100 protein-coding genes and 11 tRNA genes (1 of these 111 only partly in view) are annotated in these 93,737 nt (G+C 51.3%); 13 read left to right on the forward strand and 98 right to left on the reverse strand.

Going from position 1 to position 93,737, the window contains the following annotated elements; all coding sequences use genetic code 11:
* The 13 genes from abc-f to DL94_RS0106450 form a co-directional block, all read right to left on the reverse strand.
* On the reverse strand, positions 1 to 71 hold the 5' portion of the coding sequence (abc-f, locus tag DL94_RS0106390) for a ribosomal protection-like ABC-F family protein (RefSeq protein ID WP_028129454.1). The gene continues 1,486 nt to the left of window position 1, outside the view; only the first 71 of its 1,557 coding nucleotides appear in the window; the start codon lies at positions 69 to 71; its stop codon lies off the left edge, out of view.
* 72 nt (positions 72 to 143) lie between these two features.
* A tRNA-Pro gene (locus tag DL94_RS0106395) sits at positions 144 to 220 on the reverse strand.
* Between the two features lie 73 nt (positions 221 to 293).
* Positions 294 to 2,348 (reverse strand): autotransporter outer membrane beta-barrel domain-containing protein, encoded by a 2,055-nt coding sequence (locus tag DL94_RS14395; RefSeq protein ID WP_037371458.1) that lies wholly within the window; start codon positions 2,346 to 2,348, stop codon positions 294 to 296.
* An 11-nt stretch (positions 2,349 to 2,359) separates the two neighbouring features.
* Entirely contained in the window at positions 2,360 to 2,518 is a 159-nt protein-coding gene (locus DL94_RS16020; protein WP_156031708.1) for a hypothetical protein, read from the reverse strand.
* A 99-nt stretch (positions 2,519 to 2,617) separates the two neighbouring features.
* On the reverse strand, positions 2,618 to 3,163 hold the full coding sequence (locus tag DL94_RS0106410; protein ID WP_028129455.1) for an RNA polymerase sigma factor: 546 nt from the start codon (positions 3,161 to 3,163) through the stop codon (positions 2,618 to 2,620).
* Between the two features lie 9 nt (positions 3,164 to 3,172).
* Positions 3,173 to 5,887, reverse strand: coding sequence for an NHLP bacteriocin export ABC transporter permease/ATPase subunit (locus tag DL94_RS14400; RefSeq protein WP_051586351.1), 2,715 nt, complete (start codon positions 5,885 to 5,887; stop codon positions 3,173 to 3,175).
* 28 nt (positions 5,888 to 5,915) lie between these two features.
* Positions 5,916 to 8,117, reverse strand: a complete 2,202-nt coding sequence (locus tag DL94_RS0106420; protein ID WP_028129456.1) for an NHLP family bacteriocin export ABC transporter peptidase/permease/ATPase subunit — start codon at positions 8,115 to 8,117, stop codon at positions 5,916 to 5,918.
* Positions 8,118 to 8,122: 5 nt separating this feature from the next.
* Complete coding sequence (locus DL94_RS0106425; protein WP_028129457.1) at positions 8,123 to 9,082, reverse strand: biotin/lipoyl-binding protein; 960 nt, start codon at positions 9,080 to 9,082, stop codon at positions 8,123 to 8,125.
* Positions 9,083 to 9,197: 115 nt separating this feature from the next.
* Positions 9,198 to 9,542: a hypothetical protein gene (locus DL94_RS0106430; RefSeq protein ID WP_028129458.1), complete on the reverse strand. Its 345-nt coding sequence runs from the start codon at positions 9,540 to 9,542 to the stop codon at positions 9,198 to 9,200.
* A gap of 21 nt (positions 9,543 to 9,563) precedes the next feature.
* On the reverse strand, positions 9,564 to 9,809 hold the full coding sequence (locus DL94_RS0106435; RefSeq protein WP_028129459.1) for a hypothetical protein: 246 nt from the start codon (positions 9,807 to 9,809) through the stop codon (positions 9,564 to 9,566).
* 21 nt (positions 9,810 to 9,830) lie between these two features.
* Positions 9,831 to 10,097, reverse strand: a complete 267-nt coding sequence (locus tag DL94_RS0106440; RefSeq protein WP_156031710.1) for a hypothetical protein — start codon at positions 10,095 to 10,097, stop codon at positions 9,831 to 9,833.
* Between the two features lie 81 nt (positions 10,098 to 10,178).
* A complete protein-coding gene (locus tag DL94_RS0106445) occupies positions 10,179 to 10,457 on the reverse strand; it encodes a hypothetical protein (RefSeq protein WP_028129461.1) in 279 nt (92 codons plus the stop codon).
* A gap of 90 nt (positions 10,458 to 10,547) precedes the next feature.
* Complete coding sequence (locus DL94_RS0106450; protein WP_028129462.1) at positions 10,548 to 11,729, reverse strand: efflux RND transporter periplasmic adaptor subunit; 1,182 nt, start codon at positions 11,727 to 11,729, stop codon at positions 10,548 to 10,550.
* 106 nt (positions 11,730 to 11,835) lie between these two features.
* Here DL94_RS0106450 and DL94_RS16025 point away from each other — a divergent pair, with 106 nt between their 5' ends.
* Entirely contained in the window at positions 11,836 to 12,012 is a 177-nt protein-coding gene (locus DL94_RS16025) for a hypothetical protein (RefSeq protein WP_156031712.1), read from the forward strand.
* Positions 12,013 to 12,240: 228 nt separating this feature from the next.
* Here the strand turns inward: DL94_RS16025 and DL94_RS0106460 are convergent, their stop codons facing one another.
* The 8 genes from DL94_RS0106460 to DL94_RS0106495 form a co-directional block, all read right to left on the reverse strand.
* On the reverse strand, positions 12,241 to 13,524 hold the full coding sequence (locus DL94_RS0106460) for an ArsB/NhaD family transporter (protein ID WP_028129463.1): 1,284 nt from the start codon (positions 13,522 to 13,524) through the stop codon (positions 12,241 to 12,243).
* 35 nt (positions 13,525 to 13,559) lie between these two features.
* Positions 13,560 to 15,236 carry a glutamine--tRNA ligase/YqeY domain fusion protein gene (locus DL94_RS0106465; protein ID WP_028129464.1) on the reverse strand — a complete coding sequence of 559 codons (1,677 nt, stop codon included), beginning with the start codon at positions 15,234 to 15,236 and terminating at the stop codon, positions 13,560 to 13,562.
* 14 nt (positions 15,237 to 15,250) lie between these two features.
* Positions 15,251 to 16,048: an HD domain-containing protein gene (locus tag DL94_RS0106470; RefSeq protein ID WP_028129465.1), complete on the reverse strand. Its 798-nt coding sequence runs from the start codon at positions 16,046 to 16,048 to the stop codon at positions 15,251 to 15,253.
* A gap of 230 nt (positions 16,049 to 16,278) precedes the next feature.
* Positions 16,279 to 16,797: a transcription repressor NadR gene (locus tag DL94_RS0106475; RefSeq protein WP_028129466.1), complete on the reverse strand. Its 519-nt coding sequence runs from the start codon at positions 16,795 to 16,797 to the stop codon at positions 16,279 to 16,281.
* Positions 16,798 to 16,858: 61 nt separating this feature from the next.
* A tRNA-Val gene (locus tag DL94_RS0106480) sits at positions 16,859 to 16,934 on the reverse strand.
* Between the two features lie 4 nt (positions 16,935 to 16,938).
* Positions 16,939 to 17,013: transfer RNA gene (locus tag DL94_RS0106485), tRNA-Glu, on the reverse strand.
* Position 17,014: 1 nt separating this feature from the next.
* Positions 17,015 to 17,090, reverse strand: a tRNA-Asn gene (locus tag DL94_RS0106490).
* Positions 17,091 to 17,179: 89 nt separating this feature from the next.
* Positions 17,180 to 17,998 carry an HAD family hydrolase gene (locus DL94_RS0106495; RefSeq protein WP_028129467.1) on the reverse strand — a complete coding sequence of 273 codons (819 nt, stop codon included), beginning with the start codon at positions 17,996 to 17,998 and terminating at the stop codon, positions 17,180 to 17,182.
* 190 nt (positions 17,999 to 18,188) lie between these two features.
* Between DL94_RS0106495 and DL94_RS0106500 the strand changes: the two genes are divergently transcribed.
* Positions 18,189 to 18,947, forward strand: a complete 759-nt coding sequence (locus DL94_RS0106500) for a DeoR/GlpR family DNA-binding transcription regulator (RefSeq protein ID WP_028129468.1) — start codon at positions 18,189 to 18,191, stop codon at positions 18,945 to 18,947.
* Positions 18,948 to 18,961: 14 nt separating this feature from the next.
* Here the strand turns inward: DL94_RS0106500 and DL94_RS0106505 are convergent, their stop codons facing one another.
* From DL94_RS0106505 to DL94_RS0106540, 10 genes are all read right to left on the reverse strand, one after another.
* Positions 18,962 to 19,171: a DUF3791 domain-containing protein gene (locus tag DL94_RS0106505; protein WP_028129469.1), complete on the reverse strand. Its 210-nt coding sequence runs from the start codon at positions 19,169 to 19,171 to the stop codon at positions 18,962 to 18,964.
* 1 nt (position 19,172) lies between these two features.
* Positions 19,173 to 19,418 carry a hypothetical protein gene (locus DL94_RS0106510; protein ID WP_026760081.1) on the reverse strand — a complete coding sequence of 82 codons (246 nt, stop codon included), beginning with the start codon at positions 19,416 to 19,418 and terminating at the stop codon, positions 19,173 to 19,175.
* On the reverse strand, positions 19,415 to 19,582 hold the full coding sequence (locus DL94_RS16580; protein ID WP_197020719.1) for a DUF3990 domain-containing protein: 168 nt from the start codon (positions 19,580 to 19,582) through the stop codon (positions 19,415 to 19,417). Before DL94_RS16580 ends, DL94_RS0106510 begins: the two co-directional genes overlap by 4 nt.
* Positions 19,575 to 19,679, reverse strand: coding sequence for a DUF3990 domain-containing protein (locus tag DL94_RS16585; RefSeq protein ID WP_072023101.1), 105 nt, complete (start codon positions 19,677 to 19,679; stop codon positions 19,575 to 19,577). The genes DL94_RS16580 and DL94_RS16585 overlap by 8 nt, the downstream gene beginning before the upstream one ends.
* Positions 19,680 to 19,864: 185 nt before the next feature.
* A complete protein-coding gene (locus tag DL94_RS0106515) occupies positions 19,865 to 20,362 on the reverse strand; it encodes a 2-thiouracil desulfurase family protein (protein ID WP_028129470.1) in 498 nt (165 codons plus the stop codon).
* Positions 20,359 to 20,934, reverse strand: a complete 576-nt coding sequence (locus DL94_RS0106520) for a 3'-5' exonuclease (protein ID WP_051586352.1) — start codon at positions 20,932 to 20,934, stop codon at positions 20,359 to 20,361. Before DL94_RS0106520 ends, DL94_RS0106515 begins: the two co-directional genes overlap by 4 nt.
* Positions 20,935 to 21,049: 115 nt before the next feature.
* The gene (gltA, locus tag DL94_RS0106525; RefSeq protein ID WP_028129472.1) at positions 21,050 to 22,450 is read right to left on the reverse strand and encodes an NADPH-dependent glutamate synthase; all 1,401 of its coding nucleotides are present in this window, start codon (positions 22,448 to 22,450) and stop codon (positions 21,050 to 21,052) included.
* A gap of 3 nt (positions 22,451 to 22,453) precedes the next feature.
* A complete protein-coding gene (locus tag DL94_RS0106530) occupies positions 22,454 to 23,296 on the reverse strand; it encodes a sulfide/dihydroorotate dehydrogenase-like FAD/NAD-binding protein (protein WP_028129473.1) in 843 nt (280 codons plus the stop codon).
* 127 nt (positions 23,297 to 23,423) lie between these two features.
* A complete protein-coding gene (locus tag DL94_RS0106535) occupies positions 23,424 to 24,167 on the reverse strand; it encodes a methylenetetrahydrofolate reductase (RefSeq protein WP_028129474.1) in 744 nt (247 codons plus the stop codon).
* A 93-nt stretch (positions 24,168 to 24,260) separates the two neighbouring features.
* Positions 24,261 to 24,797, reverse strand: a complete 537-nt coding sequence (locus tag DL94_RS0106540; RefSeq protein ID WP_028129475.1) for a GNAT family N-acetyltransferase — start codon at positions 24,795 to 24,797, stop codon at positions 24,261 to 24,263.
* A gap of 149 nt (positions 24,798 to 24,946) precedes the next feature.
* Here DL94_RS0106540 and DL94_RS0106545 point away from each other — a divergent pair, with 149 nt between their 5' ends.
* The 3 genes from DL94_RS0106545 to nrdG all read left to right on the forward strand — a co-directional run bounded on the left by DL94_RS0106545 (position 24,947) and on the right by nrdG (position 27,054).
* Complete coding sequence (locus tag DL94_RS0106545) at positions 24,947 to 25,960, forward strand: mechanosensitive ion channel family protein (RefSeq protein ID WP_156031720.1); 1,014 nt, start codon at positions 24,947 to 24,949, stop codon at positions 25,958 to 25,960.
* Positions 25,961 to 26,267: 307 nt separating this feature from the next.
* Positions 26,268 to 26,555 carry an anaerobic ribonucleoside-triphosphate reductase gene (gene nrdD / locus DL94_RS0106550; RefSeq protein WP_028129477.1) on the forward strand — a complete coding sequence of 96 codons (288 nt, stop codon included), beginning with the start codon at positions 26,268 to 26,270 and terminating at the stop codon, positions 26,553 to 26,555.
* A 1-nt stretch (position 26,556) separates the two neighbouring features.
* Positions 26,557 to 27,054, forward strand: a complete 498-nt coding sequence (gene nrdG / locus DL94_RS0106555) for an anaerobic ribonucleoside-triphosphate reductase activating protein (RefSeq protein ID WP_028129478.1) — start codon at positions 26,557 to 26,559, stop codon at positions 27,052 to 27,054.
* A gap of 354 nt (positions 27,055 to 27,408) precedes the next feature.
* Here nrdG and DL94_RS0106560 read toward each other — a convergent pair whose 3' ends face one another.
* Both DL94_RS0106560 and DL94_RS0106565 read right to left on the reverse strand, forming a co-directional pair.
* Positions 27,409 to 27,825, reverse strand: coding sequence for a universal stress protein (locus tag DL94_RS0106560; RefSeq protein ID WP_028129479.1), 417 nt, complete (start codon positions 27,823 to 27,825; stop codon positions 27,409 to 27,411).
* 36 nt (positions 27,826 to 27,861) lie between these two features.
* Entirely contained in the window at positions 27,862 to 28,299 is a 438-nt protein-coding gene (locus tag DL94_RS0106565; protein WP_028129480.1) for a universal stress protein, read from the reverse strand.
* 190 nt (positions 28,300 to 28,489) lie between these two features.
* On the opposite strand from DL94_RS0106565, the gene ilvA reads away from it, so the two are divergent.
* Positions 28,490 to 29,740: a threonine ammonia-lyase gene (ilvA, locus tag DL94_RS0106570; RefSeq protein WP_028129481.1), complete on the forward strand. Its 1,251-nt coding sequence runs from the start codon at positions 28,490 to 28,492 to the stop codon at positions 29,738 to 29,740.
* A 51-nt stretch (positions 29,741 to 29,791) separates the two neighbouring features.
* On the opposite strand, the gene ccsA (DL94_RS0106575) is transcribed toward ilvA, so the two are convergent.
* From ccsA (DL94_RS0106575) to DL94_RS0106615, 9 genes are all read right to left on the reverse strand, one after another.
* A complete protein-coding gene (gene ccsA, locus DL94_RS0106575; protein WP_028129482.1) occupies positions 29,792 to 31,885 on the reverse strand; it encodes a cytochrome c biogenesis protein CcsA in 2,094 nt (697 codons plus the stop codon).
* A 15-nt stretch (positions 31,886 to 31,900) separates the two neighbouring features.
* Positions 31,901 to 32,269 (reverse strand): cytochrome c maturation protein CcmE domain-containing protein, encoded by a 369-nt coding sequence (locus DL94_RS0106580; protein ID WP_028129483.1) that lies wholly within the window; start codon positions 32,267 to 32,269, stop codon positions 31,901 to 31,903.
* Entirely contained in the window at positions 32,266 to 32,898 is a 633-nt protein-coding gene (gene ccsA / locus DL94_RS0106585) for a cytochrome c biogenesis protein CcsA (protein ID WP_028129484.1), read from the reverse strand. Before ccsA (DL94_RS0106585) ends, DL94_RS0106580 begins: the two co-directional genes overlap by 4 nt.
* A 15-nt stretch (positions 32,899 to 32,913) precedes the next feature.
* Positions 32,914 to 33,585 carry a heme exporter protein CcmB gene (locus DL94_RS0106590; protein WP_028129485.1) on the reverse strand — a complete coding sequence of 224 codons (672 nt, stop codon included), beginning with the start codon at positions 33,583 to 33,585 and terminating at the stop codon, positions 32,914 to 32,916.
* Positions 33,557 to 34,186, reverse strand: a complete 630-nt coding sequence (locus DL94_RS0106595; RefSeq protein WP_028129486.1) for an ABC transporter ATP-binding protein — start codon at positions 34,184 to 34,186, stop codon at positions 33,557 to 33,559. Before DL94_RS0106595 ends, DL94_RS0106590 begins: the two co-directional genes overlap by 29 nt.
* 3 nt (positions 34,187 to 34,189) lie before the next feature.
* The gene (locus DL94_RS0106600; protein ID WP_028129487.1) at positions 34,190 to 34,870 is read right to left on the reverse strand and encodes a Crp/Fnr family transcriptional regulator; all 681 of its coding nucleotides are present in this window, start codon (positions 34,868 to 34,870) and stop codon (positions 34,190 to 34,192) included.
* Between the two features lie 243 nt (positions 34,871 to 35,113).
* Positions 35,114 to 36,439, reverse strand: a complete 1,326-nt coding sequence (locus DL94_RS0106605; RefSeq protein WP_028129488.1) for an ammonia-forming cytochrome c nitrite reductase subunit c552 — start codon at positions 36,437 to 36,439, stop codon at positions 35,114 to 35,116.
* Positions 36,432 to 36,920, reverse strand: a complete 489-nt coding sequence (locus DL94_RS0106610) for a cytochrome c3 family protein (protein ID WP_028129489.1) — start codon at positions 36,918 to 36,920, stop codon at positions 36,432 to 36,434. The genes DL94_RS0106605 and DL94_RS0106610 overlap by 8 nt, the downstream gene beginning before the upstream one ends.
* A 248-nt stretch (positions 36,921 to 37,168) precedes the next feature.
* Complete coding sequence (locus tag DL94_RS0106615; RefSeq protein WP_028129490.1) at positions 37,169 to 37,729, reverse strand: TMEM165/GDT1 family protein; 561 nt, start codon at positions 37,727 to 37,729, stop codon at positions 37,169 to 37,171.
* 127 nt (positions 37,730 to 37,856) lie between these two features.
* Here DL94_RS0106615 and DL94_RS0106620 point away from each other — a divergent pair, with 127 nt between their 5' ends.
* Positions 37,857 to 38,075, forward strand: a complete 219-nt coding sequence (locus tag DL94_RS0106620) for a hypothetical protein (RefSeq protein ID WP_028129491.1) — start codon at positions 37,857 to 37,859, stop codon at positions 38,073 to 38,075.
* A gap of 69 nt (positions 38,076 to 38,144) precedes the next feature.
* Here the strand turns inward: DL94_RS0106620 and DL94_RS0106625 are convergent.
* The 6 genes from DL94_RS0106625 to DL94_RS0106650 form a co-directional block, all read right to left on the reverse strand.
* Positions 38,145 to 38,220 (reverse strand) — tRNA-Phe (locus tag DL94_RS0106625).
* A gap of 3 nt (positions 38,221 to 38,223) precedes the next feature.
* Positions 38,224 to 38,300: transfer RNA gene (locus DL94_RS0106630), tRNA-Asp, on the reverse strand.
* A 74-nt stretch (positions 38,301 to 38,374) separates the two neighbouring features.
* Entirely contained in the window at positions 38,375 to 40,555 is a 2,181-nt protein-coding gene (locus tag DL94_RS0106635; RefSeq protein ID WP_081798777.1) for a SpoIIE family protein phosphatase, read from the reverse strand.
* A 136-nt stretch (positions 40,556 to 40,691) separates the two neighbouring features.
* Complete coding sequence (locus tag DL94_RS0106640) at positions 40,692 to 40,958, reverse strand: TIGR03905 family TSCPD domain-containing protein (protein WP_028129493.1); 267 nt, start codon at positions 40,956 to 40,958, stop codon at positions 40,692 to 40,694.
* A 295-nt stretch (positions 40,959 to 41,253) separates the two neighbouring features.
* Positions 41,254 to 42,291, reverse strand: coding sequence for a nucleotide exchange factor GrpE (locus tag DL94_RS0106645; RefSeq protein WP_028129494.1), 1,038 nt, complete (start codon positions 42,289 to 42,291; stop codon positions 41,254 to 41,256).
* A gap of 105 nt (positions 42,292 to 42,396) precedes the next feature.
* Positions 42,397 to 43,797 (reverse strand): SGNH/GDSL hydrolase family protein, encoded by a 1,401-nt coding sequence (locus tag DL94_RS0106650; RefSeq protein ID WP_037371462.1) that lies wholly within the window; start codon positions 43,795 to 43,797, stop codon positions 42,397 to 42,399.
* 184 nt (positions 43,798 to 43,981) lie between these two features.
* On the opposite strand from DL94_RS0106650, the gene DL94_RS0106655 reads away from it, so the two are divergent.
* Together DL94_RS0106655 and DL94_RS0106660 are read left to right on the forward strand one after the other, a co-directional pair.
* Positions 43,982 to 45,325: an MFS transporter gene (locus tag DL94_RS0106655; RefSeq protein WP_028129496.1), complete on the forward strand. Its 1,344-nt coding sequence runs from the start codon at positions 43,982 to 43,984 to the stop codon at positions 45,323 to 45,325.
* Positions 45,326 to 45,635: 310 nt separating this feature from the next.
* Positions 45,636 to 47,171 (forward strand): L-lactate permease, encoded by a 1,536-nt coding sequence (locus tag DL94_RS0106660; RefSeq protein ID WP_028129497.1) that lies wholly within the window; start codon positions 45,636 to 45,638, stop codon positions 47,169 to 47,171.
* 121 nt (positions 47,172 to 47,292) lie between these two features.
* Here DL94_RS0106660 and DL94_RS0106665 read toward each other — a convergent pair whose 3' ends face one another.
* Together DL94_RS0106665 and yqeB are read right to left on the reverse strand one after the other, a co-directional pair.
* Positions 47,293 to 47,952, reverse strand: coding sequence for a ComF family protein (locus DL94_RS0106665; protein ID WP_028129498.1), 660 nt, complete (start codon positions 47,950 to 47,952; stop codon positions 47,293 to 47,295).
* 1 nt (position 47,953) lies between these two features.
* Positions 47,954 to 48,796, reverse strand: a complete 843-nt coding sequence (yqeB, locus tag DL94_RS0106670; protein WP_028129499.1) for a selenium-dependent molybdenum cofactor biosynthesis protein YqeB — start codon at positions 48,794 to 48,796, stop codon at positions 47,954 to 47,956.
* A gap of 803 nt (positions 48,797 to 49,599) precedes the next feature.
* On the opposite strand from yqeB, the gene DL94_RS0106675 reads away from it, so the two are divergent.
* Complete coding sequence (locus DL94_RS0106675; protein WP_028129500.1) at positions 49,600 to 50,322, forward strand: Bax inhibitor-1/YccA family membrane protein; 723 nt, start codon at positions 49,600 to 49,602, stop codon at positions 50,320 to 50,322.
* Between the two features lie 51 nt (positions 50,323 to 50,373).
* Here DL94_RS0106675 and DL94_RS0106680 read toward each other — a convergent pair whose 3' ends face one another.
* The 16 genes from DL94_RS0106680 to murI all read right to left on the reverse strand — a co-directional run bounded on the left by DL94_RS0106680 (position 50,374) and on the right by murI (position 63,915).
* A complete protein-coding gene (locus DL94_RS0106680; RefSeq protein ID WP_028129501.1) occupies positions 50,374 to 51,033 on the reverse strand; it encodes a TatD family nuclease-associated radical SAM protein in 660 nt (219 codons plus the stop codon).
* On the reverse strand, positions 51,034 to 51,858 hold the full coding sequence (locus DL94_RS0106685; protein WP_028129502.1) for a pyridoxamine kinase: 825 nt from the start codon (positions 51,856 to 51,858) through the stop codon (positions 51,034 to 51,036).
* A gap of 37 nt (positions 51,859 to 51,895) precedes the next feature.
* On the reverse strand, positions 51,896 to 52,390 hold the full coding sequence (queF, locus tag DL94_RS0106690; protein WP_028129503.1) for a preQ(1) synthase: 495 nt from the start codon (positions 52,388 to 52,390) through the stop codon (positions 51,896 to 51,898).
* The gene (locus DL94_RS0106695; RefSeq protein WP_028129504.1) at positions 52,390 to 54,093 is read right to left on the reverse strand and encodes a bifunctional diguanylate cyclase/phosphodiesterase; all 1,704 of its coding nucleotides are present in this window, start codon (positions 54,091 to 54,093) and stop codon (positions 52,390 to 52,392) included. The genes queF and DL94_RS0106695 overlap by 1 nt, the downstream gene beginning before the upstream one ends.
* Positions 54,094 to 54,240: 147 nt before the next feature.
* Complete coding sequence (gene sdhB / locus DL94_RS0106700; RefSeq protein ID WP_028129505.1) at positions 54,241 to 54,993, reverse strand: succinate dehydrogenase iron-sulfur subunit; 753 nt, start codon at positions 54,991 to 54,993, stop codon at positions 54,241 to 54,243.
* Positions 54,994 to 55,010: 17 nt separating this feature from the next.
* Positions 55,011 to 56,918, reverse strand: coding sequence for a succinate dehydrogenase flavoprotein subunit (gene sdhA / locus DL94_RS0106705; RefSeq protein WP_028129506.1), 1,908 nt, complete (start codon positions 56,916 to 56,918; stop codon positions 55,011 to 55,013).
* A 35-nt stretch (positions 56,919 to 56,953) separates the two neighbouring features.
* The gene (locus DL94_RS0106710; protein ID WP_028129507.1) at positions 56,954 to 57,580 is read right to left on the reverse strand and encodes a succinate dehydrogenase/fumarate reductase transmembrane subunit; all 627 of its coding nucleotides are present in this window, start codon (positions 57,578 to 57,580) and stop codon (positions 56,954 to 56,956) included.
* Between the two features lie 73 nt (positions 57,581 to 57,653).
* Positions 57,654 to 58,220: a Fe-S-containing hydro-lyase gene (locus tag DL94_RS0106715; RefSeq protein WP_014423664.1), complete on the reverse strand. Its 567-nt coding sequence runs from the start codon at positions 58,218 to 58,220 to the stop codon at positions 57,654 to 57,656.
* A gap of 22 nt (positions 58,221 to 58,242) precedes the next feature.
* A complete protein-coding gene (locus tag DL94_RS0106720; protein WP_014423663.1) occupies positions 58,243 to 59,085 on the reverse strand; it encodes a fumarate hydratase in 843 nt (280 codons plus the stop codon).
* Between the two features lie 399 nt (positions 59,086 to 59,484).
* Positions 59,485 to 59,976, reverse strand: a complete 492-nt coding sequence (locus tag DL94_RS0106725) for a metallophosphoesterase family protein (protein WP_028129508.1) — start codon at positions 59,974 to 59,976, stop codon at positions 59,485 to 59,487.
* Positions 59,976 to 60,572, reverse strand: coding sequence for an XTP/dITP diphosphatase (locus tag DL94_RS0106730; RefSeq protein WP_028129509.1), 597 nt, complete (start codon positions 60,570 to 60,572; stop codon positions 59,976 to 59,978). Before DL94_RS0106730 ends, DL94_RS0106725 begins: the two co-directional genes overlap by 1 nt.
* A 22-nt stretch (positions 60,573 to 60,594) precedes the next feature.
* A complete protein-coding gene (gene rph, locus DL94_RS0106735) occupies positions 60,595 to 61,341 on the reverse strand; it encodes a ribonuclease PH (protein ID WP_028129510.1) in 747 nt (248 codons plus the stop codon).
* A 51-nt stretch (positions 61,342 to 61,392) separates the two neighbouring features.
* Complete coding sequence (locus tag DL94_RS0106740; protein ID WP_028129511.1) at positions 61,393 to 62,052, reverse strand: coenzyme F420-0:L-glutamate ligase; 660 nt, start codon at positions 62,050 to 62,052, stop codon at positions 61,393 to 61,395.
* 14 nt (positions 62,053 to 62,066) lie between these two features.
* On the reverse strand, positions 62,067 to 62,618 hold the full coding sequence (locus DL94_RS0106745; protein WP_028129512.1) for a hypothetical protein: 552 nt from the start codon (positions 62,616 to 62,618) through the stop codon (positions 62,067 to 62,069).
* A gap of 15 nt (positions 62,619 to 62,633) precedes the next feature.
* Entirely contained in the window at positions 62,634 to 63,077 is a 444-nt protein-coding gene (locus DL94_RS0106750) for an acyl-CoA thioesterase (RefSeq protein ID WP_028129513.1), read from the reverse strand.
* A 58-nt stretch (positions 63,078 to 63,135) separates the two neighbouring features.
* Positions 63,136 to 63,915 (reverse strand): glutamate racemase, encoded by a 780-nt coding sequence (gene murI / locus DL94_RS0106755; RefSeq protein ID WP_028129514.1) that lies wholly within the window; start codon positions 63,913 to 63,915, stop codon positions 63,136 to 63,138.
* Positions 63,916 to 64,121: 206 nt separating this feature from the next.
* Between murI and DL94_RS0106760 the strand changes: the two genes are divergently transcribed.
* Both DL94_RS0106760 and DL94_RS0106765 read left to right on the forward strand, forming a co-directional pair.
* Positions 64,122 to 64,210, forward strand: a tRNA-Ser gene (locus DL94_RS0106760).
* Between the two features lie 4 nt (positions 64,211 to 64,214).
* Positions 64,215 to 64,305: transfer RNA gene (locus tag DL94_RS0106765), tRNA-Ser, on the forward strand.
* A 160-nt stretch (positions 64,306 to 64,465) separates the two neighbouring features.
* Here DL94_RS0106765 and DL94_RS0106770 read toward each other — a convergent pair.
* The 4 genes from DL94_RS0106770 to DL94_RS0106785 form a co-directional block, all read right to left on the reverse strand.
* Positions 64,466 to 64,541, reverse strand: a tRNA-Thr gene (locus DL94_RS0106770).
* A gap of 7 nt (positions 64,542 to 64,548) precedes the next feature.
* A tRNA-Thr gene (locus DL94_RS0106775) sits at positions 64,549 to 64,624 on the reverse strand.
* Positions 64,625 to 64,631: 7 nt separating this feature from the next.
* Positions 64,632 to 64,707, reverse strand: a tRNA-Thr gene (locus tag DL94_RS0106780).
* 67 nt (positions 64,708 to 64,774) lie between these two features.
* Positions 64,775 to 65,341 carry a hypothetical protein gene (locus DL94_RS0106785; protein WP_156031716.1) on the reverse strand — a complete coding sequence of 189 codons (567 nt, stop codon included), beginning with the start codon at positions 65,339 to 65,341 and terminating at the stop codon, positions 64,775 to 64,777.
* A gap of 125 nt (positions 65,342 to 65,466) precedes the next feature.
* On the opposite strand from DL94_RS0106785, the gene DL94_RS15605 reads away from it, so the two are divergent.
* Positions 65,467 to 66,591, forward strand: a complete 1,125-nt coding sequence (locus DL94_RS15605; RefSeq protein ID WP_028129516.1) for a chemotaxis protein CheB — start codon at positions 65,467 to 65,469, stop codon at positions 66,589 to 66,591.
* Positions 66,592 to 66,672: 81 nt separating this feature from the next.
* On the opposite strand, the gene sdaAA is transcribed toward DL94_RS15605, so the two are convergent.
* The 28 genes from sdaAA to DL94_RS0106930 all read right to left on the reverse strand — a co-directional run bounded on the left by sdaAA (position 66,673) and on the right by DL94_RS0106930 (position 93,508).
* Positions 66,673 to 67,548, reverse strand: a complete 876-nt coding sequence (gene sdaAA / locus DL94_RS0106795) for an L-serine ammonia-lyase, iron-sulfur-dependent, subunit alpha (RefSeq protein WP_028129517.1) — start codon at positions 67,546 to 67,548, stop codon at positions 66,673 to 66,675.
* A gap of 17 nt (positions 67,549 to 67,565) precedes the next feature.
* Positions 67,566 to 68,228: an L-serine ammonia-lyase, iron-sulfur-dependent subunit beta gene (gene sdaAB / locus DL94_RS0106800; RefSeq protein ID WP_028129518.1), complete on the reverse strand. Its 663-nt coding sequence runs from the start codon at positions 68,226 to 68,228 to the stop codon at positions 67,566 to 67,568.
* A gap of 63 nt (positions 68,229 to 68,291) precedes the next feature.
* Complete coding sequence (dapA, locus tag DL94_RS0106805; protein ID WP_028129519.1) at positions 68,292 to 69,179, reverse strand: 4-hydroxy-tetrahydrodipicolinate synthase; 888 nt, start codon at positions 69,177 to 69,179, stop codon at positions 68,292 to 68,294.
* Positions 69,180 to 69,289: 110 nt separating this feature from the next.
* Entirely contained in the window at positions 69,290 to 70,378 is a 1,089-nt protein-coding gene (gene aroB / locus DL94_RS0106810; RefSeq protein WP_028129520.1) for a 3-dehydroquinate synthase, read from the reverse strand.
* Positions 70,371 to 70,901, reverse strand: a complete 531-nt coding sequence (locus DL94_RS0106815; RefSeq protein WP_028129521.1) for a shikimate kinase — start codon at positions 70,899 to 70,901, stop codon at positions 70,371 to 70,373. The genes aroB and DL94_RS0106815 overlap by 8 nt, the downstream gene beginning before the upstream one ends.
* Before the next feature lie 5 nt (positions 70,902 to 70,906).
* Complete coding sequence (gene aroC / locus DL94_RS0106820; protein WP_028129522.1) at positions 70,907 to 72,067, reverse strand: chorismate synthase; 1,161 nt, start codon at positions 72,065 to 72,067, stop codon at positions 70,907 to 70,909.
* 92 nt (positions 72,068 to 72,159) lie between these two features.
* Positions 72,160 to 72,723, reverse strand: coding sequence for a type 4a pilus biogenesis protein PilO (gene pilO / locus DL94_RS0106825; RefSeq protein WP_028129523.1), 564 nt, complete (start codon positions 72,721 to 72,723; stop codon positions 72,160 to 72,162).
* Complete coding sequence (locus DL94_RS0106830; protein ID WP_028129524.1) at positions 72,695 to 73,906, reverse strand: PilN domain-containing protein; 1,212 nt, start codon at positions 73,904 to 73,906, stop codon at positions 72,695 to 72,697. The genes pilO and DL94_RS0106830 overlap by 29 nt, the downstream gene beginning before the upstream one ends.
* On the reverse strand, positions 73,881 to 74,357 hold the full coding sequence (locus tag DL94_RS0106835; RefSeq protein WP_156031718.1) for a hypothetical protein: 477 nt from the start codon (positions 74,355 to 74,357) through the stop codon (positions 73,881 to 73,883). Before DL94_RS0106835 ends, DL94_RS0106830 begins: the two co-directional genes overlap by 26 nt.
* Positions 74,299 to 74,895, reverse strand: a complete 597-nt coding sequence (locus tag DL94_RS0106840) for a hypothetical protein (protein ID WP_197020720.1) — start codon at positions 74,893 to 74,895, stop codon at positions 74,299 to 74,301. The genes DL94_RS0106835 and DL94_RS0106840 overlap by 59 nt, the downstream gene beginning before the upstream one ends.
* Complete coding sequence (locus DL94_RS0106845; RefSeq protein WP_028129527.1) at positions 74,828 to 75,211, reverse strand: hypothetical protein; 384 nt, start codon at positions 75,209 to 75,211, stop codon at positions 74,828 to 74,830. Before DL94_RS0106845 ends, DL94_RS0106840 begins: the two co-directional genes overlap by 68 nt.
* Positions 75,201 to 75,722 (reverse strand): pilus assembly FimT family protein, encoded by a 522-nt coding sequence (locus DL94_RS0106850; protein WP_028129528.1) that lies wholly within the window; start codon positions 75,720 to 75,722, stop codon positions 75,201 to 75,203. The genes DL94_RS0106845 and DL94_RS0106850 overlap by 11 nt, the downstream gene beginning before the upstream one ends.
* Positions 75,706 to 76,308, reverse strand: a complete 603-nt coding sequence (locus tag DL94_RS14410) for a prepilin peptidase (RefSeq protein WP_051586354.1) — start codon at positions 76,306 to 76,308, stop codon at positions 75,706 to 75,708. Before DL94_RS14410 ends, DL94_RS0106850 begins: the two co-directional genes overlap by 17 nt.
* On the reverse strand, positions 76,277 to 76,705 hold the full coding sequence (locus tag DL94_RS0106860) for a type II secretion system protein (RefSeq protein ID WP_028129529.1): 429 nt from the start codon (positions 76,703 to 76,705) through the stop codon (positions 76,277 to 76,279). Before DL94_RS0106860 ends, DL94_RS14410 begins: the two co-directional genes overlap by 32 nt.
* Before the next feature lie 161 nt (positions 76,706 to 76,866).
* Entirely contained in the window at positions 76,867 to 78,339 is a 1,473-nt protein-coding gene (locus DL94_RS14415) for a glycoside hydrolase family 32 protein (protein WP_037371472.1), read from the reverse strand.
* A gap of 36 nt (positions 78,340 to 78,375) precedes the next feature.
* The gene (locus tag DL94_RS0106870) at positions 78,376 to 79,704 is read right to left on the reverse strand and encodes a hypothetical protein (protein ID WP_081798779.1); all 1,329 of its coding nucleotides are present in this window, start codon (positions 79,702 to 79,704) and stop codon (positions 78,376 to 78,378) included.
* 76 nt (positions 79,705 to 79,780) lie between these two features.
* The gene (locus tag DL94_RS0106875) at positions 79,781 to 81,055 is read right to left on the reverse strand and encodes an oligosaccharide MFS transporter (protein WP_028129532.1); all 1,275 of its coding nucleotides are present in this window, start codon (positions 81,053 to 81,055) and stop codon (positions 79,781 to 79,783) included.
* Positions 81,056 to 81,084: 29 nt separating this feature from the next.
* Positions 81,085 to 82,461: a glycoside hydrolase family 32 protein gene (locus DL94_RS0106880; protein ID WP_028129533.1), complete on the reverse strand. Its 1,377-nt coding sequence runs from the start codon at positions 82,459 to 82,461 to the stop codon at positions 81,085 to 81,087.
* A gap of 194 nt (positions 82,462 to 82,655) precedes the next feature.
* Positions 82,656 to 83,630: a LacI family DNA-binding transcriptional regulator gene (locus DL94_RS0106885; protein WP_028129534.1), complete on the reverse strand. Its 975-nt coding sequence runs from the start codon at positions 83,628 to 83,630 to the stop codon at positions 82,656 to 82,658.
* Between the two features lie 185 nt (positions 83,631 to 83,815).
* Positions 83,816 to 84,544: a DNA repair protein RecO gene (recO, locus tag DL94_RS16030; protein ID WP_028129535.1), complete on the reverse strand. Its 729-nt coding sequence runs from the start codon at positions 84,542 to 84,544 to the stop codon at positions 83,816 to 83,818.
* The gene (locus tag DL94_RS16035; RefSeq protein ID WP_028129536.1) at positions 84,544 to 85,155 is read right to left on the reverse strand and encodes a DUF502 domain-containing protein; all 612 of its coding nucleotides are present in this window, start codon (positions 85,153 to 85,155) and stop codon (positions 84,544 to 84,546) included. Before DL94_RS16035 ends, recO begins: the two co-directional genes overlap by 1 nt.
* Positions 85,152 to 86,051, reverse strand: coding sequence for a GTPase Era (gene era, locus DL94_RS0106900; RefSeq protein WP_028129537.1), 900 nt, complete (start codon positions 86,049 to 86,051; stop codon positions 85,152 to 85,154). The genes DL94_RS16035 and era overlap by 4 nt, the downstream gene beginning before the upstream one ends.
* Positions 86,052 to 86,066: 15 nt before the next feature.
* Positions 86,067 to 86,531 (reverse strand): rRNA maturation RNase YbeY, encoded by a 465-nt coding sequence (gene ybeY / locus DL94_RS0106905; RefSeq protein WP_028129538.1) that lies wholly within the window; start codon positions 86,529 to 86,531, stop codon positions 86,067 to 86,069.
* Positions 86,512 to 87,525: a PhoH family protein gene (locus DL94_RS0106910; protein WP_028129539.1), complete on the reverse strand. Its 1,014-nt coding sequence runs from the start codon at positions 87,523 to 87,525 to the stop codon at positions 86,512 to 86,514. Before DL94_RS0106910 ends, ybeY begins: the two co-directional genes overlap by 20 nt.
* 202 nt (positions 87,526 to 87,727) lie before the next feature.
* Positions 87,728 to 88,636: a DUF2156 domain-containing protein gene (locus DL94_RS0106915; protein ID WP_028129540.1), complete on the reverse strand. Its 909-nt coding sequence runs from the start codon at positions 88,634 to 88,636 to the stop codon at positions 87,728 to 87,730.
* A gap of 67 nt (positions 88,637 to 88,703) precedes the next feature.
* The gene (dhaM, locus tag DL94_RS0106920) at positions 88,704 to 89,087 is read right to left on the reverse strand and encodes a dihydroxyacetone kinase phosphoryl donor subunit DhaM (protein ID WP_028129541.1); all 384 of its coding nucleotides are present in this window, start codon (positions 89,085 to 89,087) and stop codon (positions 88,704 to 88,706) included.
* A gap of 65 nt (positions 89,088 to 89,152) precedes the next feature.
* Complete coding sequence (locus DL94_RS0106925; protein WP_028129542.1) at positions 89,153 to 92,932, reverse strand: phosphoribosylformylglycinamidine synthase; 3,780 nt, start codon at positions 92,930 to 92,932, stop codon at positions 89,153 to 89,155.
* Positions 92,933 to 93,034: 102 nt separating this feature from the next.
* On the reverse strand, positions 93,035 to 93,508 hold the full coding sequence (locus DL94_RS0106930) for a NanQ anomerase/TabA/YiaL family protein (protein ID WP_028129543.1): 474 nt from the start codon (positions 93,506 to 93,508) through the stop codon (positions 93,035 to 93,037).
* Positions 93,509 to 93,737: the final 229 nt, after the last annotated feature.

Consider the following 93,737-nt stretch of genomic DNA (forward strand, 5'->3'; position numbering starts at 1 on the left):
AAACTAACGTCCTCAAAAATCTCCCGGCCGCCATAGCTGTGGGATAAATGGGAAACGTTTAAAATGCTCATCTTCGACATTCTCCTTACTACGTTTTTACGAAAAAAGAGCCGTTCCGAAGAACAGCTCTTGTATTTACTAAATGGTCGGAACGACGGGATTTGAACCCACGACCTCTTCCACCCCAAGGAAGCGCGCTACCAAACTGCGCTACGTCCCGAACAAGTAATATAATACTACATTGACCGGGGCTTGTAAACCCCTATTTTAATTTTTTCGCCATTTTTATGGTTTCAAAACATCCAGTTTATACCTAATCTCCCCGTAATACCGCGCTGTCTGCCCAGCCAGCCGGTGGCGGATACGTCAACGCTTAAATGGTCATTGCCTTTAGGCTTTACCACCCAGCCAAGTTCCAGCATATAGCTGCTGCCTCGGAGCTGTGGCGTCTCTGTGCGCAAACCATCATAGGTGGCATAGGCTGAACCATCGAACTCATATTCCCAAGCCAGGCCACAATACAGTTTATTCTTTTTATCAAGCTCATAACTATCCCGAATTCCCAAACGCAACCGTTCGCTGTTCACATGGCTCGTTTGATAAAGCTGTCCGTTGCTTAAACGGATATCCTCAGCCCCGGTATGCGTATAGAAGAATTTCCCATAGTACGTTATTTTATGGCGTGGCTGCCAATTTACTTCCCGTCCTGCGCCCAAATGTGCACCTGCGTAAAACGTAGATGAGTCAAAGTTTTCATGGGTCTTTTGCCCATTATAAACATAGTCGTTTGTGGAGTAATCCAAATTCAGCCTGCCGCCCCGCAAACTGCCCTCATAGAAACTGCCGTCCTTAAAGGTGTTGCGGAAAACAAAGCCTATACCGTAATATCTGCTATTGCCCTGACCGCAAGTGCCCTCATCTAAGCAGGCGTCATAATTGCCGTATCCGTATTCAAACACCGGTGCCAACAAAGTGCGCCGGCCATTTTTTTCTGTCTTTTTGGACATGCCCACCACCATGCAGGTGCCTCTCATGTCCACATACGACCCGGTCGTGTGCCGCATATCGCTGTAGCTTAGTGCATAGAACGGTGTATATACCTGCGCGCCTGCCGCGTCTGCACTTTGCGCCGCATCACCAGACAGAAAATCCGCACCCCGATTGATAAGCGTCGGCATCTTAGCCTGGACTATACTTTTCGTGGAAAAATGCAGGCGGTTTAAGGCTACCACTTTCAGCACCACATGACTGCTGTCTGCCTTATACACCACCAGTTCGTAAAGCTTGCTGTTGATATCCCCCGTTGACAGGCCTGTATCCTTGTGGATACCTTGGTAAATCGTCCCGGCCCCAGCGGTCACACCGCTTGCATTTACGAGCAAATTCACGGTTGAACCGAACGGCAAGCTGCCCGTCTTTTCCACGATGCCCCTGACGGTGCTGGCGCTGATAACAGTAGCATTCCCCCCCACCACTGTTACCAGGGTATCCCCGGACTTAGTGCCCTGGGGCAGATAGAAGTTGTACGTGTTAAAACCACCCAGTTCCCCCACTTGCTGGTCTTTCACATAAGTATTCAAGGTATTATTGGTGCCCATAAATGGTTTACGGCTGCGGTCAGCCTGATGAAATACCGCCGCACCATATATTTTGGCAGCTGCCAGTTCCATATTGGCATTGATATTGACGGTGTTATCGTGCAGCCGTGACACCGCATCATCGTCCACCTTGAATCCTGTGCCATCATCATAATCCTGCGTTTCGGCGGCAATTACATAGTCAGCCAATGCCCCGCCATTCAGATTGATGACATTGCCACTGGCCTCACCCCGAAAAGCATGACCAGCTATAACATTCATCGCCAGCTTATTGCTGGCAGAAGTGTTATTTATTATCAATTTATTATAATGCGTGCTATCCTGTATCTTTTGCGGATCATCATAAACCACCCAGCCAGCATTACCGGTATCCACATTGACGATATTGTTAGTTACATTAACCCCCTGTTCATCATGATAGCCACCGTATATATCCACAAATGAGTTTGCTCCGTCCAGATTGGCTGTCTTTGTTGTCCCACCTGCCTGATTGTACTCGCCGCCATAAACAGTTATCGGCGTACTGCCTGTACCTCTTATATACAGATCACGGCCACCTTGATGGTAACCTTCTTTAATCAAGATAATACGGTTGGGAACTTCAACAATACCATTCTCATTGGCTGGTCCTGTATCCTCGTGCACATCTGCCTGGGCAATGCCCATCCCCATAGGCCCCCAGACGCAGGCCGTTAACATAAGCATTGCCACTGCCTTATGCAGTTTTCTTTCCTTCTTGGCGCTGCTCATGTCGATTCTCCTTACACGTTGATGATTACGGTAGAACCGATATCCACCGGCTCTTTATTATCCTTAACAACATTTTGTATTTCGACCTGTGCCCCTCCGGCCACGTCATCCATATTTTCACAGTCCAGTTCCTGCTTTTCCGGCTTTTTAACAGATTCTTTCTCTTTCATGGTTATCCCCCTTTCAATCTTCTAACATTGCATTACTGCTTATTACTACTTACGATTGAACCTGCTGGATATTACCAGTTTTTGCCAGTGTATAAAAACTTATTCTTCGCCCAGAATCTTACGCAGACTGCCCATAGCTCTAAAGAGAATAACGCCGACATTGGCAGCAGATACATCCAGTGTTTCCGCAATTTCTTTATTGCTCATTTCGCCCCAGAATTTCAGTTCAATAATCCGCTGCTCGCGTTCGCTAAGTTTCCCCAGCGCCATAAGCAGTTCACTTTTGCCTTCCTTGACCAGCAGCTGTCCCTCGGGGCGTTCCTTTTCGTCCACTGACGGTGAAAACACATCGTCCCACTCCACATTCTGCCGATGGCTTTGCCAGCGGTAGTAATCCGTCAGGGTACGGGTGGCTATACGGGACAGCCAGGTAGCAAAAGACGCCTTGCTGCTGTCGAACTCCGCCAAATGCTCCACCATCTTGATAAATACATCACTGACAATATCATCAGCGGTGGCGGCATTTTTCACCCGGGCGTAAATCAGATTATATATTTTCGGGAAAAAATGCTCATACAGTTCATCAAACGCCTCATCATCAGCCACAGCCTGCTGTGCGATGGCGTTCCAATCCTTCTCTTCCATACTCTACTCCTATGCTACCTGCCGTTTTACCAATCTGGCAAAAATCCCGTTTTGGGCTAAAAGTTCATCGTAAGTGCCGCTTTCCACCAGTCGCCCCTTATCCATGACCAGTATGCGGTCACATTCACGGATAGTGGACAGCCGGTGAGCAATCACAATTCTCGTGGTTTTAAGTTTGTTCAGACTCTCCGTCACAATAGCCTGTGTACGGTTGTCGAGCGCACTGGTAGCCTCGTCAAAAATCAAAATGGACGGCTTGCCGGCCAAAGCCCTGGCAATCATCAGCCGCTGCCGCTGGCCGCCGGAAATATTGTTGGAACCTTCGCTGATTACCGTCTGCATGCCCATAGGCATTTCCCGGATATCTTCGGCAATGCCGGCCGCCTCGGCGGCCACCCAGGCATCATCCTGGGTGAGCGGTGCCTGCCCCACAATATTGGTGAAGATATCGCCGCTCATCAGCTGACCGTTTTGCAGTACCACGCCCATCTGGGAACGCACCGACGGCGGTGACAACTCGGCCAGGGACTGGCCGTCATAATAAATAGCGCCGCTTTTCGGCTGTTCAAAACCTAACAGCAGCCGCACCAAAGTGGATTTACCGCAGCCGGAATGCCCCACAATGGCGACATTTTCGCCCGGTGCCACCTGAAAGCTCACGTCCTGCAGCACATCTTTTTTCCCTTCCCCATAGGCGAAGGTCAGATGGCTGACTTCAATAGCCCCGGACAGGGGGTCGGCCTCCTGTTTATCCTCGGTGGTCTCCGGCACTTCCTCCAAGAGCGGCCGCAGATTCTCGATATGCGGCTGAATGGTAAAGAAGGTGCCCACCAGGGGAATCACCGCATTGAGGGTGGCATTAAACGAGCTGAAAGCCGCCTCAAAGGCCATGAACTGCGCATAGCCAATCCCCTCCTTGACCATCTGGCCGCCGCTGCCATCAGGCACCGTTTCCTGCATGCCGTAAACCACTATATAATACAACAGCATGGTCAGAATAAAGGGCTGGGCTGCCGCAATAATGGTATTGTAATTGCCCTGCCAGCGCAGTGCCAGATTCCATTTCCACGTTTCCCCAAAAACCTTGCTCCAGAGATGGTAGGCCTGCTCCTCGGCCCCATGCACCCGAAACTTTCCCAGGCCGGAAAAAATCTGCTGTACCAGACCGGCCTCGGCATTGTTGGCCGCGATGAGTTTGCGCTGAAAGCTCAGCACCCGCCGATAGACAAAAGCCGTAATCAGGCACCAGACGAGCCAGATTACCATGGCCGCCGCCGTGAGCTTGACGCTGTACCAGCACATGAGGATAAGGCTCCAAAAAGAGAACACCGTATTAAAGACAGCGCTCACAAAATTACCGCTGACCACATCTTTTACGGCCTCAATGCCGCGCATACGGCTGGCCAGTTCTCCCGTGGTAAACTGATGGAAAAACTTAAGCGGCAAGGTCAGGAGCCGTCCCCACAAGGCCGCCTCCACGGCCATATTCAGGTGGAGACTGATACGCATAACCGCCACTGTCCGAATCATGGTCAGTGCCGCCATGGTAAAACTGGTCACCATCATCACCTGCGTGACCGTCACCAGCCCTTCCCTGTCCAGAATGGGCAGTATATCCTGAAAGATGGTTTCCGTAATAACAGGGCTGACCAAAGGAATAAGCCCGGCAAAGAAACTCACCAGGAGGATTGTCCGATAGTCCGCCTTCCAGCACTGCTGAAACATAAAGCGCATTAAATCCATGATTTTGAGCTTGCGCCGGGGAAAACCTGCATAGCAGATAAAGGCGTCTTTATCCAATTGGGCAGCCTGCTCTGCGGTCAGACGTATCCCCTGGGGATTTTTTCTCGTCACCAGCTTATATAGACCAGGCCGCTCCGGAATAAGCGCCGCAATCTCCTTGTCCGCCCCATAGTAGGCAATGAATACGCCCGTGTCATTTTTATGCCAGCCAGTCTCATCGAGCCGCACGAGCCGCAGCTGCACATTGGCCTTTTGCGCCAGCCGCCGCAGCAGGGACAGGGAATCCAGCTTTTTGGCAATATCAGGAGATAAATTGATATCCGCCTCCTGCATCGACAAGGCTTTCATCACGAGTTTCAGAATAAAAATATTTTCTTCTACCGCCTTGCCCCCCTGCTCGGTGCTGCTCTCCTCGTAATATATTTCGTCCTCCCCCAGCAGGTTGCTGATGGCATTTTTCACCAGCCAGTTTTTCTGTCTGGCAATGATTTCCTGCCGCCGGCGCAGCCGCTTGTCCGCTGACAAAAAGCGCATGCCCTGCAGCATGGTAAAAATCTGCTGATGCCGCTTGAATTCTTTCAGCAATTCCTGCGTGCTGGCTGTCCCTGCCGGAAACATTTCCCCCTGCGGCCACAGGACGAGCATATCATCTCCCAGAGCCGCCAGCCGGTTGAGCCAGCTGATTTTTCCGAGCGCCATAAACCAGGCCTGCATAAGCGGCTGCAATTCCTGCGGCGCCGTCCCGGCAAAAGTTTTTTCCGTCAGCGAGCTATCTGTCACAGCATAAATAAGGATATCCATTTCGCCAAACTCGTCCATTGACGGAAAAATCGCCTGCCCGGCCTCAATTTTCAGCAAATAAGCCTGCCGATAATGGCGTTCGTCCCGGGTAACGGCATAAACTTCCACCTGTCCGGCTGTAAGCACCAGAAAACTATCTTCACTTGTCAGCTGCCAGCGCCGGCCTGCCTGTAATTCCATACCATCACAACCCACAATCTCTTATCTATCACTTGCTGCTATGTTCCTCAATCAAACGGCGGTAAGGCCCATCCTGTGCCATCATATCCCGATGACGGCCGCGTTCCACTATCCGGCCGTGTTCCAAGACGATAATCTCATCTGCGTCCCGAATGGTGGACAGCCGATGGGCGATAATCACGCAGGCACAGCCCCGGTGACGGATATTTTCCAGTACCTTTTCCTCCGTAATGGGGTCCAGGGCGCTGGTGGCCTCGTCCAGTACCAGCAGGGAAGGATTCACGGCCAGAGCCCGGGCAATTTCGAGCCGCTGCCGCTGGCCGCCGCTGAAGTTGTTGCCGCCTTCCGAAACCATAGCCTCATAGCCGCCCTCGAGCTGCAGGATATCTTCGTGAATACAGGCGTCCTTGGCCGCCCGGACAATATCACTTTGCCGCAGGGAACGGTCAAACAGGGCAATGTTTTCCCCAACCGTACCGGTAATCTGGAAAACGTCCTGGTCCACAGCTGCCAGCGAAGTCACAATTACACTGCGCGGCACCTGCCGCCGGGGCGTGCCGTCGAGCAGCACCTGACCGCCCCATTCCTCGTACAGGCCGGTAATAACCTTGGCCACCGTGGATTTACCGCTGCCCGAGGCGCCGACAATCGCTGTCCAGTGCCCCGGCTTTAAATGCATGTTAAAGTCCTGCAGCAGGGGCGGTTCCAGCGGACTATAGCCAAAGCTGACCGCCTTTAACTCCAGCTCCCCTGACAGCCGGCCTTGAATTTTGGCCGCCACCGGCGCATTTTCCGGCGGATAATTAAGGGAATCCACCTCATAACAGCGCACATCATTGAGGCGCTGCATCTGCATTTCCGTTGTCTGCAGGCTGCTATAGAGGCCCGTCAGTTTGCCCACCGGTGCCTGAAAGCTGCCCATCAAATGCTGAAAGGCCACAAACATACCGGCAGTCATGGCCCCGTCCATAATGGAAAAGCCGCCGAAGGTCATAATCAACGCCCCGTTGAGCCCGGACAGCAGCGTGGGCAATGTGGTCACCGACAGCGACCACAGCTGGGTTTCCTGCGTGCCGCGCAGCACCTTGGCCCGGTAGCCGGCCCATTTCATAAAGAAATCACCCTCGTTGCCGTTGGCCTTGAGGCTGTCAATCATGGACAGCCCATTTATCGCTGTACCATATTCCTTGCCGGCGTCCTGCTGAATCCGCATGGCTAAATCCGTCAAGTGACGCCTGGTCAGCATCATCACGGCAATATTTACCACCATAAACGCGATGCCGATAGCCGTCAGCAGGACGTTATACTGCAGGAGCAATAAGAGGAAAAACAACGCCACAAAGGCATCGAGCACTGCCGTCGCCGCACTGCCGGACAAGACGCCGGCCACGGACTCATTCATCGAAATGCGCCCGGCCACCTCTGCGGCATAGCGCTGATGAAAAAAATGCATGGGCAGGCGCAGCAAATGCCAGAAAAAACTGGACGAATCCGCCAGTGTCAGCTTGCGCTGCCAACGGGTGAGCAGCACCGCCCGGAGCCAGGTCAGCACCGCTGACACGACAAAAGACAGCGTCATGGCTACGCAGAGATTAGGCATCCAATCCCGGTGCTTGCCTGTGAGAATATCGTCCAAAAAGACCTGACTGAATACCGGTGATGCCAGTCCCGGCACAATCATGAACAGCCCCAGCAGGATAAGAAACATCATGCCCCACTTATCCTTCCAGAGCTTGACGGCCACGGCTTTAAAGACATTATAGCGATGGCCTGCCGGTTTAAACTTGGCTGACGGTCTGACAGTCAGGGCAATGCCCGTATACGAGGTAACAAACTCCGACCACGGCACCGTACGCCGCCCCATGGCCGGGTCATTTAGGTAAACCGTATCCCCCACAATTCCTTCCAGCACAAGGAAATGATTAAACTCCCAGTGAATAATCAGGGGATAATCCTGTTCTTCCCGAAGGCTCTCCGCCTCCCAGCGATAGCCATGTACTTCGCAGCCGCGGGCCATGGCCGCACGCATCACGTTGCTGGCCTTGCTGCCATCGCGGTTTACACCGCACTCGGCGCGCAGTTTTTCCAAAGGAACCCACAGGCCATAATGAGCCAGTATCATGGCCAAAGCCGCTGCCCCACATTCCGTTGCCTCCATCTGCAGGACAGTGGGCACTTTTACCCGGGCGCCGGACTTATGCCATAATTTCTGTAAAAATTCCCTTACCATCTGACTCACCTGTTACGCAGCCACTGGCTGATTTTATAGAATACCTTTTCAATGGGGGGCCGCCGCTCGATAATCACCGAACCGGTGCAGAAACTCCCGGCGGTAACAGGCTTATGTTCACCTACAAATGACGTCCAGAGATACCCGGACGGATTGTTTTCATCCTTCACCAGCACAAAAGTTATCTCCACTACAGCGCCCTGACCGCTGGACAAGAGCCACTTGGCCAGTTCCGGATTACTGACCTTTTCCTGTATGGACTGCAGCGGCACCGGGTAATTCGACACCGTCCGCACCACACCGATAAGACTGCCGGACTCCTGCACATCCACCCCATTGGGAACCAGCTGTATTGTCTGCCCCGGTTCAATGCGCTTGCCCTTGTCCACGGGAACGTACATTACGCCGGTCAGGTCACTGCGCTTTTTCGTCAGGCGCACGGAACAAAGCGGGGTACCACTGCTAATGACACTGCCCTTGCGTATCATCACATCCTCGACAATCCCATCGTAATCACTGATGACATCCCGGGATACCCCCTGCTGATAAAGCTTGGCCTTATACTGATAAACCCTGTCCGCCGTATCTTTCATGCTCGACGCCAGCTGGGGGCCATACTGGGCCATATTGGTATCGGCAGATTGCTGTGGCTGTTCCAGCTCGGCAATCAAATCCCCTTTTTGAATGGTTGATCCCTTACGCACATAAACATGGGCAATTTTTCCCCCGGCCACATGCGTAACGGTAGTCACACCGCCGGAATCCAGAATCATTCCCTTGCCATCGGCCCGCACGGTGAACGAACCAAAAATTGACCACAAAATTACGGAAATGAGCAGCAATCCCACCGCTACCAGTGACATCCAGCCGATGGGCGTGGTTATGGGCAAAAGCATATCCAGCCTGTCAGGCGAGCGCAGTTTATCCAGTGCCGCCCTGCTAAAAATTTTGCTGCCATCTGCCATAACCGATTATCCCCCCACATTAAAATTTTGTTCATTTTGGGATTATATTCGACAAATAAAGAAAAAAACCTGCCAATAATCGGCAGGCAGTTCCCTATCTGTTTGAAAGTTATTCTTAAGGCGTAACGTTCATGCCACCTTCATTTTTATTGTTGCCGTTCTGGCTATTCTGCTGAACGCCGCTGTTGTTGGAGTTATTCTGCATATAGCCCGGCCCCGGCGCAGGTGTGGTCTGAAGGGGATTCGTGCCGCCATTGCTGTCCCCGCTGCCGCCTGTGCTGACAGCGGCGCCGCCACCATCGCTGCTGCCCCCGCCGCCACCGCCACCGGAAACCATGTCATATACGATGCCGGGTACACCTGTTGTGGTATATTTAACTACGTCTTTAAACCAATTGCCGCCAGAAACCTGCGCTAAATCTTTAGCCTTGAGTTCGTTTCTCTCATCTTTACCGGTCATTTTAATCCCCCCCTCACTATATCAATTGATGTTGTAGACGCTGCCGTCCCCGCCATTATCGATGTCAACCGGTGAGCCGATATCTACCGATCCAGTGTTATTGGACACCTCATTTACCTGCGAGATATGGCTTTTATTATTAATATCGCCATGTTGCGTGTTCTGCTGGGCACCACTGTTGTCCGAATTATTCTGCTGGTTGTTTTCTGCCCCGCCTGCCACTTTTGACAGGTTTTCCATTTCCAGTTCCTGCTTTTCTTCCTTCATGGCCTGTCCCTGTCCTTTCGCTTACTTGGGATTGACTACCAAACCGCCTGTATTCTCAATGTTACCGTTCTGGGTATTCTGCTGGGCACCGCTGTTATTGGAGTTATTCTGCTGATTTGCGGGGGTAGTATTGGCCGGAGCTGACTGTCCACTGCCGGAATCATCTTTGCCACCGGAATCCATCAGCTTGTCTACCACCTCAGTTACCACCGGAATTACCTGCTCCCAACCGCCGCCGGAGACCTTTTCCATCTTCTCAGTGCTGAGTTCCTGCTTGTTGTCCTTCATTTTAAAAACCCCTTTCTTTTTTTTAATCATTCTTGATTTTGCTTATATATACGATTGAGTATATTGCCTATTACATAGTTTTTATTTTTTTTTGACGTTCATACCGCCCGTATTCTCGCAGTCACCATTCTGGGTATTTTGCTGGGCGCCACTGTTGTTGCTGTTGTCCTGATAATAGCCCGTCCCCGGTTCATTCGCCGGTCCTTCCACCGGCCCTGAGCTGAACGCTGTCATAGGTCCAATTTTGACGTTAAGCTGATCACTAATATCCTCGATAGGAATTGTTTCTAACTCCTCGCCGCCAGAAACATGCGCTAAATCTCTTTCCTGCAGTTCGAGTTTTTTATCTTTACCCGTCATTTTAATCCCCACCTTTCTTTATGTTGTTTGTATTTTGTATTTGCCTATACATACGCTTGATTTCGCCAACTATTACAAGAGCTGCAAAAATTAGTTTTCTTCCAGCGTGAGTTCCACTTCCGTGCCGGCTGTCACTCCTTCAGTATCGGAGGTGATGACGATGTCCCCCGCCTGCAGCCCGGAAATGATTTCAATATATGTACCGTTGGTTATGCCTGTTTTCACATCACGGAATCCCAGACTTCCATCGGATTCCACGACTGCCACCCGCTCATGTGATTCATCGGTAAAGGCCGCCACCGGCACCGCCAGGCACTTGCGTGCCGCATTGGCATGGAGCCGTACCTTCCGATAGGTTCCCGGTTCCAAAAGCCCCACGCGGTTGTCCACCTGCCAGATTACCTGCCGTACCGTTGCCGGTTCAGCCAGGTCCGGCGTTATTTTTATCACCATGGCCGAAAAAATCTGGTCCTCTCCCATATTGCCCACGGAATAATTCGCACCATAAGGTTTGGGCAGGGCCTCGCCGCCCAGTACAGACGTACCAGCGTCAATAGTCAGACTTACAGGCTGGCCGATTACCATGCGCTTTGCCTGCTCGTCCACCACGGGAGACGTGAAATAGAGCTTGCTGAAATCCCCCACCAACGCCACAGGCGTACCAGCTGTCACATAAGCACCTTCACTCTGGTAAAGGCGCAACACCTCCCCATCAATGGAGGACATCACCATCTGCCGCGACTGGCGCATAAGCAGCTGTTCCCGCTGGGCCGTCAAATTATCCATTCGCGCCTGGGCAGCCTTGTAGGCTGCTGCCGCCTCATCATATTTTTCCAGCGAAATAGCATGGTATTCCACCAGCTGACTGTAACGGTTATAGGAATTACGCGCCTTCAGCAGCTGCGCCTCAGCCTCCATTATATCGCTGTCGGCCTGCTTGATTTTTAAAGGAATGTCCTCATCCACCAGCTGCAGTATGGGCTTGCCTGCCGTCACCATGCCATGTTTTTCCACAAACACCTGGGTGATGCGCCCATTTTCCCTGGCGATTACATCGGCCATATCATCGCAATAGAAATTCGCCAGTTCCAGCTCCACATAGGGCTGGATTTCCCGTTCCTGAACCACCGCGCCATTAAGGGGCAGGCGCAGGTTTTCCATACGCTGCTCGATTTCGTTTTCCCCACGCTGGTTCAGGTACACGCCGTAGCCTAACAGCCCCACAATAACCATAATAATAATGCCGACACCCAAGTAAAAATACGTTTTCATAAAAAAATTCTCCAAACTTCCCTAAAAAATTTTACAAATCTTGTAATATCCTGTCCGCTCCCTCGTATGTTATAATAGAATAAAGATAACACAGGAGGTAGACATCATGAATATTGAAAAACAGCTACAGGAAACGGACTTCTCCCGTTTTAGCAAAGTAAAAGACAGCCTCAAGGACCACCTCCACGAGATGCGCAGCCAGAAACAGGAGCTGTCCTGGAATGAACTGGATACTCTCGCTGCAGCCGGCGGGCCTAATCCCTATAAGCCCTTAAAGCCTTAAGACTATAATTTATAATTCAACAGCCAACACCCTAATACCTGCAAAAAAAAAGCTGACATGTCGAATGACAAGTCAGCTTTTTGTCGTTATAACGCCGTTGTTCCAGTTTTGCCATAGGCAAAACTTCCTCTTGGCGTTTCAACGAGGCGGGAGATATGCTCGCCGCCTGTTTTGGTATTCGTGCCCCCACCTGCTGAGGTGGGGGACATTTTCTTGCCTCGTTATTGATTAAAGATGCCAAATCCAAATGTAGATATTGGCCATGATAATAGTGAGAATCATCACGGGGAAAGCCACCTTCATGAAACCGATGAAGGAAATCTGCTTGCCGTGCTGAGCAGCCAGGGAGGCTACTACAACGTTGGCCGAGGCACCGATAAGGGTACCATTGCCGCCGAGGCAGGCGCCCAGCGCCAGACTCCACCACATGGGTTCGAGGTTGGAAAGTCCCATCTGCCCCATATCCTGAATCAGCGGAATCAGCGTGGCTACGAAGGGAATGTTATCGATAAAGGCCGAGGCCACAGCACTCATCCAGAGAATCAACATAGCCGTCATCGGCACGTTGCCATTGGTAACGGCCAGCGCCTCTGCCGCCATAGCCTTGATTACACCGGTTTCCACCAAAGCCCCGACGAGTACGAACAGACCGGCAAAGAAGAAGATAGCCAGCCATTCCACCTTGGAAAGGACTTTGGCAATCATGGCCTCATTGCGCGTGTAGGTGATAAGGAGCAGCAGGCCGGCACCCGTGAGGGCTGCCGTAGCCGTTTCCAGGCCTAACGCACCGTGCAAAGTAAAGAGGGTAATGGTGAACGCGATAACACCCAGGCATTTTTTCAGCAGAGGCTTATCGGCAATCTGACTCTTGGCATTAAGGCGCATAACCTTGTCCTGCAGTTCCGGTGTAGTTTTGAGCTTGCTGCCATAGAGCGCAACGAGAACGCCCTGCACTACGATGAAGATAACCACTGATACCAGCGTCATGTTCTGAATGAAGTCCATAAAGCTCAGACCCACGGCACTGCCAATCATGATATTCGGCGGGTCACCGATAAGGGTGGCCGTACCGCCGATATTGGACGAAATAATCTGTGCCATCAGATACGGCTTTACATCTACTTTCAGCTGCGAAGTAATGCTGAACGTGATAGGCACGGTCAAAAGCACCGTGGTCACGTTGTCAAGCAAGGCCGAGCAGACGGCCGTAATGGCCGACAATGCCACGAGCAGAGCCACAGGCTTAGCCTTGACCTTTTTCGCCGCCCAGATGGCCAGAAAGTTAAACAGGCCGGTTTCACTGGTAATATTGACGATAATCATCATGCCCATTAAGAGGCCCAGCGTGTTAAAGTCAATGTGATGAATGGCAGTTTCCTGACTGATGATACCAAACAGAATCATCAGCATAGCGCCAAAGATACCTACGATGGTGCGATGTACCTTTTCCGAAATAATCAAGGCATAAGCAGCCACAAAGATAACTATGGCTATCGTTGTTGAAGTCAAAATTTACCCCTCTTTCTTTTTTCATCCCTATAGAGTTTTTATTTATTTTTTTCTTTTGCCCAGCTGTCGCGCAGTCCTACCACACGGTTAAATACCAGCTTGTCCGGCGTGGTATCCGGGTCAATCACGAAATAGCCCGTGCGCAGGAACTGATAATGCTTGCCGGCAGCCTGCAGTTTTACACTCGGCTCCACCAGCGCATTATCGATAACTTCCAGGGAATTTTTGTTGAGTGCGCCGATGAAATCCTCCGGCAGGTTGCCGTTTTCATCGGTTTCCAGCAGGTAGTCATAAAGACGTACTTCGGCCGGAACAGCAGTTTTGGCCGCTACCCAGTGAATGGTGCCCTTGACCTTGCGGCCGGCCGTAGCGCCGCCCGTCTTGGAATCAAGATCAGCCGTGCAGCGCAGTTCTACGACATTGCCCTGCTCGTCCTTAACAACTTCCTCACATTTGATAATGTAGGCGTGTTTAAGACGTACTTCGCCGCCCGGTTTCAAGCGGAAGAATTTCTTGGGCGCATCTTCCATGAAATCTTCCTGTTCAATGTAGATTTCACGGGAGAACGGCACAAAGCGATGGCCGCCATGCATGGGGTTATTGTCCCCTAAAAGCCATTCTTCCTTATCCTCGGGGTAGTTCGTGATAACCACCTTCAGCGGACGCAGCACCGCCATAATGCGGTCAGCATTTTCATTGAGGTCAGCACGCACACATGATTCGAGCATGGCCACATCAACGAGGCTGTTGCCCTTGGCTACACCGATTTCCTCACAGAACTTGCGCAGGGAGGCCGGCGTAAAGCCGCGGCGGCGCAGGCCGGAGATGGTCGGCATACGCGGGTCATCCCAACCGCGCACATGACCTTCTTCCACAAGCTGGCGCAGTTTGCGCTTGCTGGTTACGGTATTCGTGAGGTTCAGACGGGCAAACTCAATCTGACGTGGACGCGTGTTAACGTCAAAACCGAGATTTTCAAGCAGCCAGTCATAGAACGGACGATGTTCCTCAAACTCCAGCGTGCAGACAGAATGCGTAATGCCTTCAATGGCATCAGACAGCGGATGCGCAAAGTCGTACATCGGATAAATGCACCAGGCGTCACCCGTACGGTGATGATGGGCATGGGCAATGCGGTAAATAACCGTGTCGCGCATAACCATATTCGGGGAGGCCATGTCAATTTTGGCGCGCAGCACCTTTTCCCCGTCAGCAAATTCGCCGGCCTTCATACGGGCAAACAGGTCGAGGTTTTCCTCCACACTGCGGTTGCGGTATGGGCTTTCCTTGCCCGGCTCCGTCAGCGTACCGCGGTATTCCTTAATCTGGTCTGCCGTCAGGTCATCCACATAAGCCAGGCCTTTTTTAATCAGTTCAACCGCATAATCATAGAGCTTATCAAAGTAATCAGACGCATAGTACATGCGGTTCTGCCAGCTAAAGCCCAGCCAACGGATATCCTCCTGAATGGAATCCACGTATTCCGTGTCCTCCTTGGTAGGATTGGTATCATCAAAGCGCAGATTGCACAGGCCATGATTATACTCTGCCAGGCCAAAGTTCAAGCATATAGACTTGGCATGACCAATATGCAGATAGCCATTGGGCTCGGGTGGGAAACGGGTGTGAATCCCTTCGGTGTATTTACCGTTTCTCTGGTCTTCCTCAATCGCATTCTGCACAAAGTTCGTGGCGATTGTCGTGTTTTCTGCCATTGTATTCTCTCCTTTTATTCAGCGCAATCGGGAGTCGCGCATTTTTCCTCTATATAATCCCACAGGCGTTTGACGCCTATGTCCACGCCTTCCTGCTCTGGCAGGTGGTCGATGATTTTTTGGATATAGCCGCGTTCTACCATCTTTTGCAGCGTCCAGCCAAAATTTACATCATACACCCACAGCAGCCGCACGAGTTTGCGGTCCCCCAAGGTCTTAAGCTGATGATAATCAGCCTGCTGGCCATTCTTAAAAGCCTCGATAAAATTCGGACTGATGGCCGCACTGGCATGAGCCTTGATAAACTTTGGAGCCTTGTCGGCATTTTCCGGCTCCAGGAACGGCGCCAGCACACGGTAGATATCCAGCTTGTCCGCGTCACGCAGCAGTCTGGCGAAAATCAGCCGCCGGCCAGCCGCGTCAGCGGGGATTTCTTTTTTATTATGATATTTGATGGCATAGCACAGCAGGTCTGCGTCCTCTGCTGACAAGTCAGACAGATACGGCATTTCCTCGGCCAGCACCTTCAGCCCCAAATCCGCATGGTCCTCGGACACCGCGTCATTGAAGGTCTTGTAAACGCTGTACTGGCGGAAACGCCCCACATCATGAAACAGCCCCATCATTTCAGCCAGCTGCACATCGTGCTCACTGAGTTGTAAATGCAAGGCCAGTTCCCGGGCAATAGCCGTAACATAGCCGGTATGTTCCATCTTTATGCGAATTCCCTGCATAACCTCTTCATCGTCAGTGACGAACTGATTCATGTAACCGGTCATCCAGGCATGCATTTTCTTTAATAAATCTTTCAATAATATACCTTCTTTACCATCTTACATTACGATATACCATTATAGCGCAATTAAAAAATTTTTGCCACAGAAAAAAGCCGTCCCCTGTTGTCAAAGCTGTCAAATATCACATTGACCGGTCAAAAACTGACAAGTCAGCGAATAAAAACCAGGCCGCCAATAGAAATAGCGGCCTGACTGTTGACTTGTCAGGCCGCCCACATGGCGTTTTTTGTTCGTAAACAGGCTTTTCAGCCCTCTACCAGTATGCTTTTATTACGCAGCTCCTGCTTTATCGCCTGCAGGGAATCCTCGTCCGGCACCCGTATTGTATGGATATGAACGCCGCCGGTCACCACGAGCAGCGGTTTGGCCTGACATTTTTTCATCTTCGTCAGGAAGTTTTTTATATCCCTGCGGCTCTTGAGCAGCAAATCACTTTTCAACGGCCCATACACTGGATGTTCCACAATCACATCCAGTACCGTGCCGCCATTGTCAATAATGGTATTGAGTTCTGTTTCCATGTTTTCCGCCGTATGCTGGCAGACCAGCGATACCAATGGCTGCTTATGGTTATCCTCCGCCGGCATGATATAGCCCCGCGGCGTAGCAAAAATCTTTTGCCCCTCGGCCCGTAAAATACTGACATCACCGACAATAATCTGCCGGCTGACTCCCAATTCCCGGGAAAGACGTGTCCCGGTCAAAGGCTGGTCAGCTGTCTGTATGCGGCGCAAAACCTCCGCCCGGCGTTCTTCCGTTGTCATCCTCATCACCTCTTAGCTGCAGGTATAAAAAAAGCTGCCTTACGGCAGCTATATTTTTAAATGGTGGGCGATAACAGGATCGAACTGCTGACATCCTGCTTGTAAGGCAGGCGCTCTCCCAGCTGAGCTAATCGCCCGAAATGGTGACGCGTATGGGATTCGAACCCATGAAGCCGCCGTGAAAGGGCGGTGTCTTAACCACTTGACCAACGCGCCATGGCTCCCCGAGCAGGATTCGAACCTGCGACATATGGATTAACAGTCCACCGTTCTACCGGCTGAACTATCGGGGAATTCCGTGGTGTGTGTCACCAACGAAAATTATTATACGATACTTTTTCAGGGAATGCAACCCCTTTTTTAAATTTTTTTCAAAAAAAGTTTAAATTATTTTTTGACTGGTCAAGAAAGCGGCTATGCCACTGTCATTATTGCTCGTTGTCACCGCCTTGGCCACGGCTTTTACATCAGCAGGCGCATTGCCCATCGCCACACTCATACCCGTATACTGCAGCATTGCCAGGTCATTGTAGTTGTCCCCAAAGGACAGTGCCTCTGACTTGTCAAAACCATAGGCCTGCAGCATGACCTCTATACCTACGGCCTTAGATACCTTGCCATCCATAATTTCGAGCAGGATATCCGAAGAACGCGCCACCTGAAACTGGGGATAATGCTGCTGGAAATATTTTTCGGCCGCCACGCAGTCCGCCGGCTCAGCCATCAGCAGAATCTTATGCGGTAATGTCCCCTGCGCCAGCAGCTGCGAAAAATCTGCCTGCTCAGCTGCAGCCGAGGTGATATCTTCCTCACGCTTAACCCGTGCGTCCTGCTTATCAGTCACATACCAGTGATGACCACTGTAAAAATTCACCGTCACGGCAGGAAACTGCTCGTCAATTTCCATCAGCAGCTGCCGCACCGGCTGTTCCTCCATATAAGTGCTGGCCAGTTCCCGGCCTTCCCTGTCGAGCACATAGGCGCCGCTATAGCAGATAATAGGCATCTTAATCCCCATATCTTCCGTAATCGGATAAATCGCCTCCGGCATCCGCGCCGACACCAGTACAAAGGGAATATCCGTAGCCACCAACTTTTTTACGGCCTCCTTCGTCTGACAAGTCACCTCATGCTGACTCGTCAACACCGTACCGTCAATATCGGAAAAAACAATTTTCGTTCTGCCAGTTGTCATCATCATTACCTCTTTTCCCGTAATCTTTTCCTGTCGTTGCTTTCATTATAGTTATTGGACAGGTACGCCACAAGGTATTTTTGTTTACTTTCTGTGCAAAACTCACATTTTTTCACAGCTTTTGTGCGATTATCATGTTATAATCGTTAATATAACAAAAAGCAAACATTTTGACTGGTCAAATATGGAGGTAACAATGAATTCCCGTGAACGCCGCAACTTTCTTCTGCAGGAATTGCAGGAGGCCAAAGCCGTCTATGTCCGTGAACTGGCCCAAAGACTCTCTGTTTCCGATATGACTATCCGCCGGGATTTGCACCGCCTGGCCGATATGAATATCGTCACGCTCGTTCATGGCGGTGCCGTCCTTAATGAAGGCACTGCCGCCCTGGCTAACGTCAGCGCGCGTTCACTGCGCATGACCAAGGAAAAGAATGCCATTGCAGAATTCTGTGCCGGCCTCATTAAGGAAGGAAATGCCATTTACCTCGATACCGGCTCGACCAATATCGAAATCGCCGAGGAATTAAAAAATCGGCAAAATATCGCGGTACTCTCCCACTCATTGCCGATTCACAATATTCTCGCTGCCAATGATAAACTGCAGCTCATCGCCATGCCCGGTTTCTACCGCAGTTCCCCACATGGATTTTTTGGTGACCTGACCTGCCGCATGATTAAAAACTTCCGCATCGACATCGCCTTCCTGGGCATTTGCTCTATAGATGCCAGCGGCATAATGTCCCCTGACTTTGACGACCAGGCCGTAAAGATTGCCCTCTTGGAACGGGCCAACAAAAAGGTCGTGGTCTTTGACCATACAAAAATCAATCACCTGTCCTTCATGCAGGTCTGCACGCTCAAAGACATAGATATGTTGGTCACCGACAAGCAAGCCGATAAAGAATTCCTAGCCGCCGCCCAAAAGCAGGGTGTCGAAATTGTACAGGTATAACGGGACCTACGAAATTACCAGGCATGTTTGTCAGTATTCAACAGGTTATCAATATCAGCATAGGCATTCTCGATAGCTTCCGTATGATACACCCAATAATTATCATATATCTTCTTGGTCAGTCCCTTGCTATCCCATTCAGCCAAAACTTCACCGGTCTTGCGATTCTTATAGGCCGCATAGAATTCCAGCAGATACATAAAAAATTTCATTTCCTCTGGCATATCACTCACCTCGAATATACACAGACTTGCGTGGGTCGCCAGTAATTTGCTCTGCTTCCCAGATTTCCAAAATTGCCCCAGCACCAAAATCCGTCATACCACAAGCCTCATTTTCCAGCATTTCATGCGTCTTGGATTGCACGAACTTCTGCAATGCCTCCATATAGCTATAGCCATACTTCTCCACCAGCATATTGACCACAGCTTCATTGTAATAATCCAAAATATCGGGGTCGAGTCGTTTCATGCCTGTCTCGCCTCCTTAAAGACCAATAATTCCAACGCTTTCTCTGTACGTAACAGATATTGGTCTTTTAACTTCTGTGGCAATAACAACTTAATCGCCACATCTTCAGAAAAATAACCCTTCAAATAATTATTGACCGTGCGGATAGCCTGGTCATTAGTCACTGGTCATATAAAAGCATGCGCCAAAGTCTAAAAATCTTTGGGATTTTATTATTTTAGGTTCATAAACGATGACATTACTACCGTGATATAAAAGCATACAATACCTCACATCCTATTCTGCCCTTTAAGATTAGACTGTATGTTGATGCACTTAACCTCAAGCATGGCAGGCAAGGATGGCTAGAGGGAGCGTATGACGGGGCGCGTTCAGCTCCCTGTCATAGCGTAAGACATCTATCCCCGCCTGCCCTGCGCCTTGTGCTGAGAATCTAGCCGTGGTAGTTATATTCTGTCCCGCTTGGCATCTTCAGCAATGAGTTCTTCGAGCCGTCCCACGGTCATGTCTTTTTCCGAATAGACGGTGATACCGTGTTTTTGCAGGTATGCAGTGGTTACGCCCTGGCCTTTGACTTTTTTGCCGTCAAAATTGCCGCTGTGGATTTTTTTGACACCACAGGAGGGGCTGCCCTCTTTGAGAATGGCCACTTTGGCATTATAGGCCTCGGCGATTTTGAGCACCTTGTCAGCGCCCGTCAACAGGTACTGCGTGGTGTCCATACCGTTCTCATCCATGGCTTTGGCCTTGCCCGTGAGGACTTTTTTGCCGCTGCCTCCCTGAATTTCCATGGCTGGGCGTGGGCAGGGCAGCATAGCAAAGCATTCGGGGCAGACGGCGATAAACCGGCCTCGTTCATTATATTTCAGCAGCAGTTCATGGGTATTGGCTCCTCCGCTGTATTTTACCTTGTGACCCAGCAAACAGGCACTGACCAAAATCATTTTCTATACCCCTTTCTCCCAAATACACACATATTTATACCAAGTCTTTTCGCCAAAGACTCCAAAGAATCCTCCCCTAAATCCCGGCCGGCAAAAAGAGGAATTGCTGCACAAGTCCGGGCATCGTCCATGGCATTATGATGCTGGAAATCAATATGCAGATGTGTGCCCACCGTATCCAGCTTGTGGTTCTCCAAAAAGGGCCAGGCCTTGCGCGCAATCGCCACCGTATCGCAGTAAGCAAAATCCGGTACCGGCAGGCCGCCCTCTGCCAGGCAGGCACTGAGCACGCCCATATCAAACCGGGCATTATGAGCTACCACAATTTTTCCTTCCAAATGACTTTTGAGTTCCGGCCAGATTTCCGCAAAGGTCGGCGCATTCTTCGTATCATTAGGCGTAATGCCATGAATCTGTACATTGAAATAATTGTATTTATTAGCCGGTGGTTTTATCAGACTGTAATAAACATCCTTCATCCTGCCATCTTCCACCGCGGTTACTGCTACACTGCAGGCCGAGTTACGGCAGCCCGTGGCCGTTTCAAAGTCAATGGCGGCAAAGTTCATCATAAATAAATCGTTCCTTCTTTTCTATCTTATATAACTTATATAAATTAAATTACAAACGGACGAATCCACCCAGGCCCAGCCCGGGTGGATTCCCCATTATTTATTCAGTTAGCGCTTAGCGCTTGCTTTTCAGATATTCATCAATGGCAGCAGCTGCCTTACGGCCTGCGCCCATGGCGAGAATTACCGTAGCAGCCCCCGTGACGATATCGCCGCCGGCAAATACGCCCGGTTTGGACGTTGCCCCGGTTTCCTCATCAGCCGCAATGTTGCCGCGCTTTGTAGTGTCAAGCCCCGGCGTCGTCTGCGAGATAATCGGATTCGGGCCGGTACCGATGGATACAATAACCGTCTCTACCTCCAGGTCAAACTCAGAACCAGCAACCGCTACCGGACGACGGCGGCCGGATTCATCAGGCTCACCGAGCTCCATCTTAATGCAGCGCATGCCTTTAACCCAGCCGTTTTCATCCCCAAGAATTTCCACCGGGTTGTTGAGGAGTTTGAATTCAATGCCCTCTTCTTTAGCATGTTCCACTTCTTCCTTACGGGCAGGCAGTTCTGCCTCGCTACGGCGATAGACGATATAGACTTTTTCCGCGCCCAGGCGCAATGCCGTACGGGCAGCGTCCATAGCCACGTTGCCGCCGCCGATAACGGCGACCTTTTTGCCAATCTTAATCGGCGTAGCATATTCCGGGAACTTATAAGCCTTCATGAGGTTGCAGCGCGTCAGGAATTCGTTGGCGGAATAAACGCCGCTGAGGCTTTCGCCCGGAATTCCCTGGAAACGCGGCAGACCGGCACCCGTGCCGATGAATACCGCATCAAAACCTTCTTCTTCCATCAGCTCGTCCACCGTGAACAGGCGGCCGGCTACGGAGTTGAGTTCAAACTTCACGCCGAGTTTGGCGATGTTATCGATTTCCTTCTTCACGACATCATCTTTCGGCAGACGGAATTCGGGAATGCCGTAGGATAACACGCCGCCAGCCTTATGCAGGGCCTCAAATACCGTTACCTTATAGCCCTTCTTGGCCAGGTCACCAGCACAGGACAGGCCGGAGGGGCCGGAGCCGATTACAGCTACCTTCTGCGCGTCCGCAGCATACTCGATGGGTTTTACTTCTTCATTCTTGGCCATATAGCGGTCAGCTACATAGCGTTCCAAACGGCCAATGCCGACGGATTCGCCCTTCTTGGCCAGTACGCAGTATTTTTCGCACTGATTTTCCTGCGGGCAGACACGGCCGCAAACAGCCGGCAGAGCATTAGCCTCTTTGATTTTCTCAATAGCGCCATCAAAATCGCGCTCTTTAATCTTACCGATAAATTCCGGAATATCTACAGACACCGGGCAGCCCTTGCGGCACTGGGGCACTTTGCAGTGCAGGCAGCGCTCAGCCTCGGCTACCGCCGTTTCTTCATCGTAGCCCAAAGCTACTTCATCAAAGTTATGGGCGCGAACCTGCGGGTCCTGCACCGGCATTTCATGTTTCTTCAAAGACAAAGCCATCGTTTATTTCCTCCCCAAACCAATGCGGCAAATATGTTCCTTTTCCTCAGCCTCCATATCGCGATACATGCGCTGGCGGCTCATGAGTTCGGGGAAATCTACCTTATGCGCGTCAAATTCCGGGCCATCTACGCAGGCAAACTTCGTTTCGTCGCCCACGGTTACACGGCAGCCGCCGCACATGCCCGTGCCGTCTACCATGATAGGATTCAGGCTGACCACCGTCGGAATGCCGAGTTCACGCGTAGCGTCAGCCACGCTCTTCATCATGATAACCGGGCCGATAGCCGTAATCTGGGCAATCTTTTCGCCGCGGTTCACGAGTTCCTGTACCGCATAGGTGACAAAGCCCTTAATGCCACGGGAACCATCATCGGTAGTGATGAGGATTTCATCCGTTACTTCGGACATTTCCTTTTCCATAATCAGGATGTCTTTGGTCTTGGCGCCCATGATGGCGATAACCTTGTTGCCGGCCTCTTTCATGGCCCGGGCAATCGGGAAAGTCGGCGCAACACCGATACCGCCGCCCACAACAACAACCGTGCCGTCAAACTTCTTGATTTCGGACGGCTGGCCTAAGGGGCCGGCAAAGTCCACAATGCTGTCGCCGGCGTTTTTGGCAGCCAGAGCCATCGTGGAGGCACCGATTACCTGGAATACAATGTTGATAATGCCTTTTTCGCGGTCAAAATTAGCGATAGTCAGAGGAATGCGCTCACCTTCCTCATCCACACGCAGAATGATAAACTGACCGGCCAGACATTTCTTCGCCACGCGCGGGGCCTCAATATCCATGGAGTAGACGCTCGGCGACAACTCCTCTTTCTTCAGAATCTTAAACATGATTCACTCTCCTAAAATACACAAATAAAACTCCGTGCAAAACAATGTTTTGCACTGCGCCCTTAAACGAAATCTAAGCGATTCTGCGCCTATCGGCTTGACTCGCAAAGATTTCATAGCATCTTTATCAAGCAAACACGCCTGCTAAATACTCTTCCAGGTTGGTCTTAATGGGCATTAAGTACACATTAGCGTCCTTTTTATCCGCCATTTCCATGACCTGACGGGAAAACTCCACGCTCCACGCCAAGGTCGGCGCAAAGTTCTTCGGGAAAATGACGTTATTCTTGCGTTCCCAATAACTCTGCGAGGCAGCCGTGACCACAGGGGATACGCCCCAGTACACATCAAGGCCGTCAAGCATATCCATGTAGATTTCCAGCATACGCATATCAAAGAACGGCTGCGTGAAGAACCCGGCCGCGCCAGCCTGCACCTTGCGGCGGGTGCGGTAGAGCTCATGGCGCATGGAACTTCTGTACTGGTCAATACCGGCATAGACTTTCACCTCCGGCATTTCCTCACGGAACTTGCGGATAACATCCGTTGATTCCGTCGGATACACCTCGTGCGTCATGCGCTGGGGAGGGTCCCCCTGCACCACCAGGACTTCCTTTATATTATGCTCACGCAGATAGTCCTTCATGGGCAGCTCTTTGTCCAAATCAATATCCATGGCGCGGATATGCGGCATCGACATGGGAAAATACTCCTGAGCCATGGCCGAACCTTCCCAACTGCGAATGTCAAACCGCAGCAGGTCAGGTATATTTATAACATCCAGCTTGCCTTCGTACTGCTTTAACAACTGCAACTCGCCACGCAAAGATTCTTCATCACGGGGAATCAGCTCCACGGATACACGTTTCATAGGCCGCCTCCAGATTCATTGTTAATTTGTAATGTATAATTTACATGAATATAATTGTAATGTCTTTTTTATGAAAATGCAAGCATTCAATCCCTACAGTTCCAGACCGGCCTCCCGGCGGGCAAAATATTCCCGGTCCAAAATTCCCAAAACAACCAGATTCTCATAAACGCCATTGGTAATGATGGTTTCGCGGATAAGACCTTCCCGCACCATGCCCTCGCTCTCATAAAGATGCAGGGCTCTGTCATTATAATCTTTGCAGTCGAGCCAGGCCCGATGGAACTTTTTCACTTCAAAGGCCCATTTTTTTATAAGTTTCATGGCCTCGTGTCCATATCCAAGCCCCTTCTTGGCAATAATGACATGCGTCCATTCCATTTCCCTGGCCTCAGTAGACAGGCCGGCCACCATAAAATATCCTGCCGGCTCACCGCTGGCCACTTCCTCGACAATCACGTCCATAGAGGCCTGACCATTCGTAATTATCCCGGTATGAAAATCCCGGTCAAAGGGCACAATATACGGTAAATTGTCCGGGGCATATTCCAGCTCCATGATATAATCCAAATCCGCCTCCGTGGCCCGGCGCAGACGCAGGCGCTCACCTGTGATTAAAATCTCAGCCATGTATTTTCTCCTTACTATTTTTTTTTGCCTACATATAGTATAATGTAAAGGATTTTTTATTCAAGTTTCACACTTAAAAATAAGTAGGAGGAATCATTTTGCCAAATCTGGAAATACTGAGTCTCATTAACTGGGCTCATCTTTTGGAAATGCTGCTAATCCCCGGTTGTATACTGGCAGCAGCCCTCACTGTGGGCATAATGGTCAACCGCATGATAAAACGCCGTATAATGCAGCACCTCACCATCGAGGAGGCCACCTGGCAGTATATTTTTATCAATGCCATGCAGGGCGTGCCCATTTCCTTCTGTGTAGTCGTAGGGCTGTACTGGATTGTCAATACCATTGACATCATCGAACCTTTAGTACGCATCTTTTCCTATATACTCTTTACCGTCATCATTCTGACTATCACCCGGGTTATTGCCCGGACCATCAGCGGCGTGGTGGATATGCAAATCGAGCGTTCCCAGCAGCGCATGCCCAAAACCACCCTGCTGAACGCTATCCTGAACGGCATTATCTACGCCATGGGCATTCTGGTAGTTCTGCAATACTACGGCATATCCATCGCCCCCATTCTCACCGCCCTGGGTGTCGGTGGTATGGCCGTGGCCCTGGCCCTGCAGGAAACGCTGGCCAATATCTTCTCCGGCCTGCACCTGATTCTTTCCAAACAGCTGCGGCTGGGTGATTATATCCGCCTGAGCTCCGGCGAAGAAGGCCGCGTTACGGATATTACCTGGCGTTTTACCACCATCGTTCCGGTAGGCGACGGTAATATGGTCGTAATCCCGAACCAGAAAATCGCCTCGTCCATCATCACCAACTACAGCATGCCCCGGCATGATATCGTCATCAAAATCCCCGTGGGCGTTGCTTATGACAGTGACCTGCAAAAGGTAGAGGACGTGACGTTGGACGTTGCCCGGCAGGTGCTGACTGCTCTCAATGAAAAACTCGATGATAACAGACAGCCCACTGTGCGGTTCTACAACTTTGGTGACAGCAGCATTGACTTTAATGTACTCCTGCACTCCGCCCGTTTCGATGACCAGTTCCGCCTGAAACACGAATTCATCAAAGCCCTCACCGCCAGATTCCGGCAGGAAGGCATTGAAATTCCCTTCCCCATTCGTACAGTTATCAAACAAAATCAATAAACCGTTTATCTTGGGGTTGTAAATATAAAAACCACCATATACGGTATTTTCTTATCCACAGATTGACGCAACAGCAATCTGTGGATAACTTTTTTTCACCCCTGTTACAGCGCCTGATTCACGCTTTATCCTTGTGGATAAGTACGGGGATAATGCCGCCGCTAATAACAACATATAGTATTTTCCATTGACTTAACGCCATACATATTGTATAATTTTCGTAGATTCACCGCTAAAGGCGATGAAAGCTCAACAAATACCGCAAGGTCTTATACATACTATTATTTTTTAAGGACAGGTGATTATCATGATGGTAAATGATGTTGCTGTAACCATCGATGGACTGACAGACGTTTCCGAACAGGAAATCGTAAATTACATCGGTTATGTAGAAGAACAAACCAACGAACGTGTCAACGAACTGACTTTGACTCCGGCCGCTGACGGTCAGATTCATTTAGATTATGTGCTCCAGCCCCAGAAATTCGAGCGTATCCGCCGTATCACGGGCTACCTCGTGGGCACTATCGACCGCTGGAACGACGCCAAGCAGGCCGAGGAACACGACCGGGTAAAACACACGGTTACTCACTAAAATGAAAATGCGCATAGCAGGAATCGTGGATGATTCCATCGTTGATGGGGATGGCCTTAGACTTTCAGTCTTTACCCAAGGTTGTCCCCATCATTGTGTCGGCTGTCAAAATCCCGACACCCATGCCGCCAGCGGCGGCCGTGACGAGGATACGGAAAACATCTTGGCCCGGATTGATGAAAACCCTCTCCTCACCGGCATAACCTTCAGCGGCGGCGAACCCTTTCTCCAGCCTGCCCCCCTCACACGCCTGGCCAAAGAGGCACACAAACGCGGCTTAGACGTCTGGAGCTATACCGGCTACACTTTAGAAGAATTACTGGCCAAAAAGAACCCGGCCATCGACGCCCTGCTGCGGGAACTTGACGTTCTCGTAGACGGCCCCTACGAAGAACGCCTCCGCGATTTAACCCTCAACTTCCGTGGCTCCAGCAATCAGCGTATCATCGATATGAACGCCTTCCGCAAGACCGGCAAGATTCGTACATTGGAGTTCTGATGTTTTGTCAGCATACAGCGTAAGCGTAGTACGCCGGCAGCGGTCATGCTTGCCGGCTAGTTGGTAAAATCGTCATAACCATAGCTAAAAGACAGGAATACCATTTGCTGACCGAAATAATTGATAGTAACTTCCAGCGAGGCGGCTCATGGCTGTTCTAAGCGCCGCGTATGACGATTCACGTTAAGAAAATATTTTTTGCCCACCACACACAAAAAACGCAAAGCACTTTTGTTTGAACGCAGTGAGTTTAAGTGCTTTGCGTTTTTATTATGGCAAAAAATATTTTTAGAGAATTGTCATAGCATAGCGTGAACAGCCATGAGCCGCCTCGCTGGCCACGAAAAAAATTGCCTATTTCACCACCAGAACCGGACATTTAGCCTGTTCTACAATATACTGGCTGACGCTGCCCAGCAGCACGCCTTTGACAATTCCCAGTCCCCGGCTGCCCATGATAATCAAATCAATATCATTGGACGTAGCAAAATCCAAAATAACTACGGCCGGCGACCCGGTTTCCGAAAACGCCTCTTTTTCAATCCCCGACGGCACCATTTCCATCGCCCTGTCCAGAATCACATTACCGGCCTTGGTAACTGCCTCCAGAATCGCGTCTGACAGACAGGCGTTAATCGCCAGTTGATTGATATTCGCCACATAGAGGAAATTCAGCTTGGCCTCACAAGCCTCTGCCATAGCAATGGCCTCTGCCACAGCGCGGTCAGAACCTTCCGAACCATCGACCGGTACAAGAATGTTTTTCATCATAAGGAATACCCCCCTGCTGTAAATTCAGCTCATTATTCACTTAACTACCACCACAGATACTTTAGCGCGTTCAATAAGCTCCTGACTGACACTGCCAAAAATCAGCCCTTCCATCACACCCAGACCGCGGCCGCCCACGACAATGCAATCATGGCCGCCTTCCTCACAAAACTCCAGAATGGTCTCCACCGGTGTGCCGGTACGCTGATGATACTCATACGCAAAATCAGCAGGAATATATTTTTCCGCCATCTTCAGCGCCGCCTGTGCCTCATCATCCATTGAACCGGCAATGGAATCAGGCAGCCAGGACTCCTCCTTGGCATCCGTATCCTTGTCAAAATACGTCACATGCAATACATCAACCTCTGCCCCGGTTATCTCTGCCAAATTCACGGCAAATGCCGCCGCCCGACCAGCTCCCTCCGAGGCATCAATAGGCACCAATATACGGGCAAGCTTTCCCCCTGGCATATAAACATTCCTCCCCGTATTACTTTATGACTACATATTTCGCTAAACTATAGACAAAATCCTTCCCCATTCAGCAGAAAATACATTGACATTCTTTGAAGGATAATGCTACACTAAGTAGAACATTTTACTATAGAAATCATGTCATATTTTACATTATATGTAAACATATATAACAGGAGGCAGAGCTATGTCCAAAGAAAAAGCACCGAAAGTCACCAATCAGGAAATCGTAGAGACAACTACCATTGCCGGCGTTTACCAGGCCGCCCGCAATTTGGAAGGCATTGTCAAAAAAACCTCCCTTATCCCCAGCGACTTTTTCTCCGAAATCTCCGGCAATGAAGTTTACCTCAAACCGGAAAACCTTCAGCACACCGGCGCCTTTAAACTGCGCGGTGCCTACAATAAAATCAGCCAGCTCACCCCCGAAGAACGCGCCAAAGGCGTTATCACGTCCTCAGCCGGCAACCATGCTCAGGGCGTAGCCTTCGCCGCCCAAAAACTCGGCGTCAAGGCTGTAATCTGTATGCCGGCCACCACGCCAATCTTAAAAGTTGAAGGCACCAAGGCCTTAGGGGCCGAAGTCGTGCTCCACGGCGACGGCTTTGACGACGCCTACGCCTACAGCCTCGAACTACAAAAACAGCATGGCTACGTCTATATTCACCCCTTCAACGACCTGCAGGTACTCCTGGGACAGGGCACTACCGCCCTTGAAATCATTGACGCCTGCAAAGACATCGATGCTATCCTCGTGCCCATCGGCGGCGGCGGCTTTGCCTCCGGCGTGGCCCTGGCCACCAAACTCGTCAACCCGGACATCAAAGTCATCGGCGTTGAACCGGAAAATGCCGCCTGCATGAAAGCCGCCCTCGACAAACAGAAAATCGTCACCTTAAAATCCGCCGACACCGTAGCGGACGGCTGCGCTGTCAAAACGGCCGGCACACTGACCTACGAATTCTGCAAAAAATACCTTGATGATATCATCACCGTTTCCGAAATGGAAATCATGGGTGCCCTGCTCTCCCTTATCGAAAAGCACAAACTCATTGCCGAAGGGGCCGGCGTCCTCTCACTCGCCGCCCTTTCCAAACTCCCCTTCAAGGGCAAAAAAGTAGCCGCCATTGTCAGTGGCGGCAATATCGACATCTCCACTATCTCCGCTTTAATTGAAAAAGCCAAGATAGCCAGAGGCCGGGTATTCTGTTTCGGCGTTCTCCTGCCGGACAAACCGGGCCAGCTCCTCACCATTTCCCGTATTCTCGCTGAGGAAAACGCCAATGTTATCGAACTTAACCATAACCAGTCCAAGGTGACCGACAGCTTTAAAAAGGTTATCCTCGAAGTTACCTGTGAAACCAACAACGAAGAACATATCCAGCGAATCACCAAAGCCCTGCATGATAACGGGTATGAACTGGAAAGAATTTACTAAGCACTGCCTGTTTCCGCAGTGCCCCGGCAGCCGCCACAAGCGGCTGCTTTTTTATTTCTTCACTGCCCACAAAGTGCCGGCACATACGAGCACCGCGCCCAGCCACAACAGCCAGATACAGGGCTTTACGCTGACGCTTGCCGTAATCGGCTGATTAAGTTCAGCGGCCAGTGACGGCATGCTTTCCAAACGAATCTGACTGCTGTTCTGGGTAATCCCCGTCAGCCGCAGACGTCTTTGCCCGTTAAAGACCTCCACCGGTTCTGAGCTGCCGCCGTCCTTGGTCGCCGTCAGATGCAGCTGCACTTCTTCAATCGTCGTTCCGTCCGTGACGCCCACTTTGGCCGTCACCAGCACCGTGCCATCAGCCTGTTGTTCTATCGCAGCGTCCTCAAAACGGTAGCCCAGCTCCTCGTCCATGCCCATACGGCCATGTTTCAGAATCATTTCCGTCCGGCCATTGTCCTTGGGCGGCGTAGGCGCCAGATAAACATCACCGCCGATTCCCTTGGCGATAGCCGGTTCTCTGGCAGCGTCCGCGCCATTGGCATGGAGTTTGGTCAGCGCACGCACTGCCTGACCGTCAACCTGATACAGGTAATACTTGGCCTTGTTGCCATCAGCAAATTCCTGTCCCTGATAGCAGATTTCATGGCCAAAAATCTGATATTTTTCCCCGACCTGCAATTCCTGACTGTACGACTGACTGCCCGAACCGGCCAGCACAAAAGCCAGACACGAGAGCCCCAGACCAATATGCGCCACCGCGCCGCCCGTCCGCAGGCCATGTTTATGCCAGGCGATAACTGCCGCCCCCACTGCCGACAGAGAAACGGCCGCCAGCAGACAAGGCAGGAACTGCCGCACGCCGGCGGCATAAGCTGCCCCGGCACCGGCCAGCCCCCAGACGATAAGCGGCGCCACTGAGGCCAGTACCCTGCCCTGGCCGTAGCCACGCAGCAGCGCACAGCTGGCTGCCAGCAGCAAGGCAATCGCCAGTGGCATAGTAGTACGCACATAGAAATCCGTATCCACAGCCGCCGGTTTCCCTATAAGCTGCGTAAACAACGGCATGGACATGCCCAAAAAGATAATGACACCGACAAAGACCAGCAGCAGCGCGCCCAACAGCAGAATAAACTCCCGGCTGTCATAGGAAGGATAATATTCCCCCTTGGGCAGGCTGCCGGCCTTGGCCATTAACAGCAGCAAACCTGCCAGCAGCACGATGGCATTAACCAGCGCAATGCTCAGGCCAATGCTGTCCCCAGCAAAGGAATGCACTGAAAAATCCCCCAAAATGCCGCTGCGCGTCAGGAACGTACCGTAAATAACGAGCCCATAGGCAAAGATACCGGCCAGATGTACCATAGTGATAACTGCCGGACGAATCTGCGCGGCCCTCAGCACATGGATATAGATACCGGCCGCCAGCCAGGGCACCAGCGAAGAATTTTCCACCGGGTCCCAGCCCCAAAAGCCGCCCCAGCCCAAAACCTTATAAGCCCAATAACCGCCAATGAAAATCCCGGCGCCTAAAAAACTCCAGGCGATAAGTGCCCAGCGCCGTGCTGCCGGCAGCCAGTCCTTTGCCTGCTGTCCGGTAAGCAGCGCCGCCGCCCCATAGACAAACGGCACAGCCAACAACGCATATCCCACAAAGATAATCGGCGGATGCACCGCCATCCACGGGTCCTGCAACAGCGGATTTAAACCAATGCCATTTTCCACGACATTTGGATTAGGCACAAAGGGGCTTTTAGCCAGTACCAGCACCGTCAGGAGTGCCTGCAGAGCCATATACACGGCCATTCCCGGCACCGGCAGGGCACGCTTTAACAGCAGGAAAAGACCTGCCACGGCATGAATCAGCAGCCACAGCAAAAACGAACCCTGCTGCCCTGCCCAAAAAGCCGACACTTTATAGACCAGCGGCAGTTCACGCGCCGAATAATTAGCTACATAGGAAATATCAAAACGATTATTCAGAATCAGCACCAGCAGGTAGACACTGGCCACTGCCACCAGACCACAGGACAATATCGTCAGTATGCGGCCTTTGCTCTGCCATTTTTCATTGGCAAAACAGAGCACTGCGCCCAGTGACAACAGCAGGGCCAACATTAAAGAAATCACACCAACCAAATGAAAGTCCCCCTTTTAGCGTTTCTGCTGTTCGTATTTCGACGGACATTTTATAAGCAGCTTGTGTGCCTCAAAGGCCGTATCCTGATATTTACCGATGGCCACAACATGATAGGCCTCATCAAACTGGTCAGGTTTCGTCCCATGATAATGCACCACCATCGTTTCCCCCGTCTCCTCATCCTGCAAGGTAAAAACGAATAAATTGCCCTCCATGTGCGGCGCCGGCGCACCTGCCGCCAGCAGGCCCTTTACCTGCACATTGCTGGTACTCCTGCGCGCCTCAGCAATGCCCACATAAGGCGTAACCGCGTCCATAAAACTCCAGCCGGCATAACCGACGAAAGCCAGCAGCAATATTCCTAATAATATTTTGCGATTCATAAATTTTCCCCCTCAGCCAGCAGCCGTTTCGTCTGCCGCCGGAACAGCCAGTAGAAAATCCCCGTCACATCTGCCAAAGCAGCCATAAGCACGGCCAGCATGATGGTATCCATAGCCAGCCCCGAGCCATTCAGCACCGGCGATGGGTGCAGGGAAAAATATAAACGGGGAATGATGAACACCAAAAACGGCACTGTCAAAAAGGAAAACAGCGCATACACCGCCGCCACTTTAGCCCGCCTGCGTCCGGCCGGCATGGCTCCACGCAAGGTCAGATACGCCCCGTAAATTAACAGCAGCACAAAAATGGTGGTCTGCCGCGGGTCCCAGTTCCAATACGCGCCCCAGGTCAGCTTGGAAAAAACCGCGCCGCTCACCGTGGCTAAAATGACAAAAATGAACCCCAGCTGGGCCGCCGCCGCGCTTTTGGCGTCCGCTACCAACTCACCGCTGCGTAAAAAACGAGCGCCTTCATACGCACTGATTAAAAACGCCAGCACCGCAACCCAGGCCACAGGAATATGCAAAAAAGCCAGCCTTACATAATAGCCCAGTCCTTCTGCCGGCGGCACCACAAAAAACACCAGTCCTATAGTGAGCAGGGTCAATATACCAAGTAAAGCCCCCATGAAAATTCCTCCAAACTAATCCTCATACCATAGATAATCAAAAAGTACGGACGCTGCCGCGAGCAATACGCCATCATACAGCGCCATTCCCAGAAGATAATGCACCGGCAGCTGGCCGCTGCCCAAAGTGCCTGCCGTCAGAAAGATGGCCGGCAAAAACACCGGCAGTATCACCGGCAGCATTAAGACCGAAAACAAACCGCTCTTAACCTGCGCTCCCGTTGTCAGCGCTGCAATGAGCGTTCCGGCTGCGGCAATACCAACGTCCCCCAGCAGCAGCGTGCCTGCTAATACACCGCCGGCCGCCACCTCAGCCCCCAGTAAAAGCAAAAACAGGGGCACAATGAAGAACGTCAGACATACGAGCAAAAAACACGTATAAAGCATTTTGCCCCATAGCACGGTTTGGGCACTGCCGTAAATCTGCAAGGTCAGCAGCGTCCCGGCTGTATCCTCATCAGCAAACCCACGGTCAGCGCCGGCCATGGCGGCAAAGAACAGTATAATCCACAACAGGGCAGCGGCCAGTTCCGGCTCTAAGGGCGCCCCCTGCAAGGCCAGACTGACACAGGCCAGCGTAGTCAGGGCGAACATAAACATCGTTGACCAGGCAGCCTTAAAGCGCAGGCCTAAGGTAAATTCCTTGCCAAAAACCAGCTTAATTCCCTGCCAAAGCGATGCATGCATGCGCCAGCGCCTCCTCTCCCGGGTCATTCGTCGCCAAGGCCACCAAGACATTTTGCGCCGCAGCCGCCTGTACTTCCCTGGCCACCATCGCCCGGCCAGCCTCATCAAGATTAGCCCCCGGCTCATCGAGCAGCCAGATATCTGCCTGACAGGCCAGGAGCACCGCCATCTTCAGCCTCTGCCGCATGCCCGTGGAAAACTCCCCGGTATATACATGGTCGACAGCTGACGCCGGCAGCTCTACCCTGTCCAAAATCTTTCTATATGCAGCCTCAGTCAGTGAAAGCCCTCTTAAGCCCAGGAAAAACGCCATATTCTCCCTGGCCGTCAGCCGGTCATAAAAGCGCAATTCCGGCGTTACCATCGCCAGATGCTGCCGCAAAGCTGCCTGTGTGAGCTCACCGCTCTCTGTTTTTACCGTGACAGTCCCCTGCGCAGGCCGCAGAAGATGTCCGGCCAGTTTTAAAAAGGTTGATTTACCGCTGCCGTTAGCGCCGGTAACAGCCGTAATCTGACCGCCCTTTAGCTGTGCCGTCAGAGGCCCAAATATGTGCCGTCCGTAGAAAGACTGCTTGACCTCGTTAAACTCTATCGTAATCATGACTCAATCCATAGCCGCCACCTTGGCAGCATCCAATTCCATCCAATCCTCGCCCACCTTAAGCAGGCCTTCACTTTGCATGGCGCTAATCTCCCGGGTAAGTGCACTGCGGTTGCACTCCAGTTCCTTGGCCAGCTGTACCCGGCCCGGCACCTGCACACGCGCCTTACCTTTACGTTGTTCTTTATACAGCAAATAGAGAATCAGCCGTTCACGCAGCGTCTTTTGGGAAAGAATCTTGATTTTTTGCATCATCAACACATTTTTCCGGCAAAAGGCCTCCAACAGGTTCTTCATAACCAGGCCATGTGTGCGTCCTAGTTTCGGGCCAGCCGTCAGCAAGGCCTGATAAGGAATCCATAGTACCAGTACGTCCGTCAGGGCCTCAATAGCCATATCATACGGTATTTGCGGCATAATCGCTGAAGTACTCCCGAGCATCGCACCACGTTCCAGATTATGGCTGACATTTTCCTTGCCGAAACGGTCCTCGGCCAATACCTGCGCCTCACCTTCGACAATTACGCCGATATTATGATTTTCCTCATAAGCGTCCAAAATCCGGGCGCCACGGCTTACCCGTTTTATTTTGGCCCCGGTAGCCTCTATAAAATGCTCCACCTCTGCTGCCGGTACCCCTTGAAACAATGGCAGCTCATGCAAATCAAGATGATATACCTGCATAGCCTTCACTCCTAAATACACATATTTCCTTCATTATATCAACAATAAAACTATCATCATGTTGCTATGGCAACTATATATAGTAATTATTCTATCATCTGAAATAGACTCCTGCATTGTACTATCCTACAAGAATTACTACCGTTGTTTTGTAAGGGTATTGCCATCATAAATGACAGACAAACGCCGCCACACTTGCTTTTTTCCAAGTGTGGCGGCGTTGTTCATTATAAGTATTGTATTTTACAAGCTGCCTTTTACCAAAGCATTGGCATTTTCAATCACCTGATGGGCCAAATCAATGGCCTCACCACTGATACGCATGCACTTATCAGGATTGTGGAAACCATTGCCGTTTTCTGCAGCTACCCAGTCCCAATACCACTGAGCCTCGCGCAGTTTCAGCCGCACCGGTGCCAGCTGTTCGTCCGTAGCTCCGGCGTCCATGGCCGCCTTCACCGCCAGATGAGCCTTGGCAACCGTCTGACCGGCAATACGCTGTAATTTGAAATTATTATCATGGATAGTCTTGACTCTGGCAATCAGCGTGTCCTTGTTTTCATCATGACACTTGAGGCAGGAGGCCTCTACCGTCTTTAGCGGACTGGTCATCCAATGCGAGGTATATTTCTGACCATTTTCCCGCATATAAGGCATGTGGCAGTCCACGCAGGTAACGCCGGCGTCAGCATGCACACTGGTGGTCCAGATTTCAAAGTCCGGATGCTGGGCTTTCAGCATCGGCGTCTTGGAATCGGGATGAATCCAATCCTGCTTAAAGGCCCCAAGCTGCTCGCTCTGCGTCTGATAGAATTTAAACTGCTCTTCCGGTTCCCAACCGGCAATAAAAGGATGACGCACCCGGCCATCTTCGGCCATAAAGTAATATTCGTTATGGCACTGGCCGCAGACATAACCACGCATATCATTGTGGGACGCCTTGCTGATATCAATCCCCTTCAAGGCCATGGACTCTACAAAGCCCTGCTGATAAACCCTGAGTTCCATCGTATCCGGGTCATGGCAGGAAGAACAGCCCATGTACAGGTCTGTGCCTTCCACGGTATCCTTATTGGTATAAGGCGGTGTTGCCTCAGCAAACGGCAGGGTAGCAAAATCCCAACCGCTTTCCTTGTACCACTTGTCATACATCCACGAACCTTTGCAGACAATGCAGTTGCCCTTCTGCGGCGGAATACGCTGGGAATTCAACTGGTCAACGCCAGCCCAGGTATGGCCACGGGCCACATCATACTGCACCGAAAATTTATACCCCTTGAAGTTTTCCTTGATTTCCGGCTGCATCTCAATATAAGATTTTCCCGGGTCACTGCCGCCATAACCTGTGGGGCTTTCCCCACCCTGATTATTCTTCATATAGGATTTATATTCCAAAGGATAAGCCTCTTTATAGGCCTCCTTGCCCACATGGGCATAATTTTCATGGGATATCTTGGCCAGCTTGACACTGTCATCATTGGGCGCTGCTCCCAGACGTACCACTACGAAACCAAAGAACAGCACGCAGGCGGCCACCATCCCAGCTAGAATCTTTTGCAGCTTACTCAACTTTTATCCCCCCTTCGAGATGATTACTTCCATGGGCTATGCGGCTATGGCACTTCAAGCAGTCCGCTCCGGTGTCCATATCCACGCCCACCGCCATGTGTACACTGCCCATGGTGTTTTCGTGACAGCGCAGGCAGTTGCCGTTCACAGTCTTTTTGCCCCCGGCTGACAGGTCAATACGGGCCGGATAATCCCTGAGTACCGCATGATAAGTGTCAACCATACCTGTGCGCCCCTTCTCAATCATGTAAATAGCCATATTGTCGTGAGGCAGGTGACATTCCACACAGGCTTGTTTGCTATGCGTAGATTTGGCAAAGCTCGCCGCCTCGCCTTTCATCGCATGGCAGGAACCGCAGAACGCTGCCGAACCGGAAAAAGACATCATTCCGGCGCCGATGGCACAAACCACCAGCCCTATGGCAAATCCGCCTGCCAGACAGCCCAGCGTATGTTTGTTAAAAAACTCTTTCCAATCCAATTCCGCTCCCCTCCTCTCAACTTTGGCCACATTATATCATTATTCTGAATAGTATGTCGTTGCTACAGCAACACCATAAAATATTTTCGCACCGCCGCTTACAAAAAAAAATGACACGCCCCATCACAGAGCGTGTCATTTCCCAGCTGATTGCTGAGTACAATATAAACGAAGACTACCTGCGCCATGGCACAGGGGAAATGTTTGTGAATCACCGCGCTGACATCGTGGCAGAATTAGCTGCTAAATTACAGCAGACACTGCACCAGTCCGGCTGCACCAAACACGATGAATATCGCCGCTGACACTTTTTGCATGGTCGGGGGCGATATTTTCTTTTGCAGGTAATTGCCGGCCACGAGGCCCATGCCGTCAGCGATAACCATACCGGCTACGGCACCGGCGAATACCATAAGCCAGTTGCCCATTTCTGACGCCAGGGCCACGGCCGCCAGCTGGGTTTTGTCCCCCATTTCCCCGATGATAAAAGTCAGGGCTACGGTCATTACCGGGCCGAAACGGCTGGCCTTACATTCTTCTTCGTCCTCCGTTTCGCCTTTCAAGGACCAGAGGCCAAAGCAAATAAAGAGAATTGAGGCCACTATGGTCATTTTTTCTGCCGAAATCAGGCTGCCGATGGTAGCACCAACGGCCACGGCCAGACCATGCACGACGATTATGCCCAGTGTCATGCCGGTAAACACGGCGCGGCTGCTGTACCTGCCGGCCAGCGCCATGACCAGAAACTGCGTCTTATCTCCCATTTCTGCGAAAAAAATCAGCAAAAAAGCTGCCCAAAAAGCTTCCATTCGTTACACTCCTAAAAATCCTGCACAAGTTTTACACACCTACAGTATAACACAGCTTATCTATAGCACCACTCCAGCAGGAAAATTTTTTCCCGTGTCGAATTAAATAAATGTTAGGGGTGATACCATGAGAGCAGTTGTGCATTGGAAAGGCGGTTCTTCCGTCTCTGTTGATGATATTTTGACCATTCGCTATACCGACAAAGACGGGCAGAAGTTTCTGCAAAGCAGTGAATTGAGTTCCTTCCAACTACAGAACATTGACTCCTTTTCCTTCTTCACCAAGAAGGGACTAATGCTGTTTACCGTGCCGGAAATTCTCTATATTGATTTCCGCGCCAAGTAAGGCCTGTATAGCGAAATACAAAAAATCCTTGTCAAAGCCGTTGCTATGACAAGGATTTTATTTTTTAAGTGGTGCCTCCGAGCGGAATCGAACCACTGACACGGGGATTTTCAGTCCCCTGCTCTACCAACTGAGCTACAGAGGCAAATGGCGACCCGAAGGGGACTTGAACCCCTGACCTCCGCCGTGACAGGGCGGCATTCTAACCAACTAAACTACCGGGCCATTTTTGCAAGTGTGTCACTCACAAGACATAATTATACGGACATGTCAGGTCATTGTCAATAGTTTTTTTGAAATTATCCGTTGTACCGCAAGCCAAGCATGGTAATATCGTCGGACTGCTCTGCGTTTCCGGCATACTGGCGTATAACTGCGTACATCTGCTGCAGTATATCCGTCACCGGCTGCGCTGCCGGCAAGTCGTTCAGAGCAGCCTTTATCCGGGCCTCGGTAAACATTTTCCGTTGCTCGTTCATTGCCTCCGACACGCCATCGGTATAAACAAACAGCGTATCCTGCGGTTTCAGGTCAAGACTATGCTGTATATAGGGCATTTCCATCAGCCCCAGCACACAGTTTGTTGCCATTGACACGAATTCATAATGCCCGTCCTGCCCCAGCAAGGGTGGGCAATGACCGCCGCTGGCATAGGTAAAGTGACCGGTCTGTAGGTCCAGAGCGCCGATAAACACGGTGACGAACATGGCGGCATCATTATTGCTGCACAGTTCCTTATTGGCCTCGGTCAGCACGCCGGCCATATCTTCGGGATTGTTAATCCGCAGAACACAGTTCTTCAGCACGGACTGTGATTTAGCCATAAACAGGGCCGCCGGTACACCTTTGCCTGACACGTCAGCCACGGTTATGACCAAATACCGCCCCTGCAGCATGTAAAAATCATAAAAGTCTCCGCCCACATTCTTGGCCGGCTCCATCATTGCGTAAATGTCAAACTCCGGCTGACAGTCAAAATCAGCAAAATTTCGCGGCAGCATATCCGTCTGAATTTTTGCCGCTACTTTAAGCTCCGTACGGGAACGTTCCTTTTCTGCGGCCGCTTTGGCCATATTTTCCGTGTATTTTTTCAGTTCATCCGTCATAAAATTGAAGGACGCCGCCAAATTCTCCAGCTCATCGCCGCTGTTCAAGGAAAATTTCTGGTTAAAATCGCCTTTGGCAATTTCCTTAGCCCCTTCGGCCAGTCTGCGAATGGGTTTTGTAATCCTCTCCGCCAGAAAAGCACTGGCATACATGAGCAGGAACAGCAGGGGAATCAGCAGCAGTAAGCCCTTTAACAGGATATCAGATATACTGTCGTGCATTGTTTTCTGGAAGGCCTCCATATTCGTCACGACATAATCTTTTACCTGTTCCACCGGGTCTATGACCTCTGAAGTCCCCAACAGGACGCCCAGACTCCAGCCGGTGGTCGGCATTGGAGCATACGCCAGATAGTATGACTTGTCTGCTATCGTCAACGATACAACGCCGCTTTCGCCGGCAGTCATACTTTTGGCTGTCTCTGCCAGGCCATTCTCTCCGGCCTGTCGAATATCCCTGGCCTGGCCGTCTACTGACAGCACGCCCGCTTTTTCCGAAGAAAAAATCACCCGGCCGCTGCTGTCCAGAACAAAGCTGTTACTTTTCTGCTGCATGGCATGTTCCACCAGTGTCTGGTAAATATCCTCAACGGTGTAGCTAATCCCGACCACACCGGCAAAGCCGTCTGCATCATAATAGGGTGCGGCACAGGTTATGTCCAGATTACCCTCTGCGCCCCTGTAAACACTGGAAAACACCGGTTTTATAGTATTTTCCCCCTGCTTATACCAAGTGCGTTCACGCGGGTCATAACTCGCCAGGAACTCCGCCTTGACATGCGCATCCGGAAACACGCTGGCCGGCCCATTATCGTTAGCTGTTAAATCCAAACACAGCAGATAGCCGTTCTTAGAACCAGCGTATAACGATGTACTGTAGCCTCTATACGATTTACTCATCGGCAGCAGTACATCGGCAAAATTGGCGGCCAGCCCGCTTTCCGTCTGCACGGCAGGCGTTATCCCCTGCTGCAGCAAGGCCGAACTATAGTGGATATAGGGCATGCCAAATAATATGTCCTGTTCCCCACGCGTATCCGGCAGCTGACGCGGCAGGTATTTCTCGGGAGCAGTCAGGATTAAGTGCATGGCATCGGCCATGTATTCCACATCTTCCTGCACTATCAATAATTCCCTGTCCAAATGCCGGGCCTGGGTTATTGTTATATCCTTCAATCTTTCCTTGGCCAGATTTTCTGTATAAGCGCCCAACGAGTCGGACAAAAAATTTTCCAGGGCTTTACTTTCCTGGGCTGTAGACTGCTGCGTCCGGCTCATGCCGTAAAGTGCCACACCACCCACAGCCAGTAATGTAGCCAGCACCCCAGCGAGCATAATAAACAGGACCTTCCTGCGAATTGATAGCTTGACCATTTCTTTCCCCACATTTTCAATATAATTCCTTATAACTTAATTTAATTATATGAAAAAGCGTGCTAAGCTGCAACTTCAGAAAAAAAACTGGTGCCATCACAAAATGACACCAGTTTTTCTGTCTATGAGTTATTATTTACGCGACACCAGCGCTGTTCAAAGCCTCAGTCAGGGCAATGGACAGCTGGTCAGCACAGGAAGTACCGCGGCCGCGGCAGTCATTGCCGCGCAGCATGTCGGCAATCTTTTGGGGTTCTGCCCCTTCTACCAGCTTGCCGATAGCCTGCAGATTACCGGGACAGCCGCCCATAAACTGCACGTTGTGCAATTTACCGGCATCATCAATACTAAAGGTTATCTGCTTAGCGCAAACACCCTGGGGTGCAAAGGAATACTCTTTCACTACTCTTATCCTCGCTTTCTTGACGGAAAAGATTTATCTGCCGGGGCAGCGCCTGCCAGCAGCACACCCCGGGCCGATAATATTTATTATAACGCCGTTGTTCCAGTTTTGCCATAGGCAAAACTTCCTCTTGGCGTTTCAACGAGGCGGGAGATATGCTCGCCGCCTGTTTTGGTATTCGTGCCCCCACCTGCTGAGGTAGGGGACATTTTCTTGCCTCGTTATACCAGGCAAAGGAAAAAATATCCTGTGCGCAAGTCACAATTTGAACCTCTGCAGCTGCTGGCAAGGATTATTATCCCTTAGACGCCTGACGGATAACGTCAATCAATACATCGGAAACGACTTTTTCCCAGTTGATGGCGTCCTTCCCACTGCTGGGACGCTTGCTGCCGCCATTGCTGGGAATATGGTGTCTGCCTTCACGCTGGGCAGCAGGATAGGCATGGCGTCTGGCACGCTGCATGGCAGCCTCTATCTCTGCATCGTTACGGCCGGAGGCCTCCCAGGCTGTTTTTAATTCTTCATAGGCCAGCGTCCACTGCTCCCGGTCTGAGTAAATCAGCCCCCGATAGTAATAGGCACGCCATACGGGATAGATATTATCATTGTGCGGCGTTGCACTGGCAGCGTCAAAATCTTCCAGCGCCTCGGTGTCCATATTGCGCTCGTAATAGGCCCGGCCGCGCAGGTAATAAGCATAAGCCCGTGGGCTGTCCTTTACCTTGGTATCTGAGATAACCTTGTTCAGCTCGAAGATGGCACGGCGCTGTTCGCCCTGCTGAATATAGGTAGCGCAGCGGTCAAAAACATCCTGCAGGGAATACTGGGACTCCAGTTTCTCTTCCAGGTCCTTTTTCTCCTGCCCCTGTGCTTTCCGGTATTTTCCGAGCAGTTCCTCGTTTTGCTTTTTGAGCGCGTCACGCTCCTGCTGGAGTTTTTCCAGTTCTTTACGGTTGTCCATCATCGCTTTGAGGTCGATTTTATCCGTGTCAACCTCACAAGTCAGTGTAACCGTGTATTTCCATACACCTGCGGACAGTTCCGGTACAGCCTGTTCCTGTAAAACCTTCATCACCGCCCCGGAAATGACCTTGATATCATCAGCCGTCAGCTGCATGTTCTGCGTCCGTGAGTAGCTTTCCACATATACCCCGGCTTTTTCCACAGCTGAGCGCATAGCCTCCTGCCTGGCTGCATCCTTGGCAATTTTCGGCGAGTCATTCTCTCCCATGACATATACACCTGTAGCGGTTATCTGTTGGGGGGCAGCCATACATACACCAGACAGCAGACAGGAAATTACAAGCAGGATTCCCCATATCTTTCTCATAACTTCCACCTTCCCCTTAATTCATATTACTTCCTATTATACTTTATATTTTAAAGCAAAATACGGCCTTTGTCATTATAACTGGGTTAAAAATGCAAAAATGCCCTAGTCATTGTAAGTCGGAATGGGCTTTTTCGTCAGCGTATTCGTAACCCAGGCAAAATGTGCCTTCAGATAACGCCCGACCTGCTCACCGATGTATTTTTTGCCGTAGTAATCAGGGTGCAGGCCATCCGTAGTGTAGGTGTCGCGCAGATTGCCCATACTGTCGGTCAGAGCACTGGCCACATCTACAAAGAAAGGCTGCTGTTTCACCCAGTCGTTGATGTACTTCTGATGTGTCTGCCAGTCATAAGGCGGCTGTTCGATATGCGCACGGCTGACCATCAGCGGTGAGTTTATCGGCGTCACTGTCAGGAACACCACGATAATCCCGTAGGCGTCACATTTGGCCTTGATGGCTTTGAGATTTTCCACCGTCTGCCAGCCGGTAGTACCCAGGCGGTAGTCATTAACGCCGCCCATCACCACCAGCACCCGGGGTGAAAAGGGCAGTACGTCGCGTTCAAACCGCTCCAGCATGGCCTCGGTAGTATTGCCGCTATAGCCCAGATTCTTCACCGGTACCTGACAATAAGACTCCCAGTCATAAAGCAGATACCCCGGCGATACCGACATGGCCCCGCCGCCATGGGTAATGCTGTCACCCAGTGCAGCCAGCGGTGTTTTATCGCCTTTGATGGTAAAATAGCTTTTCTCCGACCAACCACCCAAAGGACTGCCATCTTTATTCAAGGCACGCACACGCCAAAAATATCTGCCCGGCACAGTGTAGCCGCCGTCCTCATAAACATCATACTCACCGCCCTGCAGAGTGCGGATAAGTTTTTCCTCACTGCCGGTTACCTGATATACCTGCACTTCGTGCTGCTTGGCCTTGCCATAAGGCACCCAGGAAAACACCGGATACAGGGGGAAGTAATCCATCCGCTCAAACTGCGTAGTGGGTTTGGGCGCATTAACGTTCACCTTACTGTCCGTAACCGGGCGTGGCTTGGAAAAATAATGATTTCCCAAGGGGCGGCCATTGTAATCAAGCGGACATACTTTCCAGTAAAAAGCCTTGGCCTCGGCCTCGAAACGGCTTAAATCCACGGTCAGGCCATTGGTAAATACATAATCATAAGTCTGAACGATATTTTCCTTGCTGTCCTCAGCTGATTTAAGTATCACCACCTGATAGCGAACCGCACTGGGGATTTCCTTCCAGGAAAGCTGGACGTTTCTTATTCTGTCCATAGCATTCTCCTTGACAGAGCTGACAGTCGCGGCAGGTTTCTGCTCCGCCGCAGCCGGTTTGGCCGTATTTGTCACGGCCGGCTGGCCAATCTTTATCCGCACCGAATCGCTGTTTTGCGCCGCACCACAGGTAACATTCATATTAAGCAGCAGTCCGGCTGTCAGCGAGATACCGCCAGCTAACAGCCATCCCTTTATTTTTTGCATAAGTAAATAACTCCTTATTGGTCTTCAGTAATACCATCTAATTATAGCATTTCCCTGTCTAAAAATCATCTACAGCAATTATTTTCTTTCAGGGGTTGCTACAGGTGTCAAGACAGTGTATAATGCAAATTGTTATTTTCATTGTCATGACAGTTGTCGCATTTGTAGAAAAGAGGTTTATCACATGATTTTACAGCGCTTGGAATCCCTGCCTGTGGGTTCCTTTCATTACAAGCTGCTCATTCTTACAGGATTGGGCTGGCTGTTTGACTCGATGGACACAGGGCTTATCGCCTTTGTTCTGCCGGTGCTGGCCAAAGAGTGGAGTCTTAGCCCGGCGCAGGTAGGCTGGATTGGTTCCATCGGCCTTATCGGCATGGCACTGGGTGCGGTACTGGCCGGCACCCTGGCTGACCGTATCGGCCGCAAAAAAGTTTTCTCCATCACCGTCCTGCTTTACAGCCTGTCCACGGGCATGTGTGCCCTGGCCTGGAGCTATGAATCCCTGCTGGTCTTCCGCTTTCTCGTTGGCTTTGGCCTGGGCGGTGAACTGCCGGTAGCGGCCACCCTCATGAGTGAGTATGCGCCGTCACACCTGCGCGGCCGTTTCATCGTCCTGTTGGAAAGTTTCTGGGGCGTAGGCTGGCTGGTGGCTGCCTGCATTTCCTATCTGGTTATTCCCGTCTTTGGCTGGCAGATTGCGTTTGTCATCGGCACCCTGCCTGCCCTCTACGTATTCCTGATTCGCCTGCACATGCCGGAATCCATCCGCTATCTGCTGACGAAGAACCGTATCAAAGAGGCCCAGGACGTAATCCTGCTGCTCGAAAAGAAACTCGGTGTAAAAAGCCAGCCCTTTACCGGTATGACTGACATGTCAGCCATCAAACGTGAGCAGGAAACCGCCCCGAAATTTACAGCCCTCTGGAGCAAGCCCTTCCGCACGCGTACAGCCATGCTGTGGCTGGCCTGGTTCGGTATTGTATTCAGCTACTACGGCATCTTTATGTGGCTGCCTTCCATCGTCTATGCTCAGGGCTTTGCTGTCGTCAAGACCTTTGAGTACGTACTGATTATGACGCTTGCCCAGCTCCCCGGCTATTATGCCGCCGCCTGGCTCGTTGACGTCATCGGCCGCAAGTACACCCTGTCCCTGTTCCTGCTCCTGTCCGGTGTCTGCAGTTTCTTCTTCGGCAATGCTGCCACGCCGGAAACACTGCTGGCCTGGGGCGCAGCCATGAGTTTCTTCAACCTGGGTGCCTGGGGGGTTATCTACACCTACACGCCTGAACAATACCCGACGCAAATTCGTGCTTTAGGCAGTGGCTGGGCTGCCGGCTTTGGCCGTATCGGCGGCATGCTGGCCCCCATGCTCGTAGGTGTAATGCTCGGCAATGCCTTTGGCATGAACACCATCTTCCTGATGTTCGCCTCCGTATTTGTCATCATCTCCGCCGTAGTCATCCTGCTCGGCAAAGAAAGCAAAAAGAAAACCTTAGAAGAATTAGAAGTAGTTTTAGAAAACTGATATTGTATAATTAACTTCACTGGCTCGAGGATACTTGTTCCCAAGCATTTTACACACCCCGCGTGTACCAGCGCAGGGTTAAGCACGCATTAACTTCACCGGCATGAGGATACTTGTTCCTAAGCGTTTTACACGCTCCGCGCGTACTAGCGCAGGAATAAGTATCCTCATGCCGGTGTTTTCTATACTATCTTTGCACGCGCTGGTATTTCTTTTTTTCAACCATTGACAATTTTTAGTACCTGCTTATATAATGAAGTATCTTATTCATATATTTTTCATGGTCTTATAAAGAAAGGACTTGGTTTTTTTGTTTCTGATTGCGCTTTCCCCCATCTTGTGGCTGGCTGTTGCGCTGTGTATTTTGCACATGCAGCCGCATAAAGCCTGCATACTGGCACTGCTTATTTCAGTAGTCGTTGGTATCGGCCTTTATGACATGACGACAGTACATGCCTTTCAGGCATTTTTAGAAGGCGTAGCTTTGGCTTGCTGGCCTATCCTGCTTGTAATCATCGCTGCTATTTTCACCTACAACCTCTCCGAACACACTAAAGGCATGGACGGCATCAAAAAGATGCTGACCTCCGTCAGCAATGACCGCCGCGTGCTGATTCTCCTGATTGGCTGGGGTTTTGGCGGCTTCATGGAAGGCATGGCCGGTTTCGGTACGGCTATCGCTATTCCGGCCAGTATGCTGGTAGGTATCGGTGTTAATCCGATTTTATCCGCCAGCGTCTGCCTCGTTGCCAACTCCGTACCCACGGCTTATGGCTCCATCGGTATCCCTCTGGTCACTCTGGGCAATGTTACGGGCAATGATGCCACGACGCTCGCCACTTACACCTGCCTGCAGCTGGCGCCGCTGACTATCCTCTGCCCCTTCATCATGACGTTGATTGCCGGCGGTTCCCTCAAAGCTCTCAAAGGCATGGTTACGATTTGCCTGGGTGCTGCTTTAGGTTTCCTCATTCCGGAACTGGCTGTAGCTGCCACCATGGGCCCGGAGCTGGCTGTTGTTGCCGGCTCCATTGGTTCTATGGGCGCTATCATCGCCTGCGCTAAAATGTTCCCGGTAAATGACCCGGCCTACGCTATGCCGGCCCATGAAGATGATGGTGAACAGCTGACCGTCGGCAAAGCCATCACGGCCTGGCTGCCGTTCATTCTCATCTTCGTTTTCCTGCTGGCCACTTCTAAACTGATTCCGGCCATTCATGACCCGCTGAACCTCATCAAGAGCTCCGTACTCATTTATGACGGCGAGGGCGGCACGCCTTATACTTTCACCTGGGTTGCTACGCCGGGTGTACTGATTTTCCTGGCTGCCTTTATCGGTGGTTCCAAACAGGGTGCCGGCTTTGTCGAAATGCTCGGCGTACTGAAAAAGACCATTGTCGGCCTGCGTTTCACCATTCTCACCATTATTTCCGTTATCGCTACAGCTAAAGTCATGGGCTACGCTGGCATGACGCACGAAATCGCTGAGGCTGCTGTTGCAGCTACGGGCCATGCTTATCCCTGCATTGCCGCCTTTATCGGTTCCATCGGTACCTTTATCACCGGCTCTGCTACGTCCAGCTGCGTGCTCTTCGGCAAACTGCAGACTGAGGCCGCGCAGGCTATCGGCGCTACGCCTGCCGCCCAGGCCTGGATTGCTGCAGCCAATGCTACGGGCGCCTGCGCCGGCAAAATGATTTCCATTCAGAGTATCGCCATCGCCGTAGCCGCCATTAAGACGGCTGGTGCTGACGGTAAGCTGCTGGCTTTCGCCGCCAAGGTTTACGTGCCCTTTATCATCGTTATGGGCCTTATCGTCTACTTTGGCCAGAGCCTTGTTGGCTAATCTTTATCGCTTAACAGCATAATAAAAAACAAGCCCGGTATGACTGAGTCTGCCGCTGCGCGCTAAGCGTCAAGCGGCCGGAAACAGTCCTGCCGGGCTTTTATTATGTAATTTTTTATCCTCAGCGATGGTCACTGGCCAGAACCAGAGCGTAGATTGTGCCGGCACCGGCGGCTTTTAATACCTTGGCGCATTCGTGCAGTGTTGCCCCTGTAGTCAGGATATCATCAACCAGTAAAATATTTTTCCCTGTCACTGCCTTTGCCGCTGTTACGGCAAAGGCATTTTTGAGATTCTGACGTCTTTCCTGTTCGCTTAACTGATACATCGAGACAGTAGTCCGCAGCCGCACCAGTTGACGCGTCAAAGGTATATCTGCTGCCTGCAGAAAGTTTTTAAAAATAAGCTCCGCCTGATTAAAGCCCCGCTGTTTTTCCTTCGCCGGATACAGCGGTACTGCCACGGCCATATCAACAGCTGCCAGAATATGTCCCAGCTGCTTATCTGCGAGCCCTGCCCTTAGCAGCGTATCAATATACGGCAGGGTGCTGCGCCTGCCCCTGTACTTCAAGGCCTTGATTATACTTTGCAGGCCGCCGCGGTACACGCCAAAAGCCCATGCTTCAGCAATAGCTTTCTGCATGGGCACTTTTAAGGGCAATCTTTGTAATTTTAACGTTTCCTGCAAACAATGCGGACACCAAAGGCCGCGCTCTTCCACATAGGCATGACACAGGGGACAATGCGGTGGAAAGATAAAGTTCAGCAGTGTTTCCCACATATTAACCACGACCAAAAAATCTGTGTTTGGGGCGTTTGCTATGCCAAACCATGACCGCCATCAGGACGGAACCGGCTACACAACGCGCCTTGTCAGAAATGGTATAACATTCCTCCTGTCCCATGGTGGGATTGATATCGGCGATCTTCTGCCCCTCTTTGACCCGGCTGCCGCGGTGCAGGCTGCCACGCAGCACACCAGCCAGCGGTGCCTTTATCTCTATCGTTTCGCCTGCGTCAGTCCGCAGGGTGGCAATCGTCTCTCCTTTCTTCACCATCATGGAAATAGTGAACAGGGCGTCGACTATTCCTGCTGCCGGAGCAAACAGCAAATGCTCAATATTGCCACTCGCGCCGACGGTGCTGCTGTCTATATCCTGCCGGCGTGCCGAATAGCCCTCATAAATAAGACGGCCGAGATTATAACCGCGCATGGTTTCCACGACCACATCTACATCACGGCCAGCACAAAAGCCCGGGCCTAACGCAATGGTGTGCTCGGCCATGTCCTTGGTTGTACCATTGGTCGTATGCGAAAGAATCGCGTCCACGAGCACCTGCGGCTTTAATTCCTTCACGCAGCGTGCCTCGGGGTCCTCCAGCATTACCAGTTCGCCTTTCTTCAGGCGCTCCTTGGCCTCGGCAAGATTCTTGGCCTTGTAACAAATAACCCGTTCCACTTTGGCCTCACCACGGTACATAGCCTCGGAAAAAGAAACCCGGCGGCGTGTGGCTGATGGTTCTTTTTTCTCCAGTACCAACACACGGAAGCCTGCCCGATAGAGGGCGTGAATGACTCCACTGGCCAGTTCACCACCGCCACGCACGATAACCAAATGTTTCATTTATGTCTGCTCCTTTATATCCACAATTCACATACTCTTATTATACTATAAAACATCGTTATAAATGAGGATATTTTGCTGCGAATCTTAAATTTTATTTTTTCTAAAGCATTGCAATTATCTGAATACTATGTTATTATATAGGTGTAAAGAGGAGATGGATACGCAAACCACTAGAAAAGTAGTACTGGAGGTCGAAATTTTAGCAGGTGGGTATCTAGCCGAAACAGGCTCTCTTCATTAGCTTACATACTTGTTCATGAAAGGATGTGAGTGTTTATTGAAGAAATCACTGGGCAGGTGCTCTTTTAAGACCTAGCTAGCAAGTGCATTGGTGAAGTAAACGAATATCCAATTGGCGAAAAAGAGACGTGATGATGACTTAGTCGCCAGACGTACTCAAAAGCGATTGGAAGTAAGGCGCACAACGTTAGGACAAGAAAGAAGAAACTGCTATCCCGGGTAAATCTTTACCAACTCTCTATGAGCATCGAAACTGTAGTAACCCTATTGTTATCGAATGAGAGATGCAGCGCGCGCAACCAATGAATCTGTGTATTCAAAAATGTTTTAGCTAAACATCCATATATCATGGAACACTCTGCTGGATTTCTGCTCGAGAAGAAATCTACGCCGACAAATGAATACGAGAAGGATAAGTTAATATCTATGAATATCCATAAATAAAGCCGGTACACGATGTGTGCCGGCTTGCTTTATTGATAGATAAAATATATCCCTGCAATATCTTTTATGGTAAAATAGTATTGCAGGGATATATTTTATGTTAGGGGATGATATTTATGGAAAATCCTATGCTTAGCAAAATAGAGGACCTCAGCCGTGGGCAGTATATGGCCGAAACCGCCAGCTACTCCGGCGTGGCCTTCAAGGAAATTCTGATGGTGCTGTTAGTGGCTGTATCAGCCTTTGCCACCATTATCAGCGGCTATGCCACGATGGTAACGACCATTGTCGCCTGCGTTGGCTGTATTATTATGACCTTTATCGTAAGTTTCAAGCCGGGAACAGCCGGTTTTATTTCACCGCTGTTTGCCATTTTTGAAGGTGCCTCCATTGCCATGCTGTCCATGATAGCAGAAAACTTCCTGCCGGGCGTTGTCGTTCAGGCTGTGGCCCTCACCTTCACCGTGGCCATTGCCGCAGCGATTGTATTCAGCAAGGGCCTTGTCACCGTAAATGGCAAGTTTACCAAATGTGTGAGCATTGCCTTGTTTGGCCTGCTGCTGGGCTACCTCCTGCGCTTTGTCCTGTCCTACTTCTTCGGTATGGATTTTGGTTTCATGCATGGCGGCCTGATTGGCCTGGGCCTCGACCTGCTGATTATCGGCCTGGCTACGGCCTGCCTGTTCATTGATTACCAGCAGATTCAGGACGCCGTCACGCAGGGCCTGCCCAAAGAATACGAGTGGTTCTGTGCCTTTTCCCTGCTCATCACTCTGGTTTGGCTCTATGTCCGCTGCATTGACCTGCTGCTGACCATCAGCAAATTAGGCGACGACTAATAGCATACCATAAAAAATGACGTTGGAAGAATTTCTTCCAACGTCATTTTTTTAGCTGTCCTCGTATTCCCGAACCCTTAAGGTCAGATTGCGCTGTGCACATATTTCCCGGCACCTGGCTATTTCGTCAGGTCCTTCTACTTTATCCACAATGGTCAGCACGACATGCGGCACGTACTTTTTGCTATGCTCGGCAAAGTCCAGCATGGCCTCATAGGACTGCAGACCATACTTGGCTCTGGTCAGTTCATAGTACCGCTCTGCGTTCGAGGCATTGAGGCTGATGGATATCGTGTCCAAAATCCCCTTAAAGTCTGCTGCAATTTCCCGGCCGTATTCCAGCTCGCCGAGCCCATTGGTATTGAGCCGCGTAGGCATACCCGGATGTGTTTCCTTCACATAGCGGAGCAGCTCTGTAAGCGTGGCCAGCTGCATAGTGGGTTCACCAAAACCACAAAAGACCACTTCTTTGATGTACTCCCATGGCACTTCGTCCAGGGCTTTTTTCAATTCCGCCACAGTCGGCCGCTTTTTCAGCCACAGACTGGATTCTTCGGCCATCTTCTTCATATTGCGCAGGCAGAAGGTACAGGAACAGTTACATTCATTTGTGATATTGACATAGAGATTACGCAGCCCGTCCGGCTGTTCCTGCAGGCTGTCCGGCAAAGATAAATAACGGCCGCCCTTATGTGTTGCATAGACTAACAATTACTTCAGCTCCCTAAGATATTCCTCAAATGGCATGCCGTAATTCCACGGCAAATTAAGTTTTTCGGCGTATTGCAGGCATTTATGGATAAAATCCGCCGCCTTAACGGCCGCCTGTTCCAGCGTTTCGCCATTGATGAGGCTGCCGGCCACAATAGCCGCAAAAGCATCGCCCGTCCCAGAACGGTCGCCGCCGACCTTTTCCACCGTCAGCACTTTGCCCCGCCCGGCCTCAAAGATGAAATTCCGCACGGTGTTATCCCCATGCAAACCCGTGATTATGACCTGTGACGGCCCATGGGCCGCCAGCTCACTGGCCATATATTCGAGTTCCGTATCACTGATTTGCCCATTCTTGGGATAAGGTATATCGAGCAGCAGGCAGGCCTCAGTGAGATTAGGCGTCACAAGGTCCGCATGCGCCAGCAGGCGGCGCATTTCTGCACACATTTCCAGCGTATAGGATTTATACAGCTTGCCGTTATCCCCCATCACCGGGTCAACCATTACCCGGGTATAAGGTTCTTTAAAGCGCCGGATAAAATCCTCCACCAGCGTAATCTGCTCAGCCGAGCCTAAAAAACCGGTGCAAATACCATCAAAGGACAGCTGGTTTTTCTCCCAGCTGTCCATATATGGCTGCATGCGCTGCGTATAATCATCAAGATAATGATGTTCAAAGCCCGTATGCACCGACAGTATCGCTGTCGGCAACGGACAGGCCTGTATCTTCATGGCCGAGATTAACGGCAGTTCCACCGTCACGGAACAACGGCCAAAACCAGTTATATCATTTACAAGGGCAATACGTTTTTGACGTTTCAACCGGGAATCTCCTCCTAGGTTACAGGGTTAGCGCAGGTCAGCGGTTATCCACCTTATCCATGGCGACCATATCATGTTCTGCAAAACGGCGCCAGGCCAGTTCTTCGAACTTGGTACCCGGTTTGCCATAATTGGCATACGGGTCAATGGAAATACCACCACGCGGCAGGAACTTGCCCCAGACTTCAATGTATTTGGGGTCCATGAGCTTAACGAGGTCCTTCATTATGACATTGACCACGTCCTCATGGAAATCGCCATGATTGCGGAAACTTACCAGATACAGCTTTAAGGATTTGCTCTCCACCATCTTTTCTCCCGGTACATAGCTGATGTAGATGGTCGCATAATCCGGCTGCCCTGTAATCGGACACAGGGCCGTAAATTCCGGACAGTTAAACTTTACCCAGTAATCATTTTCCGGGTGCTTGTTCTGGAACGTTTCCAAAATCTCCGGACAATAGTCATAATGGTATTTAACCTTCTTATTGCCCAATAACGAAATATCTTCCTGCTCTTTGTTTCTTGACATTATACTTCTTTCTCCATCTTTAAAAACTTTTCTTCAAATACTTCGACGCTTTCCGGGTGGCCAAAGAGGTAACCCTGAATGGCATCAGCCTTGCACTCTTTGGTAAGGAGTTCGTATTCGGCCTCCTCTTCCACGCCTTCGATACAGCATTGAATCCCAATGCTGTGGCACAAATCTACCACGCACTGTACCAAACGGCGGTCAAAGTCATTTTCGAGTATCTTTTTCACAAATTCCCGGTCAATCTTTACAATATCACAGGAAAGGTTCTTCAGTGAGGCCAGCGATGAATATCCTGTACCAAAGTCGTCCATGGCAATAGCTATGCCCAGTTTCCGGAAGGCGTCAAACTGTTTATTGATAAAGCTCCAGTCAGCGACAATTTTACTCTCCGTCAGTTCCAGAACAATACAGTCAGCCGGCATGTCATAGTGTTCCAGGCATTCTTCTACGCACTTCAGCAGGGACAAATCCTTTATCTGTTCGTAGCTCATATTTATGCTTACCCGGAAGTCAGGAATAGTCCGCCGCCATTTCTTGCAGGTTTTAATGGCCTCTTCCACAATCCATTTACCCACAGGAATAATCAGCTTGGTTTCTTCCAAAATGGGAATAAACTCCATAGGCGCCACCATACGTCCCTTGGGGTTCTTCCAGCGCAGCAGGGCCTCAGCCCCGATAAGCCGCTGGTCAACAGCATTTACCTGTGGCTGGTAAAACAGGCTGAACCCCAGGCAGCCATTTTCCACGCTTTCCCAAATGCTGTCGCGCATGGAAATAGAGCGCACCCAGCGATTGTACTGTTCCTTGCTGAAAATGACGTTGCGGTTCTTCCCCTCACGCTTGGCAATATCCATAGCTGCCTCAGCGTGTTTATGCAGTACCAGATAATCCTTGCCGGCCTCGGGATAAAAGACCGTCCCACAGGAGGCCGTACAGAAATACTGATGACCTTCTAAATCCTGCGGCCGGGACAGGGCACTTTGCACACTGGCAAAAACATCTGCTACATCCTGTTCCTTCGCGCCTGGATAGATTACGGCAAATTCATCACCATCGAGCTTAAACAGTGTCAGCTCCTGCGGCAGCACATTGCTGATAATGCTCCCCACACGTTTGAGCACCAGGTCACCGGTCACGCGGTTGTAGGTTTCATTTACGATTTTAAAATTATCCAACCCAAATACCAGTATCGCGCCGCCTTCATTTGTAGCACGGTACTGGGCTAATGCCAATTTGACAGCATGTTCAAATTGATATTTATTGAGCAGCCCCGTCACCTCATCAGCCTGATTACGCTGCGCCATCCGTGACATAGTCCCGGCAAAGATATATGGCTTGCCATCCCGGTCTAATCCCACACGACCACGGCAGCGAATCCATACATACTCGCCTTTACGCGTCTTAACGCGATATTCCATATTATGTTCACTGGCAGCCTGTGAGCCGATGATTTTGGTGATAGATGCCTGATAGGCACTTTTCTCCTCCGGATGAACCAAAGGCACCCAGTATTTATCGAAGTCATATAAAATTTCACCGGGCAATTCAAAATCCTGCACCAGATTAGCTGATACCATGACCATGTTTTCCTGCAAATCTGTCAGAAACATATAGTCATTGGTCGTCTTGCGCAACAGGTCAAAATAAAAACGAAAACGTCGTAAACAGGGGCTCAGGGGAATACGATTATTCTTCTTCATAATTATCATCCTACATTGCCTATTTAAATCCCGTTGGGTAACTCACCCATCTATATGTATATTTTATACCTAAACAGGGGTAATAAGCAAGTGAAAACAAGAAAAAGCCCCTGCAAATTGGCAGGGGCTTGTGTATTGCTTAGGCAATTAGTGGTTGAAGATATTCTTCAAAGCCTGTTTGTTTACATCGCGGTTGAGCTGGGCGAGATACGTCGTCAGCTTGATGTTCTTCGGGCAGGCCTCTACGCAGTTCTGGCTGTTGCCACAGCTGGTGATACCGCCTTTTTCCATCAGGGCATTCAGACGCTTCGGAGCGTCGAATTTTCCCAGCGGATGCAGGTTGAAGAGATATGCCTGAACCGTCGGGGACGGGCCGATGAAGTCGGACTGCGGGCCCACGTTCGGGCAAGCCTCGAGGCAGCAGCCGCAGGTCATGCAGTGCGAAATCTCGTAAGCCGTCTGTGCGGTGTACGGATTCTGAATCGGTGCATTCTTAACTTCCCAGCTGCCGTCAACTTCAATCCAGCCGTGGATACGTTTGAGGCTTTCAAACATAACGGAACGGTCGATGAGCAGATCGCGGATAACAGGGAACGTGCGCGCCGGCTGCAGGCGGATAGGCTGTTCCAGATTGTCAATCAGGGAGCAGCAAGCCTGACGGGCTTTGCCGTTGATAACCATCATGCAGGCACCGCAAACTTTTTCCAGGCAGTTGCATTCCCAAACAACAGGCGCAACTTTCTTGCCGTCAACGGTGACCGGGTTCTTCTGAATTTCCATCAGGGCGGCAACAACGTTGAGGCCCGGACGGTAATCTACATCGAATTCTTGCGTATAGGGTGCCGCATTGGGGCCATCCTGACGCTCGATTACGAATCTGACTTTTTTCTGTTCTGCCATTGTTATTGTCCTCCCTCTTACTCTTTCTTAGCTACAGCGTAGTTACGCAGACGCGGCTTAATGAGAGAGTGTTCAAATTCACGATAGGAAACTTCCGGTTCACTGTTGGCAGCGTCAAAAGATACCACCGTGGTACGCATGAATTTCTCATCATCACGGCCAAAGAACAGCAAATCATCGTTGCCATCATCCGTCATAGCACGGCCGGTTTCAGCATCGAAATGATACTTGCCGTTTTTCTCATCGAAAGCCTGTTTCTTAGCTGCATCCCAGGAATCGTAGTCGGATTTCAGGACAATCTTGGCATGAGCGCCGCGGCTTTCATCACGCTGCAGAGCGGACTTCGTGATAGCCATAGCGTAGATAATCATGTTGCGGAGCTGACGAACAAACATTGCCTCCTGATTTGCCCAGTTGCCATGGTCCGTAACACCGATATTATCCCAACGTTTCAGGAGGGCATGGAGTTCTTTCATGCACTGTTTGAGGCCATTGTTATCACGTTCAATGGAAACGTATTTGTACATGATGTCACCGAGTTCATGGTGCATCTGATGTGCGTTTTCTGCACCGTTCATGTTGCGGATCTTGTCGAATTCAGCAACGCATTCCTGACGTGCTGCTTCCAGTTCTTCCGGCGTGAGAGCATCACCCAGTTCGCCGCTGCGTGCCAGACGCAGAGCCTCCGGACCGGAGATAGTGCCGGAGTAAGTTGCCGAGAGCAGGGAGTTTGCACCCAGACGGTTTGCACCATGGTACTGGTAGTCGCATTCGCCGGAGGCCATGAGGCCCTTGATGTTGGTGTGATGTTCTCTGTCTACCCAGATACCACCCATGGAGTAATGGATGGACGGGAAGATTTCCATCGGCACCTTACGCGGATCCTGACCTACGAAATCATCGTACATTTCGAGGATACCGCCGAGTTTGCGTTCCAGGTAATCAGCCGGAATATGGGAGAGGTCGAGATATACACGGTTCGGGTTGGTCATGCCAAGGCCCATGTGTACAACTACCTTATAGATAGCACGGGAGGCAACGTCACGCGGTACGAGGTTGCCGTATGCCGGATACATATCTTCGAGGAAGTACCAGCGTTCTTTTTCGCCCGTCTTGGGGTTCTTGCGATATACCCAAACACGGCCGCCTTCACCACGGCAGGCTTCGGACATCAGACGGTTCTTATCGGAACCCGGGATAGCCGTCGGGTGAATCTGCAGGAATTCGGGGTTGCCGATTTCTGCGCCCTGCTGGTAAACAGCGGATACAGCGGAACCATTGCAGATAGTGGACGCCGTGCAGCGGCCATATACCTGGCCAGGGCCGCCAGTAGCCAGAATTACTACGTCAGCCGGGAAAGCCACGATTTCGTTGGAGTTCATGTTCTGGGCAACGATACCACGGCAAACGCCGTCTTTGTTCTTGATGATTTTGATGAATTCCCAGAACTCATATTTCTTAACGCCGCCTTTAACTTCCCAACGGCGAACCTGCTCGTCGAGAGCGTAGAGGAGCTGCTGGCCCGTCGTGGAACCGGCAAATACGGTACGTTTGTTCTTCTGGCCGCCGAAGTTACGGAGGTCAAGCACGCCTTCCGGCGTACGGGTGAACGGCACGCCCATGCGGTCAAACATGTGCACGAGTTTCGGAGCTGCCTCAACCATGCCTTTAACAGCCAGCTGGTCAGCCAGGAAGTCACCGCCGTATACCGTGTCATCGAAATGTTCATAGATGGAGTCATGCTCGCCCTTGGTGTCCATGCAGGCATTCATGCCGCCCTGTGCACACAGGGAATGGGAGCGTTTAACCGGGCAATAAGAGAAGAGGTCAACCTTACCGCCGTCTTCACAGATTTTCAGCGTAGCCATGAGGCCCGAAAGGCCGCCGCCTACGACAATAATCTTCTTTTCAGGTTTATTAGCCATTGAAATTCTCCTTTACTTTGCCATACACAAGGCAATTACATCACGAAGTAGCTGCCCATAAATGCCAGCGTTACAAGGCACAGTACTGCGCAGAGGCCCATGCTGAAAAGGTTTACCACATTCTGAATGCGCGGGCCTTTGGCAATGCCCCAAGTCATGCAGAAGGTAGTGATACCATTGCAGAAATGGAAGATTGCAGCAAACATACCGAGGATGTAGAGCAGAGCGTACACGGGGTTAGCCGTGAAGTAGTTCTGCAGGAGTTCGTAAGAAATCGGCGTACCGGTAATGCCTTTGGTGAAGATACGCAGATAGAAGATGTGCCATACGAGGAACACAACGAGGAACCAGGCCGTCCAGCGCTGCAGAGCGAACTGCCAGTTGCGGACATAGCCATAGTTGCCAGGGTTGTTCTTAGCTTGCAGGGCAATGTAAACACCGTAAATTGCATGGAAAAGCAGAGGCACGGCAATAGCGCCAATTTCCAGGCCGAGGAAAATCGGCTGCGGAATAAGCTCCATCATTGCCAAAGCTCCGTTAAGTGCAGGAGCGCCGCCGAGAGCCATGGAGTTGGTGAAGATGTGTTCAAAGAGAACCACACCCAGTGCCACGAGGCCCACTAATGAATGCAGACGACGCACATAAAAAGTTGTGTGAAACATTCTATACCTCCTAAAATAATTCCTGGAATGGCGGACAAATTCCCGTGTCCGCCTTGTTCCACATAGTTTTTAATCAGTAGCCTTTCAGCGTACGATACTTAGCCTGATTCGTTTCGTAAAGGTTGTTGCCCTCACAGTCGATAACCACGATAGCCGGGAAATCTTCTACTGTAAGACGAGCCACAGCCTCCGGGCCTAGCTCCGGATAAGCGAGCACTTCATACTTCTTAACGGATTTGGCGATAAGGGCAGCAGCACCACCTACCGCAGCAAAGTAAGTTACACCGTTCTTCTTCATGGACTCAACCACTTCTTTGGAACGGGAACCTTTGCCAATCATACCCTTGATGCCCTGTTCGAGCATGGTCGGAGTATATGCGTCCATACGGCCGGAAGTCGTCGGGCCGCAGGAGCCAATGGGATCACCCGGTTTTGCCGGCGTCGGTCCCAGATAATAAACCATCTGATTCTGCCAGTCAACCGGCAGCTTTTCGCCACGGGCAAGGGCTTCCGTCATTGCCTTGTGGGCAGCGTCACGGGCAGCGATGATTTCGCCCGAGATAAGTACCGCATCGCCTGCTTTGAGCTTGCGGCTCATTTCCTCCGTAAACGGAGTCTGAATCCGAATCTGTTCAGCCATTTATATTTCCTCCCATCTCAAATCAAAGTACACGCTGTTTATGGCGCATAGCATGGCAGCAAATAGTAACTGCTACCGGCAGGCCAGCGATATGAGTGGGGCCCCACTCTACATTTACAGCGAGGGCAGAAGTGTTGCCGCCCAGCTGGGGACCAATACCCGTTTGATTGATGAGTTCGAGGAGTTCGCCTTCCAGTTTGGCGTATTCCGGCATCGGATTGCGTTCATCAACGGAACGCGTCAGTGCCAGCTTGGAAAGGAGGGCTGCTCTGTCCATGGTACCGCCGATACCAACGCCTACTACCATCGGCGGGCAGGGGTTCATGCTGGCATGGAGGATAATGTCCATAACAGCTTTCTTCACGCCTTCCACACCATCAGCAGGCACCAGCATCTTCACGCCAGACTTGTTCTCAGAACCAAAGCCCTTCGGAGCTACGGTGATTTTGAGCTTATCACCGGCTACGATTTTCGTGTAGATAACACCCGGCGTATTGTCCTTGGTGTTCACACGATTGAAGAGCGGTTCACCTACCACGGATTTACGCAGATAGCCTTCGGTGTAGCCCTTGGAAATACCGGCATTTACGGCATCCTCCAGGAGACCGCCAGTGATATGCAGGTCCTGACCTACTTCGAGGAATACGATGGTCATGCCCGTATCCTGACAATAAGGACGATCCTCGGCCTTGGCGATTTCCGCATTGCGGATAATCTGGTCAAGAACATTCTGTCCTACCGGAGAGGTTTCCGTCTCTCTGGCCTTCTTCATGGCGTTGTAAACGTCATCCGGAAGGTAATAAGCCGCTTCTTTGCACATCTGTGCCACGGTTTCCGTGATTTGTTTTGCGTCAATTTCTCGCAAAGTAATCCCTCCCATAAATACACTTTATCACACATCAGTAGGCACATAATAACACATTTTCTATTAGTTTTCAAGCATTCTGAAAATGCCCGCTAACCGCATCAATAGTGAATCGGATTCACTTTTATGTATCATAATTACCTCTAACAGTGACTATTATCACATCAATATTTATATTAGATATTCGCAAAAAAAATCCTGCTAAAAGCAGGACTTTTTTATGAAAAAATATTTGTTTTTTCTATTTGATAACGATTATTGGATAAATTTGTTTTATAACGAGGCAAGAATACCAAAACAGGCGGCGAGCATATCTCCCGCCTCGTTGCGAAGCGAAGCTAGTCCTTTAGGGAAACGCCAAGAGGAAGTTTTGCCTATGGCAAAACTGGAACAACGGCGTTATAATCTATACAAATTTACCACAGGCTTTTTCTCCGGCACTAAATCCAGCACCATAAATGAACCGGCACGCTCGTCACGCGGACGGGAAACGCTGCCGGGATTAAGCACGGTTATGCCGGCTATTTCCGTGTACTCTGCCACATGGGTATGACCGTAAACGGCGATATCCGCGCCCACGTCCTGGGCCGCCTGAGCCAGTTTCTGCCGGCCAAAGTTCACCCCAAAAATATGGCCGTGCGTCAGCAATATGGTATGTCCGGCCACGTCCAGAGTTTCATAATCCGGCAGGCTCGTCCCCGGCCAGTCATTATTGCCGGCGACCTTGATTACCTCCACATTCTCCGGTGTAACCATATCTAAATATTCGCCATCAAGAGCTACATCACCTGCAAACAGCCATAACTTAATCCCCCGTGCCTCCGGCCGGGACAACATTAAATCCAGAGCGCCGGTGCCGCCGTGACTGTCACTAACAAGGCCTATTTTCATTACAGGACATCCTCCAGCTGCTGCACCAGTTTCCGCAGAGCCCGGCCCCGATGACTGATACGGTTCTTCTCTTCCAAAGTTAATTCTGCCATCGTACGCCCGGCATACTCATTAGTATAGAAATACGGGTCATAACCAAAACCGCCATTGCCGTGCGGAATTTTTTTGACCACACCGTCGCAGCGTCCTTCTGCCGACACCTTATGACCGTCCGTATCAACAAAGCAGAGTGCACAACGGTAGTTAGCCCGTGACTCCTCCACATCGGCAATGCAGATTTCCTCCAGCATTTTCTGGTTATTTGACCAGTCATCGGCGTTATACCCGGCAAAGCGGGCAGAATAAACACCCGGACGGCCGCCTAAAGCCGCAACTTCCAGCCCGGAATCATCTGCCAGGCAGGCACAGCCAGTTTTTTCCATGTAGAACTTCGCCTTGATAGCGGCGTTTTCTGCAAAGGTTTCCCCATCTTCTATAGCATTGGGCAGCTGTCCAAAATCCCCCAGGGACAGCACCTCTACCGGCAAATGAGCAAAGGCATCTTTTATTTCCCGCACTTTGCCCGGATTTTTAGTTGCGATTACGATTTTTTTCATTAAACTTACGTGCTCCTCTATGTTATCCTTCGCGGCCTACCAGCCACACCAGCTGACTGCCCAAAACATCTTTCTGATAGGAAATCAGTTCCCGGCAGCCTTTCTCCCCCAAAGCCAGCAGCTGCGACAATTCCTGATGGTCAAAAGGACGGCCTTCACCGGTTCCCTGTACCTCCACAAACTTGCCAAAACCTGTCATCACCACATTCATATCCACCATCGCCGTGGAATCTTCCTCATAGCAAAGGTCAAGAATGGGTTCATTTTCCTTATTTATACCTACGCTGATAGCAGCCAAAAAATCTTTTACCGGGAAAACATTCCCTTTTTCATAAAAAGTGGCACAAGCCTCTACCAAGGCCACAAAAGCCCCGGTTATCGCTGCTGTTCTGGTGCCGCCATCGGCCTGAATCACGTCGCAGTCCAGCATGATGGTACGTTCCCCCAAAGCCTTGGTGTCCACCACTGAACGCAGACTTCTGCCAATGAGACGTTCGATTTCCTGTGTCCGGCCGGACTGTTTCCCCCGGACAGCCTCGCGCTGGGTACGAACTCCCGTAGCACTGGGCAGCAGGGAATACTCCGCTGTAATCCAGCCCTCGCCTGTACCTTTCAAAAAGAACGGCACACGTTCTTCGACGGTAGCGGCACAGATTACCTTGGTATTACCCATCTCAATGAGCACAGAGCCGGCCGGATATTTTTGAAACCGGCGGTGGATTTTATAGGGGCGCAATTCGTCTGCCGCGCGGTGCCGATAACGCTCCATACAATCACTCCTTAAATAAGCCTCCCCTTAGGGGAGGCTTTACATAGCCAATTATTTACTTTCCTGATACTGCTTGTAGTTCTTGATAATGCAGATAGGCGTCTTTTGCGAGGCATTGCCAAAAGGATTATCAATCAGGAGGTTGCGGGCGATTTCCCCGTCCACACCATCAGTAATGCCTACCACGCGGCTGCGTTTCAGGTCATTAACGTCAGCAATCATAGCGCCAAAGCAGCCCAGACGTTCCTTAATGCGTTTAACAACTTCGTACGGTTCGCCCGGTCCGTAAACAATGCACTTGTCAAACGGCGGCATAGTGCCCGTTACGTCATCAATCATGGCCGTTTCCTTGCCGCCCCAGACGTAGAACATACCGGACTTGCCAAAGAGTTTGGCCACAAAACCGGCAAAGAGGGCAAAAGCTACACGCCATTTGCCTTCCACATCCATCAGGGACTGCATGCCATGCGGCGAGGCCAGGGAGCCATAGTCCGGGATAAAGCGGCAGCAGAACTGCGCCAGACCGGAAATCTTCAGGTCCTCAGGACGTACAAAACGTCCCTGCGTAATGGCCACTACGCTTTCTGCGCAGCAAAGCAAGTCATTTTCGCCAATTATATCTTTCGTGTAATGCTCAATAGCATCAACAATATCGTCTTTTTCCGTCAAGATGCGCGTCGGCACCGGAATAAGTTTCATTTCGTCCTGCATTTTTCAGTGCCTCCTCAATCTTTTACCAGCTGTACACCGGCCAGTTTGGCAATTTCCTCAGCCGTAATGGTGATACGGATTTTCTTATAATGCTGGGGCATACGGCCCGTTTCCTGCCAGATTAAATCCAGCGGCAGGTCCACCATATGAGACAGCGCCTCATCAAGGCTCATACCCTTGCGCGGCGTGAGTTTAACCTTGGCATAGATATTGAGGGAATCTTCCCCACCTTTGTAGCCCTTGCACTGAATGATAACGGCCTCGAAGTAATCGTCCTCACGTACTTCGCCCTCACGCTCAGCCTTGGCGCGCACTTCAATGCCATCGTACTGCTCATACGGCAGCTGGCTGCGGCAGATAGCGTCCATAATCGTGGCACACTGTTTGCCTTCATTATAAAAGCGCAGTTTCTTGGACAGCACCAGACTGTTATCGTCCTTGCTTTCAAGTTCTACGGGGATATCTTTATCAATGTGAATATCCTCCAGACCAACATGAGCAAAATAAGCGTTAACTATCAGGATAAGTACCAGAATAGCTAACAGCGCGAGCGTTAAAAATTCCACTATAATTCCTCCCTATTATCCCTGCACTTCTGCCGCTGCCAAAGCCTTTTCCTTTTCCATAGCAGCCTGCAGACGTGTGTAATACTTCTCCGGCAGGCGGGCGATACGGCCCGTTTCCTTGCTGGTGTACACATTTTGCGATTTTCCCGTCACCAGCACCTGGCCATCCTCCTGACGGTAAATGCGGTATTTAAAACACATTTTCGCCTTAGTCAGGGCCGTAGCCGTGGTTTCAATGACGAGATTGTCATCGAATTTTCCCGGTGACACATATTTCGCACTGATATCCGTTATGGGAAACACATAGCCGTCATCCATCATTTCCGTCAGCGTAATGCCGATGGAGCGCAGGTATTCCACCCGGCCGATTTCAAACCAGCGGATGTAGTTGGCATGATGAATCACTGCCATGGCATCGGTATCATAGAAATTTACATGATGATAAGCATTTACCGGCATAGCAAGTCCCCCTTAACATACATTGTATAGACTAGAACAAATAAACTGCAAAGTCAAGTCAAATCCTGTACATCTGTTCCAGCCGTGACAGATATTTTTCCAGACGCTTTAATTCGCTATCATCGGTAACCCGGCGGCCGGAATAAAAATACTCCACGGCCGGCGTCTGTTCTTCCAGCTGATTGCGCTCCCGCAGACGGCGGATAAGTTCCCGGACCGTGCCTTCATTGCCATCGACAAACTGTACATTCTCAGGCAGCAGCTGCCGCATGGTATCCTTGAAATAGTTGAAATGCGTACAGCCCAGCACCAGTGCCGAATAATTGGCAAAATCAAACGGGGCCAGCTGCTCCTTCAGGTAATCCGTAACAGCCGGGGAATTAAACTCCTGCCGTTCGGCAAAAGTCACCAGCTCCGGCAGGGCCAGCCGGTCCACCAGATGGTCCTTGTCCACCTTTTCAATTAAAAGCTCCATCTTACGGCCCTTCACGGTAATCGGCGTAGCCGTCACCAGCACCCGTTTCGTACCGTCCATGTCCAGGGCCTTTTTAGCCGCCGGCTCCATACCGATGATGGGCACATCGTACAGGCTGCGCATCTTAGCCACAGCCACCGAAGTTGCCGTATTGCAGGCCACCACAATGGCTTTTACGTCCTGCTTAAGCAAAAAACGGAAGGCCTTGTCCACATAGTCCTGTACCTGTTCTTTGGTCTTGGTGCCATAGGGCACATTATCCTCATCAGCATAAAAGACGAACTGCTCGTGCGGCAAAACCTTCATGGCATGGTGCAGCACCGACAGGCCGCCCATTCCCGAATCAAAAAAAGCAATTTTCACTGCTTACACTCCTCAAAGTTGTCAGATCCTTACTATAGATAACAACGTATGCTATTATAGCGCAATTGCCCCAACTTTGCCAGCAGAAAAATCCCCCTGCCGGCAAAACATCACCCCCATAGGCAACTCAGCTGCCAGACCTGCAAAAAAATAAGTATTCCTTGACAAATATCCTGCCAAAATGCTATGCTAGTTATGTTTGTTATGGAGAGGTACTCAAGTGGTTGAAGAGTCCGGTCTTGAAAACCGGTAGGCTCGAAAGGGTGCGTGGGTTCGAATCCCACCCTCTCCGCCATAACGGAGTGGTACTCAAGAGGCTGAAGAGGACGGTTTGCTAAATCGTTAGGCTGGGTAACCGGTGCGGAGGTTCGAATCCTCTCCACTCCGCCACTATGAATTTACAGAGCTGCAAAATTTGCAGCTCTTTTTTCTAAACAGAAAACAGGCCCACTGGCCACGAAAACGTATCCCCGGCCAGTGGGCTATTAGCATACTAATGAAAAAAATGATAGTAAAAAAGCCCCGCATAAAGCGGAGCCTTAAATCTCGATGGAGCTGATTATAGGATTCGAACCTACGACCTGCTCATTACGAATGAGCTGCTCTACCAACTGAGCTAAATCAGCAATATTATGGAGCTGATTATAGGATTCGAACCTACGACCTGCTCATTACGAATGAGCTGCTCTACCAACTGAGCTAAATCAGCAATATTATGGAGCTGATTATAGGATTCGAACCTACGACCTGCTCATTACGAATGAGCTGCTCTACCAACTGAGCTAAATCAGCGTGTCGTTGCTCTCGCAACTAACATAAAATATTATACGCGAGAGCAACCTGTCTGTCAATCATTTTTTTAAAATCTTTTTAGACCGCACCAGCCGTCCTCATTATGCCAGAACACCTGAGCACGCCAATCCATGTTGCCGTAGCCGTCATAACTGGTCACAACAAGCTGCTGATTCTCAATAGTGGATTTGAGCTGATGCCAGCGATTGGTGCGGAATCCCAGATTAGCAAAGCTGTTCCATGATACATAGGTCGTCCACACACCATTATGTTTCCCTACCAGCCAGTAGCCGCAGCTTTTGCTGTCACGGGTAGCATTGATTTCAAACAGGCGCTTGGCCGGTTCCGTAGTTTCAATCGCCCTGACGCTGAACTCTACACCGCTCTGAATACCGTCAAAACTGCTGAAGGACAGGAAGTCCTGCTTGCCATCAGCACTCATCAGGCGCAATACCTTGCCATCAGAAACAAATTTAATCTTAGCACCGTCCTGGTCACTGGCCGTCACCGTTTTGCTGCCAACGGCCATTTCCTGGCTGACACCCGTAACACTCATAGCGTCCGCCGGTGCAGCTCCCCAGATAAACAACGATGCTGCGAAAGCACATGCAAAAGATTTTACCAATCGATTCATAAATGAAACACCCCTTATAAATTATCTCTAAGTTAATATTCAACACTCCTTTCCATATTCCTCCTACCTATTACAGTTAAATTATGCTACAATATATAGGAATAGTTTTACAAGCGGAGGAGAATATGCGCAATCTACGTATACTCGTGATTGACAATTCCATAACTTTTAAAGACTCACTGGTACAGGAGCTCAACCGCCGGCTGCCTCCCGGCAGTCTGGTGGAGCACGCCTCCCAGCCGGTAGACGCTCAGGGAAAACTCCCCCTGTTCAAGCCTACCATCATCGTGCTGAATTTTGCTCTGGCCTCCGCCATCGTGAATCATGAAAAATTTCTGCCGCTGCTCGTAAAATCAGCGGCCAATACCCCCATTATCGCCTACGGCATACTCGATAACAGTCAGACTACAGCTAAACGGCTGGGGGCCACAATTTATCTAAAAAAACCGTCCACTGGCCAGCCCATGAACGGTTTCTTTGATACCCTGATCAGCAACATTCTGGTCATTCATACACAAAAAGGTGCTGCCAATACGGATATAGGCGCAGGAGCTATAGTCACCAAAGAAATCTGGAAGGCAACCAAACCTGCGCCACCGCCCACTGTGGAAAAACAGCATGCAGAGCAGCGGACAGCAGCGCCAAAAATCGAGCCGTTTATTACTTCCACGGCCAATAAGAACGACATAAATCTTATCGCCATCGGTGCCTCCACCGGCGGTACAGAGGCCATCACCAAGGTATTGCAGGGACTGCGGCCGCCATTACCGGGCATCGTCATCGTCCAGCATATACCGCCAATGTTTTCCAAATTATTTGCGGAACGCCTCAATCATGAAAGCAAATTTACTGTCAAGGAGGCTGTCAGTGGTGATGTGGTCATGCCTAATCACATCTACATTGCTCCCGGCGGCAAACATATGACCGTAAAGCGCATGGGCAGCCAGTACATGCTCGAATGCAAGCCGGGACCGCCGGTGCACAGCGTCTGCCCTTCCGTAGACGTTCTCTTCGACTCCGTCGCCGCTGAGGCCGGCAGCCGTGCCATGGGTGTTATCCTGACCGGCATGGGCCGCGATGGTGCTGACGGACTTCTGAACATGCGCCAGCAGGGTTCCCATACCTTGGGCCAGGACGCCGCTACGGCCACTGTTTACGGTATGCCCAAAGCCGCTTATGAAATCGGTGCCGTAGAAAAACAACTGCCTCTGAATAGTATTTCCCTGGCCATCTTAAAACTGGCCCAGTAAATAATAAGGGCTAAAGCTGAATACAAACATATAAATCAAGCCCCCGGCTTTTACAAGCCGGGGGCTTATTGTTTATCCACATCATACCTGCGGATAGATACGTTTTGTCAGAGCTTTGGCGGTAGGCGTTGTCGCCAGGCCGCCTTCGCTGGTTTCACGCAGACTCTTGGGCAGTGCCTTGCCAATACGGTTCATGGCGTCAATGACTTCATCTACGGGTATCACCGACTCCACGCCGGCCAGGCTCATATCCGCCGCCAGCATGGCCTCCACTGCGGCAAAACCGTTGCGCTTGACGCAGGGCACCTCCACCAGTCCGGCCACGGGGTCACAGACCAGGCCCAGCAGGTTTTTGATGGCTAAGGCCGTGGCATTGGCTGCCGCCTGCGGACTGCCGCCAGCCAGTTCCACCAACGCCGCTGCTGCCATACCGGCAGCCGTGCCGCACTCAGCCTGACAACCGCCCTGAGCGCCGGCAATGGAGGCGTTCTGGTCTACCACCATGCCAATACCGGCAGCTGTAAACAGGGCCATAACAATGGCCGCGTCCGGCAGATTTTTTTTCTGCTGTGCCGCGTACAAGGCCGCCGGCACAATACCACAGGAGCCGGCGGTCGGACAGGCAACAATCCGCCCCATCACGGCATTGACCTCACTGATGCCGACAGCATAGGCTGCAGCCGACAGGACCTGCCGTCCCATATAGCCCTTATCCTGATAATCATACAGGCGCTTGGCGTCACCGCCGGTAAGGCCGCTTAGGGATTTTTCCTGATTGCTGATGCCGCGCTCAATAGAGGCCTTCATCACCTGCCAATTTTTCTCCATAGCCGTGACAATAGCCGTTCTCTCCTGCTGACTGACATGGATTTCATGCTGAATTACAATTTCATGCAGGGGTACCTGCTGCGCCCCGGCCAGGGCGACCAGCTCCCCGATGGTATTAAAATTGACCACGTTATCTCTCCTACATCTTAAATGGCCGGAATGGCAAAAGCATAATCCACGGCCTTGCTCTGCCGGCACTGCTCCACCACTTCCGCCGCCGGTTCTTCATCCAGCTCCATAATCATCATGGCGGTTTCGCCCCGGTTCTGCCGGGACACACGCATAAAGGCAATGTTGACATTGGCCTCTGCCAGCAGTTTTGTCACCTGGGTAATTACCCCGGGACAGTCATGATGAATGGTAATCAGCGCCGGATAACGCCCGGTAAGTTCCACATTATACCCATCGATGTTGGTTATCATGATATTGCCGCCCCCTACAGAGGCCCCCCGGACTCTGGCAGTGCGCCCGCTCGTGCCCACGAGATATATCACGGCGGTATTGGGATGGGCGTCCTCGATATTCACTGTCTGAAAGCTGCAGCTCATGCCCTTTTGCGCAGCGATTTCCAACGCCTCACGAATACGCTCGTCCTCCGGGGAAAAGCCTAAAATACCGGCGATAAGGGCCTTGTCCGTACCATGTCCCCGGTAAGTCATGGCAAAGGAACCATGCAGGTTTATTTCCGCTTTGGCCGCCTCTTCCCCCAGGATTTTTCTGGCCATAAGTCCCAGGCGCACCGCGCCGGCCGTATGGGAGCTGGATGGGCCAATCATCACCGGCCCCACAATGTCAAATACTCCGTGCATATTATTCCTTCCTATCGGCAAAAAGAGCTGCCCCTGTAAGGGACAGCCGTTTTGCAGCAGTTATTACTTTATCAAGCCATGACGGCGCAGGGAATCTTCCAGCTGTTTTTCGTGCTGGGGTTCCATTTCACTGAGCGGCATGCGCAGGGGACCTGCGTTATAGCCCAGCTTGCGCATGGCAACCTTTACGGGAATGGGGTTCACTTCGCAGAACAGAGCATCGATGAGGTCAGCATACTCGACCTGCATCTGCTCGGCCTTTTTCGTATCACCATCAAAGAACGCCTGACACATATCATGCGTTTCCTGCGGCGCAACATTGGAGAGGACGGAAATAACGCCCTGACCGCCGAGGGACAGAATGGGGATAATCTGGTCGTCATTACCGGAGTAAATTACCAGGTCATCACCGACAGCTGCACGCAGGCGCAGGATTTTGGACAAATCGCCGTTGGCTTCCTTCACCGCCACGATGTTGGGGTGCTTGGACAGCTGTACATAAGTATCCGTCGTAATGCCCACACCAGTACGGGAAGGCACATCATAGAGGATAATCGGAATGTTCACCGCATCAGCAATAGCCGTGTAGTGAGCAATGAGGCCCTTCTGCGTGCATTTATTGTAGTAGGGCGTAACCACCAGCAGGGCATCGGCCCCCACACTTTCCGCATATTTTGACAGGTCAACCGCATAAGACGTTTCATTGGAACCTGTGCCGGCAATAACGGGCACACGTCCTTTCACATGGTCAACAGCAAATTTTATCGCGGCACGATGTTCTTCATCGCTCATGGTCGCAGATTCACCCGTCGTACCCGTGATGATAATAGCGTCGGTATGGTTCTTTATCTGGTCATCGATAATGCGTCCCAACTCCGGGAAATTTATACCGTCCTCGGTATAGGGCGTAATAATAGCTACGCCGGCGCCACGGAAAATCGGTTTTTTCATGAAAAGGCCTCCCCCTACGGATTATTCTTATTTTCACTGTCTTTAATTATCACATGATAGCCTGGGAAAGTCAACGACGTAATCCTGCAAAAGCACTACTTGCGCAATATTCAGCAGGCTTTGCATTTGTTCATTGCTGCACGTACCACAGACTCCGGCACATCATTACGGCACAGAACCTTGCCAATGCTCGCCATCAGCACCCAGTTCACCTTGCCGCCCACAGTCTTTTTATCATGGAATATATCACCGTACATCGCGTCCACCGTCACAGCCTCCGCCTTAAGCGGCAGCTTGTAAGCCGCGATAAGGCTCTCCAGGCGCCCGGCCTCTGCCTCAGAGATAAGCCCCAGCTGGCAGCTGATATCGGCAGCCCCGGCCATGCCGATGGCTACAGCCTCACCGTGATTGTAACGGCTGTAACCTGTTTCCTTTTCTATCGCATGGGCGATGGTATGTCCGAAATTCAAAATCCGGCGCAGGCCGGCCTCCTGCTCGTCCTGACTCACCACCGCGGCTTTTATCTCGCAGGAACGCGCAATGATATGCGTCAACGCCTCCGGCTCCCGGGCCGAAATGGCGGCCTGATTTTCCTCCAGATATCTAAAGAACTCCTGGTCGTAAATAACACCATACTTGATTACTTCGCCCAGTCCCGTGGCCATTTCCCTCTCCGGCAGGGTGCGCATACAGTTGAGGTCCATAAACACCGCCTGGGGCTGGTAAAAAGCACCGATGAGGTTTTTCCCGAGCAGGTGATTTACTGCCACCTTGCCGCCCACACTCGAATCGACCTGAGCCAGCAAGCTGGTCGGCACCTGAATAAAGGGCACACCGCGCATGTAGGTCGCGGCGATAAAGCCGGCCAAATCTCCGACCACGCCGCCGCCCAGGGCAAAGATGGGCGACTTGCGGTCCAGCCCCAGTTCAATGGCCTTGGTATAGAGCTCGTCCGCTGTCTTTAAGGATTTGGAACTTTCCCCGGCCGGTATCACTGCCAATTCCGTCTTCAGACCAGCCGCCTGTAAAAGCGACTGCAGCCAGCTGCCATAGAGCGGACCGACATTGGTATCTGTGACAATCAATCCCTGCCCGGAAAAAGCTGCCCTGCTGACAAAATCCCTTATTTCTGCGTCTATGCCGTAGCCAATAAAGATATCATAACTTTTCGGCCCTAAATCCACGCTCACCTTACGCATGAAGAACACCTCTTATCTTTAATGTCTTGGTTATGTTCTCCACAACCTGCAGTGGGGATAAGTTACTGGTATCCACGGCAAAATCAGCCTGCTCATAGAGTGCCGCCCGCTCCTGCAGGAGTTTTTCCACGGCCGCCCGGCGGTCGCCCTTATCGGCACCGTCAAGCACCGGCCGGGTTCCCCTGGCCTGCGTACGCTCCAGCACAGCCTCAACACTGGCCTTAAGGCAGACTATCGTACCGCTTTCTTTCAGGGCGGCCATATTAGCCGGATTCTTCACTGTACCACCACCGGTGGAAATAACCGCATTGCGCCGTCCGGCCAGACGCACAGCCAAATCATGCTCCAGCTGCCGGAAATGCTCTTCCCCAAATTTGGCAAAGATTTCCGGGATAGGCATGCCGGCCTCCTCCTCGATTTTTTCGTCCATATCAATAAAGGCACAGCCCAGACGGGAGGCCAGCATTTTGCCGGTACTGCTTTTGCCGGTGCCCATAAAGCCAATTAAAATCACATTGCGCATAAGGTTCACCAGGCCTTTCCAATGCGTTCATTATAAGCAGCCAACGCCTTTTTCACATCAGTCATAGCGTCACCGCCAAACTTCTCACAGATGGCCTGCGCCATGACAAAGGCCGCCATGGATTCGCCCACCACGGAGGCTGCCGATACGGCGCAGGTATCACTGCGTTCCTTGCAGGCCAGCACGGCCTCCTTGGTTTCGATATCAATAGAGTTCAAGGGTGTCATCAGTGTCGGAATGGGTTTCATTGCCGCCCTGACAACAATTTCCTCCCCGTTGCTCATGCCGCCTTCCAAACCGCCGGCCCGATTGGTCTGCCGGTAAATCTCGCCGTCAGCGTGGCGGAAAATCTCATCATGAATCTGACTGCCCGGCAGGTCAGCGCAGGCAAAACCGGCACCAATTTCCACACCCTTGATGGCCTGAATGGACATCATAGCCGCAGCCAGTCTGGCATCCAGCCGGCGGTCCCACTGAATATGCGTGCCCAGTCCCACCGGCACACCGCGGACGATAACCTCAAAGGTGCCCCCCAGCGTATCGCCGTCTTTTTTCGCCTGGTCAATTTTAGCCTTCATGGCCTTTTCGGCCTCCCTGTCATAACAGTTCAGCTCTGAGCCGATATCCTGACCGATTTGTGTCCGGTCAATCTTGGCACTGTCCACCTGCACACCGCCGATATTGACCACCTGCGAAACCACTGTTATCCCCAGTTCACGCAAAAATTCCTTGCACACAGCCCCCACAGCCACACGCATAGTCGTTTCCCGGGCACTGGAGCGTTCCAGAATATCGCGTACATCGTGGCGGTCATACTTCTTCACGCCGGTCAAATCCGCATGACCGGGACGGGCTGCCGTTACCTTTTCCCCCTCAGGTTCGCCAAAAGCGGCCATACGTCCCAGCCAGTTGGCAAAATCCTTGTTAACGACCTGCAAGGTAATCGGGCCGCCGATGGTTTCGTTAAACCGCACCCCGGAAAGCACTTCCACCTTATCCGTTTCTATTTTCATGCGTCCGCCCCGGCCGTAGCCCTGCTGACGACGGGCCAGGTCCCTGTCGATATTTTCCTTATGCAGCCTCAGTCCTGCCGGTAAGCCTTCCAATAAAGCCGTCAGGCAGGGTCCGTGGGATTCTCCAGCAGTCAAAAAACGCAATTCACTCATACTTTACACCTCATCCGTAGCAAATTTACACATTTATGTATAGTTTAGTGTATCATTGTGTATAAATCAAGTTCTATATATAGTATTTTTGTCTATTTGTCAGATACAGCGTAAATATTAAGCCACAACGTGCCGTCAATTTTGCCCGACTGCGCCTGCAGGGCCATATCTTTCACGGTGACCAGCCGCTCACCATCACGCAGTCCCTGCAGGAAGGCCAGCAGGGAATAATACGTGCCGCTGACGTGTACCTTTACGGCCATCGTACTGTATTCCCTGCCAGTTTCGACGCCCTGCGGCGCCAGTCCCAGCAGCTGAATCCCGCAGTTTTGCGCCAGACGTTCTGTCCCGGCCCAGAACTGCCCCTGCGTCATTTGTGCTGGCAGGGCCTTGTCCACCAGGGCCTGCCGCTTGTCCAATTCCTGTAAATACGTCTTGTCATTTATATGAGCGTTGCTAAAGTTGCCAATTTGAGTCACCTTGCCGGCCATGGCTGCAGCCTGTCCGTGCATTTCCTGAGCTGCTGCCTGCAGGGGAATATGAATAAACACATAAAAGCCCAGCCCTGCCAGCAAGCTGCCGCCTAGTCCCACAGCGGCTATTTTCTTTGGTGTAAATTGATAGTTTCTAAGTCTTAGCTGCCACTGTTCCAGCATCAGCTTTCTCTCCCTTTTCAATCCGCAATTTGAAGTCTATACCCCGACTTGGCAGCGCGTTCTTTCCCGGCCTGGTTCCGGCCTCCTCCAGAGTTACACCATCAGGGAAAAACTCCCGGTCGCTTTCCAGACCGGCCATAAATTCTGCCAGGGCGTCATAGGTCAAAGCCCTGCCGGTTATATGCAGGCAGTTGTTTTCGCTGTTCAGTGCCGTTATATACACACCCTCGGCGGTTTTCAGCCCTAAATGGACCAGCAGCGGATACCAGGCAGTATCTTCCTCGGCCAGCTTTTGCAGCAGTTTTTCGCGGACGGCCAGTTTTTTACGTCCGGCCTGCCAGCTGTTCATATTCTCCGCCTCGGGAGCCAGCCGCTCCAGTTCGGCCTGATAATAAGCCTGTTCCCGGACGGCAGACTGATAATGATAGATATCGGCACTCAGCACCATGCCGCCCCAGACCAGCAGCAGGGCAAGATAGGCTGTGGCCAGCCTGCCCCAGCACAGGCGTTCCCGGCGGCGCCCCCATAAGCCCGGCAGCTGTTCTTCCTGCGAATCAGCATAGCCCACAAAAGCCTGCATGACCTGTGCCACGGCGGCATTATCTACTGCGTCCGCCTTACCTGCAGCATAACGCCAGACCGCCTCTGCCGGCTGCTGTCCGCCCCAGCTGCCGCCGATAAGCACATCGGCCAGTGTCAATTCCGCTGCGGCCATATTGGCCTGCACTTCCTGCAGGTAATCCTTCCTGACGGCAGCCACAAAGGCGCAGTTGTCCTTCTCCGGCACCAAGCGGCTGCGCACAACAAAGGACTCGGCCGCCAGCCCCCGTTCCCCCAGACTGGCGTCCAGTTCCCAGTATGCCGCCTCCTGCCACTCCCCGGCCCCCAGCTGTGGCGGCAGCTTGACTACATAGCCGATAACTTCATTTGTGGGCACCAGATAGAGCTGCGGAATCTGCTGCCAGCCGCGCCGCAAAATTTGCAAAGCTGCCCATTCCGCAAAATTTTCTCCCGTCGCCTCCTGAATACACTCCTGCAACATCCAGCCGTAAGCAGCTGCAGCATTTTCACTGCGTACCAGATGGAGCAGGCCCCAGCCTTCACCCAGCTGGGGACAAAGCAGCAGATAGTCCTGGTCAGGCAGTACGAAGAAGGCCTTAAGGCGCCCAGCCCAGCCAAACATATTTATCCCCCTCCTTTTTCAGCACGCCTTTAGCCATGACATGTACCTCCGCCGCTTTCCCAAATTCTGTCCGGCGGTCAAAGGCCGTGGCGATGATATAAATCAGGCCCTTGTCCTTCAGGGCATAGCCTGCCACTGCCTCCTCATTGCTGCCGGTAGTTCCCAAATAAATTTTCGCCCCGGGCTGCAGGGCGTCCAGTTCCGCGCTGCGTCTTTGCAGGGCCAGATAATTTTCCTCCACGGCGCTTTCCGCCCGGAACCGCAGTTCCGTTTCCCGGGAAAAATCGCCGGCCTGCCGTGCCCCCTGCCCGACATAATACAACAGCCCCTGTCCGAGCAGCAGCATAATCAGCAGCCAGCACAGCGCCACCCAGGAAACAATCCCCTGCTGTCTAAGGCAGCTGCTCTGCCGGCTTATGGATATACACAGCTGCCGATACGGTGTACTCATGACCTGTTACCTCACTTCTGCCTGTCAGATGCAGGTTATACACTTCCGGATATTCCGTATCTGCCACCGCTGAAAAATCCGTAATCGTGACTCTGGCCAGCCCATGGTCACCTGTCAGCGGTGCGTCATTATAACCCCGAACCAGCTTGCTGGTTCCCGTCATTTCATGCAGGTAATAGCTGATATCCAAATACTCCTTCCCTGACTCTTCAGAGCGCAGGGGATTAGTCCTCCGCCGCAGGGTAAAACCCTGCCGGCCGCCGTTTAAAGACTTTATTTCCGTCCCAGCAGCTGCCTCCCCCTGCAGCCTGACCATGGCCATTTGCACTTCCTGCACCAGCTCTGCGTCTGCCAAAGTGGTAAAGTATGTTTTAAAACTCCACATAAACAGCGCCGTCATAGTCACGAGCAGCATGGTCAGCAACGGCACGGCCACCAGGCCCTCCAGGGTGATAAAGCCTGCCTGCTGTCTAGTGCCGCACCAAACAGCGGCTGAATTCCCGGCTGCCACTTCCGCCACGCCCCTTCCAGGATACATACACCACCGCCTGCACATTTTCGCCCTGCCGCTGCTGCCGGCTATAGACCTCATATGTCAGCCTGTTTTGTGTCAAATCTGCCGCCTGGCCCAGATACGCGCTTTCACCCGGCAGGCTGCCCGTCTTATCCAGTTCCGCCTGCAGATAAGCGAGCTGGGTGCCAGCCAGAAAATTCATCGCGGCCGTTGCCGTCCCGGAACTTTGCAGGCGTACAGACTGCACATACAGCCCGGCTGCAGCTGTCATAAACAGCAATATCATGGTCAGCAGCAAAGTTTCCCACAAAAAATAGCCGCGCTGCTCATCAGCCCCCATGTTGACCACGCTCCATTCTGATACGTCCGCCCTTGCTAATCATAATCCGCCGCCCTTCCTGCTCATAACCCTGATAATAAATCAGAATCGTCATCATGGACTCCACGCTCCGCGGCGTCCCTTCCTGGGAAAAAGCAATATCCGCCCGCGTGGCGTAGGTTGTATTGTCCTCCTTGACCGCCTTTACCCCGGCCAGATAGGCATGACGCTCCAAGGTACGCATATTGCCTGCCATTGTAGTATACCGGCCTTTTTCCAGCACCAAATGCACAAAGGTGTCCGCTGAACTATCAGCCCCGTATTTCCAGGCACTGCTGCCGCTTACCCGGCTGAGTGACTGGCACCGGCGTATGTCGGCCAGCAAATGTTCGGCCTCATACTCCACCGCCGCCTGCCGGTAAAACTTAAACACACCCGGAAAGGCCAGTGCTGCCAGCACCGCCATAATCATTATCACCAGTGTCAATTCCCACAATAAGAGGCCCTGCTGACCTTTACCATAAGCTGACATATAGCGCCTCCCAAAAACGCCAGCAGCTGTCCCCCCAGACAAAAGCCAGAACCGCCCCCAAGGCCAAAAAAGGGCCAAAGGGCAAAGCTGTGTGCCTGGTCATTTTTCCCTGCAGCAGCCTGAACAGGCCATAGGCAGTTCCCAGACAGGAACTCAGCAGCAGGCAGAGAATGATATTCTGCCACCCAAGCCAAGGCCCTAGCGCAGCGATTAGTTTTACATCGCCCAGTCCCAGGCCGCCATGTGACAACTGCCTGACAGCATAGAGCAGACCGCCGCCCAGCAAGCTGCCGCCCACGGCCTCTAGCCAGGTTACTGCACCACAACTCAGGGGCACTATCCCCAAAACAAACAACAGGAGCACCAGTGAGTCATACAGCAGGCCATAGCGATAGTCGCCTAAAGCCAGTAAGGCAAGCACCGCCGCTAAAAGCCAGGCCGGAAAAAACTTATCCAATGGCAGGGTCAGCAGCAGGCAGGTAGCTGCTGCCATCAGCAGACACCAGCTGTCACGCAGTTCCAGCCATAACGCTCCGCTGAACCGTTCGGGAATCTCAGGGCGTAGTTGCCGTTGTATTTTTGCCATTGCCAAATTCCTCCGCCGTATGTCCGTCACAAGTAGCCCTTACGCCCTCATTAGCGGTTTTACTGGCAGTATCAGCCGTTACAGCGTAAGTCGTGGCTTTGATAGCTGTCACTCCCGACTCTATCAGCCGGCAGTTTCCGGTAGGCGGTTTCAAGTTGTCCGCATTGCTGATATATGGCGACAAATCACCGATACTGCTGGGTACAGTTCCCTTTTCCAGCTGGTACACCGCAATGGCCGCGTCCAAAGTATTCAGGTCACTTTGAATCTTGGCCGTATTGGCTGTCACCAGCATGGAAGAAAACCGCGGCACAGCCATCGTGGCCATAATGCCAATAATCATGACCGCAATGAGCACCCCCAACAAGGAAAAACCTGCCTGTTTAGAATCCAACATCTGCACTACCTCCTCACTCGTTGTACATTCACTCTAATTTTATCCTAATGTATTTATTCTTCTATAGTGAACATATTATTCCTGCCATTATGGAAAAACTCGCAAAAAAATACCGCCAGCAGACCTCACCACAAAGGTGAGATACTGCTGACGGTAATCAGTTAAAATGTACTGCTATTAAGTTCCGACAGCACAACATCACTGTCTACAGAGAAGATACCCCATTGGTGCTCAGGCAGCGCATACATGCGTGTGCTGAGTGCCATCTGGTCATTGACATACAGCACAGCTACCGTATCATCAATCAGCAGAGTGAAGTTATAGCTTTCTCCCGGCTGGAGGCTGACAGGGACAGCCAGTTCCGGATTGGCCTTATTTATCTTAGACGTATCCGTATTATAGAAAGCTACCTGCTGTTTTGCCTGGTCAAACACGAGATTGAGCGAGCCGGTCTGCTGCGGGCCGACATTGAACATCAGGCCGAATTTGCCCTGCTGTCCGGACGGCGTAAAGCGTCCCGTGATTTTCTTGATACCGCTCAGCTTGGACATCACCACATCGGCATACCCTTTACCGCTGAATTGGTAATCGTAGCCTGTGGCGGTCACATTCCCACTCTGCGTCAACGGTGTCAACTTTTCGGCCTTACGCAGGCGTTCTACCGCCTTGGTCACCGGTACCGGGTAAAGTGTACCATCCGGACGCTGTTTAAGCTGGTGCGTTACCATATTGCCGGCCCAGTCCGTCGGACGTTTATCGAGTCCGTCCCACTTGGTCGGCGTCCAGCCTACAAGGTAGAGGTCATTCTTGTCCTGCGCCAGTTTGCCGGCATAGAAACCACTGGCGTCAAAATAATCCTGTGCCGGTTTCTCAAACGGCCCCTTGGAATCCTTGGCCATACGGTAATGCACCACACGAGCCGGCCACTGGTCGGAGAAGGTCAGATACCAGTAATCGCCATACTTCACGAGTGTCGGACATTCCATATTGGCATCGCTGCCCATATCGTTTTCAAATAATACACCCTTGTCCTCCCAATGCTTGAGATCCTTGGAGGTATACAGGGCGATTACGCCGCAGGGCTTTTGATTGCGTGTCGTAATCAGCATCCAGTATTCATCATAGTCAGCATTGTAAAATACATTCGGGTCACGGAACGTATCATCATAGATGTAAGGCTTGCTGCCCTGGAAGGAATCCTCCGGTATTTTCTGCCAGCTCACAAGGTCACGGCTGACGGCATGCATAATATTTTCTTTCGGCATGCTGCGCCAGTTAAAACCGGTGTAAAATGCATGGTAAATCCCATCTTTATCCTGAACTACAGAGCCGGTGCCCAGCGCCGAATCCTTGGCAAATTCATTATCGGTATCGTAGGGAATTACTTTGCTGTCATGGTGATAATCCGTGAAATCCTTCGTTGTCCACAGGCTCCAGGGGTGAAAGCCTGTATCACCATCACGCATATCTTCCAGATAGAAGATACGGAACTGCTGTCCATCGTAAAACGGCATGGTATCGCCCACCCAGCTGTATCCGGAGTTGGGGAAAAGCGCCGGATAAGCGCCGGCCTGTGAACTGACCATGCAAAGACTGGAAGCGGCCAGCAAGGCGGCCAAAATCTGTTTTTTCATTTTATGTCTGCCTTCTTTCATCAAATAATAAGCCGCTTAGAAATACATTTCCAACTGAGTGCGGAGGAAACTGTAATCTTTCTTTTCCCCATCATGGTTACCACCATGATTATCGGGGTCAAAAATTCCCAGCTTACCGTATGTATAATGAAGCAACAGCTTGGTATTACGCACAGGCACGTAATCAAGACCAATTCGTATGCCGTTAAACTCACCGGCACGATAATCCCAGCGGTTTAAGCCATTACTCTTTTCATCGAGCTGCGGGGTATCATCACCACGAGTAACATCTACGATATCATCATTAAACCAATTGCTCATCCCAGTATGGCCGCGTTGCAGATATTTTTTGATATAAAAATCATAGGAACCGGGAACATCCGGGCGAGCTTCTTTGTACTGCAACTGAATAAAGTGCGACTTATTCAAAGTTTCTGAATCAGATTTAGCGATGCCTGCCGTCAGCTTCAAATCACGGTTCAGCTTGGTATCAAAGCCCATAGACCAAGTTTTGCGTTCCAAATGAATGTCGCGCATAGTCATTCGCCCGTAATGTGCGCTAATATTCGTATTCTTCGCCACAGGAATTACGCCCATCAGCGACAACATCTGCGTATTTTCATAGTACTGATCCCAGACATTTTTTGTGTTTTCCGTATCTCCGTGGAATGTCTGGCTGGTCGATACACCAGAACTCAGGGTAAACTCTGCCTTCCGCCCCCATTTAGTCGGGATGCCATAGTTGACCTGCCAGCCGTTTACCTTTTCATCATAGGTGAACTTATAGGGGGATTGCAGATAGAAGCGCCCCAGCTTAACATTGACATCGCCAACACGCCCCTGTGCGTAGAGCTGCAGAACCGGCCTTGATTTTCCATGCTCTTTGTAAGCGCCCGTATTGCTGGAAAGGTCATTTTCAAACTCATGTTCGCTGTGCAGCGACCAGCGGTCATTTATGCGGTGATTTACAAACAGATTGAGCCAGACAGATTTTCTATCCGTGCCATTGAAGTCAGAAAAATTATGCTTGTCCCATCTGAGACGCCCATATCCGTGAATATCTACTTGCGGTTCCCAGCTTCTTTTCTCCACCTTTTTCATGCGCTTTTCCAAGCTGCCCAGCTGGGCGTTGAGTCTATTTTGCAGTTCCTGCGCCTGCTGCAGCTGCTCCTCCAGCTGGCGACGCATCTCCTGCAAAGATTCCTGGGTTACAGGTTCATTGGCGGCCTTTGCCTGATTTACGGTCTCCGGATTCTGTTCTATCGCCGTCAGCGTATCCATGGCCGCCGGCTGTGCCCCGGCCACGCCGCATGAGCCTAATACCAAGGCCGGCAGCAGGCCGCCCATAAGCAGATTCTTCTTCATTATGCTTTCACCCTCCAAAAAGGGAAACGTCACTTTCCTGCAACATTTCAGTGACGTTTCCTGTACCATCAAACTTTTATGCCTCCAGTGGCTGACCTTCTACATCACGGTCATCTTTTTTCAGAATGCAGAATGCATACAGCGTAGCCACCAGAACAATCCCGGCAATCGTCAGGAACGTGCTCTGATAACCGATGCTGTCACGCAGGCTGCCCAGCGGTACAGAGAAGATGATACCGCCCACAGAGGCCGCAATCTGGAAACCAACCATATACAGGGTGGCCGATACACGCGTATCAAAGTGCAAGGTGAAATAACGGAAGATTGCCAGTACAAAGAGTGCCGTTTCCGGTGCATGCAGAAGTTTAATCAAGCCAATTCCGAGCGGAGTCGAGGCCAGGCCGCAGCCGCCAATACGGCAGATCATAATGAGGCAGCCCAAGAGTAAAGCATTGCGCACGCCGATTTTTTTCATCAGCACCGGCACCAGGCCCATCATCAGGAATTCCAGGAATACCTGTACAGAGTTCAGGATACCATAAGCCTGCTGTCCCTCTTCCGGGGTAGCAAAGAAACGCGTGAAGAATTCGGGGAACATCTGCTGGTCAAATACGGTGTAGAACGTCCAGCTTAAGATAACAAAGATAATGATTTTCCAAACATCAAAGATACCAAAAACCTGAATGATTTCCTTAAGGGAGGGAGATTTAACCGCCTTATTGCGTTCCTCGCTGTTCTCATAGGCAGCGATATTTTCTTCCTTATTCTCCGGTTTCATGAGCAGCAGCACTGCCAAGAGAACTGCCGACACAGCCGAGCCGGTCCAGAACACCAGATACGGATTGATAGTAAAGAGGAAACCTGCGGCCAGAGCCGACATTGCATAACCAAAGGAACCCCAGGCCCGGGCCTGTCCATATTCGAAACTATAGCGGCGGCTGAGTCTTTCCGTCACCGCCTCAAACACCGGGCAGGCAGCCAGATATGCCACTGCCAGATACACAGCACCAACCATGGCACCAACATAGAAGTTGCTTTCCAGCATGGGTACATATACCCATGTAAAGAATGGTGCCAGCAGCACCTGACAGCCAACCATGGCAATCAGCAGGTGTTTTTTCAATCCGAGCTTATCCTGCAGCGAACCGTAGACAAACATCAGTACCAGCGCTACGGCCGAACCAAACGTGTAAATCGTGCCGACCTGAGCTCCCGAAAAGCCCTGTTTGGTCGTCAGCCAAATCTGGAAGAAAGACCACCAAATCCCCCAGCCGGCAAAGAATAAGAGAATTTCCAGTGAACCCGTCCGATAAAACGGATTACGTAAAGCTTTCGAAAAAATATTTTGCATGATTATCGTCCCCTTCAGGTTTCTCCAAATCAATACTGATTACTTTCGCTCTCCAACCGCCAAGCTTTGGCCTGATTAGCAGCCTTAGCCAGCAGGCGGCAGTTTACATCATTTTCCCAGTAAATGCGTTCGGTAAACGTCAGTTCCCCGTCAGCCACAAATATTTCCGCCGAACTTCTGTCGATGAAGATTTGCAGTTTCAACGGTTCACCGCTGCGTAATACCGCTGCGCGTTCGCCATCTTTCGTGTTGCGGTTTATCACGAAACGTCCGCCGGGCTCGAGGCTCAGCTGCAGGCTCTTGTCGCCATCGGTCAGCAGGAGCAGTACGCCTTCGGCCTTTTCCGTGAAGGCCAGTTCCAACTCTGCCAGCCGGCCCAGCTTGTAATCACGGTCAGCCTCCAGTGCCCCGTCGACCAGCACATCCTGCCGCAGTCCCGTAAGTTCCCTGATTGGCTTCTGCAGCACCCGGCCATCTTTTACTGACAGCTCACGCGGCAGCGTCAGTGCTCCGGCCCAGCCATCTTCAATTTCCGGCATGGGCGAATCCCAGGCATTCATCCAGGCAATCATAACGCGCCGGCCGTCCGGCGTCAACATCGTCTGTGTCGCATAGAAGTCATGCCCGTTATCAATTTCCACAAAGCCATCATGCTGCAGCTTATTATCCTCAACATTGCCCAGCAGGTAACCCGTCTGATTCAGATTACGGAACCTGTCGCCGTCTGCCTCCAGCCCCTGCGGAGACATCAGCAGGATATCCTTGCCGTCCAGATGGAAGAAATCGGGACATTCCCACATGTAACCTTCCGTTTCCTTTGTCTTGGCCTTGCTCAGTTCCGTTGCCAGTTCCCAGTGCAGTAAATCCTTGGAGCTGTAAATCAGCGCCCGGCCGAGGCCGTCAATATCCTGACTGCCCAGCACCATGTAGAAGGTATCGCCTTCCTGCCAGACTTTCGGGTCACGGAAGTGTTTCGTATTGCCTGCCGGTGTCTTTAATACCGGATTAGCACCGTACTTCGTGAAGTTAATGCCGTCCTCACTCCAGGCCACTCTCTGGTCCTGATAGAAATCTTCCGGGTCAACAGCATTCGGTGTATGATGGCCTGTGTAAATCAGCCAGAGCTTATCATCATAAACCACCGCACTGCCGGAGAAACAGCCGTTCTCATTTTCGTCCGGTTCTAAGGCTGCCGGCAGGGTTTCCCAGTGAATCAAATCACGGCTGCGGGCATGTCCCCAATGCATGGGGCCCCACTGGGCTGCATACGGATAATACTGATAAAATATATGATACCAGCCTTTGAAGAAAGAAAAACCATTCGGGTCATTCATCCAGCCACCTGGCGTCATCAAATGGTACCCCAGACGGTATCTCTCATTCGTGATTGGTATAGGCTTTTTCATAGACATGCGCTCCCTTGTTTCGTCAAGATTGTCTTACTTGCTCTTTTTGAACCGGTTCATTGAACCGGTTCAAAAAGTATTTTAGACTCATTTAAGTCGGTTGTCAATGGGTTTATAATATATTTTTTAATGATTTAATTCCGACAATTTTGACAATAGCTGTGTTTTGCCGCCGCAACGGGGCTGCCTGCACCTCAGCAGGTTTCCCCGGGCAGCAATGACGGCGGCAATACCAGCGGCAGATTATCCTGCTGACCATTTATCATCGCGACAATCTTTTGGGCTGCCGTTTCAGCCAGCTCAAAAATCGGCTGACGCACAGCCGTAAGCCGGCAAATGCCGTTCTGGGTAATAAACGTGCCATCATAAGCCACTAACTTCAGCTGCTCCGGCACCTTTATGCCGCGCCGCACAGCCACTTCCAAACAGCTGGACACCGATACATCAGAACCGAGTATGCCGTCCACATCGCTGTATTCGGCAAAGATTTTTTCTGCCAGTTCCAGCGACTCCTTAAATCCAAACGCATTCCAAGGCAGGGATACGATATCAGTACGCACGCCGTGCGCCTGCATAACTTCATTGAACGCCTGATGATATTCACCGGCCGGTGTCTTGACCTTCTGCGAACCGGAAATTTCCACGATATGCTGACAGTTATGCTGCAAAAACGCCTGCGCCGCCAGTCTGCCCCCCAGCATATGGTCAGCATGTACCACCGGAATATCCGGGCTTAAGTAACGGTCAAAAGCCAGCACCGGCTGTTTCAACCCCTCATAGATGGACGTGTCGAGCGAATGCGCCCCCATGATAATACCGTCCATATTCTGCCGCTGCAGCATTTCAATAAAGACATGCTCCGCATTTTTCTTTTGCCGGGTACAGCAAAGCATTGTCTTATACCCCAGCCGGTACAGCGATTCTTCCAACCCTTCCACGAGTTCAGCGAAAAACGGATGTGCCACTGTCGGAACAATAATCCCTACCGTCATCGTACGTTTAAGCGATAAACTGCGGGCCATTTCACTGGGTACATACTGCAGTTTTTTTACGGCCTTCTGTACCTTTTCCCGAATTGCCGGCGACCCGTAATCGGCATGATTAAGCACCATGGAAACCGTACCTACAGATACCCCTGCCTCCTTCGCTACGTCACGAATCTTAGCCAAACTTACCACACCTCCTGCTGCATTTTTACTCAACAATACAAATCACGACTTTTCTTAGACTACCAAAATAAAATAGTTCCGTCAAGAACAACAAGTCTGAATCACATGACTGCCACCATGCCTCCTGGTAAAATACCTGCCGGCCAGACATACGAAAAAGCCGGACGGTTTCCCGTCCGGTTCATTCATAACTGTTGAATAAAAGCCAGTGATTTCAAGGGCTTGCCCAACAGATTCTGCAAGTATGTCAAAAACAAATTTTCCGCCTGCATGAGGAGCGCCCCTGTTATGCGGAGCTCTGACGGCTTTTCCCAGTCGTAGTCACGCAATTCCAGAATAAAACGGCGCAGGTTGTCAGTCAAGGGCACCGCCCCGGGCTCGCGGCAGTCAGCACAGCAAATGCCGCCGGCACTGAAACTCAAATACGCCTCCCCGTCAATCGATGCACCACAGTGCAGGCAGTGCTCGAAATGCAGCTGCATACCGGTGAATTCGAGCAGCTGAATCACGGCCATAAGTGCCGTCACCCGCGGATTGCGTACTTCAAAGGAATCGAGAATATAGAGCAGCTGCGCAAACATCTGCGGCTCGGCCTGTCCCGGCGGCAAAAACTCGCGCAAAAATTCGGCCACGAAACTGCCATAGGCCATGACTTCCAAATCCTCAGTCAGCTTTTTATAATGTTTCTTCAAAGTACACTGCCGTACAGTGTCCACCCGTTTGCCTTCGGAAAGCTGTACCTCAATGCTCGAAAACATCTGCATACCGGCCGCCAGCGGACTGCGGGGACGGCGGCAGCCAAAAGCCGCGGCCTCTATAAGGCCGCGGTCATACGTAAAGAGCGTCACCATCTTATCGGCCTCGCCCCAGTTTTTGGAGCCCAACACCACCGCGGCGGTCTGATAGCTGGCCATTACTTCTTCTCTCCCTCTACCGGCATATCACTGATACGCTTAGGCATAACCGCACCGGCTGTCAGCATGTACTGCAGTGCCGATTCACTGCTGATATCCAGATAGGTCACATCGCTCTTTTTCACAAAGAGGTTAGTGCCGGAGGTCATATTAAGACTCCAGGGCACAAAGACGCAGACGTAATCGTCCCCCAGTTTGTCCTTGAAGGCCTGCGGTACATCGGCCATGATAAAGCCCAAAGCCTGCGACTGATGAAACGGCACCAGCACCACCTGGTCAAACATGTTATTCGACTCAAATACCGCCGTGGACAAATGCTTGACACTGTTATAGATAAACTTCACCACCGGAATTTTTCCCAGCAGCGTTTCCCCGATATTGATAAGCCGCCGGCCGGCCCAGTACGTAGAGGCCCAGCCTGTAAAGTAAATAATCAGCAGCAGGGTGATAATGCCCATGCCCGGGAAATAAAACGGCAGGTGCTTGCCCAGTACGCCCTCAGTAAAATGCAGCGTTTCCAGTACCACAAAGCAGGTAATAGCCAGCGGCACCCAAAGAATCAGGCCGTTGATAAACCGCCGGGACAAACGCTTAGACAGGCTTTCCTTCATCGCTCGTCACCAAAACCCAAATTGCGCAGAATGCCGTCACGGTCACGCCAATCCTTTTTCACCTTTACCCAAAGGTCAAGGAATACCTTGGAACCCAGCAGGTTTTGAATATCCTGACGAGCCAGGGCGCCAATTTCCTTAAGCATGGCACCTTTCGCCCCGATGACAATGCCCTTTTGTGAATCGCGTTCCACATAGATGGTCGCCCGGATATAGACGTCATCATTGGCACGGGTTGTCATTTCGTCCACGTCCACAGCAATGGCATGGGGAATTTCATCACGCGTCAGATGCAAAGCCTTCTCACGAATGAGTTCAGCCACGATAAGACGTTCCGGCTGGTCGGTGACCATATCTTCCGGATAATACTGCGGCCCTTCCGGCAGGTATTTCTTGGCCTCGGTCAGCAGGCTGTCCAGATTCATTTCTTCCTTGGCAGAGATGGGCACCACCCCGGCAAAGTTATATTTTTCCGTGTAGCCGGAAATAATCGGCAGCGCCCGTTCCTTCTCAATCAGGTCGAGCTTGTTTACTACGAGAATAACCGGACGTTTGGTGGCCTGCAGGCGCTCCAAAATGTAATGCTCGCCAGGGCCCATCTTCTCCGTGGCGTCAACCACAAAGAAAATCGCGTCCACTTCCTTCAAAGTGCCTTCAGCGGCCTTGACCATGTACTCGCCCAGTTTATGCTTGGGCTTGTGAATGCCCGGCGTATCCAAAAAGACAATCTGGGCGTCCGGCTGCGTGAGTATGCACAAAATACGATTGCGCGTCGTCTGGGGCTTATCACTCATAATGGCGATTTTCTGCCCGATAAGGGCATTGATTAACGTGGATTTCCCCACATTAGGCCGGCCAATTACGGCGATAAATCCCGATTTCATTTTCTGCTCCATGTCTGCCTCTTTTCCTTAGTCGCGGCTAATGCCTAATTTATCCATTACAAAACGCTGCTCCGTTTCCATTTCTTCCCGTTCTTCGTCTTCCATGTGGTCATAACCGAGCAAATGCAGCATGCCGTGTACTGTCAAAAAGGCCACTTCGCGGCGCACGCTGTGTCCGTAATCTGCAGCCTGTTCCTCGGCCCGTTCCAGGGAAATAATCAAATCCCCGAGCATATTGACTTCGCTGCCGCCCACCACTTCCGGCTCCTCACTTTCATTGAAGGCAAAGGAAATAACGTCGGTAGGCCTGTCCACACCGCGGTACTCACGGTTTATCACATGAATATGTTCATTGTCCGTAAGCGTTACGCTGACTTCACTGTTTTCCACACCATAGAGCTTTCCTACGGTTTCAATGGCCGTACGGATATTATCGATGTATTCCTGCGGCACAACTAAATTTTCCGGTTCGTTACTGATGATGATTTCCATGCTGTTCTTCCTGTTTCTTCTTTTCCTGTTTACGCTTTTCCTCGTAAGCACCATAGGCCTCTACAATACGGGTAACGACCTCATGGCGGATTACGTCCAGCGGTGCCAGGCGCACAATGCCCACACCTTTGACATTTTCCAGCACCTTGGCCGCCTCCCTGAGCCCCGAAGTCACGCCCCGCGGCAGGTCAACCTGCCCAAGGTCGCCGGTGATGACCATGCGTGAGCCAAAGCCCAGCCGTGTCAAAAACATCTTCATCTGCTTATCGGTGGTGTTTTGTGCCTCATCCAGAATGATAAAAGCATCTTCGAGCGTACGGCCGCGCATATAGGCCAGCGGCGCAATCTCAATAAAGCCCTTGGCCATGAATTTCGTGTAGGTATCCTGACCTAAAATATCCTGCAGGGCATCATAAAGCGGACGCAGGTACGGGTCAACCTTATCCTGCAAATCCCCGGGCAAAAAGCCCAGCCGCTCCCCGGCCTCTACCGCCGGACGAGTGAGGATAATCTTGCGCACCTCACGGTTGCGCAGGGCTGCTACGGCCATGACCACCGCCAGATATGTCTTGCCGGTACCGGCCGGGCCAATGCCAAAGGTAATGGCATTGTGGCGAATGGTATCAAGGTAACGCCGCTGTCCCAGTGTCTTGGGGCGTACATGCCGCCCCCGGGCAGTTACGAGAATCGTATCCCCAAACAGGGTGTGCAGGGCCTCCCCTTTACCGCCTTTGACCAGACCAATGCCATAACGCACTTCGTGCATGGTGATAGCCGTTCCCTGCCGGTGCAGGTATAAAAGTTCCTCCATCACCTTGGCCGCCGCCTCTACCTGGGCACCTTCCCCCAGAATTTCCATACGGTCGCCCCGACTGACAAACTGGCAGTCAAATTCGCTGCGGAATACCTGTAAAAATTCATCGCCCTCGCCGAGTAAAGCAAAGGCCTCATGATTATCCTGAAAAAATATCTGTCTTTCTAATGCCTGCTGCAAAGAATGTGTTCACCTGCCGCTTTCTGATTTAATCAACACGTCCTAACATACATAAAATAATTGTACTATGATTGGACGTGAAGTCAAGAAAAAGACGAAAAAATAGCGAACCGCCGCGCGATTCGCCAAAATGAGTAAAGCTAATAATAAAATTAGTTCACTTTTAGAATATGCCTTTTTCCTGACACTGTCAAGAAAATTTTTAACCCTGCCAAACAGCGTTATACTTCGCAATCATTTTTTCCGGCTTATACGACTCCTTGGCTTTCCGCAGTCCCGGTTCGCCCATATCCTCCTCACGGTTGATATAGGTCATGCCGGCCCAGCAGTTGGCCACAAAGCTCTGATTGATGGCCGGATATGCCCCCCGGATATTGGGGTCGGCTTTTTCCACATGCACAACCACGGTGTCAGTATTAAGCTGTTCACCGAAAGTGAACGCGATAATCCGCCCATCGAGGCGCAGCGCGCCGCCCTGCAGCTTAAAATAATCCCAGTCGGCAAACAGCTCCAAAATCGCGTCCCGTTCCCACTTGATAAAAGGTGAATCGGGCATGGCCTCGATATGCGCATCATACCATTTTTCCAGTTCTTCCCGGCAGGCCGGCAAAAGTTCCGGCGTTATGCTAAGGTACTCAGCCTGCGGATAGAGCTTGCGAAAAGCATTTAAATGATTTTTTTTGGAATGCAGTTTCCGGCCGGCTAACGTGATGAGTTTATCGGCCAGATAAACATAATCAAAATTATCCCTATCCTCCTCCAGGGAAAATTTTCCCGCAGGATAGGCCTCTAAAAACTGGGCGAAAGATTTTTCAATGCCCGTAAATGACAGCACCTGACCGGCCTCGGCAAAATGCGCCTGCAGGCGCTGAACCGCCTGGTCCCAGCGCTCCGGCTCACATAAGGGCTGCATGGCAAAAACCTGCCCTTCCCAGCTGCAGGTCATGTAGAGAATATCCTCATCCTCACAGTACTGTACATTGTACGGTTTACGCCACATAAACAGATTGGTAAAGTTAAAGTGGGAATTTTCGTAGTAAGCGGCGCGATAGTATTTATCTAAAAGCGGCTTGTCTTTCTTGGTCAGTTCAGTAAATTTGATAATCATCAGCCTCCTTGGTCACGGCTATTCATATAAAAATTATAGCTGACCTGTCAAGCCTCCTCCGTAACCTAAGTCACGACAGTTTCTTTTGTCCGCGCGTTTCCTCGGCCGCAGCTACCACCTCGGCCAGGCTGGCTCCGCTGGCGGCCACGACAGCAGCACGCATCGTACCTTCCAGCAGCGGACAATCCGCCATTTTCACCTCATCGTCCTTGAGGTTTTCCAGCACCAGTTCCGTGGTCATAATGGCACTGCCCATATCCATGATTACCACAGCACCGTCACGGCCACAGACAAATTCCACAGCCTTGCTTATTTTTTCATAGCTCGTGCCCATGATACCGTTATCCAGACCGCCGGCCACGGCAATCTGCACACCGTTGGCCATCATTTCGGCCATTTCCTTGATTCCTTCCGCCAATTTGGCATTATGGGATACCACAACAATCCCTACCAAAGCAACTCCCTCCTCACATGGAAAAGCGGTCAGATAAATCCGACCGCCCCCATTATGCTATTTTATCATTTATAATACGCAACACCAGCGGCAAAGAGCTGTTGGTCTTTTTCTCCGGGAACGTTCCGCGATACATCGCGTCCGGTACGTTCCGAATGCCCCATCTTACCCAGTACACGGCCATCCGGACTGGTTATGCCCTCCACGGCCCAAACAGAGCCATTGGGATTAAAGGGAATCTGCGTGGCTGGATTGCCGCTATCATCTACATACTGTGTCGCAATCTGCCCCCGTACCCTCATACGGGCAAGTATCTCTTTATCCGCTACAAACCGGCCCTCACCATGAGAAACCGCTATAGTATGCACATCACCTACACTGACATTGTTGAACCAGGGCGAAAGATTTGATACCACCTTGGTCTGTACCATGCAGGAGACATGCCGGCCTATATTATTATACGTCAAAGTCGGCGAGCTGTCCACCAAATCGCGAATCTCCCCGTAAGGAACCAGCCCGAGCTTGATAAGTGCCTGGAAACCATTGCAGATTCCGAGCATCAGGCCATCGCGTTTATTGAGCAGCTTGTGTATCTGCTCCTTAATCCGGGGATTGCGCAGCATAGCCGCAATGAACTTACCGGAACCGTCCGGTTCGTCACCACCGCTGAATCCGCCGGGCAGCATGACAATCTGGGCCTGACTAATGCCCTTAACCAAAGCCTCAACTGATTCTTCAACCGCACTAGGTGTCAGGTTTCTCACCACCAGGGTGCTGGCCTCAGCGCCGGCCCGTTCCCATGCCCGGACAGAATCGTATTCACAGTTCGTACCCGGGAATACAGGTATAAAGACCTTGGGACGGGCAATGCTGGTTCTGGATCTGATGCCATTTCCCTTGGTGTACAGCGTGCTGACAGCCTTTTCTTTATCTGACTGCTTAATCTTCGTGGGGAAGATGCTTTCCAGCGGCTGCGTAAAAGCTGCCTCGATATCTGCCAGCATGATTACCGTTTCATCGCAGACCACACTGGGGCCGGCCGTGGTTTCACCCAGCTCCGTAAAGCCGGCCTCATGCAGCTTGGCCTTCAGCGCCTCAGAATCGGACACTTCCAACAGCAGTGCCCCATATTCCGGCGTGAACAGCTGTTCTTTGCGCTGCGGCTGAGTAAACTTAAAGCCAATGCCGTTGCCCAGCGTCATTTTCGCCACAGCAGCAGCCACACCGCCGATACCCACACTCTGAATAGCAAAGACGCGGTGTTTTTCCACGAGGTCGCTGACCAGCGACCACTTGGCACGAAGTTTGCCGAAGTCCGGCAGGTCCTGCGCGTCCTTAACTACCGGCAGCAGATAAACCTTATTGCCGGGATATTTAAATTCCGGAGAAATGGCGTCGCCGGCCTTCAGTGTGGTGACCGCAAAAGCTGCTAGTGTCGGCGGTACATGAATGTTTTCAAAGGTACCGGACATGGAGTCCTTGCCGCCGATGGCCGGAATTTCGAGTTCATGCTGCGCCCACAGGGCCCCGAGCAAGGCAGCAAACGGCTTACCCCATTTCTTTTCGTCCTTGCCCAGGCTTTCAAAATATTCCTGGAAGGTCAGGCGGATTTTTTCTGCCCGGCCGCCTACGGCTACCATTTTCGCCGCTGCCTCCACCACGGCATAGAGCGCACCATGGAACGGGCTCCATTCCGTCAAAGCCGGATTAAGACCAAAAGTCATAGCCGTAGCCGTCGTGGTTTCAGCACCCTCCACCGGCAGCTTGGCTACCATACCTTCAGCCGGAGTCAGCTGCTTGCGGCCGCCGAACGGCAGCAGTACCGTATTGCCGCCAATGGTCGAGTCAAACCGCTCAGCCAGTCCCTTTTGACTGCAGACGTTCAAATCTTTGAGATTTTCCAGCCAGGCCTTTTCCAAATCATTACCACAAGCCTCTACGCGGGCCGGAATCTGCCGCAGATAACGGGCGTTCTCATCGGGATTTACAATTTTGGCCTTTACATGCTGGCGCACACCGTTGGTATCGAGGAAATCACGGCTCATTTCCACAATGGTTTCCCCGCGCCACTTCATCACCAGCCGGGATTCCACGGTAACTTCCGCCACCTTGGTGGCCTCCAGATTTTCCGCGTCAGCCAGGGCGGCAAATTTAGCCAGATTCTCGGGACGGATAACGACAGCCATACGTTCCTGCGACTCGGAAATAGCCAGTTCCGTACCATCAAGGCCCTTGTATTTTTTCTTCACAGCGTCCAGATTGATGACCAGGCCCGGCGCCAGTTCGCCAATGGCTACGGCCACACCGCCGGCGCCAAAGTCATTGCAGCGCTTAATCATACGGCTGACTTCGGGATTGCGGAACAGGCGCTGAATCTTGCGTTCCGTCGGAGGGTTGCCCTTCTGTACCTCAGCACCGCAGCTCGTAAGTGATTCTTCCGTATGTTCCTTGGAAGAACCCGTTGCCCCGCCGCAGCCATCACGGCCGGTACGGCCGCCAACCAGGACAATGATATCCCCGGGCAGGGGCTTTTCGCGCACGACATTTTCCTTAGGCGCAGCTGCAATGACGGCACCAATTTCCATGCGCTTGGCCATATAGCCCTCATGGTAAACTTCCCGTACCTGTCCTGTGGCCAGACCAATCTGGTTGCCATAAGCACTATAACCGGCAGCAGCACCCAGCGTGATTTTCTTCTGCGGCAGTTTGCCCGGCAGGGTATCCTTCACCGGACGGCGGGGGTCAGCAGCGCCGGTCACACGCATAGCCTGATATACATAGGAACGGCCGGACAGCGGGTCACGGATAGCACCGCCCAGACAGGTAGCGGCCCCACCAAACGGCTCGATTTCCGTCGGATGGTTATGCGTTTCGTTCTTGAACATCACCAGCCATTCTTCCGGTTTGCCGTCAATATCGGCCTCCACCACAATACTGCAGGCATTTATTTCCTCGGACTTGTCCAAATCGTTCAGTTTTCCCTGACGGCGCAGGGCTTTCATGCCGATGACAGCAATATCCATCAATGTCACATCGCGGTTTTCCCCGACATAGAGCATATCCCGGTCGTTAAGATACTTCGTATAAGCCTTGGCAATAGCCGGCGTATAGTAGCCATTCTCTATCTGCACTTCGTCAATAGCCGTAGTAAAAGTGGTATGACGGCAATGGTCAGACCAGTAAGTATCAATAACCCGGAGCTCCGTAATCGTCGGCGGACGTTTTTCCGTATCGCGGAAATAAATCTGACAGTAAGCCAAATCAGCCAGGCTCATGGCAAAGCCACGTTTCTTCCAAAAGTCCTGCAAACTTTCGGCGTCGAGACTGTTAAAATCTTTCAGGACTTCCACCTTAGGTGGTTCCTCGTATTCCATGGTCAGCGTTTCCGGTTTGGTGAGCGCTGCCTCACGGCTTTCTACTTTGTTGATACAGTAGTCCTTAATTTTGTCAAAGGTTTCCAGGTCAATGTCACCTACGATTACAATGACCTTGGCCACGCGAATTTCCGGCCGTTCCTTCTGTGTCACGAGCTGTACACACTGCGCAGCTGAGTCAGCTGTCTGGTCGTACTGTCCCGGCAGGTACTCCACCGCAAACATTCGGGAGTTAGGAAACTTTGGAAGTTTTTCTTCGTAGACAATATCTACCGGCGGCTCAGAAAAAACGATATTTCTCACCGCATTGAATTCCTCGTCGCTGAGGCCTTCAATATCGTAGCGACGAATGACGCGCACAGCTTTCAATTCGTCCAGCTGGAAGGTTTCCTTCAAGTCACTGCACAGCTGTCTTGCCGGGGTATCAAAATATCCCTGCCGTTTTTCTACGAAAATTCTTCTAACAGTCATGAATGTTCTTTTCCTCCAAACATAGATAGAAATACATAAAGCTTAAATATAGACAAACAGGCATAGAGACTCTGCTCGCACATGAGTCCCTATGCCTGTATATCACAAACTATCAACGGCCACTTTGACCACAACTTTAATTACCGGGCTGGGTATGTCATTAACCGCCGCCTGAGGTCTGTGTACGTCCTCAGGATAAAGCACGGCAAAACACCCCGGAGACAGCACAATGCTGCTATCGGGAACTAAAGCCTTATAAAAGGTAACATCCTTTTCTGCATCATAAGGAGCCAGCGGCTCCAAATCCGGGCTATAGGGACACCATCCCATAAACTCCTCGCCATCCACCATGTATTGAATATCCACATACTTTACATGGGTTTCAGGCTTACAATCCGCCTCGGGACGAGTATTATAGCGCTGCACATTGGCAAAGCATTTATCCCCTGCAATAGGATATCTGCCATCAGCAACTTTGGTGAAATCCGTATCCCGCAAATAGTCCAAGGCCTTTTGAATGATTTCCGGATAATCTACATGATTTTCGTCTAGCGTATCCATACTACCGATAATCATTACACAACCCTCTCCCTGTCCTACATTTTCGTAAAGAAATTAACTTACATACACATTTTACCTAAAAGATTTACATTATGCAAGTATATATGTTTACCACAACCCCCTGTTTCCTGCTGACCTGCCCCACAAAAAACTTCCCCTGCGGACATTTAAGCCGCGCAGGGGAAGTTAAAAATCATATTTACCACATACGGCGCAAAGTTACAGCACACATAATATCCCGGTC

The organism is Selenomonas sp. AE3005 (genome assembly GCF_000686945.1).
Lineage (GTDB): Bacteria > Bacillota > Negativicutes > Selenomonadales > Selenomonadaceae > Selenomonas_A.

Excerpts from the sequence above, each read along its gene's own strand:
- DL94_RS0106515 (WP_028129470.1), bottom strand. The coding sequence starts at position 20,362 with ATGATTTTGGTCAGTGCCTGTTTGCTGGGTCACAAGGTAAAATACAGC.
- era (WP_028129537.1), bottom strand. The coding sequence starts at position 86,051 with ATGGAGCAGAAAATGAAATCGGGATTTATCGCCGTAATTGGCCGGCCT.
- DL94_RS0106595 (WP_028129486.1), bottom strand. The coding sequence starts at position 34,186 with ATGATTACGATAGAGTTTAACGAGGTCAAGCAGTCTTTCTACGGACGG.
- sdhA (WP_028129506.1), bottom strand. The coding sequence starts at position 56,918 with ATGGCTAATAAACCTGAAAAGAAGATTATTGTCGTAGGCGGCGGCCTT.
- DL94_RS0106565 (WP_028129480.1), bottom strand. The coding sequence starts at position 28,299 with ATGCCAGGGGGAAAGCTTGCCCGTATATTGGTGCCTATTGATGCCTCG.
- DL94_RS0106695 (WP_028129504.1), bottom strand. The coding sequence starts at position 54,093 with ATGAAGAAGAATAATCGTATTCCCCTGAGCCCCTGTTTACGACGTTTT.
- recO (WP_028129535.1), bottom strand. The coding sequence starts at position 84,544 with ATGGCCAGCTATCAGACCGCCGCGGTGGTGTTGGGCTCCAAAAACTGG.
- DL94_RS0106420 (WP_028129456.1), bottom strand. The coding sequence starts at position 8,117 with ATGGTAAGGGAATTTTTACAGAAATTATGGCATAAGTCCGGCGCCCGG.
- rph (WP_028129510.1), bottom strand. The coding sequence starts at position 61,341 with ATGGAGCGTTATCGGCACCGCGCGGCAGACGAATTGCGCCCCTATAAA.
- DL94_RS0106540 (WP_028129475.1), bottom strand. The coding sequence starts at position 24,797 with ATGGCTGAGATTTTAATCACAGGTGAGCGCCTGCGTCTGCGCCGGGCC.
- DL94_RS0106880 (WP_028129533.1), bottom strand. The coding sequence starts at position 82,461 with ATGAAAAAGCCTATACCAATCACGAATGAGAGATACCGTCTGGGGTAC.
- aroB (WP_028129520.1), bottom strand. The coding sequence starts at position 70,378 with ATGCGTAAGGTGAGCGTGGATTTAGGGCCGAAAAGTTATGATATCTTT.
- sdhB (WP_028129505.1), bottom strand. The coding sequence starts at position 54,993 with ATGGCAGAACAGAAAAAAGTCAGATTCGTAATCGAGCGTCAGGATGGC.
- DL94_RS0106650 (WP_037371462.1), bottom strand. The coding sequence starts at position 43,797 with ATGCAAAAAATAAAGGGATGGCTGTTAGCTGGCGGTATCTCGCTGACA.
- DL94_RS0106505 (WP_028129469.1), bottom strand. The coding sequence starts at position 19,171 with ATGCCAGAGGAAATGAAATTTTTTATGTATCTGCTGGAATTCTATGCG.
- DL94_RS0106560 (WP_028129479.1), bottom strand. The coding sequence starts at position 27,825 with ATGATGAAAAACATTCTTGTACCGGTCGATGGTTCGGAAGGTTCTGAC.
- DL94_RS0106870 (WP_081798779.1), bottom strand. The coding sequence starts at position 79,704 with ATGAAGAAGAATCTGCTTATGGGCGGCCTGCTGCCGGCCTTGGTATTA.
- DL94_RS14400 (WP_051586351.1), bottom strand. The coding sequence starts at position 5,887 with ATGGAATTACAGGCAGGCCGGCGCTGGCAGCTGACAAGTGAAGATAGT.
- DL94_RS0106710 (WP_028129507.1), bottom strand. The coding sequence starts at position 57,580 with ATGTTTCACACAACTTTTTATGTGCGTCGTCTGCATTCATTAGTGGGC.
- aroC (WP_028129522.1), bottom strand. The coding sequence starts at position 72,067 with ATGAGTGAATTGCGTTTTTTGACTGCTGGAGAATCCCACGGACCCTGC.
- pilO (WP_028129523.1), bottom strand. The coding sequence starts at position 72,723 with ATGCTGGAACAGTGGCAGCTAAGACTTAGAAACTATCAATTTACACCA.
- DL94_RS0106530 (WP_028129473.1), bottom strand. The coding sequence starts at position 23,296 with ATGTTTAAGATTCTGAAGAAAGAGGAGTTGTCGCCGAGCGTCTACTCC.
- DL94_RS0106875 (WP_028129532.1), bottom strand. The coding sequence starts at position 81,055 with ATGCAAAATATTTTTTCGAAAGCTTTACGTAATCCGTTTTATCGGACG.
- DL94_RS16035 (WP_028129536.1), bottom strand. The coding sequence starts at position 85,155 with ATGAAGGAAAGCCTGTCTAAGCGTTTGTCCCGGCGGTTTATCAACGGC.
- DL94_RS0106725 (WP_028129508.1), bottom strand. The coding sequence starts at position 59,976 with ATGAAAATAGGCCTTGTTAGTGACAGTCACGGCGGCACCGGCGCTCTG.
- DL94_RS0106675 (WP_028129500.1), top strand. The coding sequence starts at position 49,600 with ATGGAAAATCCTATGCTTAGCAAAATAGAGGACCTCAGCCGTGGGCAG.
- DL94_RS0106425 (WP_028129457.1), bottom strand. The coding sequence starts at position 9,082 with ATGGCAGATGGCAGCAAAATTTTTAGCAGGGCGGCACTGGATAAACTG.
- DL94_RS0106730 (WP_028129509.1), bottom strand. The coding sequence starts at position 60,572 with ATGAAAAAAATCGTAATCGCAACTAAAAATCCGGGCAAAGTGCGGGAA.
- DL94_RS0106430 (WP_028129458.1), bottom strand. The coding sequence starts at position 9,542 with ATGACCGGTAAAGATGAGAGAAACGAACTCAAGGCTAAAGATTTAGCG.
- DL94_RS14415 (WP_037371472.1), bottom strand. The coding sequence starts at position 78,339 with ATGAAAAAACAGATTTTGGCCGCCTTGCTGGCCGCTTCCAGTCTTTGC.
- DL94_RS14395 (WP_037371458.1), bottom strand. The coding sequence starts at position 2,348 with ATGAGCAGCGCCAAGAAGGAAAGAAAACTGCATAAGGCAGTGGCAATG.
- nrdG (WP_028129478.1), top strand. The coding sequence starts at position 26,557 with ATGAAAATGCGCATAGCAGGAATCGTGGATGATTCCATCGTTGATGGG.
- DL94_RS0106580 (WP_028129483.1), bottom strand. The coding sequence starts at position 32,269 with ATGAATCGCAAAATATTATTAGGAATATTGCTGCTGGCTTTCGTCGGT.
- DL94_RS0106930 (WP_028129543.1), bottom strand. The coding sequence starts at position 93,508 with ATGATTATCGGTAGTATGGATACGCTAGACGAAAATCATGTAGATTAT.
- ilvA (WP_028129481.1), top strand. The coding sequence starts at position 28,490 with ATGTCCAAAGAAAAAGCACCGAAAGTCACCAATCAGGAAATCGTAGAG.
- DL94_RS0106925 (WP_028129542.1), bottom strand. The coding sequence starts at position 92,932 with ATGACTGTTAGAAGAATTTTCGTAGAAAAACGGCAGGGATATTTTGAT.
- DL94_RS0106510 (WP_026760081.1), bottom strand. The coding sequence starts at position 19,418 with ATGAAACGACTCGACCCCGATATTTTGGATTATTACAATGAAGCTGTG.
- DL94_RS0106835 (WP_156031718.1), bottom strand. The coding sequence starts at position 74,357 with ATGAGTACACCGTATCGGCAGCTGTGTATATCCATAAGCCGGCAGAGC.
- DL94_RS0106740 (WP_028129511.1), bottom strand. The coding sequence starts at position 62,052 with ATGCAGGACGAAATGAAACTTATTCCGGTGCCGACGCGCATCTTGACG.
- DL94_RS0106545 (WP_156031720.1), top strand. The coding sequence starts at position 24,947 with ATGCTGCTAATCCCCGGTTGTATACTGGCAGCAGCCCTCACTGTGGGC.
- DL94_RS0106850 (WP_028129528.1), bottom strand. The coding sequence starts at position 75,722 with ATGTCAGCTTATGGTAAAGGTCAGCAGGGCCTCTTATTGTGGGAATTG.
- DL94_RS0106435 (WP_028129459.1), bottom strand. The coding sequence starts at position 9,809 with ATGAAGGAAGAAAAGCAGGAACTGGAAATGGAAAACCTGTCAAAAGTG.
- DL94_RS0106590 (WP_028129485.1), bottom strand. The coding sequence starts at position 33,585 with ATGCATGCATCGCTTTGGCAGGGAATTAAGCTGGTTTTTGGCAAGGAA.
- DL94_RS0106665 (WP_028129498.1), bottom strand. The coding sequence starts at position 47,952 with ATGTGGGAAACACTGCTGAACTTTATCTTTCCACCGCATTGTCCCCTG.
- DL94_RS0106860 (WP_028129529.1), bottom strand. The coding sequence starts at position 76,705 with ATGTTGGATTCTAAACAGGCAGGTTTTTCCTTGTTGGGGGTGCTCATT.
- DL94_RS16025 (WP_156031712.1), top strand. The coding sequence starts at position 11,836 with ATGAATATTGAAAAACAGCTACAGGAAACGGACTTCTCCCGTTTTAGC.
- sdaAB (WP_028129518.1), bottom strand. The coding sequence starts at position 68,228 with ATGCACGGAGTATTTGACATTGTGGGGCCGGTGATGATTGGCCCATCC.
- dapA (WP_028129519.1), bottom strand. The coding sequence starts at position 69,179 with ATGAAAAAACCGATTTTCCGTGGCGCCGGCGTAGCTATTATTACGCCC.
- DL94_RS0106845 (WP_028129527.1), bottom strand. The coding sequence starts at position 75,211 with ATGGGGGCTGATGAGCAGCGCGGCTATTTTTTGTGGGAAACTTTGCTG.
- DL94_RS0106475 (WP_028129466.1), bottom strand. The coding sequence starts at position 16,797 with ATGACAACGGAAGAACGCCGGGCGGAGGTTTTGCGCCGCATACAGACA.
- DL94_RS0106815 (WP_028129521.1), bottom strand. The coding sequence starts at position 70,901 with ATGCGCAATGTGATTTTAATTGGCTTTATGGGCACCGGCAAAAGCAGT.
- DL94_RS15605 (WP_028129516.1), top strand. The coding sequence starts at position 65,467 with ATGCGCAATCTACGTATACTCGTGATTGACAATTCCATAACTTTTAAA.
- DL94_RS0106840 (WP_197020720.1), bottom strand. The coding sequence starts at position 74,895 with ATGTATCCTGGAAGGGGCGTGGCGGAAGTGGCAGCCGGGAATTCAGCC.
- gltA (WP_028129472.1), bottom strand. The coding sequence starts at position 22,450 with ATGGCTTTGTCTTTGAAGAAACATGAAATGCCGGTGCAGGACCCGCAG.
- DL94_RS0106445 (WP_028129461.1), bottom strand. The coding sequence starts at position 10,457 with ATGACGGGTAAAGATAAAAAACTCGAACTGCAGGAAAGAGATTTAGCG.
- DL94_RS0106465 (WP_028129464.1), bottom strand. The coding sequence starts at position 15,236 with ATGGCAGAAAACACGACAATCGCCACGAACTTTGTGCAGAATGCGATT.
- DL94_RS0106750 (WP_028129513.1), bottom strand. The coding sequence starts at position 63,077 with ATGCCGGTAAATGCTTATCATCATGTAAATTTCTATGATACCGATGCC.
- queF (WP_028129503.1), bottom strand. The coding sequence starts at position 52,390 with ATGTCAAGAAACAAAGAGCAGGAAGATATTTCGTTATTGGGCAATAAG.
- DL94_RS0106520 (WP_051586352.1), bottom strand. The coding sequence starts at position 20,934 with ATGATGAACTTTGCCGCCATTGACTTTGAAACGGCCACGGGCTGCCGT.
- DL94_RS0106495 (WP_028129467.1), bottom strand. The coding sequence starts at position 17,998 with ATGATGATGACAACTGGCAGAACGAAAATTGTTTTTTCCGATATTGAC.
- nrdD (WP_028129477.1), top strand. The coding sequence starts at position 26,268 with ATGATGGTAAATGATGTTGCTGTAACCATCGATGGACTGACAGACGTT.
- DL94_RS0106620 (WP_028129491.1), top strand. The coding sequence starts at position 37,857 with ATGAGAGCAGTTGTGCATTGGAAAGGCGGTTCTTCCGTCTCTGTTGAT.
- DL94_RS0106715 (WP_014423664.1), bottom strand. The coding sequence starts at position 58,220 with ATGGCTGAACAGATTCGGATTCAGACTCCGTTTACGGAGGAAATGAGC.
- DL94_RS0106635 (WP_081798777.1), bottom strand. The coding sequence starts at position 40,555 with ATGGTCAAGCTATCAATTCGCAGGAAGGTCCTGTTTATTATGCTCGCT.
- DL94_RS0106450 (WP_028129462.1), bottom strand. The coding sequence starts at position 11,729 with ATGAAAACGTATTTTTACTTGGGTGTCGGCATTATTATTATGGTTATT.
- ybeY (WP_028129538.1), bottom strand. The coding sequence starts at position 86,531 with ATGGAAATCATCATCAGTAACGAACCGGAAAATTTAGTTGTGCCGCAG.
- DL94_RS0106615 (WP_028129490.1), bottom strand. The coding sequence starts at position 37,729 with ATGGAAGCTTTTTGGGCAGCTTTTTTGCTGATTTTTTTCGCAGAAATG.
- DL94_RS0106655 (WP_028129496.1), top strand. The coding sequence starts at position 43,982 with ATGATTTTACAGCGCTTGGAATCCCTGCCTGTGGGTTCCTTTCATTAC.
- DL94_RS0106645 (WP_028129494.1), bottom strand. The coding sequence starts at position 42,291 with ATGAGAAAGATATGGGGAATCCTGCTTGTAATTTCCTGTCTGCTGTCT.
- DL94_RS0106440 (WP_156031710.1), bottom strand. The coding sequence starts at position 10,097 with ATGAAGGACAACAAGCAGGAACTCAGCACTGAGAAGATGGAAAAGGTC.
- DL94_RS0106830 (WP_028129524.1), bottom strand. The coding sequence starts at position 73,906 with ATGTTTGGCTGGGCTGGGCGCCTTAAGGCCTTCTTCGTACTGCCTGAC.
- DL94_RS16020 (WP_156031708.1), bottom strand. The coding sequence starts at position 2,518 with ATGAAAGAGAAAGAATCTGTTAAAAAGCCGGAAAAGCAGGAACTGGAC.
- ccsA (WP_028129484.1), bottom strand. The coding sequence starts at position 32,898 with ATGGGGGCTTTACTTGGTATATTGACCCTGCTCACTATAGGACTGGTG.
- DL94_RS14410 (WP_051586354.1), bottom strand. The coding sequence starts at position 76,308 with ATGGCAAAAATACAACGGCAACTACGCCCTGAGATTCCCGAACGGTTC.
- DL94_RS0106600 (WP_028129487.1), bottom strand. The coding sequence starts at position 34,870 with ATGCAGGTATATCATCTTGATTTGCATGAGCTGCCATTGTTTCAAGGG.
- DL94_RS0106785 (WP_156031716.1), bottom strand. The coding sequence starts at position 65,341 with ATGAATCGATTGGTAAAATCTTTTGCATGTGCTTTCGCAGCATCGTTG.
- yqeB (WP_028129499.1), bottom strand. The coding sequence starts at position 48,796 with ATGAAACATTTGGTTATCGTGCGTGGCGGTGGTGAACTGGCCAGTGGA.
- DL94_RS0106535 (WP_028129474.1), bottom strand. The coding sequence starts at position 24,167 with ATGAAACGTGTATCCGTGGAGCTGATTCCCCGTGATGAAGAATCTTTG.
- DL94_RS16585 (WP_072023101.1), bottom strand. The coding sequence starts at position 19,679 with ATGCTTTTATATCACGGTAGTAATGTCATCGTTTATGAACCTAAAATA.
- DL94_RS0106500 (WP_028129468.1), top strand. The coding sequence starts at position 18,189 with ATGAATTCCCGTGAACGCCGCAACTTTCTTCTGCAGGAATTGCAGGAG.
- DL94_RS0106410 (WP_028129455.1), bottom strand. The coding sequence starts at position 3,163 with ATGGAAGAGAAGGATTGGAACGCCATCGCACAGCAGGCTGTGGCTGAT.